This window comes from Sphingomonas sp. Leaf4 (genome assembly GCF_920939515.1).
Taxonomy (GTDB): Bacteria; Pseudomonadota; Alphaproteobacteria; order Sphingomonadales; family Sphingomonadaceae; genus Sphingomonas.
Genome location: NZ_CAKLBB010000001.1, coordinates 455774 through 541115 on the forward strand (window position 1 = coordinate 455774; position 85342 = coordinate 541115).

Here is an 85342-nt window from a genome sequence, read left to right on the forward strand (position 1 = left end):
ACCGCGGCCGTGTTCTCGTTCACCGAGATCGATCCGTTGTCGCCGCCCCCCGACGAGGTGATCGTCGGTCCGCCGGTCTGTTCGAACACGTTCTTGACCGTCACGTACAACAGTTGCTTGTCGGTCGCACCGAACGAATCGGTCGCGACGACGGTCACGTCATAGATGTTGTTGCGGTCCGAATCCTGCGGGTTCTCGAAATCGGGGGCGTTCTTGAACGTCACCACGCCGGTCACCGGATCGACATTGAACAGATGGCCTTCGCGACCCGGCTCGATCGAATAGCGCACGCTGTCGCCGTCGCGCAGGTCGGGGTCGGTCGCGACGACGGTCGCGACGGCGGTGGTGTTCTCGTTGATCGCCGGAACCCATGCCGCATCGCTGCCCGCGAACGAGGTGATCGTCGGCCCTCCGGTCTGTTCGACCGCGTTCTTGACGTTCACCCACAGCAACTGCTTGTCGACCACGCCGCGCGCATCGGTGGCGACGACGGTGACGTCATAGATGTTGTCGCGGTTCGAATCCTGCGGGTTCTCGAAATCGGGGGCTTTGATGAACTTCAGCACGCCCGTCACCGGGTCGATCTCGAACAGCCGGCCTTCGCCGCCCTCGCCGATCGAATAGCGGATCGTGTCGCCCTGCGCGACGTTCGGATCGGTGGCGACGACCGCGCCGACGATCGTGCTGTTTTCGGTCAGCGTCATCTGGCCCCAGTCGCCGCCGCCGGCCGAGGTGATCGTCGGGCCGGCGTTGGCGATCTGCTGCAGCTTCACGACATGGCTGCCGATCGCGCCCAGATCGATCGTCGCGACCTCGCCGATCAGCGATTCGAGCTTGCCGCCCTCGACCGTGATCCAGTTGGTGCCCGGCGCCTTCAGGTCGATCTTGACCTTGCCCTCGCCCTCGGCGGTGAAGCTGATGTCCTTGCCGTCGCCCGTCACCGATTGCAGCGACGCGCGCATCGGCAGCTCGGTGATGTGGGTCACGTCGTCGGCCGCCGCGCCCATCTTGATCTCGAAGGTGCCGCCCGCCATCGGCAGGAACACCTTGTCGCCGCTATACGCATACCAGCCGGTGACGCTCTGGATGACCTGCCCCGTCTTCTGCCCGTCGACGTCCAGCGCGAACACGCCGGTGCCGAGCGGCGAGGTGACGTTGGCGGTGATCGTGTCGCCGACCACATTGGTGACGATCCGCGCCTGATCGAATGCCTGCACCCGCGCGGCCAGATCGGCGAGCGTCACGAATTCGATGCCGCTCTTGGCGGCCATCGCGACGAATTCGGTGAACATCGCCTGGGTATAGGCGCTCGCCTGACCGTCGGCCGACCACATCGTCGGGCCGTAATCGTGCCACGGCCACACCACCACCGGCGCGTCGCCGTTCGCGGTCAGCGTCGCGAATTCCTTCGCCCACACCGCCTGCGCCTCGGCGACGGTCTTCTTCTGGAACTCGATCAGCGAGAAATCGAACGAGGTGTTCGGTGCGATATAGACCTGGCCCGATTTCGCATTGTCGGGGTTCATGAAGCCGATGGCGTTGGGATAGCCCGCGCCGACCCCCGAATAGCCACCCGACAGATATTGCACGTACTTCAGGATTTCCTGCGACGTGGCGATCTGTTCGGGTGCGCCCGGAACCGCCGCGCCCGTCACCTTCGCATCGCGGCCGATGAAGTCGCTGATCGCCTTCTGCAATTCGGCGCGGCTCTTGCCGAATTCATAGGCGACCTGATCGGGGGTCAGGATGTTGGTGTCGTGCGGGTGGGTGTAGCTGTGCGTCCCGATCTCGTTGCCCATGTCGAGCAACGCCTTGTAATAGGGTAGCGATACCGCCCAGTCGGTCGACTGGCCCGTCGTCGGGCTGTCGCCGATGTTGACGTAATAGCTGCCGACGAAGTTGTATTTTTCCTTCCACTCGGCGAGCAGCGGGATCAGCTTGTCATAGATGCCCGGCGCATTGCCTTCCGGGTTCACCTCGTCACGCTCCTGACTCTGGTCCATGTCGACGCGCGAGGCGAACATGCCGCTCTGCCGCGTCATCTGGAGGCCGACCGACAGGCCGCTGCCATGGACCGAATAGTCGATCGCCTTTTGCAGCATGTTCTCGTCGGCCATCACCGCTTCGGACGAGAAGATGACGTTGCGCCCGCCGGTCTGCGTCGCGATCGCCGCCGAATAGGTCTGGCCGTTCACCGTCTCGGTCGCGATCGTCTGGCCGGTGCCGCTCTCGCTCTTGAAGGCGTTCCAGCCGACGCCCTTATATTCATGCACGACCTGTCCGTCGGCATAGCCGTCGAGCACGGTGCCGTTCGGATCGGTCGCCCGAACCGTCACGTCGGCCGGGAAGCCGCCGGTCACGCGCGTCGCGTCGAACAACAGCTTCATCCGGCTGTAGCTGTCGCCGGGCAGCGCGTTGCCCGCCTGGTCGTTGGTCATGAACTCGCCGGCGGCGACAAGGCCGATGCCGAACTGCTTGGTCGCCTGTTCCAGTGTCTGCGCGATCAGGTCGACCTTGCTCGCATCGACGTTGCGGAACGACGGAAAGACGATGCTGTCATATTTCGCCAGCGTCGACAGGCTGGTCAGATCGCTCTCGGTCAGCACGTCGAACGGCACGCCTGCCTGCATCGCCTGGCTTTGCGCGGCCATGAACAACTGCGAATAGGCGGTCTTGCTGAAATAGGCGTTGGCGGTCGACTCCGACCACACGATCGCGATGCGGTGCGCCGGGTCGGCGGCGATGCCGGTGTCGTTGAACACGGTGAACGGCGTCGACGAATAATTGCCCGGCAGGAATACGTCGTCGTTCACGTCGAAGATGGTGTCGATCGCCTGCGGATTGCCGATCGCCGCCTTGGGCACGCGGAACTCGACGGTCGACTTGTCCGCCGACCACACCGCCTCGAGATTGGCGAGCACCAGCGTCTCGCCGGCCTTGCCGGTATAGAGCGATACGGTGCCATCGCCGTTGAAATTGACGTTGTATTCCGCTCCGCCGGCGAACCCGAACACCTGATGCCCGGTGGTCGCGTTACGATCGGTGTTGAGCCACGCAGTGGTGTTCGCACCGATGACACCCGGCGCCTTCAGCGCGAAGGCAAAGGCGTCGCCGTCGCTCTTGGCATAGATCGCATAGCCCTCGCCCAGCCCACGGTCGATCCGGTCCGCCTGGTTCCAGTCGTTCAGATTCCCGTCGAGCGTGATCGGAGTCGCGTTCGCCATTGCCACCTAATCCCATGAATTCGATGGGACGGCGCTTCGCACCCCGCAACTAGTATCGCAAGTATCCATAAGGCGGTCGCAAGTCGCTGCTATGGTTAATCCGTATCACGCTGACACGCGGGGTGCGAATTCGGGACGATTCGGCCGGTTCGTCCCGAAATATTCATTATCGCACCGATCGCCGGTCGTGCAGCCAGTCGTTCAGCAGCATCGTCACCTCGCCCGGCCGTTCGAGCGGGGAGAGGTGTCCGCAGTTGCGCAGGATGCGGAACTCGGCATGCGCAATGCGCCGTGCCAGCGCGCGCGCATCGTCGGGCATGCAGATGCGGTCGCGGTCGCCGACCGCCACCAGCGTGGGCACATGAATCGCGCCGATCGCATCGCTGATGTCGGGCCGTTCGAGCAGCGCGCGCCGCTGGCGTTCGAACACCGCGGTGCCGACGCGCTCGGCCATCGCCTGCACCGGACCGCTGACGATCGGGCTGAGCGAGGGGTCAGCGTGCGGCGCAGTGGCCAGCATGCCCTGTTCGCCCACCGTCCGGCTGCGCACGTCCATCGACGCGCGCGTGCCGAACAGCGCGATGCGCACCACCCGGTCGGGCGCCTGCCGCACCATCTCCATCGCGACATAGCCGCCCAGACTGACCCCGGCGACCGCGAAGCGCGGCGGCGCTTCGGCCAGCACGCGTGCGGCCATCGCCTCCAGCGTGTCGTCCTGCGACAAGTCGTTGAACTCGGGGGCCGCGACATCGGCCAGATCGAGGATCTGGTGCGCCCAGAGCCTCCCGTCGCATCCCATCGCGGGCAGCAGCATCAAAGGTACGAGCGAGGCTTCCATGGCCGGTATCTCCAGACTCAGCGGGCAGGGCGAAAGGCGAGGGGGGCGGCGACGAGCACGAGCACGACGCGCGTCAGGTGATGGACGATGACGAACCCGGGTTCGAGCGACAGGCCGAGCGCGACCATGCTCATCTCCGCCAGCCCGCCGGGCGAATAGCCCAGCGTCAGCAGGACGGGATCGAACCCGGTAAGATAGGCGATGGCGCAGGCCCATAGCGCGGTCAGCCCCAGCAGGATCGCGGTCGACCCCGCCGCCAGCGCGAGCGTGCGCAGCAGGACAGGCAGGGTCAGCCCGATGAAGCGGCAGCCGATCGTCGCGCCGAGGCCGACCTGCGCGGCGGCGACCACGGGGCCGGGGATACGGAAATCGCTGATGCCGGTCACATGCACCGCCGCGCTCACCGCCAGCGGGCCGATCAGGTGCCACGCCGGCAGCCGCAGCGCCCGCCCTACGACGAGGCCCACTCCCATGCAGCCCAAAGCCCATGGCAACAGGCTCCATGTGAACGCCCCGCCGCCGATCGTGGCCGCCACCGCCGCCTCGCCCGGCCGGATCAGGTGCAGCGCCCATGGCAGGGTGAACACCACCAGAAATATGCGCGCGCCGTGGATCAGCCCGATCGCGCGTTCGTCCGCGCCGTGGGTCTCGCCCATCAACACCATCTCGGCGATGCCGCCGGGCATCCCCGCGAAATAGGCGGTGGCCGGATCGAACTTCGCCACCCGCCGGAAATAGGTGACGCACAGGATCGCCGCGCTGCCGAGGAAGAACGGCAGGCACAGCAGCGGCACGATCCATTCTCGCGCCTGCGCCCACAGCCCGGGGTGGAAGCTGCTCCCCAGCACCACCCCGATCACCGCCGCCATCGGCCGCCTGGTCGCCGACGACGCCCGGATCGGCGCGCCGGCGACGCTGGCGACCGCGCAGGCCGCCATCGATCCCAGCACCCACGGCAGCGGCGCACCGGCCGCATCGAACGCCGCCCCGCCCGCACCCCCCACCGCCAGCGCGGCGAGGAAGCGCAGGGTCGTCGAGGCGGCGTCGCGGTTCATTACGCCACGAACGGGAAGGCGAGGGCGATCATGCCGACGATCGTCATCACCACGCACACCCCGATCGCGGGGAGCAGCGTGAACTTCTGGTGATCGGCCAGATCGATACCCGCAAGGCTGACCAGCAGATAGGTCGAGGGGACCAGCGGGCTGAGCAGATGCACCGGCTGCCCCATCAGCGACGCACGCGCGATCGCCATCGGCGACACGCCGTAATGCGATCCCGCTTCGGCAAGGATCGGCAGCATCCCGAAGTAGAAAGCGTCGTTGCTGATGAAGAAGGTGAAGGGGAGCGAGAGGAGCGCGGTGATCGGCGCCATATACGGCCCGAACGCGGGCGGGATGAAGCCGACGACTTCCTTGCTCATCGCCTCGACCATGCCGGTGCCCGACAGGATACCGGTGAAGATGCCGGCGGCGAAGATCAGCGAGACGACCGACAGCACGTTGCCGGCATGCGCGGCGATCCGCTCCTTCTGTTCGGCGACCTGTGGATAGTTGACGATCATCGCGATGGCGAAGGCGATCATCATCAGCACCGACAGCGGCAGGATGCCCCACACCAGCAGCGTCAGCAGCGCCACGACGAGCGCGCCGTTGAACCAGATCAGGTGCGGGCGGCGCGCCTCGGGATATTGCGACACGGCCATGCCGGTGAATTCGGTCGGCTGGTTGGCCTTCACATGGCCGATGCGGCGGCGCTCCTTCTTGCCGAACCAGAAGGCGAGGGCGAGCAGCGCGCCGAGGCCGACGAGCATGCCGGGGATCAGCGGCAGGAACAGCTCGGCCGGATCGAGCTTCAGCGCGCTGGCCGCGCGCGCGGTCGGCCCGCCCCACGGCGTCAGGTTCATGATGCCGCTGGTCAGCATCAACAGGCAGCACAGGTACAGCCGGTTCATGTCATAGCGTTTGTAGAGCGGCAGCAGCGCGGCGATGGTGATGATGTAGGTCGTGGAGCCATCGCCATCCAAGCTGACGACCGCGCACAGCGCGACCGTGCCGAGCAGGATGCGCAAGGGGTCGCCATGCACCAGCCGGATCAGCTTTCCGACCAGCGGATCGAACAGGCCGGTATCGGTCATGGTCGAGAAGAACAGGATCGCGAACAACAGCATCACGCCGGTGGGCGCGAGATTCTTGATGCCGTCGATCATCATGTCGCCAAGCCCCGCCGCCTGTCCGGCGATGACGCCGAACATCGTGGGGATGACGATCAACGCCACCAGCGGCGTCATCTTCTTCGTCATGATGAGGGTCATGAAGACCGCCACCATCGCGAAGCCAAGCAGGGCGAGGCTCATGTCAGTGTCTCCGGGATGTGGGGGATCAGAAGGTGACGGCCACGCGGCCGCTGATGGTCTGGCCGCTGTCCTGGCCGGTATAGGCGCCGGTGCGGTTGTCGGTGTTCCAGTGGATGCCGTTCAACTGGAAGCGGGTGAAGCTGTTGAGATACCAGTTGACGCCCAGCGTCGCGGCCCAGCCCTCGCCGCCGGTCAGCAGGTCGGTATAGTCGAGGCTTTCGTAGCGCGCGGTCAGCTCGATCGCGCCGGGGCCGCCGTCGAACGTCGGGCGCTTCACCTTGGGCTGGCCGAAGCTGCCCAGACGCGGGTTGTATGGCGGCAGGTCGCCGGTCAGGAAGAACCCGCCGGAGATGCTCCACGCCTTGCTGTCGAAATCGCCATTGGCGACCGTGCGCGCCTCGCGCCGGCCGGCCTCGGCCATCAGCCACGCCGGCCCCTTGTAGCCACCCAGTTCGAGGCCGTAGCCGGTGGTGCCGGTCCCGCCCAGCAGCGGCCCCGACGACACGCGCAGCGCCCCGTTGAAGCGCCCCCCGATCACCGTGTTGCGCGTCAGCGCGGTGCTGGCAGGCGACAGCGATTCATCGAAGCCCCACGCGCCCAGATGCAGCACGCTGTCGGGCGTCTTGATCGGGTTCCAGTGCGCGCGCGCCAGCACGGTGCGCCCGTCGGCCACCGCCTGCGTCCCGTCGATCCGGTCGCCGGTGACGGTCAGCGAGGCGTGGCCCGTCTTCCAGAACACACGCGGCATGATGCCCACGCCATAGAAACCACGCTGCGGGATGATCGCGGTCGCAACCGTGGTGCGTTCGAGGAACGGCGTCGAATCCGACCCCGTCGACCCCTCGAACCCGCGATCGTTGAACAGGTGCCCGGCGCGCACGTCGTAATCGATCCCCGGCGCGATCCGGTTGCGCCACCCCATGAAGGCGGTGACGACATCGACGTCGTTCTCGGAAAAATCGATCTCGAACTGGTAGAAGAAATGCGTACCGACCCCGCCTTCGAGGCCGAGGCGCAGCGCGCGCATGCCGGTGGTCGTGATGTTGCGCGCATCATAGTCCGACCCGAAGGTCGAACTGACGTCGGCGAGGATGCGCCCGCGCGGCTTGAAGGTGTAGACGCCATCGGCCGAATGGAACACCGGCAGCCCCGCGCCCCATTCGGTGGTCAGCCCCGACGGGTTGTCGCGCGCCGCCTGTGCCTGGGTAACGTCGCGGTCGGCCGGACCGGGGGGGGCGAGCTGCGGTGCGAACGGCACGGTGCGGCGCGGCTGCGGGTTGGCGGTCTGCGGCAGCAGCAGCGCGGGGTCGGCGCCCTGTTGCGCCAGTTGCGCGGTCGGGACGGTCGTGGTCGTCGGCACGGGCGCGGCGGCGCTCTGCTGCCCCTCGATCCGGTCGAGCCGCGCGCGCAGCGTCTGGATTTCCACCGCCTGCTGCCGCACCAGTTCGGCCAGCTCGGCCGGGGTCGGCGTCTGGGCCAGCGCCGGGGTGGCGACGGTCAGCGCGACGAAGGCGCAGCCACTAGCGAAATGTCTCATTGCGAAGCTCCGGTAAGGACCCTGCGCCATTCGCGCAGGAAGCGCTGGCGGGTGATGCGGTCGAGATTGACGAGAAGTTGCGGGCCGACGCGGATCGGCCGCGCCTGCGCCGGCGGCAGCCGCCGGGCGGGCACGTCGGTGCGCACCGGCCACAGGCTGGCGCGCGCGAGCAGGCTCTGCCCCCGACGCGACAGCAGGAAATCGAGGAACAGCTTGGCCGATGCCGGCGCGCGCGCGGCGCGCGGCACGAACGCGATGCGCGAGGTGACGAGCGTATAGTCGCTGGGGAACACCACGCCGATCCGCCGGTCGCTCTTGGCCCGCTCCAGCGCATAGGAGCCGATGACATTATATGCGATCGCCTGCCGCCCTGCTGCCACCGCCGCCAGCATCGGCTCGGTATTGGCCGCCAGCACCGGCTTCGTCGCGGCGATCGCGGCCAGCAGGTCGCGCGTGTCGCGCGTCGCCGCCATGTCCTGCGTCAGATAGAGATAGCCGACGTTCGAGCGCGCCGGATCGAACGTCGTGACCCGCCCGGTGAACAGCTTCGCCCGCGCACGCAGCAATTGCGTCAGCGCGGCATGGCTGCGCGGCATCTTTGTGTCAGGGATCAGCCGCCGGTTGTAGACGATGCCGATCGGCTCGGCGGTGACGCCATAGCCCATGTTCTTCCACACGGCGGTGGGTGGCAGCGCGGGCTTCTCCGGGCTGGCATAGGCCTGCGCCAACCCGTCGTTGATGAGCTTGACCTGCAAATCCATCGCCGACGACCAGACAAGGTCGGCCGAGCGCTTGCCCGAGCGCGTCTCAATGACAAGCCGGCGATAGATGTCGATCGAATTGAGGTCGGCATAGCGCACCCGCACCCCCGGATAGGTGCTGCGGAACGCCGCCAGCACGCTCGCCAATTCGGCGGTATCGGCATTGCCATAGACGATCGCGCCGCCCTCGGCCTTCGCGGCGGCGATCAGCGCGTCATAGGAACGGGGATAGCCGGTCGGGCGCTGCTGCGCGGCGGCGGGGACGCCCACGCCTGCAACGATCACCAATGACAATAGGATCTTGCGCATCCCGGTTCCTCTCGTGCTTTTCCGTTTCTCTGGATCGGATAAGCTGGAATGATGCGATACGTGGTGAAGCTGTCAGCAACCTTTCATGCCCCGAGGCATTTTTGCGCATCCTGATGATCGAAGACGACGCCGCGCTCGCCCGCAGCATCGCCGCGTTGCTGCGCGGCGGTGGCCATGCGGTCGACCATGTCGCGTCGGGCGAGGAGGCGCTGGAGGTGGTCGGCGGCGAACCCTATGCGCTGGCGATCCTCGACGTCGGGCTGCCCGGCATCGATGGCTTCACCGTGCTGCGCGAGATGCGCCGGCGCGGCGAGCGCGTGCCGGTGCTGATGCTGACCGCGCGCGATGCGCTCGACGACCGGGTGCGGGGCCTCGACCTCGGCGCCGATGATTATCTGCGCAAACCCTTCGAGCCGGAAGAACTGGAGGCCCGCGTCCGCGCGCTTGGCCGCCGGCGCGGCGGCGATCCGGTGCCCGAACTGACCGTGGGCACACTGGTCCTGAACCGCTCGACCGGCACCGCGCAGGTTGGGACACGCACCCTCGACTTGCGCCGCCGCGAATGGGCGGTGCTCGACACACTCGCCACCCGCGCCGGACAGGTGGTGCCGCGCGACCTGCTGCTGTCCGAAGTGTTCGGCTATGACGAACCGGTCGGCCCCAACGCGATCGAGGTGAACGTCACCCGCCTGCGCACCAAGCTCGCCCCCGACGGCCCGCAGATCCGCACGGTGCGCGGCGTCGGCTACCTGCTGGACGCGGGGTGAGGGGGATGATGCCTGATGCCTCCCCTCCCTGGAAGGGAGGGGTCGGGGGTGGGTTGGCCTGCGAGGGACCGTATCGCCAACCAACCGGCCGACCCACCCCCAACCCCTCCCTGTCAGGGAGGGGAGCCATGGTCCCCTGATGCCCGCCCCCCGCGCCATCGCGCTGCGCACGCGCCTGCTCGCCGCCATGCTCGGCCCGCTCGCGCTGGTCGCGGTCGTCGTCGCGCTGGTCGGCGCGACGCTGATCGCCGATGTCGTGCGCCGCACCAACGACCGCGTGCTGGGCGGCGCGCTGGGTGCGATCGCCGAAACGGTCGAGGTCGAACGCGGTGAGGTGACACTCGACCTGCCGCCCGCCGCCTTCGGCATGCTGGAGAACGGCGAGCGCGACAACGTCTATTACCGCATCGCCGTCGGCGGCGACCTGCTCACCGGCTATGCCGATCTTCCCGCGCCCGATCCCGCCGATTTGACGACCGACGTGCCGCGCTTCCGCTTCGCCACCTATCGCGGTCAGCGCATCCGCATCGCCGAGGTCCGCCGCGCGCTCCCCGCGATTGCGCAGCCGGTGGTGGTGCAGGTGGCCGAAACGCTCGATAACCGCGCCGCGCTGACCCGGCGGCTGGTCGTGGCGCTGCTGGTCGGCGAGCTGCTGCTGGTCGGCATCGCCGTGCTGCTGCTGCGCCCGGCACTCGGCTGGAGCCTGCGCCCGCTCGCCCGCCTGCGCGGCGCGGTGGAGGCCCGCGACGGCCGCGCGCTGCCCGACCTCTCGCCGCTCGATCCGGGGCCATTGCCCATCGAACTCCGCCCGCTTGCCACCGCCTTCGACCGGCTGCTGGCGCAACTCGATACCGCGACCGCCGCCACCCGCCGTTTCACCGCCGACGCCTCGCACCAGATGCGCACGCCCTTGTCGGTGCTGAAACTGCAAGTCGCACTCGCCCGGCGTGGCGAGGCCGATGCACTCGACGAGATCGGCGATGCCGTCACCCGGCTCGAACGGCTGCTTACCCAGCTTCTGTCGCTCGCCCGCGCCGAGGAAGCCGGTGCCGCCGCCCCGTTCGAACAGGTCGATCTGCGCAAGGTCGCCACCGCCGTCATCTCGCGCCGCATCGCGCAGGGGATCGAGGCGGGGGTCGACCTGCAACTCGATGCCGCCGACGACCGCAGCTTCGTCGTCGCGGGCTATTGGTCGCTGTTGTTCGAGATCGTGAGCAACCTGATCGACAATGGCATCCGTTACAACGCGCGCGGCGGCACCGTGACCATCGCGCTGGCGCTGACTCCCGATGCGGTGCTGCTGATTGTCCGTGACGACGGCCCCGGCATCCCCGCCGCCGATCGCACCCGTGCCTTTGAGCGGTTCGTCCGGCTGGGTCCGGCGGACGGCCCCGACGGCAGTGGTCTGGGTTTGGCGGTGGTCCGCTCGGCAGCCGAACGCATGGCCGCCAGCGTCGAGCTGTCCGACGCGCAACCCGGCCTGCGCGTGACGTTGCGCTTTCCCGCCCTATAACCATCATTCCCGCCTGCGCGGGAATGATGGTTATAGGGGTTTCACCCCCGATCGAACAGCACATTCCCTGCCCACACCCGGTCGCCGGTCGCCACCCCTTGCGCCAGCCGATACGGCGCGGGCAGCAGAATCAAGATCGTCGAGCCATGCTCGAACCACCCCATCTCCTCACCCTGGCGCAGCCGCGCATCGCACGTCGCCACCGGCTCCGCCCGCTCGCGCAGCAGCTTCACCGTGTCGAGGAAGGTCAGCCGGATCGCCGCGACCAGGATCGCCGCCACCGGCACCAGCAACACCGGCGTGCCATCGTCCAGCCGTAGCCGCACCGTCGCGCGCTCGTTGCGGCAATACAGCCGCTCGACCCGTTTGAGCGCCGGCTGGTTCACGTTGAAACAATCGCCCGGAAAATAGCGCACCCGGTCGACCGTTCCGTCCTGCGGCGCATGGAACCGGTGATACATCCCCGCCGTCAGCCGCAGCGTCACGAAGCTCCCGCCGAGATAGGCGTCGCCCTCGCCCCCGGTCAGCTCGCCGATCGAATAGCGTTGCCCCTTGGCCTGCACGATGCTGTCGCCATCGATCCGCCCGCTCGCGACGATGATCCCGTCGGAGGGCGATGCGATCTGATTCGCATTCGCCGCGAAGCTCCGCGCACCGGGCCGCAGCCGCCGGATGAAACAGGCGTGCATCGATGGCCAGCGCGTCTCCGCCGCATCGGACAGGTCGACCGCGCTGAACGTCCGCCACACCGCGATCGACGCCTTGGCGATCCACGGCTGCTCGATCTTGCTGAACCGCCCCATCGCCCGTGTAAGCGTGCGGCGCGGCAGCCAGTTCGTCGCGGCATAGTTGAGTGATTCGATCGCGGTCAGTCTGGCGATCATCCGGGCGAGCGGGTTGGGCGAAGTCTGTTCCATCGCCGTCATCAATAGTTCGTCATCGGGTCATATTCGCGTCAGCCATGTCGCCGCTCGCCCTCGCTCTCGCCGCCGCCACCGCCGGCCTCGTCGCCACCAGGGGGCGCACCCGCCTCGCGCTCAGCCGTGCCAAGCACGGCTCGCTGACCGGCCATGTCCGTTTGGGCCAGCGGATCGCGCGTCAGATCGCCTTCTACGATTATGACGACGCGCGCTTCTTCGCCGCCGACGATGCGCCCGCAGAGATCGCCGCACAGCGCCGCGCCGGCTTCGATCGCCTCAGCGCGCTCTACGCCGGGCGGTTCGCCAAGACCGTCGCCGCGACGAAGGAATTGCGCGAGGGCCTGTCCGACCTGCAATTCACCGGTCGCTACCGCGTGCCGTTCCAGTTCAGCGCGCTGGTCCGTGATCGCCTCGCCACCGGGGCATTCTACGAATCCTCGGCCGGCGTCACCGTCACCGACCTCGACGGCAATGTCTTTTACGACCTCGCCGGCTCCTACGGCGTCAACCTGTTCGGCCACGACTTCTACAAATCATGCATCGCGGAAGGCAGCGCGCGAGTCGCCGCGCTTGGCCCGGTGCTCGGCACCTACCACCCGCTCATCACCGCCAATGTCGCCCGGCTGAAGGCGATCAGCGGCATGGACGAGGTGTCGTTCCACATGTCAGGCACCGAAGCGGTGATGCAGGCGGTGCGCCTCGCGCGCTATCACACCCGCCGCCGCCGCGTGGTCCGCTTCGCCGGGGCCTATCACGGCTGGTGGGGCGATGTGCAGCCCGGCATCGGCAACCCGGTCCCGCAGGACAACACGCTGACATTGGCCGAACTGTCCGACGCCACGCTGCACGTGCTGGCCACCCGCAAGGACATCGCCTGCGTGCTGGTGAACCCGCTCCAAGCGCTCCACCCCAACAAGGGCGCGCCGTCCGATGGCACGCTGATTGACAGCAGCCGCGCCGCCCGGCTCGATCGCGCCGCCTATCGCGACTGGCTGGTCAGGCTGCGCGACGTCTGCACCAAGGCCGGCGTGGTGCTGATCTTCGACGAGGTGTTCATGGGCTTCCGTCTCGCGAAGGGCGGCATGGCCGAGGCTTTTGGCGTCCAGCCCGACATGGTGACATATGGCAAGACGCTGGGCGGTGGCCTGCCTGTCGGCGTCCTGTGCGGCCGTGCGGACCTCATGACCCGCTACCGTGCCGATCGCCCCGCCGACATCTGTTTCGCGCGCGGCACCTTCAACGCGCATCCGTATGTGATGGGGGCGATGGACGTGTTCCTCGATTGCCTCGATTCGCCGCAGGTGCAGGCAATGTATGACGGCGTCGATGCCCGTTGGGACGCGCGGATCGCGCAGTTTAATGCGGCGATGGCGGCGGCCGACCTGCCGGTACGCGCGGCGGGCATGCAGACGGTGTGGACCGTGACCTACACCGTGCCGTCGCGCTACAACTGGATGCTGCAATATTATCTGCGGGCCGAGGGGCTGGCGCTGAGCTGGGTGGGCACCGGCCGCCTGATCTTCAGCCTCGACTATAACGATGCGGCGTTCGCCGACGTCGTGGCGCGCTTCGTCGCGGCGGCGCGCGCGATGCAGGCCGATGGCTGGTGGTGGTCGGCGCCCGGCACCACCGACAAGACGCTGCGCCGGACGGTGCTGAAGGAAACCCTCGCCAAGCGCTTCGGGCGGGGGTGGGCAGGACGGTGATGGCGAATGCCGCCACCGGCCCGCCACGGGCAAAGCCCGTGGCGTCGGACGGCGCTTTTCGCGCCGCCGGCCGGGCACGCCTCGGGCGGCGCGTGGATAGCTGCGCTATCCCCTTGCCCGGCGCGCTTCTTCCTGCAAATCCGTATCGATCCGCGCGCCCTTTAACAACTGCACCGGCGCCTTGCGATACAGCACGAAGTCGTTGAACGGATCAGTGATGATCTTCGTCGCCCAGACGAGGCCAGTCATCACGTCGCGCTGCACGAACAACTGCACCACCCGGAACAGCAATCCCCCGACCGCAAAGCCCAGCCACAGCAGCGCCAGATGCCGCAGGAAGCCGACGAAGCCGACATGCGGCTCGAACAGCCCGAAGAAGGTCGGGTCGATCAGCAGCGGGATCGGCGTCGCCGCCCACAGCCCCATGAACACGATCTTGCGGAACAGGTTGTACCCGACCTTGATCTCCTCCTTGTGGGCGTGGGTCGCCTGGTTCTGGTGATCGTAGGTCTTGGGCTCGAAGAAGAAATGGCCCGATTGCCGCGCGGTCATCGCCACCAGCCAGCCGAGCAGGCTCGCGACGGCGGGATCGATCCACACCACGACATAGGCGATCAGGAACGTCGTCGCGCTGACGAAATGCAGCGCCTGGTTGATGATGCTGTGGTGGTAATAGCGGTGATCGTCCCACCGCTGTTCCTTCAACGCTTCCTTGAAACCGGACATCGTAGCAGCCTTGTGCAAGGGGGGTTCAGGCGGTCGCGGCGTGCGCGAGCGTAGGTGTATTGTCCTGTCCGTCGGCGGTGCGACGGAAACAGACGAGCGAGAAGTGGCCGAGCGGCGGGAGCGGGCGGCGCTCGACCAGTTCGGCGTTCGGATGGCGCAGCGCCCAGTCGCCATAGACCGACCACGGGAAATCGGTGCGCCAGCCCAGCCGGCTGGTGACGGGCATCAGCGCGCGCTCGATCTTCGAGCGCACGCCGGTTTCCGCCCCCAGCCGCGTCGTGATGACGATCAGCCCGCCGGGCCGCACCACGCGCAGGAACTCGCTCAGGGCGCGGTCGGGATGCGGCACCGCCGACACGACATACTGCGCGACCACCACGTCGAACGAGGCATCGGGAAAGTCCAGCGCCTCGGCATCGCCGATCGCGATCCGCTCGACCTGGGTCAGGTTCAGCCGCTTGACGCGGTCGCGCGCCTTGTCCAGCATCTGGTCGGCGATGTCGATGCCGGTGATCCGGCTGTCGGCGCGGTAGTGCGGCAGCGAGATGCCGGTGCCGACCCCGACCTCGAGGATGCGCCCGCCCACTTCCTCGGCGGCGTCGATCGCGGCGCGCCGGCCGCGGCGGAACACCGGTCCGAACACCAGATCATAGATCGGTGCCCATCGGTCATAGGCGCTGGCCACGCCGATACGGTTCAATTCCTGAGCCAATCGCAAAATCCTCGGTCAGCGCCGGTCGTCGGCGGTCTGACGAGCGAGGGTGACGGGATTCGATGACACCGCGATGGCGGTATGAAGTCGCCAAGGTTTCAATTTGATGCAAGCGCGCGTCATCATCACGCAACAATAATGTCGCGCGACGGCGGTAGATAAGCGCCAAGCAAGGACGCATGTCCGGTCCGCTTTCGTGGGGAAGCAAACGATGACAACGGCCACTGTATCCCGGACGGAACATCGTCCGGTCACAAAAAAGTCTGACCGTTCGATGATGACATCGCTGGCGCGCAAGATGCCGGACTGGATCAACGACCCGCAATCCTATCAGGCCGATGGCCCGAAGCGGTCGTATCGCACCGTCTTCATCTCCGACGTGCACCTCGGCACGCCGGGGTGCAGCGCCGCGCACCTCGTCGATTTCCTCCATTCGATCGAATGCGAGACGCTCTATCTGGTCGGCGACATCGTCGACGGGTGGCAGATCCGCAAGGGCTGGTACTGGCCGTCGAGCCACAACGACGTGATCCGCTCGATCCTGAAGTTCGCGCGCCGCGGTACCCGCGTCATCTATATTCCCGGCAACCATGACGAGGCGTTCCGCGACTATGTCGGCCTCGAATTCGGCGGCGTCGAGATGGTGGAAGAGGATATTCACGAAACCGCCGACGGCCGCCGCCTGCTGATCCTTCACGGCGACAAGTTCGACGGCGTGGTGCTTTACGCCCGCTGGCTCGCCTTCCTCGGCGACTATGCCTATACTGCGCTGCTGAAGGCCAACAGCGTGTGGAACTTTGCCCGGCGCAAGCTGGGGCTGCCCTACTGGTCGCTGTCGGCCTATGCCAAGCACCGGGTCAAGAACGCGGTGAACTTCATCGGCCGGTTCGAGGAAACGGTGGCCCACGCCGCCGCCGAACACGGCGTCGACGGGGTGGTCTGCGGCCATATCCACACCGCCGAAATCCGCCAGATCGGCGACATCACCTATTACAACGACGGCGACTGGGTGGAAAGCTGCACCGCGCTGGTCGAGGATCATACGGGTGCCATGTCGCTGATCGACTGGCGGGCGGAGACATGGGGCAGGGATGCCGCCAAGGCCCCGGCCACCGCGCTCGCCCCGGCCGGGGTGGTCGCCACCGCATGAGGATCGCGATCGTCAGTGATGCGTGGACTCCGCAGGTCAACGGCGTCGTCCGCACGCTTCAGACGACGATCGGCCGGTTGCAGCAGCGCGGCCATGTGGTGGAGGCGTTCACCCCGGACGGCTTCGCCACCCGCGCCTGCCCCGGCTATCCCGAGATCCGCCTTGCGCTGGGCTGCGGCACCGAACTCGGCAACCGACTGGCGGCGTTCCGGCCCGATGCGATCCATATCGCGACCGAAGGCCCGCTCGGCTGGGCGGCGCGTGGCTGGTGCAAGGCGCGCGGCGCGCGGTTCACCACCTCGTTCCACACCAATTTCGCCGACTATCTGGCGATGCGCACGCACCTGCCGGCCGGGCTGTTCTGGCCGTTCCTGCGCCGTTTCCATGCGCGGGCCAGCGGGGTGATGACCGCCACCGCCCGCGTCGCGGAATCGCTTGGCCGGCACGGCATCGACCATACCCGGCGCTGGTCGCGCGGCGTCGATCTGTCGCTGTTCAAGCCCGATGGCGGCCAGCTCGACCTTGCCACGCTGCCGCGCCCGATCCTGCTGCATGTCGGCCGCATCGCCATCGAAAAGAATATCGAGGCGTTCCTCGCACTCGACGTGCCCGGCACCAAGCTGCTGGTCGGCGACGGCCCGGCGCGCGCCGATCTCGAACGGCGCTATCCGCTCGCACGCTTCGTCGGGGTGAAGCAGGGCGCGGGCCTCGCCGCCGCCTATCGCGCCGCCGACGTGCTGGTATTCCCCAGCCGCACCGACACCTTCGGGCTGGTGATGATCGAGGCGCTGGCCTGCGGAACGCCGGTCGCGGGCTATCCGGTGCCCGGCCCGCTCGACGTCATCGGTACCGACGGAACGGGCGGCGGCACCGATCGGATCGGCGCGATCGACGATGATCTGGCCAGGGCCGTCGCGCTGGCGCTCACCGCCGATCGCGACGCCTGCGCCCGGATCGGCAGCGGCTATTGCTGGTCGCGCTGCACCGACCAGTTCGTCGGCAATCTGGTCGACGCCCGCATCCCCGCCGCCGTGCAGTAACCGCCACGACGCTTTTCGTGGCGTCGCAGCATCTTGCCCGCTACCACGTCCGCCAACGGACAAGGGGAACAGGCGATGGCCGGTGGATTGGTGGCTCTGCTCGATGACGTCGCGGCGATCGCGAAGCTGGCGGCAGCCTCGCTCGACGATGTGACGGCGGCGGCCGGTCGCGCCGGAGTGAAGGCGGCGGGCGTGGTGATCGACGATGCGGCGGTGACGCCACGCTACGTCGTCGGCCTGTCGCCCGCGCGCGAACTGCCCATCATCGGCAAGATCGCGCTTGGCTCGCTCAAGAACAAGCTGCTGATCCTGCTGCCCGCCGCGCTGTTGCTCAGCGCGTTCGCGCCATGGGCGATCACCCCCATCCTGATGGTCGGCGGCGCGTTCCTTTGTTACGAGGCGGCGCACAAGATCATCGGTTCGTTCACCGGCGGCCACGAAGCCGACGAAGCGGCGACGATCACCGATCCGGTCGAGCTGGAAAACCGGCAGGTCGCCGGCGCGGTCCGCACCGACCTGATCCTGTCGGGCGAGATCATGGCGATCGCGCTCGCCGAACTGCCCGACATGTCGATCGGGATGCAGGCGGTGGTGCTGGCGGCGGTCGGCATCGCGATCACCGTCGGAGTGTACGGCGCGGTTGCGGTGATCGTGAAGATGGACGACATCGGCCTCGCCCTCGCCAAGCGCAGCAGCGCGGTTGCGCAGGTGGTCGGACGCGGGCTGGTGAAGGCGATGCCGGTGTTGCTCAAGGCGCTGGCGTTGATCGGCACGGCGGCGATGCTGTGGGTCGGCGGACAGATCATCGTCCACGGGATGGAGGAATTCGGCCTCGTCACCCTGCCGCACCTGATCCACGACACCGCGCATCATGCTGCACAAGCCCTGCCCGCGATTGGCAGGGTGGTCGCATGGATCGTCAACGCCGCGCTGTCGGCGGTGGTCGGCATCATCGTCGGCGGGATCGTCGTCGGTGCGCTGCACCTGATCCCGCGCAAGCATTGAGCATCGCCCGGCCGGCATCGCCCGGCCGCCTGCCGCTATTCGCGCTGCTCGGCTTCGCGAGCGGCCTGCCGCTCGTGATGTTCTCGACGGTCCTCGCGCTGCGGTTGCAGGCGGCGGGGGCGGCGCTGGTCGTCATCGGCTTCTTCGCATGGGTGCAGTTGCTGCCCAGCGCCAAGTTCCTGTGGGCACCGCTGCTCGACCGCTACGACGTGCCGGGTTTCGCGCGCTGCTGGGGGCGGCGGCGCGGATGGATATTGCTGGCGCTGCTCGGCATCGCCACCGCGTTGGCCGGGCTGGGGATGAGCGATCCGCGCGACCTGCGGCTGACCGCAGGGTATGCGGTGCTGCTCGCCTTCTGGACGACGACGCTCGACATCGCGGTCGATGCGTGGCGGATCGAACAAGCGCCGACGCCCGAAGCACAGGGGCCGATCGCGGCGGCGAACCTGTGGGGCTATCGTTCGGCAATGGTCGCGGCGGGCAGCGGCGCGCTGCTCCTCGCCGATCGTGGCGGGTGGGGCATCGCCTATCTCGTCGTCGCCGGTGGCGCGCTGCTGCCGTTTCCGCTCATCGCCATGATGAAGGGCGAGGGGCGCCGGACGGTGGCGTTGCTCACCGGTCTGCTGGCGAGCGCCGCGATCCTGACCGTCGTGGGGCTCGTCGCCGGGGGGATCGCCTGGGGCGTCGTCGCGGCGGGTAGCGCCGCCGGGATCGGCGCGGCGACCAACGTCACCCCCTATGTCCTCGTCGCCTGCATGCTGCCGTTCGTCGCGATGGCGATCGCCCTGCCGCGCATCCGGCGTGCCGGCCCCACGTCCCGGCTGCGAACCTCGCTCGCGCTTGGGCCCTATGTCGAATTCTTCCGCCGCTACGACCACATGGCGATCGTGCTGCTGGCGTTCGTCTCGCTCTACCGGATGGGCGACGTGCTGGCGGTGAACCTGTCGAAGCCGATGATCCGCTCGCTCGGCTACAGCCTGACGCAGATCGGGCTGGCCGACAGCTATGTCGCGTTCGCCGCGACGATCGCGGGCATCGGTGCCGGCGGGTGGATCGCCGCGCGCTGGTCGCCCGGCCGGGGACTGGTGACAGGGGCGTGCTTCGCCGCGATCGGGAACCTCGCCTTCGTCTGGCTGGCGCATTGTCCGCCGGTCGAGGCTTGGCTGTACCTCGCCACCGCTGCCGATCAGTTCGGCAATGCGATGGCGGCGGCGGTGTTCGTCGTCTATCTGTCGATGCTGGTCGATCCGCGCTTCGCGGGCGCGCAATATGCCTTTCTGTCGGGGTTCGCCTTTCTGTTGCCGCGCCTGCTCGCCGGGGCAGGGGGCGGCATGGTGGTGGCGATCGGCTATGACGGGTTCTTCCTGCTCTCGGCGCTGCTCAGCCTCGCCGCGATCCTGTTCGTGCCGTTCGTCGCCCGGCCCACACCGCCGTCATAGCGCGGCGGCGGCGGTCAGCAGCGCGCGGTCCATGATCGCTGTCGCCGAACCGCCCTCGGGGACATCATTGGCGTAGAAGGCAAAAGTCAGCCGCCGTCCGCTCGTGGCGGTCATCACCCCGGCCAACGCCGAGGTGCCCGACAGTGATCCGGTCTTGGCCGACAGCCGCCCGGCGAGCGCCGTGCCCTGAAACCGCCGGGCGAGCGTGCCGTCGACCCCCGCCACCGGCAGCGTCGACCCCCATGCCGCTCCCCAGGGCTGGCCGTCGATCCAGCGCAGGAACCGCACCATCGCGCGCGGCGATACCCGGTTGTAGGTCGACATGCCCGACCCGTCGGACAGGTCCCATGCGGTGCGCGGCACCCCCGCCGCCTCGATCAGTGCCGCGACCCGCGCGATCCCGTCGCCGATCGACCCGCCGCCGTGTACCGCGCCGATCCGGCGCAGCAGCAGTTCGGCGTGCAGGTTCTGGCTGGCCTTGTTGGTGATCCGCAGGTCGCTCAGTAACGGCGCGGGGGTAGCGGTTGCGAGCATCGCCGGCGGCGCGGTGCGCTGCACGACCGCGCGCTCGTTGCCCGGTTGCCATGGCCGGTGGCGCACGCCGATATGCCCGCGCACCGCCACGCCGCGCGCCCGCAGCATCGCGGCGAAGGTCCATGCCGCATAGTGCGCCGGATCGTCGATCCCGACGCGGATCGTCTCGACGGTGCCCGGCGCGATCGTGCCATGGATGCGCAGCAGGTCGCTGCCCGGCATCCGGTCGACGCCGATCGCGCTGCGCGGTCCCGGCATTATGCGCGACTCGATCCGGTAATAGCGTGGACCCGCCACCGTCACGCCGCCGCCGTCGGCACGCACCGTCAGCGTCAGTTCGTTGTCGTCGAGGCTCAGCGCCGATATGCCGGTGCCTGACCGGGTGGGGATGTTGTTCCACGCCATGCCGGGCGACCAGCGCTGATCGGGAAAGGCGCTGTCGTCGCCGATCACATCGCCCACCCGCCGCGTCCGCGCGGCGACGGCATCGGCCAGCGTGGCGAGACAGTCGACGGCACAATCCGCCGCCGCCGACAGCCGCGCATCGCCCGCGCCGACCAGCACGACGTCGTCGCCTTCCAGCCGGACTCCGGTCGCCGCCGTGTCCGGCCCGTCGACCGGCAGCGTCGCGAAGGCGGCGGCGGTGGTAAAGATCTTGGTGTTCGACGCCGGCACGAACCGGTCGTCGGGGGCGATGGCGATCTGCTCGGTGCCCTGATCGTCGACCACGACCAGTCCGAAGCGGGTGCCCGCCGGTGCTTCCGCCAGCACCTCGCGAACCTGCGCCTCGACCGGTGCGGCACCCAGCAGGAGCGCGAGAACGACGCTCATCGGCGTCGCTCCAGATAGACATCATGGTCGAGCGCGCCCTCGATCCGCGCGACGGTGAGCGCGACGCCGAGGTTGGCGCTGGCCGAGGGCAATGTCCGCGTCATGTCGAGCAGCCGGTCGAACGGCAGGACGAAGCCGACGACCAGCGCGGTCGCCTCCGCCGACACGCCCACTGCCGACAGCACGGCGGCGAGCATGAACAGCGACGCCGACGGGACCGGCGCGGTGCCGAACGCGGCCAGCGCGCCAGTCAGCCATACCGTTACCAGGACCGCTGGCGTCAGCGGCACCCCGAACGCCTGCAACGCGAAGGTGGCGAGCAGGCCGACATACATCGCCGTCCCGTCCTTGCCGATACTGGCCCCCAGCGGCAGCACGGTGGAATGGACCGGCCGCGCGATCCCCAGTCGCTCGCCCGCGATCCGCATCGCCACCGGCAACGTCGCCGAGGAGGATGCGGTCGAGAAGGCGACGACCAGTGCGTCGACGATCTTCGCGTAGAAGGGCCGCACCGGCAGCCGCGCGACCAGCCGCACCAGCGCGGCATGGACGACCACCAGTTGCACCAGCGACCCGATCAGCACCGCCAGCGCCAGCCAGCCGATATGGACGAACACCGCCGCGCCGCCGCTCGCCACCGCATTGGCGATCAGCGCGAACACGCCGAACGGGGTTGCCTCCATCACCAGCGTGACGATGCGCAGCAACACCGCCGACAGCGACTGGAGCAGCCGGGCAAATGGCGCGCCGGCCTCCCCGGCCAGCACCGTGCCGCACCCGGTCAGGATCGCGACGAAGATCAGCGCGAGCATGTCGCCTTTCGCCAGTGCCTCGACGATGTTGAGCGGCACGATGCCGACCAGTTGGGCGTAGGGGGTGGCGATCGTGCCGAGGGCTTGCGGTGTCGCCCCGCCGACGCCCGCGCCGATGCCGGGCCGGACCAGCAGCGCGGTGGCGATGCCGACGCCGACCGCCACCAGCGTCGTCGCGGCGAACAGCAGCGCGGTGCGCCCACCGATCCGCCCCAGCCTGCCCGGATCGGCCAGTTGGGTTATTCCGGCGGCGATCGTCACCAGCACGATCGGGGCGACCAGCATGCGGATCGCCCGGACGAACAGGTCGCCGAGGACCGCGACCGCCGGCGCGGCCTGCGGCCAGACCAGCCCGAGCAGTAGCCCGAGCGCGAGGCCGCCCAGCACCCGCCGCCATAACGGAATAGCGAACCACCCCTTCAATCCGCCACTCCCCCTTGGGTCCCCGGCGGCGATGCTAGGCCGCGTGCTGCGGCGATGCCACCCTTCGCTGCATCCAGACCGCGAACGCCAGCACGACGGCGAAGGCGAGGCAGGGCAGCAGCATCGCATGCTGGATGGTGAAGGCCCCCCGGCTGAGCCAGCCCATCAGCGGCGGGAAGAGCGCACCGCCGATCACCGCCATGATGATGAGCGGCGCGCCCAAGGTCGCCTGCGGCCCCAGATCGCGCAGCCCCAGCGAGAAGATCGTCGGGAACATGATCGACATGAAGAAGCCGGTGAGCAGCAACGCCCCGATCGCGACGGTGCCGCCGGTGAAGGCCGCGACCAGCGTCAGCACGATATTGGCGATGGCGAACAGCGCGAGCAGCCGCACCGCCGCGATCCGCTGCATCAGCGCCGCGCCGGCGAGGCGGCCGATCATGAACAGCAACAGGCTGATCGACAGATAATAGGCGGCCTGGCGTTCGGACGTCGCCGGGCTGATCGCCTTGACGAAATCGACGAAGAAGCTCCACACGCCGACCTGCGCGCCGACATAGAAGAATTGCGCGATCACCGCGCCGCGCAGCGCCCCCACCCGCCAGACCGATCCGATCCCGTGCAGCGTGCCGCCGGGTGCGTCATGCGCGATCGGCGGCAGGCGGACGACCGCGACCACCGCCGCCACCAGCACCACGACTCCGGCCAGCACCAGATAAGGGAGCTGCACCATCTGCGCCTCGGCCGCGCGATAGGCGTCGAGGCTGGCGGCGTTCATCGCGTCCAGCGTCGCGGCATCGTGTTCGACCCCGGAAAAGATGAACCATGCGCCCAGACTGGGGGCGAGCGTCGCGCCGAGGCCGTTGAACGCCTGCGCCAGATTGAGCCGCTGTTCGGCGCGCGCCGGATCGCCGAACGCGACGATATAGGGGTTGGCCGCCGTTTCGAGGAACGCCGCGCCGGCGGCGATGACGAACAGCGCGCCGAGGAACGCGCCGTACACCCGTATCTCCGCCGCCGGATAGAACAGCACCGCCCCCAGCGCATAGAAGCCCAGCCCCGCGAGGATGCCGGCCCTGTAGCCGAAGCGGCGCATCACCAGCCCGGCGGGCAGCGCCATGACGAAATAGCCGAAGTAGAAGACGAACTGGATGAACCCCGCCTCCGCCCGGTTGAGCGCCAGCGCCTTTTGAAACTGGCGGATCAGGATGTCGTTGAAGTTGTTGGCGACCGCCCACAGCAGGAACAGGCTGACGATGACCACGAAGCCGGTGCGATAGCCCGGCGTGATGAACGGATGCCGCCCGGCATCGGGCGACGGGCCGGGCGGGGGCGGGACGGGGATGGTCGGGATCGGCATGGCATCCTCTCGACCCGGCGATTTCCGGGTTCATTCTTCGGGTTGTTAGCGCTAACGGATGGTGCAGGGGCACGACGATGCCCGCACGATGACAGGAGAGTCGCACGATGACAGGTACAGTTGCCCCCGCGCCCGGCGCACCGCTGGTCATTCGCGACGCGCGGGTGATCGTGACCTGTCCGGGGCGCAATTTCGTCACGCTGAAGATCGAGACCGATCAGGGGGTGTACGGCATCGGCGACGCCACGCTGAACGGGCGCGAACTGGCGGTCGCCGCCTATCTGATCGAGCATGTCGTGCCCGTCCTGATCGGGCGCGACGCGCACCGGATCGAGGATATCTGGCAGTATCTGTATCGCGGCGCCTATTGGCGGCGCGGGCCGGTGACGATGACCGCGATCGCCGCGGTCGATACCGCGCTGTGGGACATCAAGGCGAAGGTCGCCGGGCTGCCGCTCTACCAGTTGCTCGGCGGGCGGTCGCGCGACGGCGTGCTGGTGTACGGCCATGCCAATGGCGCGGATATCGCGGAGACGGTCGATACCGTCGCCCATTACCGCGCGCTGGGCTATCGCGCCATCCGGGCGCAGTCGGGGGTGCCCGGCGTCAAGGGCGCTTACGGCGTCGGATCGGGCGCGGGCAAGATCTACGAACCGGCGGGCGGCGCGCTGCCGCAGGAGACGCTGTGGTCGACGCCCGCCTATCTGCGCCATGCACCCAAATTGTTCGAGGCGATCCGGCTGGCGCATGGCGACGAGATCGAGCTGCTCCACGACGTCCACCACCGCCTCACCCCGATCGAGGCGGCGCGGCTGGGCAAGGCGCTGGAGCCGTACCACCTGTTCTGGATGGAGGATGCGACCCCGGCCGAGAATCAGGAGGGGTTCCGCATCATCCGCCAGCATACCACCACGCCGCTGGCGGTGGGCGAGGTGTTCAATTCGATCCACGACTGCCGCACGCTGATCGAGGAACAGTTGATCGATTATATCCGCGCGACCGTGGTCCATGCCGGCGGCATCACCCAGTTGCGCCGGATCGCCGATCTCGCCTCGCTCTATCATGTCCGCACCGGCAGCCATGGCGCGACCGACCTGTCGCCGGTGTGCATGGGCGCGGCGCTGCATTTCGACACCTGGGTCCCGAACTTCGGCATCCAGGAATATATGGCGCATGCGCCCGAAACCGACGAGGTCTTTCCGCACGATTACCGGTTCGAGGACGGGTATCTGAAGGTTGGCGACACGCCCGGCCACGGTGTCGACATCGACGAGGCGCTGGCAGCGAAATATCCCTATAGCCCGAAGCAGTTGCCGGTCGCGCGGCTGGTCGACGGGACGCTGTGGCACTGGTGATGCCATAGCCCGGCCCGGTCGTCCGATCGGGCCGGGGCGGGTCACGGGTGGTCGCTGAGCGCAAAGATGCGCGCCATCGGCGTCCAGCGGCTGCCGTCCGGGGCGTGGGGCAGCGCCCGTTGGAACTGCCCCATGCGCGCTTCCCATGCGATCACCGCCGGATCGGCGGCGTCGGCCCGCGATTTGGCGGCGGGGTCGAAGTCCGGCGTGGTCTGCGTCACCATCACCAGCCGGTTGCCGGTGCGGTAGATCTCCATCCCGGCGATCCCCGCCGCGCGGATCGCCGCCAGCACGGCGGCGGGTACGTTGCCGGGCCTATGCCAGCGATCATATTCGGCGATCGCGGCCGCGTCGTCGATCAGGTCCAGTGTCAGAACCTGTCCGGTCATGCGTTCGACCAGCCGCCGTCGATCACATGCACCGCGCCGGTGGTGTAGGACGAGGCGTCGGAGGCGAGATACAGCGCCAGTTCGGCGATCTCCTCCGCCCGGCCCAATCGCCCCATCGGCTGGCGCGCGGTGAACGACGCGCGCGCCGCCTCCGCATCGCCGGTCGCGGCCATGCGCTCTTCCAGCGAGGGCGACTGGACGGTGCCGGGGCAGATCGCGTTGCAGCGGATGCCCGACCCCACGAAATCGAGCGCGACCGATTTGGTGAGGCCGATCACCGCCGCCTTCGACGCGGTATAGACGAAGCGGTTGGGCACCGCGATCACATGGCTGGCGACCGACGACATGTTGACGATCGACCCGCCGCCCGCATCGATCATCGCCGGCAGCAGCGCGCGGATCAGCCGATATTGCGCGCGGACGTTGAGGTCGAACGAGAAGTCCCAGTCGGCTTCCTCGGTCGTCAGGATCGTGCCGGCGTGGACGAAGCCGGCGCAGTTGAACAACACATCGACCGCGCCGACCCGGGCGGCGAACGCCTCGATCGCCTGGGGATCGAGCAGGTCGACGACATGCCCCTCGCAGCCCGCCAGCGTCGCCAGCGCATCGCCGTTGATGTCGAGTGCCAGTACCCGCGCGCCTTCGCGGGCGAACAGTTCGGCGGCGGCGCGGCCGATGCCTTGCGCGGCGGCGGTGACGATCGCGGTTTTACCGGAAAGACGGGTCATGCAGGCTCCGAAATGGGCAGGGGGGCGTCGGCGCGAACCAGACCGGCGTCGATCAGGTCGTGCCACAGGGCGGGGGGTAGCGGCAGGCGGGCGAGCCGCAGCGTATCGGCGACTTCGTGCGCGGTCGCCATGCCGGGGATGACGGCGGCGACCGCCGGATGGGCCTGGACGAATTGCAGCGCGGCGGCGGCCATCGGCACGGCGTGGCGCTGACAGATCGCGGCGATGGCATCGACCCGGCGGACCACGTCGGGCGGTGCCAATTCGTAATTGTAGCGCGCGTCGCCGCCGGTGCCGGTGGCGAGAATCCCCGAATTGTAGGGGCCGCCGAGGATGATCTCGACGCCGAGCGACCGGCAGCGCGGCAGCAGCGAATCAAGTGCCGCCTGTTCGAGCAGGGTGTAGCGCCCGGCGAGCAGGATCGCGTCCAGCTCGACCCGGTCGAGCAGTTCCTCGCACACCGCGATCTCGTTCACGCCGATGCCGATCGCGCCGATGCTGCCCGCGTCGCGCAGGTCGCGCATCGCGCGGTAGCCGCCGTCGAGGAAGGTCGCGAGCATCGCCAGGTGATCCGCGCCGTGGGTCATCGCCCCGAGGTCGTGGGCGAGCAGCAGGTCGATCCGGTCGCGGCGCAGCCGGCGCAGGCTTTCCCCGAACGATCGCAGCACGCCGTCGCGGCTGTAATCGAACGCGCTTTCGACCGGTTCGGGCGAGACGAAGCCCTGCCGCTCCCCCGACAATGCATCAGGCGCGACGGGTTGCAGCACGCGGCCGACCTTGGTCGAGATATGAGCGGTGCCGCCGGGATCGAGGTCGGCGAGCGCCGCGCCCAGCCGGCGTTCGGACAGGCCGAAGCCATAGTGTGGCGCGGTATCGAACCGGCGGATGCCGCCGTCCCATGCGGCGGCGACCGCGCCGCGCGCGGCATCGTCGCCGATCGGTCGATACAGATTTCCGATCGCCGCCCCGCCGAAACCAAGCGGGGCGGGCGGTTGCCCAGACGTCATGCGCTGTCCTCTCTCCGCTTATATTCGCGAAGAAATTTCACCTGTCAAAATGAAAGGATCAGTAGACGACGACCGAGCGGATGCTTTCCCCGGCGTGCATCAGGTCGAAGCCCTTGTTGATCTCGTCGAGCGAGAGGACATGGGTAATCATCGGGTCGATCTCGATCTTGCCGTTCATGTACCAGTCGACGATCTTCGGCACGTCGGTCCGCCCCTTCGCGCCGCCGAACGCGGTGCCGCGCCAGTTGCGGCCGGTCACGAGCTGGAACGGGCGGGTGGCGATTTCCTTGCCCGCCTCGGCCACGCCGATGATGATGCTGGTGCCCCAGCCGCGATGGCACGCCTCCAGCGCCTGGCGCATCACGTCGGTGTTGCCGGTGCAGTCGAAGGTATAGTCGGCACCGCCATCGGTCAGCGCGACCAGATGCTGCACCAGATCGCCTGCCACCTCGCGCGGGTTGACGAAATGGGTCATGCCGAAGCGGCGGCCCCATTCCTCGCGGTCGGGATTGATGTCGACGCCGACGATCAGGTTCGCGCCGGCCATCCGCGCGCCCTGCAATACGTTGAGGCCGATGCCGCCCAGACCGAAGACGATGACATTGTCGCCGGGCGCGACCTTGGCGGTGTTCACGACCGCGCCGACGCCGGTGGTGACGCCGCAGCCGACATAGCAGCTCGTCTGGAACGGGGCGTCCTCGCGGATCTTGGCAACGGCGATCTCGGGCAGGACGGTGAAGTTCGAGAAGGTCGAGCAGCCCATGTAATGATAGATCGGCTGGCCCTTGTAGCTGAAGCGGGTGGTGCCGTCGGGCATCAGCCCCTTGCCCTGGGTGGCGCGGATCGCGGTGCAGAGGTTGGTCTTGCCCGACAGGCATGATTTACACTGGCGGCATTCGGGGGTGTAGAGCGGGATGACGTGATCGCCGGCGGCGACGCTGGTCACGCCCGCGCCGACTTCGCGGACGATGCCGGCACCTTCGTGGCCCAGCACCGAGGGGAACAGCCCCTCGCTGTCCAGCCCGTCGAGGGTATAGGCGTCGGTGTGGCAGATGCCGGTTGCCATGATCTCGATCAGCACTTCCCCCGCTTTGGGGCCTTCGAGGTCGAGTTCGACGATTTCGAGCGGGCGTTTCGCTTCGAAGGCGACGGCGGCACGGGTCTTCATGGGATGTCTCCTGAGGTTGGGCGTGGGGTAGCGGCGAGCGACCGGGAACGGCAAGGGGGGACGCGCCGCCGCCGGTGCGCTAGAGGGCGGGTGATGTCGCTTCGTCTTGTCCTTCCGTGCGCCGCCCTGCTGCTGTCCGCCTGTGCCGGGGGCGACTATCGCCCGGTCAGCGATGCCACGATCAAGGTCGGCGCGCCGTACCGGGTGCGGGGCGTGGCCTATGTGCCCGCCGCCGATCCGGGATACGACATGCTGGGGCTGGCCAGTTGGTACGGTGCCGAGTCGGGCAAGCGCACCGCCAATGGCGAGCGGTTTCGCAGCGACTGGGTGACGGGGGCGCACACCACACTGCCGCTGCCCAGCTATGTCGAGGTGACGGCGCTCGACACCGGGCGGCGGATCTTGGTGCGGGTCAACGATCGCGGGCCGTTCGTCGGCAAGGGGCGCATCCTCGACCTGTCGCGTGGCGCGGCCGAGGCGCTGGGGGTGGCGCGCGCGGGGGTGGTGCCGGTGCGGGTGCGGGTCGTTTCGCCCGACGAGCGCGACCGGGCGCGGCTGCGCAAGGGGAAGGCGGCGCGGGGGTTGCCGCCGGTCAGCGAGGCTATCCGGTTGAATTTGCTGGGGCAATTGCACAACGCGCCGGGCAAGGCGCTGCGGAGCAGCGCCGAGCCGTACTAGGCGCGTCTGGCCGGCGGCGCAAAAAGCGCCGACCGACGACACGGGCTTTGCCCGTGGCGGGCCGCGCCATTCCCGCCAAAGTTTACAAAGTTTACACTAGCGACGCATTTGTTGCGTAGCGTTCGCAACAAGGGCCGGGGCGTCGGGACGGGGTTCGACGGGGTCAAGGAGCAGGCACCCGCAGGGGTGGCGGCGGGCAGCATGGCGGATCGGCCGGGTGTAGGACAGCCCTCAACGCGGGGCGACCCGTTCGGCCTGCATCTCCAGAAGGTCGGCGTCCTGCTCCGCCAGCACCGGCACGCCGAGCGCGGTACGCAGGCTGTCGGGAACGAGTGCGCGGTCATAGGGGTCGCGGGTCGGCGGCTGGCCGTTCATCTGGCGTGATTGCGTGCCGTAGATCTGCTTCTGGCCGATCACTTGCAGATAGCGGTCGAGCGTGGCGGCGGCGATCCAGCTTGCACCCGCTTTGCCGCGCGCGACGGCGGCCAGCGCGAGCGAATGGGCGAGGAGATAATCGTCGGGCTTGCCACCATGCTGGAACACGAAGGCGGCGGCGTAATAGTCCTCGCCGGTCGACAGCTTGCCGGTGTCGAGCAGGGCGCGGGTGCGGATGCGGCGCGCGGCATCGTCGGCGAGCATCTTTCGAACGAAGGGGATGTCCCGCATCTGCGCAGGCGTGATGTTGGTGCGGACCGCCTGATCCTCGGCGAACAGGCGGGCCATTTCGGGGTTGTCGGTCGGCACGGCGCTCTGTGCCGCTGCCGCGACGGGGGTGAGGAACAGGGCCGACAGGGCGAGTAACGGGTGACGCATGGAACCTCGCGGATGGGAAGCAGGGTGGAACATGCGGCAGGCGTTGCGGGGTGTATATGCGAAAAGGGCGGCCCGTTGCGGGGCCGCCCTTTTGCTTTCTGCCAGCGCCATGGGCGGAGCCCATGTCGTCGGTCGGGGCTTTTCGCCCCGCCGGCCGTTCGCGCTGAGGAAGTGCCTTGGTCCAGCTTTGCTGGACCTTGGCTCAGCGCGAATAGAACTCGACCACCAGGTTCGGTTCCATCTTCACCGGGTAGGGCACTTCGTCCAGCGTGGGAACGCGGGTGAACGTCACCTTGGTGCCTTCGGCGCCGATGTACTCAGGGATGTCACGCTCGGCGAGCTGCTGCGCTTCGAGGACCAGCGCCATTTCCTGCGCCTTGGTGCCAAGCGAGATCTCGTCGCCGACGAAGCAGCGGCGCGACGCGATGTTGCACTTCACGCCGTTGACGCGGACGTGGCCATGGCTGACGAGCTGGCGCGCGGCCCAGACCGTCGGCGCGAACTTCGCGCGGTACACGATCATGTCGAGGCGCTGTTCGAGCAGGCCGATCAGGTTCTGGCCGGTATCGCCCTTCATGCGCGACGCTTCTTCGTAGGTGCGCTTGAACTGCTTTTCGGTGACGTCGCCGTAATAGCCCTTGAGCTTCTGCTTGGCGCGGAGCTGGATGCCGAAGTCCGACATCTTGCCCTTGCGGCGCTGGCCGTGCTGGCCGGGGCCGTATTCGCGCTTGTTGACCGGGCTCTTGGGGCGACCCCAGATATTCTCGCCAAGACGGCGATCGAGCTTGTACTTGGCGCTGGAGCGCTTCGACATGGGTATTTCCAATGCAATTGCGTATGACGTTTGACCACCCGGCAGGGTGATCGCGAGTCCCGGTCTTCGCGGCCGGCAGATGCCGGGGCCACCGCTTCACCGGGGTGCGGGGCCAAATTGCGAAGCGGCGCGGTTAGCGGGCGGGGGCGGTGGAGTCAAGGCGGGGGTGGGGCAGTGCCGCCTGGGACCGGAGCAAAAGTCGATCGGAGCGCCGGCAACCTTGCTCCCCTCCCTGGCAGGGAGAGGTTGGGGGTGGGTCGGTTGGTAAGGAAACGGATGCGCGCCACAACCGGCCAACCCACCCCCGGCCCCTCCCTTGTCAGGGAGGGGAGAAGAAAGTCGATCCGCCCCTCAATAATTCTGGCGGCTGGTGCGGCGGCGCATCTGTTCGACGTCGGTGTTGTTCGCCGCGTCGATCGCCGCCCATTCGGTCGCGCTGTGGCATTCGCGCTTGGCGGCGACGCGCGATCCGGTGGGGGCGGGCATCTTGCGACAGATGCGCTCGTTCGGGTTCTTGGGCGGCACCGGCGCGGCGGGGGGCGTGGGCGCTTGCGCGAGGAGGGCTGCGAGCAGGAGGGCGGTCGACATGGGGCGGGGTCCTTCGATGTGGCGCGCGGGCCGGACCCGATACAAGCAGAGTGGGATGCGCGGGGCAACCGGTTGGTCGCGAGACGGTCGACAGCGGCGTTCGCGACGCTAAAGCGGGTGGCCATGACGACGATGATCCTGCCGCCCGCCGACTGCACCACCATGGCCGAGGTCCGCGCCGGCGTCGACAGCCTCGACCGCGAGCTGGTGGCGCTGCTGGCGCGGCGCTTCGGCTATATGGACGCCGCCGCGCGGATCAAGCCGGACCGCGGCGCGGTGCGCGACGAGGCGCGGAAAGCGCAGGTCATCGCCAATGCGCGTGCGGCGGCGGTCGCGGTGGGCGCGCCCGAGGCGGCGATAGGCGCGCTGTGGGAAGCGCTGGTCGAGGCGTCGATCGCCCATGAACTGGCAAGGTTCGACGCGACGCGGGGGTAAGCCACAACGCACCCGTCATTCCGGCGCAGGCCGGAATCCACGGATACGGGCCGTAGTGGTTCCATCGCAAACGTCGCCTGTCCATGGATTCCGGCCTGCGCCGGAATGACGGGGTTTAGGTCGGACGCGACATTCAGCCAATGCCACGCCTTTTCCTCGTTCCCGCGCAGGCGGGAACACATAGACGCAGCGGGCTTGGGTCGATCACCGGCGTCGGCGTGTATGGATCCCCGCCTGCGCGGGGATGACGCGGGGGGCGGGGGCAAGTTTCCCCTGCCGAAACTGAATGTCGATCCCGCCTAGGGGTCAGCGGCGGCGCTTTGCCCCGTCCAGCGCCGACAGCACGCCGCGCATCGTGCGGACTTCCTGCGAGGTCCAGCCGGCCTTGGTGAGCAGGGTGCGCAGCGTGCGGCGCGAGGTGACGGCGCGTTCGGGCGGATAGAAGAACCGTGCCGCCTCCAGCATGTCGTCGAGCTGGCCGATCATTCCCTCCAGCTCCTCGTGCGGGGCGGGTTCGCCGAGATCGACGACCGGCGGGCTGGCCAGCCCCTCGCCCTTCGACCATTCATACGCAACGAGGATCACCGCCTGCGCCAGATTGAGCGAGCCGAATTCGGGGTTGATCGGCACGGTCAGGATAGTGCGGGCAAGCGCCACGTCGTCGGTTTCCAGGCCGGAGCGCTCCGGGCCGAACAGGATCGCGGAGCGGCCGCCCTCGGCGCGGATCGCGGTTGCCGCCGCCTCGGGCGTCACCACCGGTTTGGTGATGCCGCGCTTGCGCACGGTGGTCGCATAGACGTGCGCGCAGTCGGCGACTGCCTCGGCGACGGTGTCATACACCACCGCGTCGCGCAGCACCTGATCGGCGCCGCTGGCCGCCGGACCCGCTTCGGGATTGGGCCAGCCGTCGCGCGGGGCGACGAGGCGCATCTCGACCAGACCGAAGTTCAGCATGGCGCGTGCCGCCTTGCCGATGTTCTGCCCCAGTTGCGGGCGGACGAGGACGATGACCGGCGCGTCGCTGCGTAGCGGTGCGGGATCGCCGCGATGCTGGGCGGAGACGGTCGACCAGTCGCCGCGGAACAGCCCTTCTTTCTTCTTGCGCGACCATTCGCCGACCTGTGTCGTGCGGGCCAGCGCGTCGGCTTCGTGATCGAACCCCTCGCTCCACATCAGCTCGACGGGCAGGCGGTCCTGCGTATGGCCGGGCACCGCGCCCGCGCCATGCGCGGCGACGGCGCGGTCGAGATCGTCGGTGTGGCCGGTGAAATAGCTGCCGTCGGCGCAGCGCAGGATATAGGCGTGGAACATGGCCGCGTTCGATACCGCCGGTGGGCGGCGGGGGGAAGGGGGACGGACACGTCATCCCTTCGGACGGTGGGCGGCGGCGTTAACCATTGTTCAACACCATGTCCGGTAATCAAACCTCCGTACCAAAAGGCTCGCGATGGACAGGGCCTGGTGAACAGGGGTTGTGACATGGGGCAGAGCTTGAAGGACGCGCATCGCCTGCATTCGGGCGACGAGGGATTGCGCTGGCTGGACCTCGGCATCCGCTATTCGAGCGGGACCGACGACACACGGATCGATCTGGTCGAGGCGCACAAGTGGTTCAATCTGGCGGCGATGTCGGGCCTCGACACCGCGCAGGAATGGCGCAGCGAGATCGCGACCGACATGACCGCGCGGCAGATTGCCGAGGCGCAGAAGGCGGCGCGGGCGTTCGTCGCGATGGGTGCGCTCGCGAACTGAGCGGCGGTATCGGAGCTTGCCAGCTTGCTGGCTAGCGGAGGTTGGGTGAGGGGCAAGCGAGCCCTTCAGGCTCGCGCGCTCGCATTCGCGAGCGCTTCCCCTCTCCCAGCTCCGACTAAGCTCTTGCTTTGCAAGGACCAAGTCTGCGCATCCCTCTCCCCTGAAGGGGAGAGGGAAGGGGGGGCTACTCGGCCTTTTTGGGTGCGGCCTTCTTCGCGGCGGGTTTCTTCGCCGCCGGTTTTTTCGCCGGAGCGTCGGCATCGTCGGCCTTCTTGGCAGCGGCCTTCTTCGGCGCGGCTTTCTTGGCCGGGGCCTTTTTCTTGCCCTTGGCCGGGGCGGCGGCGGCGCGGTCGTCGATCAGTTGCGCGGCTTCCTCCAGCGTCAGTGCCTGCGGGTCGATCGACTTGGGCACCGTCGCGTTGGTCGTGCCGTCGGTGATGTAGGGGCCGTAGCGGCCTTCCATCAGCTTCAGCTCGATCTCGGTGCGTGGATGGAGGCCCAGCACGCGCAGCGGCTCCTTCGCCGCGCCGCGCGCCGCGCGCCCGCCGCCCGCCGCCGCTTCGGCGAGTTTCACGACGGCGGCGTTCATGCCGGTTTCGAACACGTCGGCGGTCGTCTGCAACCGGGCATATTTGCCGGCGTGTTTCAGATACGGGCCGTAGCGCCCGATCGCCGCCTCGATCGGTTCGCCCGTTTCGGGGTGGTTGCCGATCGTGCGTGGCAGGCTGAGCAGTTTCAGCGCCCACTCCAGATTCAGCTCGCCGATGTCCTTGGGGATCGAGGCGCGCTTGGCCTCCTTGCCGTCGCCCAATTGGATATAGGGGCCGAAGCGCCCCGACTTGCGCTCGACCTCAAGGCCGGTCGCCGGGTCCTTGCCCAGCCCCTCGGGGCCGGAGTCGCCTTCCTCCTCGCCGCCCGGCTGCGCGAAGCGGCGGGTGTATTTGCATTCCGGGTAGTTGGAGCAGGCGACGAACGCGCCGAACTTGCCACCGCGAAGGGCAAGGCGACCCTCGCCGCAATTGGGGCACAGCCGGGGATCGGTGCCGTCGGCCCGTTCGGGGAACAGGTAGGACCCCAGGAACTGGTCGAGCTCGGCGGTGATCGCGCTGGGCTGCTGTTCCATCACTTCCGAGGTGCGCGGCTTGAAGTCGCGCCAGAAGGCTTCGAGCACCGCCTGCCACTGGGCGCGGCCGCCCGAGACGTCGTCCAACTCCTCCTCCAGCTCGGCGGTGAAGTCGTAGCCGACGTATTTCTCAAAGAAGCGTTCGAGGAAGGCGGTGAGCAGCCGCCCGGTTTCCTCGGCGAAGAAGCGATTCTTCTCGACGCGGACATAGCCGCGATCCTTCAGTACCTGAATGATCGAGGCATAGGTCGAGGGGCGGCCAATGCCCAGTTCCTCCAGCCGCTTGACCAGCGACGCTTCGGAGAAGCGCGGCGGCGGCTGGGTGAAATGCTGTTCGGCGACGACGTCCTTCTTGGCCGGCGCGTCGCCGGTGCGCAGGAGGGGGAGGCGGCGCGAATCCTCGTCCGCCGTATCGTCGCGGCCTTCCTCGTACAGCGCGAGATAGCCGGGGAAGAGCACGACCTGCCCGGTGGCGCGCAGGCCGGTCTGGCCGGTCTGGTCCTCCAGTTCGACGGCGGTGCGCTCCATCCGCGCCGATGCCATCTGGCTGGCGAGGGCGCGCTTCCAGATGAGGTCGTAGAGGCGGCCGTGGTCGCCCGATCCGGCGCGGTCCTTTGAGAAATCGGTCGGGCGGATCGCCTCGTGCGCTTCCTGCGCGTTCTTGGCCTTCGCCTGATACTGGCGCGGCTTGTCCGGCACGTAGCTGCCGTCGTAGCGCTTGGCGATCGCGCCGCGCGCGGCGTCGATCGCCGAGCCGTCCATCTGCACGCCGTCGGTCCGCATATAGGTGATCGCGCCGTCTTCGTAGAGGCTCTGTGCGATCCGCATCGTGTGACTGGCGGCGAAGCCCAGCTTGCGCGCGGCTTCCTGTTGCAGCGTCGAGGTGGTGAAGGGCGGCGGCGGGTTGCGCGTCGCGGGCTTCGTCTCGACGTTGATGACGGTGAAACGGCCATCGACCACCGCCGCCTTCGCGACCTCGGCCGATCCGGCATCGCCCAGCGACAGGCGGTCGAGCTTCTTGCCCTTCAATTTCACGAGGCGCGCGTCGAACGGCGTGCCGTCGGCCTCCATCTTGGCGATGACCGACCAATATTCCTGCGCGATGAACGTCTCGATCTCGCGCTCGCGCTCGACCAGCAGCCTGAGCGCCACCGACTGGACGCGGCCGGCCGACTTGGCGCCGGGCAGCTTGCGCCACAGCACCGGCGACAGGGTGAAGCCGACGAGATAGTCGAGCGCACGGCGCGCGCGATAGGCGTCGATCAGGTCGGTATCGAGTTCGCGCGGGGCCTTCATCGCCGCGAGGATCGCAGGCTTGGTGATCGCGTTGAACGTGACCCGTTCGACTTCCTTGGGTAGCGCGCGGCGCTTGCGCAGCACTTCCTGCACATGCCAGCTAATCGCCTCGCCTTCGCGATCGGGATCGGTCGCGAGGATCAGGCGGTCGGCGGTCTTGGCGAGATCGGTGATCGCCTTCAACTGCTTGGTCTTGTCGGCGTAAGTTTCCCAATCCATCGCGAAACCGTCGTCGGGCTTCACCGATCCGTCCTTGGGCGGCAGGTCGCGGACATGGCCGTAGGAGGCGAGGACGCGATAGTCGCCGCCCAGATATTTTTCGATGGTCTTCGCCTTGGCGGGCGATTCGACGATGACGAGCTGCATGGCGGTGGCGAACGATCCCTTACGTGTACGTGCGAGAGTGGGGAGCGGCAGGGGGTGGCGTCAAGTCGCGGCGGGCGTGATCGGGTAACGCGGGTTTGTGACGGTTGTGGCGCGGCGTCAGGCGAAGACGGCATCGAGCGGTTCGGGCTGCGTCGCGCGGTAGACCGCGACCGCGAGATACCAGCCGAGGATTTGCGAGCCGCTGTCGGCGATGCGGAGGAGGACGGTCAGTGCAATATCGGGCTGGACATCGTTGTAGACCAGTTCGGAAACGAGCAATCCGATGCCGACCGGCAGATGGATCAGCACCGCTATCAAGAAAAGGCGCGGCATCAGCGCACGGCTGCGTCGCGTGCTTTCGTCCATCGCCTCGATGACGCCGCGATCGCGGTGGGCGAACAGGATCGGCACCGCCGCGATCCAGCGGGCGTAGAGCCAGAGGCCGGGCAGGATCAGCAGCACAAAGCCGAGGGTGATGGCGATGCTGCTGACGAACAACAGTCCGAAAAACGCTGCGATGGCCCCGGGCGCGGCTGTCGCAAGCAGTCCGCCCCGTCGCATCGTGCGGCGGATCAGCGCATATTGCAGGCCGAACGATGCTAGCGCGATCAGCAGCACCATCGGCACGACGTTTGCGTCTGCGTCGTCGAGAATGTCGACAACCACGCCGGTGCCGGTCAGTACGATCAGCGCGATTGCCGCCATCGCCGGATCGCGCATCGCCTCGCGCCATGCCGCATGCAACAGCCCGGATACGCTCCCGATCGTCGTCATGTCAGGCTCACCCTGCCCCCTGCGTGCCGCTCCAGCCGGCCGGCCAGTTCGAGTTCGAGCAGCACCGTCTGGACGATGGCGGTGGGGCGGCCCGACTGGCGGACCAGTTCGTCGATTGCGACCGGCACCGGGCCGAGCAGCGTCGTGATCCGGCTACGGTCGCGGTCGTCGGCGTCGGCCGGGGTGGCGGGTTGCGGCACATAACCGCTACCGGGCGCGCGGAGCGCGCGCGGGTCGATCGGGCGGAGCATTTCGGCGACGTCGGCGGCGGTCTGGACCAGCGTCGCGCCTTCGCGGATCAGCAGGTTGCACCCCTGCGCGCGCGGATCGAGCGGGGAGCCGGGGACGGCCATGACCTCGCGCCCTGCCTCACCCGCCAGCCGTGCGGTGATGAGCGAGCCGGACTTCGGCGCAGCCTCGATCACGACGGTGCCGAGCGACAGGCCGGCGATGATGCGGTTCCGCGAGGGGAAGTGGCGCGCGAGCGGCTGGGTGCCGGGCGCTTGTTCGGCGACGAGCAGACCCTGCGTCGCCACCGCTTCCTGCAAATCGCGGTTTTCGGGCGGGAACACCACGTCGATGCCGCTGGCGATGACGCCGATCGTGGCATGGCCGATCGCCCCGCCATGCGCCGCGGTGTCGATGCCGCGCGCCAGCCCTGAGACGACGACGAAACCCGCCGCGCCCAGTTCCTCGGCCAGCCCCCGCGCGAATCGCACCGCCGCCGCCGAGGCGTTGCGCGCACCGACCAGCGCGACGCAGGGCCGGGCGGGCAGCGAGAGGTCGCCACGCACGATCAGCGCGGGCGGCGCGTTGTCGAGTTCGGTGAGGAGCGGCGGATAGTCGGGGTCGCCGAGCAGCAGATAGCGCCCGCCGAGCGAACGGACGGCGGCGATCTCGCGCCGGACGATGGCTTCGTCGGCCAGCAGCGGCGGGCGGCCACCGCCGCGCTGGGCGAGGAGGGGCAGCGCGTCGATCGCGCGAATCGCGTCGCCGTAGCGATCGATCAGCGCGCGAAAGGTGACGGGGCCGACGTTCGCCGAGCGGATCAGGCGGAGCGCCGCGAAGCGCGCCGCGCTGTCAGTCACGTTTGCGGCCGATCCGGGGTTCGGTGCCAACCAGCAGCCGATCGATATTCTCACGGTGTTTCCACAGCACGATCGCGGCGAGGCCGAGGAACAGCAGCACCAGATCGAACCGGCCCGCCGCCGCCGCAGCGACCGGCGCGGCGATCGCTGCCGCCATGCCGGCGACCGACGAGATGCGCAGCGTGCCGAGCAGCCCGAGCCAGACGACGGCATAGGCAAGGCCGCTCAACGGGTGCAGCGCGACGACGACGCCCATCATCGTCGCTACGCCCTTGCCACCACGAAAACGCAGCCACAGCGGATAGCAATGGCCGATGAACGCCGCCGCGCCCGCGACGAGTTGCTCGCCCGGGAACAGTGCGGCGACGAGTCCGACGGCGGCGGCGCCCTTCAACAGATCGAGTAGCAGCGTGGCGGCGGCCAGCCCCTTGCGACCGGTGCGCAGCACGTTGGTGGCACCGATGTTGCCCGACCCGATCGAACGCAGATCGCCCGCGCCGGCGATGCGGGTGAGCAGGATTCCCCACGGAATCGATCCCAGTACATAGCCGATCAGCATCGCCGCGACCGGCGGCCACCAGATGATTTCGCTCGGCAGTGATGCCCCCTGAACTTGCCGTCAACGCGGGCCAAGGTAAGGGAATGGAGGATTTCTTGCAACGCGGCGGGTGCGCCGGACGCGCCGAGGGTACGGATACGATCATGACGCAGGCGATACGACCGATACTGTTCTTCGATTCAGGCGTGGGCGGTCTGTCGGTGGTGACGCCGACGCTGGCGCTGCTGCCGAACGCGCCGATCGTCTATGCCGCCGATTCGGCCGGGTTTCCCTATGGCACGCGCTCGGAGGGTGAGATCGCGGCGCGGGTGCCGGCGCTGCTCGGGCGGCTGGTCGAGCGGTATCGGCCCAGGCTGGTGGTGATCGCGTGCAACACCGCCTCGACGATCGCGCTGGGCGCGGTGCGCGCGGCGCTCGACGTGCCGGTGGTGGGGACGGTGCCGGCGATCAAGCCGGCTGCCGCGATGAGCCGGAGCCGGGTGATCGGAGTGCTCGGTACGCAGGCGACGGTGCGCCAGCCCTATGTCGACGATCTGGCGGCGCGATTTGCCGCCGACTGCACCGTGCTGCGGCATGGATCGGCGGCACTGGTCGAACTGGCCGAGGCGGCGCTGGCGGGGGTGGCGCTGCCGCCGGGCGCGGTCGCAGGCGAACTGGACGGGCTGGTGGGCCAGGCGGGGGGCGGGCGGATCGACGTGATCGTCAACGCCTGCACGCATTTTCCGCTGCTGGAGGACGCGATGCGCGCGGTGCTGCCCGGGGTGGCGTTCATCGATGGCGGGCCGGGAATCGCGCGGCGGATCGTGGCGTTGACGGAAGGACAGGCGTTTCCGGATGCGCCTTCGCCGGGGAAGCTGGTGTTTACGCGGTTGGGGGAGCGGGAGGTGGCGTTGGGGGCGGCGTTGCAGGCTCGGGGGTTCGGGGTGGTCGAGGCGCTGTAGCGATTCGGGTTCACGCGAAGGCGCGGAGGGCGCGAAGAAGAAGAAGATTTAGTTCGCGCAGAGGCGCGGAGGCACGGAGGGGTTGCGGCTCACGGTCGTCCCGCGCCGAATGGCGCTGCTCCGTGCCGCGCTGTCGGATTGGGAGAGACGCTGCCGCGTCCGGGTCCTCTCTGCGCCTCCGCGCCTCCGCGTGAACAACCTTTCTTCGCGTCTTCGCGCCTTCGCGTGAAACCGGGCAAGCTACCCGGCAGATGGGACAATATGTCCAAGCTGACGATCAGCGTGACCGCTTTTATCCGCTGGCAACGCCTTGTTTCAACGGGTACACCCGCGCCCCATGAGCATCGACGCACGTCCGGCCCGCTCGGTCGATTATAACCGTGTCTTCGCCCAGGCGATCGATCGTCTGCACGAGGAAGGGCGCTACCGCGTCTTTATCGACATCCTGCGCAACAAGGGACAGTTCCCCAACGCGCGCTGCTTCGCCGGGCACAACGGGCCGAAGCCGATCACCGTATGGTGCTCGAACGACTATCTCGCGATGGGGCAGCACCCCGCCGTCATCGCGGCGATGGAGGAAGCGCTGCACGACGTCGGCGCGGGCTCTGGCGGTACGCGCAACATCGGTGGCAACACGCACTATCATATCGATCTGGAAACCGAACTCGCCGACCTGCACGGCAAGGAAGCGGCGCTGCTGTTCACCAGCGGCTATGTATCGAACGAGGCGACGCTGTCGACGCTGGCGCGGGTGCTGCCGGGCTGCGTGATCTTTTCCGACGAGCTGAACCATGCGTCGATGATCGCCGGCATCCGCCATTCGGGCTGCGAGAAGCGGGTGTTCCGCCACAACAACCTGCATCACCTCGAGGAACTGCTGGCGGCCGAGGACCCCGCCGTCCCGAAGCTGATCGCGTTCGAGAGCGTCTATTCGATGGACGGCGACGTCGCGCCGATCCACGCGATCTGCGATCTGGCCGACAAGTATAATGCGCTGACCTATCTCGACGAGGTGCATGCGGTGGGCATGTACGGCGCGCGCGGCGGCGGTATTTCGGAGCGCGACGACGCGGCCGACCGGCTGACGATCGTCGAGGGGACGCTGGGCAAGGCGTTCGGGGTGATGGGGGGCTATATCGCCGCCGACCGCACGGTGATCGACGTGATCCGCTCTTACGCGCCGGGGTTCATCTTCACGACCTCGCTGTCGCCCGTGCTGGTCGCGGGCGCGCTGGCGAGCGTGCGGCATTTGAAGGCATCAAGCGCCGAGCGCGACGGGCAGCAGGCGGCGGCGGGCACGCTCAAGGCGCTGTTCGCTGACGCGGGGCTGCCGGTGATGGACACGACCACGCATATCGTGCCGCTGATGGTCGGCGATCCGGTGAAGGCGAAGCGGATCAGCGACATCTTGCTGCGCGAATATGGCGTGTATGTGCAGCCGATCAATTATCCCACGGTGCCGCGCGGCACCGAGCGGCTGCGCTTCACGCCGGGGCCGGCCCATGACGAGGCGATGATGCGCGACCTGACGGCGGCGCTGGTCGAGATCTGGGGCCGGCTGGAGTTGCGCAAGGCGGCCTGATTTCGGGTCCGCGCGGAGGTCGCGAAGGTCGAAGAAGTAGAAGAATTTGGGTTCGCGCGGAGGCGCTGAGGCGCGGAGGGGTTGCGGCTCACGGTCGTTTCATACCGTTTGATCGAGGCGTCGCCCCAGCGAAGGCTGGGGCCTCAAGCGGCTCCTGTCGCGCACCAGCCCCGGGAAATCCCAGCCTTCGCTGGGATAACGCCTTGTTTCAAGGTAGATGGGACCGGAATTCACGAAGGACACTGCCGCGTCCGAATCCTCTCTGCGCCTCTGCGCGAGCCGACCTTCCTCTTCGTATCGTCACACCCACGCGCGGATCAAAGTCCGCTTATCACCCGCTCCAACAGCAGCCCGGCGACCAGCGTCAGGACGGCGAGGCCGACCGATAGCGGCACCCGCAGCTTCATCCACCATGGCGGGACATGCCCCGCGCGCACCAGCGCCATGTCGACCGTGAGCGATACGAGCAGCCCGGCGGCGAGGATCGCCGCGCCCGACGTCGGGGATGGGAAGAACACCGCACCCGCCGCCAGCGCGACGAGCGAGGGCACGACCGCGACCGCCAGCCAGAGCGCCAGCCCGGCCCCGGTGACGCGGGCGGCGGCGGCACCCCACCACATGCCGCCCAGAAAGCTGAGGATCAGCGCGGCGTAGAGCAGCGATAGCGTCAGCAGGAGCCCGCCGAGGAACGGATTGGTCAGCCACACGACGATCGCGATGATCGGCGGCAACAGCCCGGCATAGCCGAGCAGCAACGCCGACACCGGTGGCTTACGCGACGGTTCGACGACCGGATCAGTCACGGCAATAGCCTTCACCCGACGCCACGGTCAGGCAGTCGCGCTTGTCCGCCAGCCATTTGAGGCCGGTCGCCGCGCCGTCGGAAGGGCGCAGCAGCAGCGTTTCGCCGCCGCGCTCGAAGCGGATGCCCTCGGGCGTCACCGTGCCGGCGAAGCTGCCCTTGTTGTCGAGGTCATACTGCATCTCGAGTTGCACGTCGTCCTGTGCCGGATCGCTGACGACCAGGTACATTCCCTCGACGCCGGTCCAGCGGCCGAGATAGCGCGTGGCGCTCGCCAGCGGCGTGGCGGTGGCGCTGGGGGTCGGCGTGGGTGTCGCCGACGGGGTAGGCGAGCGGGGGGCCGGCAGGTCGGCCTCGGCGCTGTTCTCGATCGCGGCCTGGGTGGCGGCCCCTTCGCTGCGCCGTTCGTTCGCTCCGCAGCCGGCCAGTGCCACCGACAGTCCCAGTCCGATCATCGCCCATCGCATCCGCCCGACTCCTTAGGCATTGCCTTCTTCTCGACCTAGCGCGCCGTGTCACGTCCCGCTAGAAGCTGCGCCATGGCCCGTATCGCACTCGCTTCCGACCATGCCGCCCTCGCGCTCAAGGCAGAACTCGCCACTTGGTTGCATGGGGAGGGGCATGACGTATCCGATCTTGGGCCGCACGAGGCGGCGAGCGTCGATTATCCCGACTATGGCTACAAGCTCGCGCAGGCGGTGGCGGGCGGCGAGGCCGACTTCGGCGTGGCGCTGTGCGGGTCGGGAATCGGCATCTCGATCGCGGTGAACCGGGTGGCGGCGTGCCGCTGTGCCTTGGTATCGGAACCGCTGTCCGCCGCGTTGGCGCGTGAGCATAACGACGCGAATGTGATCGCGATGGGCGCGCGGCTGGTGGGGTCGGAAATGGCGAAGGCTTGCCTGTCGGCGTTTCTGATGACGCCGTTCGGGGGCGACAGGCATCGGCGGCGGGTGGACAAGCTGGGCAATCCGCCGGTCTGAACTGGGTTCACGCGAAGGCGCGAAGGGCGCGAAGAAAGAGAAGGTTTTTCGCGCAGAGGCGCAGAGGCGCGGAGGGGTTTCGGCTCACAGGCGTTCCGCGCCGAATAGGCCTATTGCTTGCCGCTGGCGTTTGATGTGCGTGCCCTGAAACGAACGTCGTCCTAAGGCCGATCGACATTCAGCTATTCCGGTGCAGTCCGTAGTCGAAAACACTATCCTCCTTTGTCACCCCGGACTTGTTCCGGGGTCCACCGTGCAGCGATCGGTGCCGCTCGAGGCACTTGCGACAGCGTGGGCGGCCAGGTGGACCCCGGAACAAGTCCGGGGTGACGGAGATGATCTTTGCTGGCGTTACGGCCGACGGAATGTCGATCGATCCCACCGAATGCCGGGATCTCCCGGTGGGTGTGCGTGACCGGAGCCGCGTGAAACCCCGACCTTCGCTGGGGTGACGTTTCGTGCAGGGGAGTCGACCTGTGAAATAAGAGAGACGCTGCCGCGTCCGAATCCTCTCCGCGCCTCCGCGCCTCTGCGCGAACAACCCTTCTTCTTCGCGCCCTTCGCACCTTCGCGTGAAACGCAATTCCCCCGCACCGAAGGGAACCAAACCCCATCTGCCGGGTGGCATTTCGATGACAGGGCGACTAAGTGCGCGCGCAAGCCCATTCTCCTTCGGAGCCGCTTGACCCATGACCGCTATCGACCAGTTCCGCCCCGCCGGGTTCTTCGACACGTCGCTCGCCGATGCCGACCCCGCCGTCTTCGCCGGCGTCGCCCATGAGCTGGAGCGCGAACGCTATCAGATCGAGCTGATCGCGTCGGAAAACATCGTGTCGAAGGCGGTGCTGGAAGCGCAAGGGTCGGTCTTCACCAACAAATATGCCGAGGGCTATCCCGGCAAACGCTATTATCAGGGCTGCCACCCGTCGGACGAGGTCGAGCAACTGGCGATCGACCGTGCCAAGGCGCTGTTCGGCTGTGGCTTCGTCAACGTGCAGCCGCATTCGGGCGCGCAGGCGAACGGCGCGGTGATGCTGGCGCTGACGAAGCCCGGCGACACGATCATGGGCATGAGCCTCGACGCCGGGGGCCACCTGACCCACGGCGCGAAGGCGGCGATGTCGGGCAAGTGGTTCAACGCGGTGCAGTACGGCGTCGACCGCGAGACGCATCTGATCGATTACGACGCGGTCGAGGCGCTGGCGAAGGAGCATCGCCCGACACTCATCATCGCCGGCGGGTCGGCCTATCCGCGCCAGATCGATTTCGCGCGGTTCCGCGCGATCGCTGACGAGGTGGGCGCGAAGTTCATGGTCGACATGGCGCATTTCGCGGGGATCGTCGCCGCCGGGCAGCACCCCACGCCGTTCGGCCATGCCCATGTCGTCACCACCACGACGCACAAGACGCTGCGGGGCCCACGCGGCGGCATGGTGCTGACCGATGACGAGGCGATCGCCAAGAAGATCAACTCGGCGGTGTTCCCCGGCCTTCAGGGCGGTCCGCTGATGCACGTCATCGCCGCCAAGGCGGTGGCGTTCGGCGAGGCGCTGCGGCCCGAGTTCAAGGACTATATCCGCGCGGTGGTGGCCAATGCGCAGACGCTGGCGGCGACGCTGAAGGCACGCGGCGCGAACGTCGTTGCCGGCGGCACCGACACGCATCTGGCGCTGATCGACCTGACGCCGCTGGGCGTCACCGGCCGCGATGCCGACGAGGCGCTGGAGCGCGCCGCCATCACCTGCAACAAGAACGGCATCCCGTTCGATCCGCTGCCCCCGGTCAAGACCAGCGGCATCCGCGTCGGATCACCCGCCGGCACGACGCGCGGCTTCGGCGAGGCCGAGTTCACCGAGATCGGCCACATGGTCGCCGACGTGCTCGACGGTCTGCGCGCGAAGGGCGAAGCCGGGGACCCGCAGGTCGAGGCGGACGTTAAGGCCCGGGTTCGGGTGCTGTGCGAGCGGTTCCCGATCTATCCCGGTCTGTAAGGAGTAGACGCATGGTGAAGGACAAGACGCTCGGCAAGAGCATGGCGAAATGGGGCGCGCTGGGCGCGGTCGTGGCGATCCCGGTGCCGTTCGTCGGCCCGCTGATCGGCGCGGCGGCGGGTGCCGGCTATGCCTATTTCAAGGCGAAGAAGCCGCGTTATTGAGTGAAACACGGCCGGTCCCAAGCGATCGGCCGGGTTCCGGGGTAGCCTCGAATACAGGAATGACGATGCGCTGCCCCTTTTGTGCCCATGAAGACAGCCAGGTGAAGGACAGCCGCCCGAGCGACGACGGCGCGGCGATCCGGCGGCGGCGCCAGTGCAGCGGCTGCGGCGCGCGCTTCACCACGTTCGAGCGTATCCAGCTTCGCGACCTGACCGTCGTGAAGTCCGACGACCGGCGGCAGGCGTTCGATCGCGACAAGCTGCTGCGATCGGTCGCGACGGCGTGCCGCAAGCGGCCGATCACCCCGATTCAGGTCGAGCGGATCGTGTCGGGCATCCAGCGCCAGTTGGAGACGACCGGCGACAGCGAGGTCACGTCGCTCAGGATCGGCGAGCTGGTGATGGAGGGGTTGCAGGGCCTCGACCCGGTCGCCTACATCCGGTTTGCCAGTGTTTACAAAGACTTCCGCGAGGCGAAGGATTTCGAGGCGTTCGCGGGGACGCTGGGGGATGCGGGGCAGGAGTAGCACCTGCCCCTGTGTCATTCCCGCGCAGGCGGGAGTCCATAGACGCTGCGGTTCGGACAGGATGCGCAGGCGTTGCGTGTATGGACTCCCGCCTTCGCGGGAGTGACGAATGTGGCTTATCTACCCGACAGCGCGTCGAGCGTCGGGCGCATTCCCGACAGGTCGTAGCCCGCCGCCTGCCCCTTGGCGACCAGTGTGTCCGATGCCTCCCCCTGCTTGGCGCTGGCGAGCGCCCACAGGTTGCACGAGCGGGTGCCCGAGCGGCAATAGGCGAGCACCTGTCCCGGTGCGTCGGCGAGGACGGCGGTCATCGCGTCGATCTGCGGATGGCTGAAACCGGCATGGGTGATCGGGATCGCGTGATAGGTTAGGCCCGCACTTTCCGCCGCTGCCGCGATGCTGTCGCCGTCGGGCTGGCCGGCATCCTCGCCATCGGGGCGGTTGTTGACGATGGCGGTGAAGCCCTGCGCCTTGAGCGTCGCCACGTCGTCGGCGGTGATCTGCGGGCTGACCGAAATGCGGTCGTCGATACGGCGGATGTCCATGGGGGCGGGTGTAGCGTGGGGGGCGGGGGCGTGCAAATGTCGGATCGACGTTCCGCTTCTCCCCTCCCTGACAAGGGAGGGGTCGGGGGTGGGTTGACCTGCGAGGGAACGTAGCGTCCACCCCGAACCTACCCACCCCCAACCCCTCCCTTGTCAGGGAGGGGAGCAGTTTCGGTGGTGTTCCGGTTGAATGTCGGACTGGCCTAGTATTGCTGAATGACGCCCAAGAAGGCGTCGCCATAGGCCTGTAGCTTCTTTTCGCCGATGCCGGTGATGCGGCGCAGGCCGCCGATGGTCTGCGGGCGTTCCGCCGCCATCTCGCGCAGCACCGAATCGTGGAAGATGACATAGGGCGGCACGCCAGCCTCCTGCGCCAGTTCGCGGCGTTTGGCGCGCAGCGCCTCGAACAGCGGATCGCCCGAGGGGTTGGGGGTGGCGTCGCCCCGGCGGCGGCGTTCGCGTTTCGGGGGCACGATCAGCGACAGCGTGTCGCCCCCTTTGAGCAACCCGCGCGCGGCGGGGCCGAATTCGAGGCCGCCATGGTCGTTGGCGCGCAGCGCGTCGCGCAGTTGCAGCGCGCGGCCGACGGGCTTGAGCAGCGCCACTTCATCGCCGTCGACGATGTTCCAGACCGAGAGGTTTTCATGCCCGTTGGTCATGCTGCGTTCGGTCGACTGGCCGGTCAGCACTTGTTCGATATAGGTCGCGCCGAACATCATTCCGGTGCGGAACACCGCCGAGAGATATTTCTGCGCGACCTGCGTCGCGTCGACCGCATTGGGTGGGGAGAGGCAATTGTCGCAGTTGCCGCAGAACTCGGGGGGTGATTCGCCGAAGTGGCGGAGCAGGATCGCGCGGCGGCACCCCGCCGTCTCGACCAGTGCGCCCAGCGCGTTGAGCCGCTGGCGCTCGCCCGGCTGGCGCGACGGTTCGACCTCGCCGATGCGCTGGCGGGCGCGGGCGAAATCGTCGGCGCCCCAGAACAGGTGCGCGACCGCCGGATCGCCGTCGCGGCCCGCGCGGCCGGTTTCCTGATAATAGGCCTCGATCGATTTGGGCAGGCCGGCGTGGGCGACGAAGCGGACGTCGGGCTTGTCGATCCCCATGCCGAACGCGATGGTCGCGACCATCACCATATCCTCGGACGCGACGAATTCATGCTGGTTGCGCTGGCGGACGGCGGGGTCGAGCCCGGCGTGGTAGACGCGGACCGGGCGGCCGGTCTTGGCGAGCGCTTCGGCGAGGCGTTCGGTGCCGGCGCGCGACTGGACGTAGACGATGCCGGGGCCGGGGGTGGCGGCGATCACGTCGGCGATCTGGCGCGTGCCCTGATCGCGCGGCGAGATGTGATAGCGGATGTTGGGCCGGTCGAAGCCGGCGACGATCAGCCCATCGTGCGGAATGCCGAGCTGGTCGAGGATGTCAGCGCGGGTATGCGCGTCGGCGGTGGCGGTGAGCGCGAGGCGCGGGACATCGGGAAACTGGTCGAACAGCGGGCGCAGCAGGCGATAGTCGGGGCGGAAGTCGTGGCCCCATTCGCTGACGCAATGCGCCTCGTCGATCGCGAACAGCGACAGGTTGCCGCGCGAGAGCAGTTCGCGGAAATCGCTGCCCGAGGCACGTTCGGGCGCGACGTAGAGCAGGTCCAGATCGCCGTCGAGGAAGCGACCGCGTGTCTCGGCGCGATTGTCGTCGGCCGAGGTCAGCGTCGCGGCGCGGATGCCGACGGCGGTGGCGGCGCGCAACTGGTCGTGCATCAGCGCGATCAGCGGCGAGACGACGACGCAGGTGCCCGGCAACATTTGCGCGGGCAATTGATAGGTCAGCGACTTGCCGGCACCGGTCGGCATGACGGCGAGGGTGCGTTCGCCGGCCAGCACGCGGTCGACCACCTGCCGCTGGACGCCGCGAAAGTCGGGAAAGCCGAAGGTCGATTGCAATACGGGGATCGGGTCGAGCGCCATCGGCCTTCACCTAGGGATGCGGGAGCGGGGCGTCGAGGGGGGAGGCTATCGGTTCCGTGTCGCGCGCCAGTCGGGGCCGGTGATCGTCGCTTCACCGACCTGACCGGTGTAGCTGCGGCCGCCGGCGGTGAAGCGCAGCATGGTTCCGCGCAGCGATCCGGTGAGCGCGGTGCCGCCCATGGTGCCGGTCACGTCCTGAAACCGCTGGTCGAGGGTGAGCGGCACGGTGGTGCCATCGGCCAGCGTCGCCTGCCATTCGCCCCCGGCCACTGCCGGGACGATCCACAGATAGACGCGACGGTCGCCGACCAGCCGTTCGCCATCGGCACGCCAGTCGCCCATGTCGAAAGCGTGGGTGACGATGCGGGTGCCGGGTTTGAGTTCGGTCAACAGGCGCGGGCGCAGCGCGAGGTTGATGCGGGGCAACAGGTACATCGTGACCACGTTGGCCTGCGCCAGCGGCACGTCGAACAGGTTCGCGCGGGAAAAGCGCGCCTTGTCCGCCAGCGAGACGAGCGCGGCGTTGCGCCGGGCGCGCTCGACCAGCGCGGCGTCGATCTCCACGCCGCTGGCGGTGGCCCCGCGCTCCGCCGCCGCGAGGACGATGCGGCCGTCGCCCGAGCCGAGGTCGATCAGCGTGTCGCCGGCCTTCACCTGCCCCAAGTCGAGCATCGCGTCGACCACCGGCTCGGGGGTGGGGACATAGGGCACGTCATAGTCGGGCTCGCGCGCGGCGATGCCGGTGCCGGCGAGGATATGCCCCATGCCGTCGCCATGCGCGTTGCAACCGGTCAGCAGCAGCGCGAGCAGGGCGACGCGGACGTGCCTCACCGGGCGGCCAGCCATGCGGCGGTTTCGCGCGGATGGGTGACGGGCAGCATATGGCCGCCGGGCATCAGCGTGAGCTGTGCGCCGGGAATGGCCTGCGCGGTGTCGGCCCCTTGCGCGGCGGGATCGAGCAGGTGATCGTCGGCCCCGTACAATATCGCGACCGGCAGGGTGATGTCGGCATAGCGCGGCACCATGGACGTCAGCGCGCGATTGGCGTCCCCGATCTCGAACGCACCGGCTTCATAGGCCGAGGGGCGCAGCGTCAGCAGTCCGCCGCCGCGCGTGCCGAAGTCGGCCGGTACCGGATCGGGCGCGAAAATCTGGTTGGCGACCGCCATCCCGGTCAGGGTGGTGAGCGGCGTGCCGATCGTCCATGCGGCAAGACCGCGCAAGGGCGCGGGCGGGACCTTGCCACGGAACACCGGCGGCATCGCCTGCACCGGCCGGGTGAGCGGGGCGATGAGCGCGAGCCCACGCACCTTGCTTGCGTGGTTGAGCGCCAGCGCGAGTGCGACCGCGCCGCCCATTGAATGGCTGACGAGCAGCGGGCGGTCGAGCCCGAGCGCATCGATCGCGTCGGCGATCATCCGCGCCTGCGTCTCGATCGGCGGCGGGGTGCCCTCGACGGTCGAATGACCCCAGCCGGGGCGATCGATCAGGATCATGCGATGGTCGCCGCCGATCGCCTGCGTCAACGCGTAGGAGAAATTGCGGAGCTGGCCGTACAGCCCGTGGATCATGACCAGCGTGGGGCCGGTGCCGCCGGTATCGACATAATGGAGCCGCGCGCCGGGCACATCGACGAAATCGCCGTCGGGCGGCACCATCGCGTCCGCCGTCGCTGCGGCGATGGCGGTCCACCCGACCAGTACGCCGCCGATCAGGGCGGTGGTGGTCAGCGTCTTTCGCAGGCGATCGTTCATGCGTGGGTCCTCCGGCATCGCAGCGGGATACGCTTGGGGGGTAGGAAGGGTCCTTTTTGGTTTATGCCGGTTGGTGGATTGGGTCACGCGAAGGCGCGAAGCGCGCGAAGAAGGTTGGTTCGCGCAGAGGCGCAGAGGCGCGGAGAGGGATCGGACGCGGCAGCGTCTCTCGATCCACGAAGTGACATGGTGCAGCGCCATTCGGCGCGGGGCGATCGTGGGCCGCAACCCCTCTGCGCCTCCGCGCCTCTGCGCGAACCAAACTTCCCTTATTCTTCTTAGCACCCGTCACGCCTTCGCGTGAAACCCCTCAAGCCTCCGCCAGCGCCGCCTCGCGTTCGGCGGCCTGGCGTGCCCACATCTCGGCATAGACCCCGCCCGATCGCAGCAGGTCGCCGTGCGATCCGCTTTCGACGACGCGGCCGGCCTCCAGCACGACGATGCGGTCTGCGTGGACCACGGTCGACAGGCGGTGGGCGATGACGATCGTGGTGCGGCCGCGCTCGATGCGGGCCAGCGTTTCGAGGATGTCGGCCTCGGTCCGGCTGTCGAGCGCGCTGGTCGCTTCGTCGAGGATCAGGACCGGCGGGTTCTTGAGCAGCGTGCGCGCGATGGCGACGCGCTGTTTCTCGCCGCCCGACAGTTTCAGGCCACGTTCGCCGACGCGGGTGTCGAGCCCTTGCGGAAGCGCGGCGATGAACGGCGCGATCGCCGCGCCGCGCGCCGCTTCGGCGACCGCCTCGGGCGTGGCATCGGCGCGGCCATAGGCGATGTTGTAGCCGATGGTGTCGTTGAACAGCACCGTGTCCTGCGGGACGATGCCGATCGTCGCGCGCAGCGACGCCTGGCTGACGCCGGCAATATCCTGTCCGTCGATGGTGATGCGCCCCGCCGTCGGATCGTAGAAGCGGAACAGCAGCCGGGCGAGCGTCGACTTGCCCGCACCTGAGGGGCCGACGACGGCGAGGGTGGTGCCGGCCGGCACGTCGAGATCGATGCCACTTAGGATCGCGCGGCCATCGCCATAGCCGAACGAGACATTCTCGAACCGGACCGCGCCCTGTGTCACCGACAGCGCGGGCGCTTGCGCCCGGTCGACGACGTCGGCCGGCGTGTCGATCAGGTCGAACATCGCGCCCATGTCGACCACGCCCTGCCGCACGGTGCGATAGACCATGCCGAGCAGGTCGAGCGGGCGGAACAACTGGGTCAGCAGCGTCGACACCAGCACCACGTCGCCCGGCGAAAACGTGCCGCGCGCCCAGCCGAACACGATCAGCGCCATGCCGCCGCCGAGCATCAGCGCGGTGATGAACGCCTGCCCGATGTTGAGCAGCGCCAGCGAGTTTTCCGACTTCACCGCTGCATCGGCATAGCCCGCGACCGCACGGTCGTAGCGGGCGGCCTCGCGCTCCTCGGCGCCGAAATATTTGACCGTCTCGAAATTCAGCAGCGAATCCACCGCATGGGCGACCGCGCCGGTGTCGAGGTCGTTCATCCGTTCGCGCAGGGATGAACGCCAGTCGGTGACGAGGCGGGTGAAGGCGATGTAAATCACCACCATCGCCAGCGTGCCCGCGACCAGCCAGGATCCAAAGCGCGTGCCGAAGATCCACAGCACCAGCCCCAGTTCGAGGATGGTCGGCGCGATGTTGAACAGCAGGAAATACAGCATCGTGTCGATGCTCTTAGTGCCGCGTTCGACGACCCGGGTGACGGCCCCGGTGCGCCGTTCGAGGTGGAAGCGCAGCGACAGCGCGTGGAGGTGGCGGAACACCGATGCCGCCAGCCGCCGGGTCGCGTCCTGTCCGACGCGCTCGAACACGACGTTGCGCAGATTGTCGAACAGGGTGCCCGCAAAGCGCGCGGCGGCATAGCCCGCGACGAGCGCGACGACGAGCCACAGCGCACCCCGCGACCCCGCCGCCATCGTGTCGATCGCGCCCTGCAACGCAAACGGCGCGCCGCGCACCTGCACCACCTTCGACGCGACGACCAGCGCCAGCGCGGCGACGATGCGGACCCTCAGCCCCGTGGCCCCGGCGGGCCACAGATAGGGGAGAAAGCGGCGGAGCGTCGCCAGCATCGGTCGGGTCGGACCGGAGGCGAGATGGGTTTCAGGGGGCATTGCAAGCGCCATTTGGGGCGTCGGGCGCGCCGCCGCAACGCTTCGTCGGAACATCTGCCGCGATTGCGGATTGAAACCACGGTAGGAGACGGGCGATGGCACCACTGGTTTACATCATGGCGATCCTGGGTTGCGGCGACGACGGCGCGGCCTGTACCCGTGAGCGGATCGCCCCGGCGAGCTACACGTCGGTGGCGGAATGCCGCGCGGCGATGCCGGCGATGCTCGCGCGCAATACCGACCTGTCCTATCCGGTGGTCAGCGCTTCGTGCGAGCGCGGCGACGCGCAGATTGTCGAGCGGCTGCCGGTTTCGCCGCAACGCAGCGGCTGATCCTTTGACTGGCGCGCCCGACACGCTATTCGAACGCTAACGCGGTAGACGGCCTTTCCGGCCGGCGATCGGACAAGGGGGCGTCGGTGCTGCTGAAATATTACAAGGGTTCGTTTATCTTCACGGCCATCTGTTTGGCGTTGGCCGGATGGTTGGGATGGGAGCTGACCGGCAATGTCGCCGGGACGCTCGGCATTTTGTGGATCACCGCCGTGCTCGGCGTGCTCGAAGTGTCGTTGTCGTTCGACAATGCCGTCGTCAACGCAACGGTGCTGCGCGACATGGACGACAAGTGGCGGCACCGCTTCCTGACATGGGGCGTGCTGATCGCGGTGTTCGGCATGCGGATTCTGTTCCCGGTTGCGATCGTCGCCATCGCGGCGAAGGTCGGACCGATCGCGGCGATCGAACTCGCGGCGGGTGATCCGAAACGGTATCAGGAAATCATCGAAGGCGCGCATATCGGCATCGCCGGGTTCGGTGGCGCGTTTCTCGGTATGGTCGGGCTGAACTTCTTTCTGGACTCCGACAAGGACACCCACTGGATCGCGCCGATCGAACGGCCGATCGCGGGCCTGTCGCAGATCAGCGGCGTCGCTATCGGCATCGTCCTGCTGGTGATGTATGCGGTGTCGACCCTGCTCACCACCGACGAGGCGCTGACCTATCTCGTCGCGGGCATGCTGGGGCTGGTGGCGTTCATCGTCGTCCACGGACTGGGCACCCTGCTGGAAGGCGATCCCGATGCCGTGACCGGCGCGGTCGCACGCTCGGGGCTGGCGTCGTTCCTGTATCTGGAAGTGCTCGATGCGTCCTTCTCGTTCGACGGGGTGATCGGGGCGTTCGCACTGTCGAACAACCTGTTCATCATCGCCCTCGGCCTTGGCATCGGCGCGATGTTCGTGCGGTCGATGACGATCATGCTGGTCGACCACGGTACGCTCAGCGAATATCGCTACCTCGAACATGGGGCGTTCTACGCGATCATCGCGCTGGCGATCATCATGCTGCTGTCGGCCAACCGGAACCTGCATATCCCCGAAACCGTCACCGGGTTGATCGGTGCCAGCCTGATCGGTCTGGCGTTCTGGTCGTCGGTGCGGGCCAACAAGAACAACCCTGACGATACGTTGGCCGAAGCCGATCCGGTGACGCCGTCGGGCGCGCCGCTCGACGGACCGCGCGGCGCTTGAACCCGCCGGCCTGCGGCGTCATACTGACATCATTGTAAGCAATGGAGTCGGGCATGGCGACGCAGGCGGTGGAACCGGTACAGCCCATGGCGCGCGACTGGCGCGCGGCATGGGCGGCGCTGCGCCGGTTGCTGGCAAATGGCGATGACACGGTGCAGGTGTTCCGCATCATGCGCGCGCTGAACGCCGATACCAGCCACCGCAACTATGCCCAGCTGCTGACCGTACCGGGCGGCGGCAAGCTGGCCTATGATCGTGTCGAGCTGTCCGAACGGTTTTCCGACCAGGCATGGCTCGACGCGCTGCCTGACGGGAGCGTTGGGGCGGCCTATCGCGGCTTCCTCGACCGGACCGGGTTCTCGGCGCAGGGATTGGCCGACCTCAGCTATGCCGATGGCGAGGGCTGGCAGCGGATCGAGCATCCGGTCGCGTGGTTCGGCCGGCGCGAGCGCGACGTCCACGACATCTGGCACGTCCTGACCGGCTATACCGCCGAGGAACATCTGGGCGAGGCATGCCTAGTCGCCTTTTCCTATGCCCAGACCGGCGGATGGGGCTGGGCGGCGATCGGGATCGGCGCGGCGGTGAAGTCGCTGCGCGTTACCGGCGAGCGGGGTTTCGCGAAAGCGGTGTGGGAAGGCTATCGCCATGGCCGCCGCGCGCGGTGGCTGCATGCCGAGGATTATGAGGCACTGCTGGCCGAGCCGCTGGAGACGGCGCGACGGCGGCTGAGCATCGCCGAGCCGGTCGCCTATCGCGTCGCGCAGGCGCGGCTACGCAAGCGGGGGATTTCAGGAATATAAGGTCGTGATCCGTCCGGGTGGAAGCAGCCGTTATCCCGGCGTAGGCTGGCAACCGGGCCGGATCGGCATTCAGCGATTTCGTTGCCGAATCCGTCACCCCGGATTTATTCCGGGGTCCACGGTACCGCGACCGATGCCGCTCGAGGCACTTGCGACAGCGTTTGCGGCCAAGTGGACCCCGGAACCAGTCCGTGGTGACGAAAGAGGGCGGTGTTTTCGACTACGGACCGCACCAGAATAGCTGAATGTCGATCGGCTCTAGATTAAATGTCGTCCATTACTTCGCCAGTGCGGCGCTCGCCTGCGCCTCGCCGGCATCGCGGACTGCCTTGGCGCGGGCTTCGGCCTGTTGCTCGACCAGCTTGGCTTCGTCACGGATCGCCTCGGCGCGGACCTTCAGCCGTTGCGCGTCGTATCCGCCGCCCTGGCCCGCCTGATTGAGCAGTCCTTCAGCCTCTACCTTCATCTGCGCGGTCTGGTTTTCCGCTGCTGCCTCGATCGCATCGGCCTGTGCGTCGGCCTGATCGCGAAGCTGTTCGGCGCGCTGCTGCTGCGGCGTCTGGGCACCGCAGGCGGAAACGGCGAAGGCGGCGGCGGCAACGAAGGTGAAGCGGTTCATACAAGCGTCCTGTATCCAGTACCGATGCAATTCACAGGGAGCCGGAAAGTTTCGTTCGTATAACGTTTGGATGACACCGCCCCTGTCCCGCGATGGGTATCGCGCCGAAGCGGGGCACCCTACATGCAGGCGGACGATGCTGACCCGCCTGACGCTCACCGACTTTCGCAACCATGCGGCGGCGACCATCGCGCCGGGGCCGGGCTTCGTGGTGCTGAGCGGTCCCAATGGCGCGGGCAAGACCAATGTGCTCGAAGCGGTGTCGCTGCTGGCGCCGGGACGCGGGCTGCGCCGGGCCGCGCTGTCGGACATGGCGCGCGACGGCGGGGCGGGGGGCTTCGGCGTCGCCGCCGATCTGGTGGGCGACGTGCGGCTGGCGACGGGGGCGCAGGCCAATGCCCCCGAACGGCGGATCGTGCGGGTGAACGGGGCCAATGCCGCCGCGACCGTGCTGGCCGAATGGCTGTCGGTCCTGTGGCTGACCCCGGCGATGGACCGGCTGTTCGTCGAGCCGGCGGGCGAGCGGCGGCGGTTCCTCGACCGGCTGACATTGGCGCTCGATCCGGGCCATGCGACGCAGGCGACGCGCTATGACGCGGCGATGCGCCAGCGCAACCGGCTGCTGACGGAGGAGGGGGTAGCCGATCCCGACTGGCTGGCGGCGCTGGAGGCGCGGATGGTCGAGCATGGCGTGGCACTCGCCGCCGCCCGCGCCGACTGCGTCGCGGCGCTCGACGCGCGGATCGACGCGGCGGGATCGGCCGATTTCCCGCGGGCCTCGGTAGGGCTGGCGGGGTGGGACAGCGATGCGGCCCGGTTCGCGCAGGATCTGGCGCAGGGCCGGGCGCGCGATGCGGCGGCGGGGCGCACGCTGGTCGGGCCGCACCGGGTCGACCTGATCGTCGCCGATCGCGACCGGGGCATGGCGGCGGCGCGCTGTTCGACCGGCGAGCAGAAGGCGCTGTTGCTGGGGCTGGTGCTGGCGCATGCCGAACTGGTTGCCGCGCGCACCGGCCGCGCCCCGGTGCTGCTGCTCGACGAGGTCGCGGCGCATCTCGACCCCGATCGGCGCGCGGCGCTGTTCGCGCGGGCGGCGGGGATCGGGCAGGTGTGGCTGACGGGCACCGAGGCGGGGCTGTTCGCGGCGGTGCCGGGTGATGCGTCGCGCTTCGTGGTGGCGGACGGCATGGTTGCTGTCTGACGGTTGACCTTTTCCCCTCAAGCGCCTATTTGCCGCATCGCAGCGACGCTTTTTCAGGCAGCGTGATCGGACCCCGACGGGTCTCGGCTCCGCGTCGCAGCTCCAACCGGCTTCCCTAGTCACGCGGGTCGCAATTTTTTGCCCCGCTACCCGTGCGCCTTGTCGCGTTTCGGGTGCCGGACCCATTTCAGGAATTATCATGTCCTTCCAGTCACTCGGCCTGTCGAAGTCGATCCTCGACGCGCTCGCCGCCAAGAATTACGAAACCCCCACCCCGATCCAGCGCGACGCGATCCCGCTCGTGCTCGAAGGGCGCGACCTGCTGGGCATCGCCCAGACCGGCACCGGCAAGACCGCCGCGTTCGTGCTCCCGTCGATCGATCTGCTGGTGAAGGCCAATGTGCGTCGCCGCCCGATGCGCTGCCGCATGCTGGTGCTGGCGCCAACGCGCGAACTGGTCAGCCAGATCGCCGACAATGCCCGCGCCTATGCGCAGCACAGCAAGCTGACCGTCGCGACGGTGTTCGGTGGCGTGCCGGTGCCGCGCAACGTGCGCGACGTGGCGGCGGGCGTCGACATCCTCGTCGCGACGCCGGGCCGGTTGCTCGACCTGATCGAACAGCGCTGCTTGGGGCTGGGCGAGGTCGAGATCCTCGTTCTCGACGAAGCCGACCAGATGCTCGATCTGGGCTTCATCCACGCGCTGCGCCGCATCGTGTCGATGGTGCCCAAGAGCCGCCAGACGCTGTTCTTCTCGGCGACGATGCCCAAGGACATCCGTGAACTGGCCGACAAGTATCTGACCGATCCGGCCACCGTCGCGGTGACGCCGGTGTCGTCGACCGCCGAGCGCGTCGAACAATATGTCACGCACGTCCAGCAGGCCGAGAAGCAGACGCTGCTGACAATGTTCTTCCGCAACACCAAGATCGATCGCGCGCTGGTGTTCACCCGCACCAAGCACGGTGCCGACCGCGTCGTGAAGCTGCTGGCCGCCAATGGCATCGCGTCGAACGCGATCCACGGCAACAAGTCGCAGCCGCAGCGCGAGAAGGCGCTGGCCGCGTTCCGCAACGGCACGGTGCCGATCATGGTCGCGACCGACATCGCTGCGCGCGGGATCGACGTGTCGGGCGTCAGCCATGTCGTGAACTTCGAACTGCCCAACGTGTCGGAGCAATATGTCCACCGCATCGGCCGCACCGCGCGTGCGGGTGCGTCGGGCGTGGCGTTCAGCTTCTGCGCCGATGACGAGCGGGCGTATCTCAAGGGCATCGAGAAGCTGACCAAGCAGAAGGTCGAGGTCGTGCCGCTGCCCGCCGACTTCCTCGAGCAGAGCGCGCAGATCAAGGCGAGCCGTGCGCCCTATGCCCCCGATCGCCCCGAGCGGTTGCCGAGCGAGCGTGGCCCGGCGCGGCCGCGTGCGACGCATGCCCATGGCGCAAAGCCCGCGCATGGTCGCGGCGGTCCGGTCGGCAATCCGGCGCGTGGTGGCCAGCCGGCGCGCGAGGGTCAGGGCGGTCGTGGTGGCCAGCCGCCGCGCGAAGGCGGTGCGCCGCGTCCGGCGGCCGGTGGCGCTCGCCCCGGTGGCAATGCCGGCGGCGGTCGCGGCCGGGGTGGTCGCGGTCGTGGCGGCGGTGGTGCTCCGCGCGCGACGGCGTAACCGCCGGCCTCCCCGCTTCGGCGGGGAACGACGCCGTGGCGACATGGTGTGAAAAAGGGGATCGTCACCGGACTATCGGTCCGGGGCGATCCCCTTTTTGCGTTGCGGGTAGTTTCTACAACTCGCGCAGCGCCCGCGCGGGGCGGGCGCCGAGGATCGGCAGCGCGCCGAGCAGGCCGATGCCGATGGTGACTCCCGCGCCGATCGCCAGCGTGGCGGCCACCGCGCGATAGTCAGGCAGCCATTCGAAGCCGAACAGTTCGACCACGACATACCAGCCGGCACCGATGCCGATCGCGGCGGCGACACCCGACAGGATCGCGGCCAGCAGCAAATATTCGAGCGCCTGCGCCGTGAGGATTTGGCCGCGCGTCGCGCCGAGCGTTTTAAGGATGACGCTGTCATAGGTCCGCGTTTCGCGCGCGGCGGTGATCGCGCCGATCAGCACCGCGATGCCGGCGAGGATCGCGATTCCCGCCGCCGCTGCGATCGCTGTCGCCATCTGCGACACGATCGTCTGCACCTGTCCGATCACCTCGCGCACCTCGACCACCGAGGTCGAGGGGAAGCCGGCCGACAGCGCGCGCACGACCGGGCGTTCGCGTCCCTGCGGCATTGTGACGGTGGCCGCCAGATTGTGCGGCACGTCGGCCAGCACGCCGGGCGAGAACACCATGACGAAGTTGAACCCCATGCTGTCCCACGCGATCTTGCGGAACGAGGCGATGCGCGCGCTGCGTTCCTGCCCCGCGACGCTGATCGTGAGCGGGTCACCGAGTTTCAGGTCCAGCGCCTGCGCCATGCGTTCGTCGATCGATACCAGCGGTGCCCCGCGATACCCCGGCTGCCACCACTTCCCGCGCACGATCTCGCTGCCGGGCGGGAGCGTGTCGGCGAAGGTCAGGCCGCGTTCGCCGCGCAGCGCCCATGCGCCTTCGGGAATGGTCTTGAGATCGGCGACGCGGGTGGTGCCATAGGCGGTGATCGTGCCGCGCATCAACGGCACGGTCTGTACCTCGGCATCGGGCTGGATACGGCGGATCGTGGCGCGGAACGCCGCCTCGCGTTCGGGCGGCACGTCGAGCGCGAAGAGCGCGGGGGCCTTGGCGGGGACGGTGCGGGCGATATTGGCGTCGAGGCTGGTACGGATCGTCGCCAGCAGCACGAACAGGGTGAGGCCGAGGCCTAGCGCCACGACCAGCGCCCCGGTGCGTGCGCCCGGCCGGTGCAAGGCGGCCAGTGCGAGGCGCAGCAACGGCCGGCGCGGGCGGGGCAGGCGCGCGGCACCCAGCCGGATCGCCTGTCCCAGCCCGGCGAGCAGCAACAGCAGCGCGGCGGCGGCGGCAAGGAAGCCGGCCCCGAACCACGGCCGCTCGCTGGTGACGAGGACCAGCGCGACGATCCCGGCGAACGCCGCGCCCATCCATGCCGCCGATTTGGCGAGCGGTGCGCGCCGGTTGTCGAGCGCGCCGCGCAGCAGCCCGGCGGCGGGCACCTCCCCGGCGGCGAGCAGCGGAGGTGCGGCAAAGGCGAGCGCGATCAGCAGGCCGTAGGCGGCGGCCTGGATCAGCGGCAACGGATGGATCGCGAAGCTGGGCGCGACCGGCAGCACGTCGCCGGCCAGCGCCACGATCAGCGGCACGGCGGCGATGCCGATGCCAAGGCCGACCGCGATGCCGATCGCCGACACCACCGCGATCTGGAGCAGATAGACTTTGGCGATCAGCCCCGAGGTCGCGCCCAATATCTTGAGCGTGGCGATCCCCGGCCGCCGCGTCGCGAGATAGGAGGCGACGCCGTTGCCCACCCCGATCCCGGCGATGACCAGCGCGGTGAGGCCGACCAGCACGAGAAACTCGCCCATCCGCGTCAGGAACCGCTCGGCCCCCGGCGAAGCGCGGTCGCGGGTGCGCGTGTCCCAGCCCTGCCCGGTATAGCGTTTCGTAAACGCCGCGTTCGCCTGCGCCGGGTCATAGACGGTGGCGATGCGGTATTTGCTCTCGTACAGGCTGCCCGGCGCGATCAGCCCGGTACGGTCGAGGCCGTCCAGCGATACCAGCGCGACCGCGCCCAGCGTGAAGCCCTCGCTCAGCCGATCGGGTTCGTCGGCGATGACCCCGGCGACGCGGAAGCGCGCGCTGCCGAAACGAACGGTGCCGCCGGGACGCAGCTTCAATCGTTCGAGCAGCGCCGGGCCGACATAGGCCTCATCGGCACGCAGCGGTCGTGCCATGCCGCTGGTCAGGCGCAGCGTGCCGTAGAGCGGATAGGGGGCGTCGACCGCCTTCAACTCGATCGGCGCGGTGTCGCCCGCCGGGCTGGCGGCCATCGACTGCATGCGGAGCGTTTCGGAGACGCGGCCGATCCGCGCCATCGACCGCCGCTCGGCATCGTCGGCGCGGCGTTGCGATACCGAGAGTTCGATGTCGCCGCCGAGCAGGCTCTGCCCGCGCGCCGCCAGTTCGCCGGTGATCGATCGCGTCAGGCTACCGATCGCCGCCAGCGCGCCGACGCCGAGGATCAGGCAGACCAGCAGCAGCCGGAGGCCGCGGAACCGCGCGTCCAGTTCACGCCGCGCGAAAGTCCACGCCAGCCGCCATTCGCTCATCGGGCGGTATCGCGAATGATTTTGCCGTCGGCCAGTTCGACCACCCGGTCGCAGCGTTCGGCCAGCGACGGATCATGGGTGATGACCAGCAATGTCGCGGCGGTCGCGCGCTGGCGGTCGAACAACAGATTCATGACCGCATGGCCGGTCGCGCGGTCGAGGTTGCCGGTCGGTTCGTCGGCGAACACCAGCGCCGGCCGCCCGGCGAGCGCGCGGGCGATGGCGACGCGCTGCTGCTCGCCGCCCGACAACTGGCTGGGATAATGGTGGAGGCGGTGCGCCAGCCCGACCGCGCCCAGTTCGGCCTCGGCACGGGCGAAGGCTTGCGCTTCGCCCGCCAGTTCCATCGGCACCGCGACGTTTTCCAGCGCCGTCATCGTCGGGAGCAGGTGGAATGCCTGCAACACGATGCCGATGCGTCCGCGCCGCGCGCGCGCCAGATCGTCCTCGCCCATCGTGCCGAAGTCCGCGCCGGCGATCCGCACCTGCCCGCCGCTGGCGCGCTCCAGCCCGGAGAGGACCGCCATCAGCGACGATTTGCCCGATCCCGATGCACCCAGCAGCGCGACGCTGGTCCCCGCCGGCACCGCGAGGTCGAGCCCGTGGAGAATGCGGGTCGCGCCGTCGCCGTCGCCCAGCGTCAGGGTGACACCGCGCGCGTCGATAACCATATCGTCGGTAATGGATTGCATGGGAGTGTATCGCCGGTGACGAAGCAAGGAGCCCGCCCATATGCGGGTGCGATCGCCATTCTCCAAGGCGCGATGCTGTTGGGCGGCTGTAGCGGCCCGGATTTGTCGGAGGGCAACGACGTGACCCCGGTGAACGTCGCGGCGGTCGCCATGCCGACGTCGGTTGCGTCCCAGACGCCGGTCGCGGGGCCGGAACGGGCGGTGCTGGCGTTCGGCGACAGCCTGTATGCCGGCTATGGGCTGAACCGGGGCGACAGCCTGCCCGATGACTTGCAGGATGCGTTGCGTAGGCAAGGGATCAATGCGCGTGTCGTCAACGCCGGCATCTCGGGCGATACCAGCGCGGCGGGGCGGCGGCGGCTGGCGTTCACGCTCGACCGGCTGGAGCGCAAGCCCGATCTGGTGCTGCTCGGGCTGGGCGGCAACGACCTGCTGCGCCAGATTCCGCCGGCCGAAACCCGCGCCAACTTCACCGCGATGCTCGACGAATTGCAGCGACGGCGGATTCCGGTGGTGCTGACCGGCATGATGGTGCCGCCCAACCTCGGCCCCGATTATGCCGCGGCATTCAACGGGATCTGGCCCGACATGGCTAAGCGCTACGACGCGGTGCTCGATCCGTTCATCCTCGCGGGCGTGATCGGCAATCGCCAGTTGATGCTGCCCGATGGCGTCCATCCCAATGCGCAGGGCGTCGACCGCATCGTCGCGCGGTTGGCCCCGGTGGTGGCGACGCGGCTGGGCAAGCTATAACGGACGATCATTCGCCTTCGCCGAGAATCGCCAGCGCCGCGCGCTGTCCTGACAGCCATGCGCTTTCGACGCGCGGCGCGATCAGCCAGTCGCCGCAGGCCGACAGCGCCAGCGCGGGCAGGCGGTAGCTGCCGATCCCCGCCGGCGTCGAACGGGCATAGCGCCAGCGATGCGCGGCGGCATGGACCGGCCGGGGCAGGTCGACACGCTGGGCCAGCGCGTCGCGCAGTAGGTCGATCACCGTATCGCGTTCGGCTTCGAGATGGGCGGCGGACCATTCGGGCGTGGCGTGGATCGTCCATGCCTCGCCCGGCGAGCGGCCCGGTTTGGCGGCATTGCACGCTGCCGAATCGATGATGCCGTCACGCTCGATCAGCGGCGGCAGGGCGAGCGGCCGGTCGAAGCCGAGCATCACCGTCCAGCATGGCGCGGAGCGGTGCGCATCGGCCAGCGCCGCCAGCGTATCGTCGATCCCGGCGACGAGCGGGCCGACCTGTTCGGCGGGCAGCGCCACGACGATCTCGGCAAAGGGACCGTCCTCGCCAGCGTCATGGGCGACGTGCCAGCCATCGGTATCGCGCCGGATGCCACGGACATGGCACGACCAGCGCACGTCGAGCGCGCCCGCCATCGTGGCCAGCGGGGCGTCCATTCCCGGCGTGCCGACCCATGCGTCATCCCCCGCCGCCGGCCATGGTGCGACGATCCCGCCCCGCGTCCATGCCTGCACGGCTTCGGCGAAGCCGGGGTCGCGCACGGTCATATATTGCGCGCCGTAATCGAAGGCGAAGCGATACCCGTCGACCTCGACCGGGCGGCTCGCCATCCGGCCGCTCGGGCGGCGGCCCTTGTCGTACAGGCGGACGTCGCGCCCCGCCGCAGTCAGCCGGGTGGCACAGCTCAGCCCGGCCATGCCGGCGCCGATGATCGCGATACCCTGAGTCATGTGTCGTCCCACCCCTTGTTGCGGCGCGGCAACGCACGGGGCGGGCGCAATGTTGCCCCGCGCGGCGTTGCAGGGCAACGGTACGGCGACCCGTTTCAGGAGAGTTTCCGCGATGCCGACCGACCGACGCAATCTGATGGCGCAGGGTGTACTGCTGGGGGCCGGCCTTGCGACCGGCGGCTTCGCGCCGGTCGCGGCCGGGCAGGCGCGGGGCGGCACGGCGGCATCGTTTCCCGCCAAGCGGCCCGCGCCCGCCGATCGCCGCTTCGTCAGTTCTGCGGTCGAGCGCGAGATCGCGCGGGTCAGCCGCATGATCGCCGATCCCGAGCTCGCGTGGCTGTTCGCCAATTGCTATCCCAACACGCTCGATACGACCGTCCGTATGGGCACGATCGGCGGCAAGCCCGACAGCTTCGTCATCACCGGCGACATCCCCTGCCTGTGGCTGCGCGATTCGGCGGCGCAGGTGAAATCCTATCTCCATCTGGCGAAACAGGATGCGAAGCTGCGCGAGCTGTTTCGCGGGCTGATCGGCCGGCATGCGCGCAGCGTGCTGATCGACCCGTACGCCAATGCCTTCATGGAGGATCCGTCGGCCACCACCTCGCTCGACTGGGCGAAGACGGACGTGACCGAGATGAAGCCGGGCGTCGCCGAGCGCAAATGGGAGATCGATTCGCTATGCTATTCGATGCGGCTGTCGCATGGCTATTGGCATGAGACGCGCGATCCCGCGCCGTTCGACGCGGCATGGGCCGATGCGATGCGCGCGATCGTGCGCACCTTTCGCGAACAGCAGCGCAAGACTTCGCCCGGTCCGTACAAGTTCCAGCGGGCGAGCCGGCAGCCGACCGAGACGCTGCTCGCCGGCTATGGCGCGCCGACGCGCAAGAACGGCATGATCCATTCGGGGTTTCGTCCGTCGGACGATGCCTGCCAATATTCGCTGTTCGTACCGGCCAATCTGTTCGCGGTGACGACGCTGCGCGAAATGGCGCGGGTGGCGAGCGAGGCGCGGGGCGACGCCGCGCTCGCGAATGATGCGACCGCGCTGGCCGACGAGGTCGCGGCAGCGACCGCGCAGCATGGCACGATGCGGCTGGCCGACGGGCGCGACGTGTGGGCCTATGAGGTCGACGGCTATGGCAATGCGATCTTCATGGACGATGCCAACGTTCCCTCGCTCTCCAGCCTTGCGTGGCTCGGCTGCGTGCCGGCGGACGATGCGCGCTGGCAGCGGACGGCGGCGGCGGCGTGGAGCGAGGCGAACCCGTGGTTCTTCAAGGGCAGCGCGGGCGAGGGAATCGGCGGTCCGCATCAGGGGATGGACTATATCTGGCCGATGTCACTGATCGTTCGCGCGCTGTCGGCGCGCGACGATGCGACGATCCTCCAATGCCTCGCCACGCTCAAGCGCAGCCACGCCGGCACCGGCTTCATGCACGAGGCGTTCGAGAAGGACGATGTGCGCAAGTTCAGCCGCGACTGGTTCGCGTGGGCCAACGGGCTGTTCGGTGAGCTGATCCTGCACCTCGCCGCGACCCGCCCGCAGTTGCTCCGGGCACCGCTCGACGCCGTGGGTGTGTAGCGTCGGTCTATAGCCATGTCCTGGCTTCGGATGAAGCCGGGCATGGCGTGGGACGGCATATCTGGGAGAAGTGGTGCCCGGAGACGGATTCGAACCGCCGACACTGCGATTTTCAGTCGCATGCTCTACCAACTGAGCTATCCGGGCACGCCCGGCAGGACCGGGAGAGCCGGCCTGTTAGCCGCGCTCCGCAGGGCTGTCCAGCCCGGTTTCGCCTTTTTCGTCGGAAGACGCCATCGGACCCGCGATCCGATAGCCTTCGCCCATCCAGTTGAGCATGTCGCGGTCGCGACACCCCCGGCTGCAGAACGGGCGATGGTCCACGGTGGCGGGGTTGCCGCACAGCGGGCATTTGTTACGGGAAGCGAGCCTGGACATGGCCGCCGGATATGGCGAGCATGGCGTCGCCCCGCAAGGCGAGCGCGGTGCCGAGCATGCGTTCGACCGCCGCCACCCAGTCGGGATGCGCGGCGATGACCGCCACTACTGCCGGATGCGCGGTCAGCGTCCGTTCGCCGCTGCCGCCGGTCCGCTCCGCCTGACGCAGCAGCACGCGGGCGTGGGCGGCGGGATCGGCGAACAGTTCGATCAACGAAGCGCGGCTGCGGCGGCGGACGATCTGGAGGAAGCCGAAGCCGTTGACGGCGGTGCGATCGAACGGTTGCGGCAGGGCCGAATCGACCGCGTCGGCGGCGGCGATGCGGACGGCCTTGTCGCCGACGGTCGGCAGGTCGATGCCGATTGATCCGGTGATGTCGAGCCGCGCGATCGCCCGCGCCGCCGCGCGCGCGCCGGCGATGGCGAGGTCGGCGGGGGCAAGGTCGCCGTCGATGTCGATCAGCGTCATCGCCGGGGTGGGGTGAATCGACAGTGCGCCGCCGACGAACATGACCGTCCGCGTCGCCGCTTCCTCGATCAGTTCGGCCCAGCCAGCGTCCGCCAGCAGGTCGCGATCGTACGGGCCGGGCAGGTGTGCGCCGGGCAGGTCGGCAAGGCTCGGCGCAGGGCCGAGGACGGCATCGGGCGCGGCGGGGCGGGCACGGGCGCGTTTGGGCTTGCCAGGTTCGGGCAGCGCGGGGCGGGTGATCTCGATGCGCAGCGTCGCGCCTTCGGTCACGGCGCGCGGCAGGGGATGGAGCAGCGCCTCGCCATCGTCCCATGCGACGATGGCTTCGTTGCGGACAGGCAGGCGGCGGACGAGGCGCGCGGTCAGGATCGTGCCGGCGCGGAGCAGATCGTCGGGTTCGATCCGCGCCTCGATGATCGCACCGTCCACGATCCGCGCCGCGCGCGTCTCGCCGATGCCACGCTCGACGATCCAGCGTTCAGCGGTGCCGGCCCGCTCCCCCTCCCGACCACCCATTCAGGATACGCTGTGGGTGGCCGGGAGGGGGAGCGGGCCGGCACCGCCCTGAAACTCGCGCTTTCGCGAGTTTTCAGACGGACTTTCAGCCAAGCGGGACGCCGGCGGTTTCCAGCAGCGCGCGGGTGTCGAACAGCGGCAGGCCGATCACGCCCGAATGGCTGCCCGACAGGAAACGGACGAAGGCTTCGGCGCGGCCCTGGATCGCATAGCCGCCAGCCTTGCCCAGCCCTTCGCCACAGGCGACATAGGCGTCGATCTCACGCGGTTCGAGGCGTTTGAACGCGACGATCGTGTCACTGACACGGGTGCGCGCGGTGCCGTCCGGCATCAGCACGCAGACGGCGGACAGGCAATGATGCCGCCTGCCCGACAGCAGCCCGAGCAACTCGCGCTGGACCGCTTCGGTGGTGGCGGGCGGCAGGATGCGCCGGCCAACCGCGATGGTGGTGTCGCCCGCCAGCACGACCGCGCCGTCGACGGGGCCGATCGCGCGCGCCTTCGCCTCGGCCAGCCGCAGCGCATAAGGGCGCGGCAGTTCGTGCGCGAGCGGGCTCTCATCGATGTCGGGCGCTTCGACGCGGTCGGGCACCGCGCCGATCCGCGCCAGCAGGTCGCGGCGACGGGGCGAGGTGGAGGCGAGGATCAGGCGCATGGCCGGGGCCATGGAAACCGCCACGCTTACTTGAAGCGGTAGGTGATGCGACCCTTGGTGAGATCGTAAGGGGTCAGTTCGACGAGCACCTCGTCGCCCACCAGCACGCGGATGCGGTTCTTGCGCATCTTGCCGGCGGTATGCCCCAGAATCTCGTGATCGTTCTCGAGCCGGACGCGGAACATCGCGTTGGGCAACAGCTCGACCACCTGGCCGCGCATTTCGAGAAGTTCTTCCTTCGCCAAACAAATACCTCGTGTGAATAGCACGCCGCAGCAAACCGGGCGGGTTCCCATAGGCGCTGCTCGCAAAAAAGGAAAGCGCGATCCGCCGGGCGCGCGGACGGCACGGCCGGTCGATGTTCGCTGACGGTCCCGATGTGGGCGGCAGGGCGGCGAAAGGCAAGGCCCATCCGTATCGTCACCCCGGACTTGTTCCGGGGTCCACCCAGCCGGAAACGCTGCCGCTTGAGGCTTGGGCCACATCGATCGCCGCGCCGTGGACCCCGGAACAAGTCCGGGGTGACGAAGTGGAAGGGGGTGCCGCCGATATATGACTGTCGATCCGGCCCTATCCGTCACGCCGGGTTATGCGCTTTCAGGAAGTCGGTCATCTCCCGCAGGAACTGCAACCGGTCTTCGCTGCGCGAAAAGAAATGGTCGCCGAGCGGCTGTTCGACATAGCGGTGGGCCTTCCCCGCACGTTTCAGCTCGGCGGCGAGCATGCGCGACTGGGCGACCGGCACGCGCTTGTCCTGCTTGCCGTGCATCAGCAGGATCGGCGTCGAGAATTCGGCGGCATGGAAGCGCGGCGACACCGTCTGGAAATCGGGGGCCTGTTTGCGCAGCCAGTCGCCGATCGTCCGGCCGTTCAGGAACTGGCTGTCGTAGCGGCGCAGCGCCGCGAGGTCGGACACGCCGGCATAGGAGACGGCGCAGCGATAGAGGCCGCCGTCGCGCTGTGCCGCGCGCATCGCCGCATAGCCGCCGTAGGACGCGCCGACCATGCAGACGCGCTTGGGATCGGCGATCCCCTGTTTCGCGAGATGGGTGACGGCGTCGTTCAGGTCGTCCTGCATCTTCAGGCCCCATTCGCCCGCCCCCTTGCGGGCGAACGCGGTGCCATAGCCCGACGAGCCGCGATAATTGGGCTGGATCACGACATAGCCGAGTTCGGCCAGATATTGCGTCCACCAGTCCCAGCCTTCGCTGTCGCGCGCCGAGGGGCCGCCGTGCGGCAGGACGATCAGCGGCAGGTTCTTCTGGCCCGGGCGGTGGCGCGGCATCGTCAGCACCGCCTCGATCGGAGTGCCGTCGCGCGCGGCGTAGCGGATGGTGCTGACCGGCGAGAGGCGGCGGCCCTGCAACGCGGCGCTGCTCCAGCCGACGCGCTTCATCGCCGCCTGGCCGCTGTCCCAGTAATAGAGGCCGCCGGCCTGGTTGGGCGCGCCGACCTCGACCAGAAAGCGGTCGCGTGCCTTGTCCCACGATACCAGCCGCGCGCGCCGGTCGCCGACCGCCTTATCGATATTCTCCTGTAGCGTCTTCAGCTTGGGATCGAACCAGACGTTGCGGCGATGGCGGTCGGTCACGGATACGCCGGCGATGTCGTTCTCGGTCGCATTGTCGGTGATGCCGTCGACGTCATAGCCTTCGAGGCTGTAGAGCTTCTTGCCGAGCGCGAGGTCGGGCAGTGATACCTCATAGACGCTGGTGAAGCCGCCTTCGTCGTCGAAGGCGATCGCGCTGCCATCGGCGCGGAAGGTGATGGGCACGGTCAGCCCGTCCTCGTCGCGCCGTTCGCGCCGGGCGATGACGCGAAACTCCTCGTTGTTGTTCGCGCGGTAGAGCAGTGCCGAGCGGCGCGTCTGGTCGCTGTATTGATAGGCGGCGCGGACCTGCCCCTCGCCATCGGCGTACCAGTCGTAGATGTTGTTGCGTCCGCCGACGATCCGGCGCGACCGGCCGGTCGAGACGTCGACCTCGAACACCGCCGGGTTATAGTCTTCCTCGCGCTCGATCCCGGTCTGGCGCGACAGCAGGATGCGCGGGCTGCCGTCGTGCGCGGTCCACAGGACATTGTCGGCACGCAGCCCCGACTTGTCCCAGTCAATGCGGTTGCTCTTTTTGAGGTCGGCGCTGATGCCGATCATCCGGGTGATGTAGACATCGGTGCCGTACAGCATCTGCTGCGTGCCGACGCCGACGATCAGCCAGTCGTCGTTGACCCAGCGCCACCAGTTGATGTCGGTATTCTCGGGCGCGCCGAGCAGCGCCGGCTTACCGCCGCCGAACAGGTCGGACACGACGAGGACCTGCTGCCCGCCGACCGCCTGTTTGGCGACGACCTTCATGCCATTGGGCGACAGCCGGGGCGATTCATAGGCGGGCAATGTCGCGAACACGGTGATCGGCACCGGTGCATTGGCATCTGCCGCGGCGGGGGCGGGCGGCGCGGGCGGTGGCGTCTGCGCCGGCAGCGCGGTGGCCAGCGCCAGGCCGATCCAGAGCGGATGGTGCAGTATCGTCGTCATGGTTCCCCCGTTGCGGCGGGGGCGGGAGGGGCAGCGGTGTCCCCCGACACCCGCCGCACCGCCCGAATCGATCCCCCCGTCCTGTCCGACTATTGCGCGGTGGCGGGCGGGGCGCAATCGACTGTCAGCCGCCACCGGCCAGGGCGCTCAGCAGCAGCAGCGCGACGATGTTGGTGATCTTTATCATCGGATTGACGGCGGGGCCGGCGGTGTCCTTGTACGGATCGCCCACCGTGTCGCCGGTGATGGCGGCCTTGTGCGCTTCGGACCCCTTGCCGCCGTGATTGCCGTCCTCGATATATTTCTTGGCATTGTCCCAAGCGCCGCCGCCGCTGGTCATCGAGATTGCGACGAACAGGCCGGAAACGATGACGCCCAAGAGCATCGCGCCCAGCGCCGCGAACCCCTGCGCCTGTCCCGCCACCAGCATGACGATATAATAGACCGCGATCGGCGACAGGACGGGGAGGAGCGAGGGCACGATCATCTCGCGGATCGCGGCGCGGGTGACGATGTCGACGGTGCGGCCGTAATTGGGGCGGCTGGTGCCGGCCATGATGCCGGGGTCGGCGGCGAATTGCTGGCGGACGTCCTCCACCACCGATCCCGCCGCGCGTCCGACGGCGGTCATCCCGAACGCGCCGAACAGATAGGGGAGCAACGCGCCCAGCAACAATCCGACGATGACATAGGGGTTGGACAGCGAGAAATCGACGATCAGGTCGGGGAAGAACAGCTTGAGGTCCGTGGTGTACGCCCCGAACAGCACCAGTGCGGCGAGCGCCGCCGAACCGATCGCATAGCCCTTCGTCACCGCCTTGGTCGTGTTGCCGACCGCGTCCAAGGCGTCGGTGCGTCGGCGGACCTCGTCGGGCAGGTTTGCCATTTCGGCGATGCCGCCGGCATTGTCGGTGACGGGGCCATAGGCATCGAGTGCCACGACCATGCCGGCGAGCGCGAGCAGCGCGGTGGCGGCGAAGGCGACGCCGATGATTCCGGCCAGTTGATAGGAGGCGACGACCGCGACGACGATCACCAGCGTCGGCAACGCGGTCGATTCGAGGCTGATGGCAAGGCCCTGGATGACGTTGGTGCCGTGGCCGGTGACGCTGGCCTTCGCGATCGACTTGACCGGGCGATAGGCGGTGCCGGTGTAATATTCGGTGATCCACACCAGCGCGGCGGTGACGCCCAACCCGATCATCATGCACCAGAACAGGTCCATGCCGGTGAAGCTCTGTCCGGCGACCGGGGCCTGCGCGCCGAGTGCCCCTTCCACGGTCAGCGTGTCGCCGCCCGGATCGAGGAAGCCCGCGCCGCCGATCACCGCGTTCATGTCACCCAGCGTATGGCTGGCGGCGAGATAGATCGCAGGGACGGCGAGCAGCACCGTGGTCCAGAACCCCTTGTAGAGCGCGCCCATGATCGACTGGCCCTTGCCCAACCGGACCATGTAGGTGCCGATGATCGAGGTGAGGATGCACGCCCCGCCGACGATCAGCGGCAGGGCCATCAGCCGCAGCAGTTCCTGCGGCGGGGCCTGTACCAAGAGCGCGATCGACACCATCGTCAGGCCGATCGTCACGACATAGGTTTCGAACAGGTCCGCGGCCATGCCGGCGCAGTCGCCGACGTTATCCCCGACATTGTCGGCGATGACGGCGGGGTTGCGCGGATCGTCCTCGGGGATGCCCGCCTCGACCTTGCCGACGAGGTCGGCGCCGACGTCCGCCGCCTTGGTGAAGATGCCGCCGCCCAGCCGCGCGAAGATCGAGATCAGCGATGCGCCGAAGGCGAGCGCGGTCAGCACCTCCACCACCTCGCGGTCGCCCGGACCATGGCCGGCGATGGCGACGAGATACCAGAACACGCCCGCGATCGCGATAAGGCCGAGGCCCGCGACGAGCATGCCGGTGATCGCGCCCGAGCGGAAGGCGAGGGTGAGGCCGCCCTGCAACGAGTGCCGCGCCGCCTCGGCGGTGCGGACGTTGGCGCGGACCGAAATCTCCATGCCGACATAGCCCGCCACCCCCGAGAGGATCGCGCCGATCAGGAAGCCGACCGTGGACAGGGGGCCGAGCGTCGGGAACAGCAGGATGGCGACGACGACGCCGACGACGGCGATGGTGCGATATTGCCGGCCGAGATAGGCCTTCGCCCCTTCCTGAATGGCGGCGGCAATATCCTGCATCCGCGCATTGCCGGGGGATGCGCGCAGCACCTGCCCGGCGGTGAGCGCGCCATAGAGCACGGCGATCACGCCGCACGCGATGGCCAGATAGACGATCGTCATATGTTGCAACCCCTCCTGCATGGGGGTCGCCCGGCTGTCTCGTCGGGTCGAACCCTGTGGCGGCAGCTTATGCCGATGGGCGGGGGAGGCAAGCGGTTAGTGGTGCTGGTATCCCAGCCGTGCGGGGAGCGGCACCGGCTGGTCGCCGTCGACCAGCCGCAGGCTGCTGCCGCCCTCGAACCAGCCGACCTGCGTGGCGGCGACCGGGGGCGTCGCGCCGGGGGGCAGGGCGAAGAGCAGTTCGTAATCGTCTCCGGCGGTCGCGGCGGTCAGGGCGTCGTCGCCGAAAGTGAGCAGCGCGTCGGACAGCGGCACCCGCGCCAGATCGATCGTGACCGCGACGCCGCTGGCCGCCGCCATCCGGCGGGCGTCGATCAGCAGGCCGTCGGACACGTCCATCATCGCGGTGACATGGGGGGCGAGCGCCTGCCCCTCGGCAAGGCGGGGGGTGGGGCGGCGGTAGCGATCGAGCAGGGTAGGCGGACCGTCCGCGCCCTGCGCGATGGCGAGGCCCGCGCCGGCATCGCCGATCGTGCCCGTCACCCACAGTATGTCGCCGGCCCTCGCACCGCCGCGCAAGGGGGCCGAAGCGCTGCGGCCGATCGCGGTCAGCGACAGGAAGCGGGGGGCACCGGCGGGCAGGCGGACGGTGTCGCCGCCGAGCAGCGGACAATCGAACGCGCGCAGCACCCGGTCGAGCCCGGCAAGGAACGCCCGGTCCCAGCCATCGTCGCCGATCGGATAGCCGAGCATCGCCCCTACCGGCTCCGCGCCCTTGGCGGCGAGATCGGACAGGTTGGTCGCCACCAGCTTCCACGCGACGTCGCCGGGCGGATCGCTGTCGAGGAAATGGACGCCGGCGACGATCAGGTCCTTGGTCAGCACGAGGCTGCCCAGATGCGCGGCGTCGTCGGTGAGGCCGATCGCGCCGGGGTGGAGCGGCAGGGTCCGCAGCAGGCCAAGGAAGTCGACCTCGGTCACGTCGCCTCGATCCATGTGCCATGGGCGTGGGCGATGGCGAGCATGCGTGCCGTGCCATTGCCGGGCCAGCTCTGTACCCATAATTCCTGCCGTTGCAGGACGCGCTCGGGCTCCATCCGTACCCATGCCAGCGGGCGGGCATCGGTGGCGCGGGTCGCGGCATCGTCCATCATCGCAGTGATCGCTGCGCGGCGTTCGTCGCCGAGATATTGCCAGACCACCGAATGCATCAGCACCCGCGTCACCCCCGCCACCTGCGGTTCGGCCAGACGCGCGCCGAGCCAGTCGACCGCGTCCCCCGCCGCCAGATCGACCGGCCGGTCGCGCAGCATCGCGGTGGCAGCGGCGAGACGTACCTGCCGTTCGGGCTGATCCGCCCAGATATAACCGGCAAGCCGTCGTGCGAGGGCCGGATCGGTCGCATCGAGCGGGCGGAGGTCGACGCCGCGGACTGATTCGAAGGTGATGGGAACGGCGGGCGGCGGCGGGCCGCCCCAGTCGGGGCGGAGGACGACCGGGGCATCGACCGGACCGGTCGGGGTGCCGCCCAGATCGAACCGATAGCGATCGATCAGCAGGTTGAGCCCGGCGCTCGACCCGATCTCCAGCAGCTCGATACGGGGGCCGTGCCGCCGGGCGACCTCCAGCAGACCGGCCATCAGCACGCCCGATCGCATCGGTTCGTTGGTCTGTGGCGGGCCGTCGAGCCACGGCAGCAACGCCGCGTCATGGGCGATCAGCGCATCGCCCAGCACCGCCACCGCATCGCCCTGTCCCGCAAACAACCGGGTCAGCGCAGGATCGATTCCGCTGCGCGCCATATCGTGCAGCCCGCCGGCCAGCCGGAGCGGCAGCGCATCGGCGATCGGTTCGCCAACCCAGTCGAGCACGGCCGCACCGGTGCGGCTGTCGCGCGACAGCGCGGTGGCAAGGCCGGTGCAGACCGCGGCGGTGATCGGGGCATCCATCGCCGCGCAAAAGGAGGCCTGCTGGCGAAAGGCGGCGCGAATCAGGGCGTCATCGGGCATGACCGGCGTGTTGCGCCCGACCTTCCCCCCAAGTAAAGCCCGCCCAGCCCATGACCGATCCCATCATCATCGCCGTGCCCAAGGGGCGCATCCTCGACGAAGCGATGCCGCTGCTGGCGCAGGCCGGCATCCGGCCCGAGGCCGCTTTTTCCGATCCCGACAGCCGGGCGCTGCGCTTTCGCACCGACCGCGCCGACATCGACCTGATCCGGGTGCGCGCGTTCGACGTCGCGACCTTCGTTGCGCATGGCGCGGCGCAGCTCGGCATCGTCGGGTCCGACGTGCTGGCCGAGTTCGACTATTCGGAGCTGTACGCGCCGGTCGACCTGAAGATCGGCCATTGCCGCATCTCGGTGGCCGAGCCGGCCGACATGGCGGCGACCGACGATCCGCGCGGGTGGAGCCATGTGCGGATCGCCACCAAATATCCCTACACCACCCGCCGCCATTTCGCGGCGCGCGGCGTGCAGGCGGAATGCGTGAAGCTGAACGGCGCGATGGAACTGGCCCCGGTGCTGGGCCTGGCGCCGCGCATAGTCGACCTCGTCTCGTCGGGGCGGACGCTCAAGGAGAATGGCCTCGTGGAAGTCGAGACGATCGCCGAGGTGACGTCGCGCCTCGTCGTCAACCGGGCGGCGTTCAAGACCCGGCCGCAGGTCGTGCCGCTGGTCGAGGCGTTTCGCCGGGCGGTGGCGGCATGATCCGGCTGGATGCGGCGGCGGCGGGCTTCGCCGCCGATTTCACCGCGCTGGTCGAGGGGCGGCGCGAGGCCGACGGCGATGTCGCGCGCGACGTGGCGGCGATCCTGCGGTCGGTGCGCGAGGATGGCGACGCGGCAGTGCGGGCGTTCACGCAGAAGTTCGACGGGCATGATCCCGATGCGACCGGCTGGCGGATCGAGCGCTCGACGTGCGACGCGGCGCTGGCCGGGCTGGACCCGGAACTGCGCGCGGCGCTGGAGTTGGCGCACGAGCGGATCGTTGCCTATCACGCCAAGCAGCGGCCCGAGGATCGCGACGAGGTGGATGGCGCGGGCGTCCGGCTGGGCGCGCGGTGGAGCGCGGTCGCGGCGGCGGGGGTCTATGTGCCCGGCGGCCGGGCGGCCTATCCCTCCTCGGTGCTGATGAACGTGGTGCCGGCCAGGGTCGCCGGGGTCGAGCGGATCGTGATGGTGACGCCGACGCCCAACGGCGAGGTCAACCCGCTGGTGCTCGCTGCCGCCGCGCTGGCCGGGGTGGACGAGGTGTGGCGGATCGGCGGGGCGCAGGCGGTGGCGGCGCTGGCCTATGGCACCGACCGGATCGGCGCGGTCGATGTCGTGACCGGGCCGGGCAATGCGTGGGTCGCCGAGGCCAAGCGGCAGTTGTACGGCGTGGTCGGCATCGACATGGTTGCCGGTCCCTCGGAGATCGTGGTGGTCGCCGATGGCGCGAACGATCCGGCATGGATCGCCGCCGATCTGCTGAGCCAGGCCGAGCATGACCCGACCAGCCAGTCGATCCTGTTCACCGACGATGCGGGCTTCGCCGACCGGGTGGCGCAAGCGGTCGACGCCCAGATCGCCGAGCTGGTGACAGCGAAGGTCGCGCGGGCGAGCTGGGATGCCAACGGGGCGATCGTGCTGGTGCCGACGCTTACCGATGCGATGCCGCTGGTCGACCGGCTGGCGCCCGAGCATCTCGAACTGGCGGTCGAGGACCCCGAGCCGCTGTTCGCGCTGGTGCGCAATGCCGGGTCGGTGTTTCTCGGGCGGTACACGCCCGAGGCGGTCGGCGATTATGTCGCGGGGCCGAACCATGTGCTGCCGACCGGGCGGCGGGCGCGCTTCGCGTCGGGTCTGTCGGTGCTCGATTACATGAAGCGCACGAGCTTCCTCGGGCTGGACCGCGCGGCGCTGGGGCGGATCGGGCCGGCGGCGGTGACGCTGGCGGGGGCCGAGGGGTTGCCGGCGCATGCGCGGTCGGTCGCCATTCGACTAGGTGCACCGGGCGAGGCGTAGCGAAGCAGCGCCGGGTGAGGTGCAGCAAAGCTGCATCGAGCCGTATTAGGCGCTGCCGGCCGGCGGCGCGGGAAGCGCCGTCCGACGGCACGGGCTTTGCCCGTAGCGGGCCGAAGTGGGTGCCGTTCGGGGCGGCGTTGCGGACCATCGCGGCCGACCCACCCTCGGCCCCTCCCTTGTCAGGGAGGGGAGGAATTCCGCCCGAAGTTTACAAAGTTTACACTAACCGCGCAGTTGTTGCGAACGTATCGCAACGCGAAGCGGCGGGCGTGGGGCCGCGCTCGCTTCCCCACAGGATCGACGGTTCAAACAGCGGCGCTCAGCCTGCCCCGGAACGCCGGCTGTAGGAAAGCGCGTTTCGCCCCTCGACTAAGTGGCGCGATGGCCGGTAAAGCGGGGGCATATGAACACCAAGAGCACCCGTCCGCGCGGCGCCCGCCAGGCCCGCGCCGCAGCCCGTCTTGCCGCCGTGCAGGCCCTGTACCAGCATGACATGGAAGCGACGCCGATTCCTGCGCTGCTCCACGAGTTCCACCAGCACCGGCTGGGCGCGACGATCGAGGACGTGGAATATGCCGAGGCCGACGTCCCGTTCTTCGACGATGTGGTCAAGGGCGTCGACGCGCGACGCGCGGAGATCGACGCGCTGATCGCGGGCAAGCTGTCGAGCGGGTGGACGATCGACCGGCTCGACAAGCCGATGCGGCAGATTCTGCGCGCGGGCACTTATGAGTTGCTCGCGCGGGCCGACGTGCCGGTCGCGGCGGTCATCAGCGAGTATCTCGACGTGGCCGATGCGTTCTACGACCGGCGCGAGAAGGGGTTCGTCAACGGGCTGCTCGACGCGGTCGCCAAGGTAGTGCGCGGCTGAGGCTGGCGATCCCGGTATGTGCCACGACTGATCGTCATTCACGCGGAGGCGGGACTCCATAGCCGCCGACGGTCAGGCTGAAGCCGCGACGGTAGCGCGTATGGATCCCCGCCTGCGCGGGGATGACGAGGGCGGATTACCGCATGAATACCGTCGATACGATGGCGAGGACCGTCAGCAGCCCCACGCAGACGTAGCGCAGCGGCCGCCAGCGGATCAGCAGGTACAGGCCGACGACGATGCCGGTCGCGGCGAGCAACAGCATCGCCAGTCCCTGAATCATGCCGGTGGCCATGCCGTTGCCGGCCGGATCGCTGTCGGTGATGCGGGTGTTGAGCCCGATCGCGCCGGCGATGCCGCACCATGCGACGAGCGCCCACATCGCCCAGGTGAGGCCGTTTGGCCGCCACCATGGGCCGGGGTCGTCGGGGAGAACGGGCTCGTTCAAGGATAGCTGACCGTCTTGGGGACTTCGGGGATCGGGATGAATTCGGCCGAATCGCCCGGCACCTTGGGGAAGCGGCCCGCTTTCCAGTCGGCCTTCGCCTGATCGATCCGGTCGCGGCGCGACGACACGAAATTCCACCAGACATGGCGCGGAGTCGTGAACGCCTCGCCGCCGCACAGCATCACTCGCGCGCCGCCCGACGAGCGCAGCGTGGCGGCGATGCCGGGGCGCAGCACGTACAGCGTCATCGGTTCGAGCGTCATCCCGTCGAGCGCGGCGTCGCCATGCGTCAGATACAGCGCGCGTTCGTCGGCATTCGCGTCGATCGGGATCGCGCCGCCGGTGTCCAGCACGATGTCGGCATAGATCGTCGCGGCATATTGGGTGGTGGGGGCGGAGACGCCCCACAGGTCGCCCATCACCACCCGCGCCCGCGCGCCGCCGCTTTCGACCATGGGCAGGCGATGCGCCTCGACATGTTCGAACGCCGGGTCGATCTCTTCCTTGTCCTCGGGGACGGCCAGCCATGTCTGGATGCCCGAGAGGAGCGGGCCGCCGGCGCGTTCGTCGTCCGGCGAGCGTTCGGAATGGACGATGCCGTGGCCGGCGGTCATCAGGTTGACCGCGCCGGGCTCGATCCGGGCGTGGGTGCCCAGCGAATCGCGATGGTCGATCGCGCCGCCGAACAGATAGGTGACGGTGGCGAGGTTGATGTGCGGATGCGGGCGAACGTCGATCCCCTGACCCGGATCGAGTTCGGCCGGCCCCATCTGGTCGAAGAAGATGAACGGGCCGACCATCGTGCGCGTGCGGGTGGGCAAGGTGCGGTGGACCTTGAACCCGCCGAGGTCGTGCGTGACCGGCGCGATCGTCTGAAGAAAGAAGCGGTCGTTTTCCATCAGTCGGCGTCCAGTTCGGGATAATGGCGAAAGATGCCGTCGTTGCTGAACGGCACGCGGCGGTCGCTGGCGAGATAGGCGGCGATGCCGGGCAGTTCGGCCGTCCGGTCGCGGATCATGACCAGTTTGGGATAGCGCGGCTCGAGCGTCGCCATGCGGCGGGGGAAGGCGTAGCGCAGCCCTTCGACCAACTGGAACAGCGAGGTATCGACATGGGTCCAGCGGTGGTCGATCGCCCAGGGACCGCCGTGGCCGGTGATGGCATCCTCGAAATAATCGAGGAATTTGGGCAGGCGCTCCTCGCGGAACTGCCGCGCGGTGCGGGCGGCCTCGGTGCGCTGGCCTTCGTAATATTCACCGGTGCCGACGGGGTGGTGGACGTTATGGATTTCGGCGACGAGGTCGGCGACGGTCAGTTGCAACTGGTTGGCCCAGAGGCGGTCGCGCATGCTGGAGAGGGCGAGGTCGTGGCGTTCGCCGAGATATTGCAGGATGTTGGCGACCTGCGCGATCACCATGCCGTCGAGGTCGAGGAACGGCGGGGCGAGGGGCGCGCGGGCGGCCTTCGCCATGCGCGCCTGCATCGCCGCGATTCCTTCCTCGCGGGCGCAGTCGCAATAATCGATACCGGCGGCTTCCAGCGGCAGGCGGATGAATTCGCCCCGCCCCTGGATCGTCGGCCAATACCATAGCTGATAGTTCAATCGCCCTCTCCCGGTGCGCGGGCGCGGATCGCCAGTGCGTGTATCCGGCTTTGCAATAGATCGGCGAGCGCCCGGTTGACCAGCCGCTGCCGCGCGACGCGCGACTGGCCGGCAAAGATTTCCGCTACGGCATCCACGGAAAAATGACTTTCGCCGGTGCCGTCGTCGCCCATGTGGCCGGCGTGATGATGGCTGTCGTTGGTGACGGTCAGCCGGATCGGATCGAGCGCTGTGCGCAGGCGATCGGCGATGATGTCGGCCAAGGGAGATGCGGCCGGGGCGGTGGTGGTGTCGGTCATCCGCCCTATATAGCCTGTTTTTGCCAAAGGGAGTCGCGTGGCGCGCGAGAAGATCAGCAAGGAGCGTCCCGGCGCACGGTTCCATGGGCGGGTGGAAGCCGATGGCCGCCGGTGCGAGGCGCCGGGATGCGACGAGGCGGGCGAATTCCGCGCGCCGCGCCGCGATGGCGGGCGTCAGGGCGACGGGCCGGGCGGCTATCGCTGGTTCTGTCTGGAGCATGTCCGCGCGTTCAACGCCGGCTATAATTACTTCGCGGGGATGACCGTCGAGGAGATTCACGACGCGCAGCGCCCCTATGCCGGGTGGGAGCGCGAGACGCGGGCGTTCGCGCATGCCGGGGCCGATCCCGCGCCGGCATGGGCCGATTTTGCTGACCCGCTGGAGGCGATCGGCGCGACGATTCGCGGGCGCGCGGCCGAACGCGCGGCGGCGCGGGCCGAGCGGCAGGACGGGCGACCGCTCACTTCGCTCGACCGGTCGGCGCTGAAGGTCATGGGGCTGGCGGTCGATGCCGATCGCAGCGCGCTTCGCAAACGCTATTCGGAACTGGTGCGGCGGTATCACCCCGATCGCAACGGCGGCGACCGCACCCACGAGGCGGCGTTGCAGAAGGTGATCGCGGCGTATCAGCAGTTGCGGACGTCGCGGGCGTTTGCCTGACGCCGCAACGCCCGCCCCCTGGCAGGGAACGGGCGTTGCGTGGCGGTCGATCGATGTCGCGGAACCGTCGTCCCGGCGCAGGCCGGGACCTCAAGCGGCTCCTGTCGCACCCTGTCTCCGGGAGATCCCGGCCTTCGCCGGGATGACGTCTGAATCAGCGTGCGTAGACCGGCTTAGCGCGCGGCGAGCTGGCGCGCGTTGTTCAGCGGCTTGGCGATGCGGAAGCGGACTTCGCGGCCATCGACGTTGCCGGTGACGAGACGGTCGCGGACGACGAAGCGGAACGGTTCGCCGCTGTTCTTGATCGTGCCGGCCAGTACGGTCGCGCCATCGGTGGTGGTGGTGCTGGTATAGTCGAAGGTGTAGCCGTTACGCTCGATTTCGTTCGCCTGTGCGGCGAAGGTGGGGACGAGCAGGCCGGCGGCGACGATGGCGACACGAACGGCGGCGGCAGCGAACAAAGCGCGCATGGGGTATTCTCCGGGCTGGGGGGTGACGCTTCGTCGCGTCGTTTCGTTGCCGGAGTTATGCCGCGGTGCAGCGTCATGCTGCAAATGCGAAGGTTCTCATCGCAATTGCATAAAACGAAATCGTTATTCGGGGAGGAAGCGATGGACCACGTCGCGCGCCAGCCGCGCCGGGCGCCGCGTGATCGCGTCGAGCGAGCACCAGGTGCTCTTGACCTCGACCAGCACTTCGCCACCGCGTTCGATCAGCGTCGAGAAATAGGCGCGCACGCCCTCCACCCGTTCGGCGACGACGGTCGCGACGATCGTGTCGTCGAGAAAGGCGGGGCGGCGGTAGGTGATCTCGTGCTTCAGCGCGACCCACAGGTGCTGCGCGACCGCTTCGGCCGGGGCGACCCGTTCCCAATAGGCGACGACCGCGTCCTGCACCCACGAGAGGTAGACGGCATTGTTGACATGACCCATGTGGTCGATGTCGCCGGGAGTTACCGCGACCGGGTGCTGATGTGCCATTAAAACACGCTGCGCGTTACTGACATGGTTGTCAATGGCAAGCGGCTCCCCTCCCTGACAAGGGAGGGGTTGGGGGTGGGTCGGTTCGAGGCGGGCGTTGCGGTTCCTCGCAGGCCAACCCACCCCTGACCCCTCCCTTGTTCAAGGGAGGGGGATAAGGAGAATCAACGCTTCGCCACCACGCTTTCGGGCAGGTCCTTGCCGAACACCCGCTGGTAATATTCGGCGACCAGCGCGCGTTCGGCCTCGTCGCATTTGTTGAGGAACGACAGGCGGAAGGCGAAGCCGACGTCGCCGAAGATCAGCGCGTTCTGCGCCCAGGTGATGACGGTGCGCGGGGACATGACGGTCGAGATGTCGCCGTTGACGAAGCCACGCCGCGTCATGTCGGCGACGCGGACCATCTTTTCCACCGTCTCCTTGCCGCCGACCTTGTCGTACTCGCCCGATTTGGCGAGCACGATGCGCGCCTCGGTCGCGGCAGGCAGGTAGTTGAGCGTGACGACGATGTTCCAGCGGTCCATCTGACCCTGGTTGATCTGCTGCGTGCCGTGATAGAGGCCCGAGGTGTCGCCCAGACCGACCGTATTGGCGGTGGCGAACAGGCGGAAATACGGGTTGGGGCGGATCACGCGGTTCTGGTCGAGCAGCGTCAGCTTGCCTTCGGTTTCCAGCACGCGCTGGATGACGAACATCACATCGGGGCGGCCGGCGTCATATTCGTCGAACACCAGCGCGGTCGGCGTCTGGAGCGCCCATGGGAGCAGGCCCTCGCGGAACTCCGTCACCTGCTGCCCGTCCTTGAGCACGATCGCGTCGCGGCCGATCAGGTCGATGCGGCTGATATGCGCGTCGAGGTTGATGCGGATGCACGGCCAGTTGAGCCGCGCGGCGACCTGTTCGATGTGCGTCGACTTGCCGGTGCCGTGATAGCCCTGCACCATTACCCGGCGGTTGTGCGCGAAGCCGGCGAGGATCGCGAGCGTGGTGTCGGGATCGAACACATAGGCCGGATCGGCATCGGGCACGCGCTCGTCGGCGACCGAGAAGGCGGGCACTTCGAGATCGCTGTCGATGCCGAAGACGTCGCGCGCCTTCACCATCCGGTCGGGCGCGGCGAGGATCGTGGTGTCGCTGGACTGGGGAATGGTGTCGGTGATGCTCATGCGGGCCTTTCGCTGCCCCGGCGGGGGCGGTCGCGCGTCTGATAGGACGAACCGGGGGTGCGGCTCAACCGGGTTGGTCGGTCCTGACGAACCGATGGGGCGGGGGCGGGTTCCGTTTCCTGCTCCCCTCCCTGACAGGGAGGGGAGTTAGTAGCTGATTCGCCACAGCTTCAACGGCGACCCCTTGGGCAGCGCCACCGGGGTCAGCCATGCCGGCACCTGATCGTGCGCCAGCCGGTCGTAGAAGCCGCCGGGCGAGCGCGCGCGGTAGACCGTCGTCTCCGCCATGTTGGGGCAGGTGAGCAGATAGGTCGCGCCGTGCCGCCGGGCGATTTCGCGGAACTGGTCGGGTGGCCCCTGAAACGCATGATGCACGTCGAGGATCGCGTCGCCGTTGCGGTGATACGGCCCGGCGATGCCGTCGTGGTGCGTCGCGACGATCAGGCGCGGGCCGAGATCGACATGGGTGAACATCACCGCCTTCGGCAAGCGGTTCAGCGCCTGGAGCGCGGGCAGGCTGCCGCAGCGGGCGCCGGCGCGCAATACCACCTTCGTCCGGTTGTCGGGCGGGTCGATCTTCAATCGCTGGACGATGAGGCTGACGGCGGTGCTCGACAGCAGCAGCAACGCCACCACCGTGCCGCCGACGCGGACGAACACGCTGCGATGGGTCAGCAGCCACGGCACGACGATCCATGCCAGCGCGACCATGCCGGGCACCGCCAGCAACTGCGCGGCGGGGCCGGAGCGAATCTGCCAGAACAGCATCGCGACCGCAAAGGCGGTGAACAGCGTCACCGCCGCCCAGCCGACGACACTGGGCGAGCGCCGCGCCCGCCACGTCGCGAAGAGTGCGCCGAGCAGGCCTATGATCGGCCCGGTCACGATCGGCAGGATCGTGCGCCACGGCATGGTGTAGAGCGGTTTGGCCTCGCGCACGTTGTTGAGCCACGTGCGCGCCAGTTCTTCCGATACGCCTTCGGGGCGCGACAGGCACTGCGGGAACAGCGTGGCGAAGGCGGCGGCGAGCGCCCCGCCGGCGATCAGCCCCAGCACCAGCCGCACGGCCAGCCGATCGATGCGCAGCGCCGAGAGGCCCACCAGCAGCGCGCCGCCCGCGACCACCGCCGACAGCCACACCGGGGTCAGCGCGTCGCAGCGCATCGCGTAATTGGCATTGGACGCGAACACCACGAAGCCGAGGCCACTCGCCCCGGCCAGCGTCGCGCCATAGACCGCGAGCCGCCGCGCCTCGCCCCGGTCCCAGACCCAGCGAAGCGTCACGATCGCCCCGGCCATGCCGCAATAGGGCAGCAGTTCGAGGCCGATCGTCAGCGACAGCGCCGACGACAGCCCGACCGCCAGCCCGCCGCGCGCCTGCTTCGGATCGGCGAGGCCCGCGACGGTCCATGCGAGGCAGGCGAGCTGCCAGCCGTGATGGTCGATCCGTTCGGGCATGAACATCAGCAGCGTCGACGAACAGCCCAGCAGGAACGCCACCGCCAGCGGCCACGCCAGCGGCGCGACCAGCCGCCGCACGCTCACCGACAGCGCGACCAGCGCCACCCCCATCGGCAGCAACGGCGCGATGCCGACCGCCAGCCGTTCGGCCCAGACCGCGCCGGCAAAGGGCTTGAGCAGCAGGAACAGCCCGGCGATCGGCAGGTCGACCAGCCGCGACCAGTGGATGTCGAGGCCGGTGGGCGGGTTGAGGCGATACTGGCGCAGGTCGTACCAGCCCTGTCCGTTCAGCCAGCTTCGCACCTGCATCAGCCGCATGTTGTCGTCGGTGTCGGACAGCGCGAGCCAGTGGACCGCGTTCCACCGCTGCCACAGGAACCATGCCGCGATCGTCACCCACGCGAGCAGCACCCAGCGCAGCCAGTGCCGGTCGAGGTCGCTCCAGCGCATCCGTCGGTCGTTCAAAATCGCTTCCCCCCGCGCGCCGCAGCTTATACGGCGCGGACTGGTGATCGCTCGCGCTCTATCGGATGGCGCGCAAAGGACAAGACGTGCAGGGAATGACCGGACGGATCGACGCGATGCGAAGCAGCGGGGTGCTGGGGCAACTCGTGCGGTTCGGCATCGTCGGGGTGCTGTCGACCGCGATCTATTCGGCGGTCTATCTGCCGCTGGTCTATTGGGTGTTGCCTGAGGGCCGCGCGTTCCTCGCGGTGCCGCCCGCGTTCCTCGTCGCCGCCGCCTTCGGCTTTTTCGCGCATGGCCGCTGGAGTTTTCAGGGGCACGGCAGCCGCGAGGCGGGCGCGGTACAGCCGGTCAAGTTCATGGTGGTGCAGGGGTTCGGCATGATGCTCAACGCGCTGTTCACGCTGGTGCTGGCCGACTGGATGGGGTGGGCGCAGTGGGTGCCGCTGATCCCGGCGATGCTCGTCACCCCGTTCGCTACCTTCGCGCTCAATCGTACATGGGTATTCGGATAAGATGGACCGCATCGTCTATGACCGCATGGCGGCGCATGATTCCACCCACTGGTGGTATCGCGCGCGGCGCGACATTCTCGCCGACTATGTCGCGCGCTATGCCGGGTTGAAGCCGGGGTCACGCATCCTCGAGATCGGTTGCGGCACCGGGCACAACCTGCCGATGCTGGGCGCGTTCGGCGAGGTCGAGGCGATCGAGATCGATCCCGCCGCGCGCGCCATCGCCAGCGAGCGGCTGGGCAAGCCGGTGGGCACCGCGCCGCTGCCGACGCTGGACGGCGTGACCGGCCGCTACGACCTGATCGCGGTGCTGGACGTGGTCGAGCATATCGAGGACGATGTCGCGACGTTTCGCGGCATGGCCGAACGGCTGGCACCGGGCGGCAAGATCCTGGTCACTGTGCCGGCGCATCAGTGGATGTGGAGCGCGCACGACGTGGTGAACCACCACCACCGGCGCTATTCCAAGGCGACCTTGGCCAAGGCGATTGCGGATGCCGGATTGAAGCACAACGGCCTGCGCTATTTCAACTCGCTGCTGTTTCCCGCTGCCGTCGCGGCGCGGGTGGCGGGCAAGCTGACCGGCAAGGACGACAGCGACGATTCGCCCCCACCCAAGGTGCTCAATACCGCATTCGAGGCGATCTTCCGGCTGGAGCGGTTTCTGGTCGGCCGCGTGCCGTTGCCGCCGGGATTGTCGATCGTGACGTTGGTGGAGCGAGGGTAGGGAAGTCGCTCGAAATACCCGAACATGATTTGGTTTGAGACAGGTTGCCTGCCGGCTTCTTCACGATACGGTATGGCATGCCTTCCTGCACTCGCATGTCAGCGATTTTGCTCCTGCTGGGAGCATTCGGCTTGGCCGCTTGTGGTGGCCAAGAGGCGTCGGGAAAGGAATTTGGCCGTTTCGTTGCGCCGGACGGCCAGCGCGAGATCGTCCGGATGTGGGACGTAAGCGACGATGCGACGGTGAGCCCTGCAACGAAATTCTTCCTCGTAACGAAAGGCGACGCCCCACGTCTGGGCACGAGGATCGCCGTCCTGGACCGGGTCTGCTCGACGAGCGTTCGATGGATCGACGGTAGCACCGTCGAGATCGGCTATCGGGCCCGGACAGAAGTGGAAGACCGCAGCATCCGATTGTGGAACCCGGTTCGCGTCGACCTGAAATGGCTTGGGCGAAACCCGGCTGCCGGCTGCTAGAGCAGATTCCGTTCAGTACGCATCGTATCCGGCAGCGGCGAAGTAGTTGGCGCACTCAGCGGGCGTGTAGGTGTCGATGGCGGCGCCGATGGCGCGGGACAGGTCGTCGACGGTGCGCGCAGCAGCTTTACGCAGGAGTGCTTTCA

82 protein-coding genes, 1 tRNA gene and 1 pseudogene (1 of these 84 only partly in view) are annotated in these 85342 nt (G+C 68.5%); 31 read left to right on the top strand and 53 right to left on the bottom strand.

Features of this window, described 5'->3' with window-relative positions; all coding sequences use genetic code 11:
• The 6 genes from LRA89_RS02000 to LRA89_RS02025 all read right to left on the bottom strand — a co-directional run.
• Nucleotides 1-3224, bottom strand: the 5' portion of a protein-coding gene (locus LRA89_RS02000) for a cadherin domain-containing protein (RefSeq protein ID WP_230635986.1). Its footprint begins 805 nt before the window's first position; the window shows 3224 of its 4029 coding nt (coding positions 1-3224); the start codon lies at nt 3222-3224; its stop codon lies beyond the left edge, outside the window.
• Nucleotides 3225-3390: 166 nt separating this feature from the next.
• Complete coding sequence (locus tag LRA89_RS02005) at nt 3391-4062, bottom strand: alpha/beta fold hydrolase (protein WP_230635988.1); 672 nt, start codon at nt 4060-4062, stop codon at nt 3391-3393.
• 17 nt (nt 4063-4079) lie between these two features.
• A complete protein-coding gene (locus LRA89_RS02010) occupies nt 4080-5117 on the bottom strand; it encodes an AbrB family transcriptional regulator (RefSeq protein ID WP_056498984.1) in 1038 nt (345 codons plus the stop codon).
• Nucleotides 5117-6418 (bottom strand): CitMHS family transporter, encoded by a 1302-nt coding sequence (locus tag LRA89_RS02015; RefSeq protein WP_055758313.1) that lies wholly within the window; start codon nt 6416-6418, stop codon nt 5117-5119. The genes LRA89_RS02010 and LRA89_RS02015 overlap by 1 nt, the downstream gene beginning before the upstream one ends.
• Before the next feature lie 25 nt (nt 6419-6443).
• The gene (locus tag LRA89_RS02020; RefSeq protein ID WP_230635994.1) at nt 6444-7955 is read right to left on the bottom strand and encodes an OprO/OprP family phosphate-selective porin; all 1512 of its coding nucleotides are present in this window, start codon (nt 7953-7955) and stop codon (nt 6444-6446) included.
• Entirely contained in the window at nt 7952-9025 is a 1074-nt protein-coding gene (locus LRA89_RS02025; RefSeq protein WP_230635996.1) for an ABC transporter substrate-binding protein, read from the bottom strand. Before LRA89_RS02025 ends, LRA89_RS02020 begins: the two co-directional genes overlap by 4 nt.
• A gap of 113 nt (nt 9026-9138) precedes the next feature.
• Between LRA89_RS02025 and LRA89_RS02030 the strand changes: the two genes are divergently transcribed.
• Nucleotides 9139-9792: a response regulator transcription factor gene (locus tag LRA89_RS02030; RefSeq protein WP_056499338.1), complete on the top strand. Its 654-nt coding sequence runs from the start codon at nt 9139-9141 to the stop codon at nt 9790-9792.
• A gap of 139 nt (nt 9793-9931) precedes the next feature.
• Nucleotides 9932-11305: a sensor histidine kinase gene (locus LRA89_RS02035; RefSeq protein ID WP_230635997.1), complete on the top strand. Its 1374-nt coding sequence runs from the start codon at nt 9932-9934 to the stop codon at nt 11303-11305.
• A 41-nt stretch (nt 11306-11346) separates the two neighbouring features.
• On the opposite strand, the gene asd is transcribed toward LRA89_RS02035, so the two are convergent.
• Nucleotides 11347-12222 (bottom strand): archaetidylserine decarboxylase, encoded by an 876-nt coding sequence (gene asd / locus LRA89_RS02040; RefSeq protein ID WP_230635998.1) that lies wholly within the window; start codon nt 12220-12222, stop codon nt 11347-11349.
• A 44-nt stretch (nt 12223-12266) separates the two neighbouring features.
• Here asd and LRA89_RS02045 point away from each other — a divergent pair, with 44 nt between their 5' ends.
• A complete protein-coding gene (locus LRA89_RS02045; RefSeq protein ID WP_230636000.1) occupies nt 12267-13931 on the top strand; it encodes an aminotransferase class III-fold pyridoxal phosphate-dependent enzyme in 1665 nt (554 codons plus the stop codon).
• Nucleotides 13932-14036: 105 nt separating this feature from the next.
• Here LRA89_RS02045 and LRA89_RS02050 read toward each other — a convergent pair whose 3' ends face one another.
• Both LRA89_RS02050 and LRA89_RS02055 read right to left on the bottom strand, forming a co-directional pair.
• Entirely contained in the window at nt 14037-14657 is a 621-nt protein-coding gene (locus LRA89_RS02050; RefSeq protein ID WP_230636002.1) for a hypothetical protein, read from the bottom strand.
• Nucleotides 14658-14682: 25 nt separating this feature from the next.
• Nucleotides 14683-15369 carry a class I SAM-dependent methyltransferase gene (locus LRA89_RS02055; protein WP_230636004.1) on the bottom strand — a complete coding sequence of 229 codons (687 nt, stop codon included), beginning with the start codon at nt 15367-15369 and terminating at the stop codon, nt 14683-14685.
• Between the two features lie 274 nt (nt 15370-15643).
• Between LRA89_RS02055 and LRA89_RS02060 the strand changes: the two genes are divergently transcribed.
• The 4 genes from LRA89_RS02060 to LRA89_RS02075 all read left to right on the top strand — a co-directional run bounded on the left by LRA89_RS02060 (nt 15644) and on the right by LRA89_RS02075 (nt 20003).
• Nucleotides 15644-16519 carry a UDP-2,3-diacylglucosamine diphosphatase gene (locus LRA89_RS02060; RefSeq protein ID WP_443024917.1) on the top strand — a complete coding sequence of 292 codons (876 nt, stop codon included), beginning with the start codon at nt 15644-15646 and terminating at the stop codon, nt 16517-16519.
• Complete coding sequence (locus tag LRA89_RS02065) at nt 16516-17559, top strand: glycosyltransferase family 4 protein (protein WP_230636005.1); 1044 nt, start codon at nt 16516-16518, stop codon at nt 17557-17559. Before LRA89_RS02060 ends, LRA89_RS02065 begins: the two co-directional genes overlap by 4 nt.
• Before the next feature lie 75 nt (nt 17560-17634).
• Nucleotides 17635-18564, top strand: coding sequence for a DUF808 domain-containing protein (locus LRA89_RS02070; protein ID WP_230636006.1), 930 nt, complete (start codon nt 17635-17637; stop codon nt 18562-18564).
• Nucleotides 18561-20003 carry an MFS transporter gene (locus tag LRA89_RS02075; RefSeq protein ID WP_230636007.1) on the top strand — a complete coding sequence of 481 codons (1443 nt, stop codon included), beginning with the start codon at nt 18561-18563 and terminating at the stop codon, nt 20001-20003. Before LRA89_RS02070 ends, LRA89_RS02075 begins: the two co-directional genes overlap by 4 nt.
• Here the strand turns inward: LRA89_RS02075 and dacB are convergent.
• From dacB to fucP, 3 genes are read right to left on the bottom strand one after another with little or no spacing between them, the layout of a single operon-like run.
• Nucleotides 19998-21368, bottom strand: coding sequence for a D-alanyl-D-alanine carboxypeptidase/D-alanyl-D-alanine endopeptidase (gene dacB / locus LRA89_RS02080; RefSeq protein ID WP_230636008.1), 1371 nt, complete (start codon nt 21366-21368; stop codon nt 19998-20000). The two genes, LRA89_RS02075 and dacB, sit on opposite strands and share 6 nt — an antisense overlap.
• Entirely contained in the window at nt 21365-22603 is a 1239-nt protein-coding gene (locus LRA89_RS02085; protein ID WP_230636009.1) for a dicarboxylate/amino acid:cation symporter, read from the bottom strand. Before LRA89_RS02085 ends, dacB begins: the two co-directional genes overlap by 4 nt.
• A 34-nt stretch (nt 22604-22637) precedes the next feature.
• Nucleotides 22638-23963 (bottom strand): L-fucose:H+ symporter permease, encoded by a 1326-nt coding sequence (fucP, locus tag LRA89_RS02090; RefSeq protein ID WP_230636010.1) that lies wholly within the window; start codon nt 23961-23963, stop codon nt 22638-22640.
• A 107-nt stretch (nt 23964-24070) separates the two neighbouring features.
• Here fucP and manD point away from each other — a divergent pair, with 107 nt between their 5' ends.
• A complete protein-coding gene (gene manD, locus LRA89_RS02095; RefSeq protein ID WP_329958502.1) occupies nt 24071-25318 on the top strand; it encodes a D-mannonate dehydratase ManD in 1248 nt (415 codons plus the stop codon).
• A gap of 41 nt (nt 25319-25359) precedes the next feature.
• Here the strand turns inward: manD and LRA89_RS02100 are convergent, their stop codons facing one another.
• The 4 genes from LRA89_RS02100 to LRA89_RS02115 are packed head-to-tail and all read right to left on the bottom strand — an operon-like array spanning nt 25360 to nt 28610.
• A complete protein-coding gene (locus LRA89_RS02100) occupies nt 25360-25707 on the bottom strand; it encodes an L-rhamnose mutarotase (protein WP_230636012.1) in 348 nt (115 codons plus the stop codon).
• Complete coding sequence (locus LRA89_RS02105) at nt 25704-26435, bottom strand: SDR family oxidoreductase (RefSeq protein ID WP_230636014.1); 732 nt, start codon at nt 26433-26435, stop codon at nt 25704-25706. The genes LRA89_RS02100 and LRA89_RS02105 overlap by 4 nt, the downstream gene beginning before the upstream one ends.
• A complete protein-coding gene (locus tag LRA89_RS02110; RefSeq protein WP_230636016.1) occupies nt 26432-27442 on the bottom strand; it encodes an aldo/keto reductase in 1011 nt (336 codons plus the stop codon). Before LRA89_RS02110 ends, LRA89_RS02105 begins: the two co-directional genes overlap by 4 nt.
• 58 nt (nt 27443-27500) lie before the next feature.
• Nucleotides 27501-28610: an S-(hydroxymethyl)glutathione dehydrogenase/class III alcohol dehydrogenase gene (locus LRA89_RS02115; RefSeq protein ID WP_230636018.1), complete on the bottom strand. Its 1110-nt coding sequence runs from the start codon at nt 28608-28610 to the stop codon at nt 27501-27503.
• A gap of 93 nt (nt 28611-28703) precedes the next feature.
• On the opposite strand from LRA89_RS02115, the gene LRA89_RS02120 reads away from it, so the two are divergent.
• Nucleotides 28704-29288: a septal ring lytic transglycosylase RlpA family protein gene (locus LRA89_RS02120; RefSeq protein WP_230636020.1), complete on the top strand. Its 585-nt coding sequence runs from the start codon at nt 28704-28706 to the stop codon at nt 29286-29288.
• A 231-nt stretch (nt 29289-29519) separates the two neighbouring features.
• Here the strand turns inward: LRA89_RS02120 and LRA89_RS02125 are convergent, their stop codons facing one another.
• The 3 genes from LRA89_RS02125 to LRA89_RS02135 form a co-directional block, all read right to left on the bottom strand.
• Nucleotides 29520-30101: a hypothetical protein gene (locus tag LRA89_RS02125; protein ID WP_230636022.1), complete on the bottom strand. Its 582-nt coding sequence runs from the start codon at nt 30099-30101 to the stop codon at nt 29520-29522.
• Nucleotides 30102-30303: 202 nt separating this feature from the next.
• Nucleotides 30304-30915, bottom strand: a complete 612-nt coding sequence (gene rpsD / locus LRA89_RS02130) for a 30S ribosomal protein S4 (protein WP_055758364.1) — start codon at nt 30913-30915, stop codon at nt 30304-30306.
• 351 nt (nt 30916-31266) lie between these two features.
• The gene (locus tag LRA89_RS02135) at nt 31267-31503 is read right to left on the bottom strand and encodes a hypothetical protein (RefSeq protein WP_055758367.1); all 237 of its coding nucleotides are present in this window, start codon (nt 31501-31503) and stop codon (nt 31267-31269) included.
• 123 nt (nt 31504-31626) lie between these two features.
• Here LRA89_RS02135 and LRA89_RS02140 point away from each other — a divergent pair, with 123 nt between their 5' ends.
• The gene (locus tag LRA89_RS02140) at nt 31627-31938 is read left to right on the top strand and encodes a chorismate mutase (protein ID WP_230636024.1); all 312 of its coding nucleotides are present in this window, start codon (nt 31627-31629) and stop codon (nt 31936-31938) included.
• A 306-nt stretch (nt 31939-32244) separates the two neighbouring features.
• Here the strand turns inward: LRA89_RS02140 and LRA89_RS02145 are convergent, their stop codons facing one another.
• Nucleotides 32245-33249 (bottom strand): TrmH family RNA methyltransferase, encoded by a 1005-nt coding sequence (locus LRA89_RS02145; RefSeq protein ID WP_230636026.1) that lies wholly within the window; start codon nt 33247-33249, stop codon nt 32245-32247.
• Between the two features lie 168 nt (nt 33250-33417).
• Here LRA89_RS02145 and LRA89_RS02150 point away from each other — a divergent pair, with 168 nt between their 5' ends.
• A complete protein-coding gene (locus tag LRA89_RS02150; protein WP_056499037.1) occupies nt 33418-33690 on the top strand; it encodes a hypothetical protein in 273 nt (90 codons plus the stop codon).
• Between the two features lie 184 nt (nt 33691-33874).
• On the opposite strand, the gene topA is transcribed toward LRA89_RS02150, so the two are convergent.
• The 4 genes from topA to plsY all read right to left on the bottom strand — a co-directional run bounded on the left by topA (nt 33875) and on the right by plsY (nt 38896).
• The gene (topA, locus tag LRA89_RS02155; RefSeq protein WP_230636028.1) at nt 33875-36475 is read right to left on the bottom strand and encodes a type I DNA topoisomerase; all 2601 of its coding nucleotides are present in this window, start codon (nt 36473-36475) and stop codon (nt 33875-33877) included.
• Nucleotides 36476-36592: 117 nt separating this feature from the next.
• The gene (locus LRA89_RS02160) at nt 36593-37249 is read right to left on the bottom strand and encodes a hypothetical protein (RefSeq protein WP_156351554.1); all 657 of its coding nucleotides are present in this window, start codon (nt 37247-37249) and stop codon (nt 36593-36595) included.
• Nucleotides 37246-38337, bottom strand: a complete 1092-nt coding sequence (dprA, locus tag LRA89_RS02165) for a DNA-processing protein DprA (protein ID WP_230636030.1) — start codon at nt 38335-38337, stop codon at nt 37246-37248. The genes LRA89_RS02160 and dprA overlap by 4 nt, the downstream gene beginning before the upstream one ends.
• On the bottom strand, nt 38330-38896 hold the full coding sequence (gene plsY / locus LRA89_RS02170) for a glycerol-3-phosphate 1-O-acyltransferase PlsY (RefSeq protein ID WP_230636032.1): 567 nt from the start codon (nt 38894-38896) through the stop codon (nt 38330-38332). Before plsY ends, dprA begins: the two co-directional genes overlap by 8 nt.
• Nucleotides 38897-39039: 143 nt before the next feature.
• Here plsY and murI point away from each other — a divergent pair, with 143 nt between their 5' ends.
• Entirely contained in the window at nt 39040-39837 is a 798-nt protein-coding gene (murI, locus tag LRA89_RS02175; RefSeq protein WP_230636033.1) for a glutamate racemase, read from the top strand.
• A 337-nt stretch (nt 39838-40174) separates the two neighbouring features.
• Nucleotides 40175-41419: a 5-aminolevulinate synthase gene (gene hemA / locus LRA89_RS02180; RefSeq protein ID WP_230636035.1), complete on the top strand. Its 1245-nt coding sequence runs from the start codon at nt 40175-40177 to the stop codon at nt 41417-41419.
• A gap of 317 nt (nt 41420-41736) precedes the next feature.
• On the opposite strand, the gene LRA89_RS02185 is transcribed toward hemA, so the two are convergent.
• On the bottom strand, nt 41737-42222 hold the full coding sequence (locus tag LRA89_RS02185; RefSeq protein ID WP_230636037.1) for a DUF3429 domain-containing protein: 486 nt from the start codon (nt 42220-42222) through the stop codon (nt 41737-41739).
• Complete coding sequence (locus LRA89_RS02190) at nt 42215-42688, bottom strand: hypothetical protein (RefSeq protein ID WP_230636039.1); 474 nt, start codon at nt 42686-42688, stop codon at nt 42215-42217. Before LRA89_RS02190 ends, LRA89_RS02185 begins: the two co-directional genes overlap by 8 nt.
• Before the next feature lie 72 nt (nt 42689-42760).
• Between LRA89_RS02190 and rpiB the strand changes: the two genes are divergently transcribed.
• The 4 genes from rpiB (at nt 42761) to nrdR (ending at nt 45883) form a co-directional block, all read left to right on the top strand.
• The gene (gene rpiB / locus LRA89_RS02195; RefSeq protein WP_056499057.1) at nt 42761-43201 is read left to right on the top strand and encodes a ribose 5-phosphate isomerase B; all 441 of its coding nucleotides are present in this window, start codon (nt 42761-42763) and stop codon (nt 43199-43201) included.
• Nucleotides 43202-43890: 689 nt separating this feature from the next.
• Complete coding sequence (glyA, locus tag LRA89_RS02200; protein WP_230636041.1) at nt 43891-45192, top strand: serine hydroxymethyltransferase; 1302 nt, start codon at nt 43891-43893, stop codon at nt 45190-45192.
• A gap of 11 nt (nt 45193-45203) precedes the next feature.
• Nucleotides 45204-45356, top strand: coding sequence for a hypothetical protein (locus LRA89_RS02205; RefSeq protein WP_164490767.1), 153 nt, complete (start codon nt 45204-45206; stop codon nt 45354-45356).
• A 65-nt stretch (nt 45357-45421) separates the two neighbouring features.
• The gene (nrdR, locus tag LRA89_RS02210) at nt 45422-45883 is read left to right on the top strand and encodes a transcriptional regulator NrdR (RefSeq protein WP_082448146.1); all 462 of its coding nucleotides are present in this window, start codon (nt 45422-45424) and stop codon (nt 45881-45883) included.
• Nucleotides 45884-45999: 116 nt separating this feature from the next.
• Here the strand turns inward: nrdR and LRA89_RS02215 are convergent, their stop codons facing one another.
• From LRA89_RS02215 to LRA89_RS02235, 5 genes are all read right to left on the bottom strand, one after another.
• Nucleotides 46000-46428 (bottom strand): TIGR01244 family sulfur transferase, encoded by a 429-nt coding sequence (locus tag LRA89_RS02215; RefSeq protein WP_230636042.1) that lies wholly within the window; start codon nt 46426-46428, stop codon nt 46000-46002.
• Between the two features lie 203 nt (nt 46429-46631).
• The gene (locus LRA89_RS02220; protein WP_230636046.1) at nt 46632-48392 is read right to left on the bottom strand and encodes a RecQ family ATP-dependent DNA helicase; all 1761 of its coding nucleotides are present in this window, start codon (nt 48390-48392) and stop codon (nt 46632-46634) included.
• 45 nt (nt 48393-48437) lie between these two features.
• Nucleotides 48438-49223: an SAM-dependent methyltransferase gene (locus LRA89_RS02225; RefSeq protein WP_230636048.1), complete on the bottom strand. Its 786-nt coding sequence runs from the start codon at nt 49221-49223 to the stop codon at nt 48438-48440.
• The gene (locus LRA89_RS02230) at nt 49220-50146 is read right to left on the bottom strand and encodes an alpha/beta fold hydrolase (protein WP_230636050.1); all 927 of its coding nucleotides are present in this window, start codon (nt 50144-50146) and stop codon (nt 49220-49222) included. The genes LRA89_RS02225 and LRA89_RS02230 overlap by 4 nt, the downstream gene beginning before the upstream one ends.
• A 310-nt stretch (nt 50147-50456) precedes the next feature.
• Nucleotides 50457-52274: an ABCB family ABC transporter ATP-binding protein/permease gene (locus tag LRA89_RS02235; RefSeq protein WP_230636052.1), complete on the bottom strand. Its 1818-nt coding sequence runs from the start codon at nt 52272-52274 to the stop codon at nt 50457-50459.
• 95 nt (nt 52275-52369) lie between these two features.
• Here LRA89_RS02235 and LRA89_RS02240 point away from each other — a divergent pair, with 95 nt between their 5' ends.
• From LRA89_RS02240 to LRA89_RS02250, 3 genes are all read left to right on the top strand, one after another.
• Nucleotides 52370-52606, top strand: a complete 237-nt coding sequence (locus LRA89_RS02240; RefSeq protein ID WP_055758412.1) for a hypothetical protein — start codon at nt 52370-52372, stop codon at nt 52604-52606.
• Between the two features lie 89 nt (nt 52607-52695).
• Nucleotides 52696-53799, top strand: a complete 1104-nt coding sequence (locus LRA89_RS02245; RefSeq protein ID WP_056499362.1) for a DUF475 domain-containing protein — start codon at nt 52696-52698, stop codon at nt 53797-53799.
• Nucleotides 53800-53852: 53 nt separating this feature from the next.
• On the top strand, nt 53853-54602 hold the full coding sequence (locus LRA89_RS02250) for a ubiquinone biosynthesis protein COQ4 (protein ID WP_230768835.1): 750 nt from the start codon (nt 53853-53855) through the stop codon (nt 54600-54602).
• Between the two features lie 277 nt (nt 54603-54879).
• Here the strand turns inward: LRA89_RS02250 and LRA89_RS02255 are convergent, their stop codons facing one another.
• Nucleotides 54880-55221, bottom strand: coding sequence for a hypothetical protein (locus LRA89_RS02255; RefSeq protein WP_055758418.1), 342 nt, complete (start codon nt 55219-55221; stop codon nt 54880-54882).
• 136 nt (nt 55222-55357) lie between these two features.
• On the opposite strand from LRA89_RS02255, the gene recF reads away from it, so the two are divergent.
• Both recF and LRA89_RS02265 read left to right on the top strand, forming a co-directional pair.
• Nucleotides 55358-56422: a DNA replication/repair protein RecF gene (recF, locus tag LRA89_RS02260; protein ID WP_230768836.1), complete on the top strand. Its 1065-nt coding sequence runs from the start codon at nt 55358-55360 to the stop codon at nt 56420-56422.
• A 199-nt stretch (nt 56423-56621) separates the two neighbouring features.
• Complete coding sequence (locus LRA89_RS02265; protein ID WP_230768837.1) at nt 56622-58085, top strand: DEAD/DEAH box helicase; 1464 nt, start codon at nt 56622-56624, stop codon at nt 58083-58085.
• Between the two features lie 115 nt (nt 58086-58200).
• On the opposite strand, the gene LRA89_RS02270 is transcribed toward LRA89_RS02265, so the two are convergent.
• Both LRA89_RS02270 and LRA89_RS02275 read right to left on the bottom strand, forming a co-directional pair.
• Nucleotides 58201-60693 (bottom strand): ABC transporter permease, encoded by a 2493-nt coding sequence (locus LRA89_RS02270; protein WP_230768838.1) that lies wholly within the window; start codon nt 60691-60693, stop codon nt 58201-58203.
• Entirely contained in the window at nt 60690-61385 is a 696-nt protein-coding gene (locus tag LRA89_RS02275) for an ABC transporter ATP-binding protein (RefSeq protein ID WP_230768839.1), read from the bottom strand. Before LRA89_RS02275 ends, LRA89_RS02270 begins: the two co-directional genes overlap by 4 nt.
• Nucleotides 61386-61400: 15 nt before the next feature.
• On the opposite strand from LRA89_RS02275, the gene LRA89_RS02280 reads away from it, so the two are divergent.
• Nucleotides 61401-62138, top strand: a complete 738-nt coding sequence (locus LRA89_RS02280; protein ID WP_443024918.1) for an arylesterase — start codon at nt 61401-61403, stop codon at nt 62136-62138.
• Between the two features lie 7 nt (nt 62139-62145).
• Here LRA89_RS02280 and LRA89_RS02285 read toward each other — a convergent pair whose 3' ends face one another.
• The gene (locus LRA89_RS02285) at nt 62146-63084 is read right to left on the bottom strand and encodes an NAD(P)/FAD-dependent oxidoreductase (protein WP_230768840.1); all 939 of its coding nucleotides are present in this window, start codon (nt 63082-63084) and stop codon (nt 62146-62148) included.
• 112 nt (nt 63085-63196) lie between these two features.
• On the opposite strand from LRA89_RS02285, the gene LRA89_RS02290 reads away from it, so the two are divergent.
• Nucleotides 63197-64672, top strand: coding sequence for a glycoside hydrolase family 125 protein (locus LRA89_RS02290; RefSeq protein WP_230768841.1), 1476 nt, complete (start codon nt 63197-63199; stop codon nt 64670-64672).
• Between the two features lie 71 nt (nt 64673-64743).
• On the opposite strand, the gene LRA89_RS02295 is transcribed toward LRA89_RS02290, so the two are convergent.
• The 9 genes from LRA89_RS02295 to LRA89_RS02335 form a co-directional block, all read right to left on the bottom strand.
• A tRNA-Phe gene (locus LRA89_RS02295) sits at nt 64744-64819 on the bottom strand.
• A 30-nt stretch (nt 64820-64849) separates the two neighbouring features.
• The gene (locus LRA89_RS02300) at nt 64850-65050 is read right to left on the bottom strand and encodes a DNA gyrase inhibitor YacG (protein WP_082448148.1); all 201 of its coding nucleotides are present in this window, start codon (nt 65048-65050) and stop codon (nt 64850-64852) included.
• Complete coding sequence (locus tag LRA89_RS02305; protein WP_230768842.1) at nt 65028-66035, bottom strand: ribonuclease; 1008 nt, start codon at nt 66033-66035, stop codon at nt 65028-65030. The genes LRA89_RS02300 and LRA89_RS02305 overlap by 23 nt, the downstream gene beginning before the upstream one ends.
• A gap of 85 nt (nt 66036-66120) precedes the next feature.
• A complete protein-coding gene (locus tag LRA89_RS02310) occupies nt 66121-66690 on the bottom strand; it encodes a Maf family protein (protein WP_230768872.1) in 570 nt (189 codons plus the stop codon).
• Nucleotides 66691-66716: 26 nt separating this feature from the next.
• Nucleotides 66717-66935, bottom strand: a complete 219-nt coding sequence (gene infA / locus LRA89_RS02315; RefSeq protein ID WP_003049127.1) for a translation initiation factor IF-1 — start codon at nt 66933-66935, stop codon at nt 66717-66719.
• Nucleotides 66936-67267: 332 nt separating this feature from the next.
• Complete coding sequence (locus LRA89_RS02320) at nt 67268-69223, bottom strand: alpha/beta hydrolase family protein (RefSeq protein ID WP_230768843.1); 1956 nt, start codon at nt 69221-69223, stop codon at nt 67268-67270.
• Between the two features lie 124 nt (nt 69224-69347).
• Nucleotides 69348-71516, bottom strand: a complete 2169-nt coding sequence (locus LRA89_RS02325; RefSeq protein ID WP_230768844.1) for a sodium-translocating pyrophosphatase — start codon at nt 71514-71516, stop codon at nt 69348-69350.
• A 96-nt stretch (nt 71517-71612) separates the two neighbouring features.
• Nucleotides 71613-72497 carry a thiamine-phosphate kinase gene (thiL, locus tag LRA89_RS02330; protein WP_230768845.1) on the bottom strand — a complete coding sequence of 295 codons (885 nt, stop codon included), beginning with the start codon at nt 72495-72497 and terminating at the stop codon, nt 71613-71615.
• Entirely contained in the window at nt 72494-73525 is a 1032-nt protein-coding gene (locus LRA89_RS02335) for a DUF2332 domain-containing protein (protein WP_230768846.1), read from the bottom strand. The genes thiL and LRA89_RS02335 overlap by 4 nt, the downstream gene beginning before the upstream one ends.
• A gap of 50 nt (nt 73526-73575) precedes the next feature.
• Here LRA89_RS02335 and hisG point away from each other — a divergent pair, with 50 nt between their 5' ends.
• The 3 genes from hisG (at nt 73576) to nusB (ending at nt 76395) form a co-directional block, all read left to right on the top strand.
• Nucleotides 73576-74226: an ATP phosphoribosyltransferase gene (gene hisG / locus LRA89_RS02340; protein ID WP_055758451.1), complete on the top strand. Its 651-nt coding sequence runs from the start codon at nt 73576-73578 to the stop codon at nt 74224-74226.
• Nucleotides 74223-75524, top strand: coding sequence for a histidinol dehydrogenase (gene hisD / locus LRA89_RS02345; protein WP_230768847.1), 1302 nt, complete (start codon nt 74223-74225; stop codon nt 75522-75524). Before hisG ends, hisD begins: the two co-directional genes overlap by 4 nt.
• A gap of 403 nt (nt 75525-75927) precedes the next feature.
• The gene (nusB, locus tag LRA89_RS02350) at nt 75928-76395 is read left to right on the top strand and encodes a transcription antitermination factor NusB (protein WP_055758457.1); all 468 of its coding nucleotides are present in this window, start codon (nt 75928-75930) and stop codon (nt 76393-76395) included.
• Nucleotides 76396-76531: 136 nt separating this feature from the next.
• Here the strand turns inward: nusB and LRA89_RS02355 are convergent, their stop codons facing one another.
• From LRA89_RS02355 to LRA89_RS02370, 4 genes are read right to left on the bottom strand one after another with little or no spacing between them, the layout of a single operon-like run.
• Nucleotides 76532-76843 carry a hypothetical protein gene (locus tag LRA89_RS02355; protein WP_230768848.1) on the bottom strand — a complete coding sequence of 104 codons (312 nt, stop codon included), beginning with the start codon at nt 76841-76843 and terminating at the stop codon, nt 76532-76534.
• Nucleotides 76840-77742: a pirin family protein gene (locus tag LRA89_RS02360; RefSeq protein ID WP_055758463.1), complete on the bottom strand. Its 903-nt coding sequence runs from the start codon at nt 77740-77742 to the stop codon at nt 76840-76842. The genes LRA89_RS02355 and LRA89_RS02360 overlap by 4 nt, the downstream gene beginning before the upstream one ends.
• Nucleotides 77742-78446: a glutathione S-transferase gene (locus tag LRA89_RS02365; RefSeq protein ID WP_055758464.1), complete on the bottom strand. Its 705-nt coding sequence runs from the start codon at nt 78444-78446 to the stop codon at nt 77742-77744. Before LRA89_RS02365 ends, LRA89_RS02360 begins: the two co-directional genes overlap by 1 nt.
• Nucleotides 78443-78745 (bottom strand): BolA family protein, encoded by a 303-nt coding sequence (locus LRA89_RS02370; RefSeq protein WP_055758467.1) that lies wholly within the window; start codon nt 78743-78745, stop codon nt 78443-78445. The genes LRA89_RS02365 and LRA89_RS02370 overlap by 4 nt, the downstream gene beginning before the upstream one ends.
• A gap of 37 nt (nt 78746-78782) precedes the next feature.
• Here LRA89_RS02370 and LRA89_RS02375 point away from each other — a divergent pair, with 37 nt between their 5' ends.
• On the top strand, nt 78783-79406 hold the full coding sequence (locus LRA89_RS02375) for a J domain-containing protein (RefSeq protein ID WP_230768849.1): 624 nt from the start codon (nt 78783-78785) through the stop codon (nt 79404-79406).
• Nucleotides 79407-79579: 173 nt separating this feature from the next.
• On the opposite strand, the gene LRA89_RS02380 is transcribed toward LRA89_RS02375, so the two are convergent.
• The 4 genes from LRA89_RS02380 to LRA89_RS02395 all read right to left on the bottom strand — a co-directional run bounded on the left by LRA89_RS02380 (nt 79580) and on the right by LRA89_RS02395 (nt 83463).
• Nucleotides 79580-79876 (bottom strand): hypothetical protein, encoded by a 297-nt coding sequence (locus tag LRA89_RS02380; RefSeq protein ID WP_055758473.1) that lies wholly within the window; start codon nt 79874-79876, stop codon nt 79580-79582.
• 123 nt (nt 79877-79999) lie between these two features.
• Nucleotides 80000-80386 (bottom strand): acyl-CoA thioesterase, encoded by a 387-nt coding sequence (locus LRA89_RS02385; protein WP_055758476.1) that lies wholly within the window; start codon nt 80384-80386, stop codon nt 80000-80002.
• A 164-nt stretch (nt 80387-80550) separates the two neighbouring features.
• A complete protein-coding gene (gene cobS / locus LRA89_RS02390; protein WP_230768850.1) occupies nt 80551-81552 on the bottom strand; it encodes a cobaltochelatase subunit CobS in 1002 nt (333 codons plus the stop codon).
• A 147-nt stretch (nt 81553-81699) separates the two neighbouring features.
• Nucleotides 81700-83463, bottom strand: a complete 1764-nt coding sequence (locus LRA89_RS02395) for an AcrB/AcrD/AcrF family protein (RefSeq protein ID WP_230768873.1) — start codon at nt 83461-83463, stop codon at nt 81700-81702.
• Between the two features lie 110 nt (nt 83464-83573).
• Here LRA89_RS02395 and LRA89_RS02400 point away from each other — a divergent pair, with 110 nt between their 5' ends.
• The 3 genes from LRA89_RS02400 to LRA89_RS02410 all read left to right on the top strand — a co-directional run bounded on the left by LRA89_RS02400 (nt 83574) and on the right by LRA89_RS02410 (nt 85196).
• Complete coding sequence (locus LRA89_RS02400) at nt 83574-83993, top strand: GtrA family protein (RefSeq protein WP_230768874.1); 420 nt, start codon at nt 83574-83576, stop codon at nt 83991-83993.
• A gap of 1 nt (nt 83994) precedes the next feature.
• Complete coding sequence (locus tag LRA89_RS02405; protein WP_056491931.1) at nt 83995-84720, top strand: class I SAM-dependent methyltransferase; 726 nt, start codon at nt 83995-83997, stop codon at nt 84718-84720.
• Between the two features lie 95 nt (nt 84721-84815).
• The gene (locus tag LRA89_RS02410) at nt 84816-85196 is read left to right on the top strand and encodes a hypothetical protein (protein WP_230768851.1); all 381 of its coding nucleotides are present in this window, start codon (nt 84816-84818) and stop codon (nt 85194-85196) included.
• Nucleotides 85197-85208: 12 nt separating this feature from the next.
• Here LRA89_RS02410 and LRA89_RS02415 read toward each other — a convergent pair.
• Nucleotides 85209-85342: pseudogene (locus tag LRA89_RS02415) on the bottom strand (IS630 family transposase); the annotation flags it as partial.

What these genes read in the sequence shown, in the direction of transcription:
- hisG (WP_055758451.1), top strand. Translation starts at nt 73,576, where the DNA reads ATGACCGATCCCATCATCATCGCCGTGCCCAAGGGGCGCATCCTCGAC.
- LRA89_RS02150 (WP_056499037.1), top strand. Translation starts at nt 33,418, where the DNA reads ATGGGGCAGAGCTTGAAGGACGCGCATCGCCTGCATTCGGGCGACGAG.
- LRA89_RS02385 (WP_055758476.1), bottom strand. Translation starts at nt 80,386, where the DNA reads ATGGCACATCAGCACCCGGTCGCGGTAACTCCCGGCGACATCGACCAC.
- LRA89_RS02305 (WP_230768842.1), bottom strand. Translation starts at nt 66,035, where the DNA reads ATGGGTGGTCGGGAGGGGGAGCGGGCCGGCACCGCTGAACGCTGGATC.
- LRA89_RS02285 (WP_230768840.1), bottom strand. Translation starts at nt 63,084, where the DNA reads ATGACTCAGGGTATCGCGATCATCGGCGCCGGCATGGCCGGGCTGAGC.
- rpiB (WP_056499057.1), top strand. Translation starts at nt 42,761, where the DNA reads ATGGCCCGTATCGCACTCGCTTCCGACCATGCCGCCCTCGCGCTCAAG.
- LRA89_RS02235 (WP_230636052.1), bottom strand. Translation starts at nt 52,274, where the DNA reads ATGCCCCCTGAAACCCATCTCGCCTCCGGTCCGACCCGACCGATGCTG.
- LRA89_RS02070 (WP_230636006.1), top strand. Translation starts at nt 17,635, where the DNA reads ATGGCCGGTGGATTGGTGGCTCTGCTCGATGACGTCGCGGCGATCGCG.
- murI (WP_230636033.1), top strand. Translation starts at nt 39,040, where the DNA reads ATGACGCAGGCGATACGACCGATACTGTTCTTCGATTCAGGCGTGGGC.
- LRA89_RS02140 (WP_230636024.1), top strand. Translation starts at nt 31,627, where the DNA reads ATGACGACGATGATCCTGCCGCCCGCCGACTGCACCACCATGGCCGAG.
- cobS (WP_230768850.1), bottom strand. Translation starts at nt 81,552, where the DNA reads ATGAGCATCACCGACACCATTCCCCAGTCCAGCGACACCACGATCCTC.
- LRA89_RS02045 (WP_230636000.1), top strand. Translation starts at nt 12,267, where the DNA reads ATGTCGCCGCTCGCCCTCGCTCTCGCCGCCGCCACCGCCGGCCTCGTC.
- LRA89_RS02160 (WP_156351554.1), bottom strand. Translation starts at nt 37,249, where the DNA reads ATGACGACGATCGGGAGCGTATCCGGGCTGTTGCATGCGGCATGGCGC.
- nusB (WP_055758457.1), top strand. Translation starts at nt 75,928, where the DNA reads ATGAACACCAAGAGCACCCGTCCGCGCGGCGCCCGCCAGGCCCGCGCC.
- plsY (WP_230636032.1), bottom strand. Translation starts at nt 38,896, where the DNA reads ATGCTGATCGGCTATGTACTGGGATCGATTCCGTGGGGAATCCTGCTC.
- LRA89_RS02410 (WP_230768851.1), top strand. Translation starts at nt 84,816, where the DNA reads ATGTCAGCGATTTTGCTCCTGCTGGGAGCATTCGGCTTGGCCGCTTGT.
- fucP (WP_230636010.1), bottom strand. Translation starts at nt 23,963, where the DNA reads ATGCCGATCCCGACCATCCCCGTCCCGCCCCCGCCCGGCCCGTCGCCC.
- LRA89_RS02325 (WP_230768844.1), bottom strand. Translation starts at nt 71,516, where the DNA reads ATGACGATCGTCTATCTGGCCATCGCGTGCGGCGTGATCGCCGTGCTC.
- topA (WP_230636028.1), bottom strand. Translation starts at nt 36,475, where the DNA reads ATGCAGCTCGTCATCGTCGAATCGCCCGCCAAGGCGAAGACCATCGAA.
- LRA89_RS02360 (WP_055758463.1), bottom strand. Translation starts at nt 77,742, where the DNA reads ATGGAAAACGACCGCTTCTTTCTTCAGACGATCGCGCCGGTCACGCAC.
- hisD (WP_230768847.1), top strand. Translation starts at nt 74,223, where the DNA reads ATGATCCGGCTGGATGCGGCGGCGGCGGGCTTCGCCGCCGATTTCACC.
- LRA89_RS02190 (WP_230636039.1), bottom strand. Translation starts at nt 42,688, where the DNA reads ATGCGATGGGCGATGATCGGACTGGGACTGTCGGTGGCACTGGCCGGC.
- LRA89_RS02310 (WP_230768872.1), bottom strand. Translation starts at nt 66,690, where the DNA reads ATGCGCCTGATCCTCGCCTCCACCTCGCCCCGTCGCCGCGACCTGCTG.
- LRA89_RS02240 (WP_055758412.1), top strand. Translation starts at nt 52,370, where the DNA reads ATGGCACCACTGGTTTACATCATGGCGATCCTGGGTTGCGGCGACGAC.
- nrdR (WP_082448146.1), top strand. Translation starts at nt 45,422, where the DNA reads ATGCGCTGCCCCTTTTGTGCCCATGAAGACAGCCAGGTGAAGGACAGC.
- LRA89_RS02135 (WP_055758367.1), bottom strand. Translation starts at nt 31,503, where the DNA reads ATGTCGACCGCCCTCCTGCTCGCAGCCCTCCTCGCGCAAGCGCCCACG.
- LRA89_RS02115 (WP_230636018.1), bottom strand. Translation starts at nt 28,610, where the DNA reads ATGAAGACCCGTGCCGCCGTCGCCTTCGAAGCGAAACGCCCGCTCGAA.
- LRA89_RS02335 (WP_230768846.1), bottom strand. Translation starts at nt 73,525, where the DNA reads ATGCCCGATGACGCCCTGATTCGCGCCGCCTTTCGCCAGCAGGCCTCC.
- LRA89_RS02065 (WP_230636005.1), top strand. Translation starts at nt 16,516, where the DNA reads ATGAGGATCGCGATCGTCAGTGATGCGTGGACTCCGCAGGTCAACGGC.
- LRA89_RS02125 (WP_230636022.1), bottom strand. Translation starts at nt 30,101, where the DNA reads ATGCGTCACCCGTTACTCGCCCTGTCGGCCCTGTTCCTCACCCCCGTC.
- glyA (WP_230636041.1), top strand. Translation starts at nt 43,891, where the DNA reads ATGACCGCTATCGACCAGTTCCGCCCCGCCGGGTTCTTCGACACGTCG.
- LRA89_RS02025 (WP_230635996.1), bottom strand. Translation starts at nt 9,025, where the DNA reads ATGCGCAAGATCCTATTGTCATTGGTGATCGTTGCAGGCGTGGGCGTC.
- LRA89_RS02020 (WP_230635994.1), bottom strand. Translation starts at nt 7,955, where the DNA reads ATGAGACATTTCGCTAGTGGCTGCGCCTTCGTCGCGCTGACCGTCGCC.
- LRA89_RS02205 (WP_164490767.1), top strand. Translation starts at nt 45,204, where the DNA reads ATGGTGAAGGACAAGACGCTCGGCAAGAGCATGGCGAAATGGGGCGCG.
- LRA89_RS02290 (WP_230768841.1), top strand. Translation starts at nt 63,197, where the DNA reads ATGCCGACCGACCGACGCAATCTGATGGCGCAGGGTGTACTGCTGGGG.
- LRA89_RS02005 (WP_230635988.1), bottom strand. Translation starts at nt 4,062, where the DNA reads ATGGAAGCCTCGCTCGTACCTTTGATGCTGCTGCCCGCGATGGGATGC.
- LRA89_RS02230 (WP_230636050.1), bottom strand. Translation starts at nt 50,146, where the DNA reads ATGAACGATCGCCTGCGAAAGACGCTGACCACCACCGCCCTGATCGGC.
- LRA89_RS02060 (WP_443024917.1), top strand. Translation starts at nt 15,644, where the DNA reads ATGATGACATCGCTGGCGCGCAAGATGCCGGACTGGATCAACGACCCG.
- LRA89_RS02145 (WP_230636026.1), bottom strand. Translation starts at nt 33,249, where the DNA reads ATGTTCCACGCCTATATCCTGCGCTGCGCCGACGGCAGCTATTTCACC.
- LRA89_RS02400 (WP_230768874.1), top strand. Translation starts at nt 83,574, where the DNA reads ATGACCGGACGGATCGACGCGATGCGAAGCAGCGGGGTGCTGGGGCAA.
- LRA89_RS02405 (WP_056491931.1), top strand. Translation starts at nt 83,995, where the DNA reads ATGGACCGCATCGTCTATGACCGCATGGCGGCGCATGATTCCACCCAC.
- LRA89_RS02120 (WP_230636020.1), top strand. Translation starts at nt 28,704, where the DNA reads ATGTCGCTTCGTCTTGTCCTTCCGTGCGCCGCCCTGCTGCTGTCCGCC.
- LRA89_RS02380 (WP_055758473.1), bottom strand. Translation starts at nt 79,876, where the DNA reads ATGCGCGCTTTGTTCGCTGCCGCCGCCGTTCGTGTCGCCATCGTCGCC.
- LRA89_RS02265 (WP_230768837.1), top strand. Translation starts at nt 56,622, where the DNA reads ATGTCCTTCCAGTCACTCGGCCTGTCGAAGTCGATCCTCGACGCGCTC.
- hemA (WP_230636035.1), top strand. Translation starts at nt 40,175, where the DNA reads ATGAGCATCGACGCACGTCCGGCCCGCTCGGTCGATTATAACCGTGTC.
- LRA89_RS02220 (WP_230636046.1), bottom strand. Translation starts at nt 48,392, where the DNA reads ATGGCGCTCGACCCGATCCCCGTATTGCAATCGACCTTCGGCTTTCCC.
- rpsD (WP_055758364.1), bottom strand. Translation starts at nt 30,915, where the DNA reads ATGTCGAAGCGCTCCAGCGCCAAGTACAAGCTCGATCGCCGTCTTGGC.
- LRA89_RS02105 (WP_230636014.1), bottom strand. Translation starts at nt 26,435, where the DNA reads ATGACCCGTCTTTCCGGTAAAACCGCGATCGTCACCGCCGCCGCGCAA.
- LRA89_RS02395 (WP_230768873.1), bottom strand. Translation starts at nt 83,463, where the DNA reads ATGCGCTGGAGCGACCTCGACCGGCACTGGCTGCGCTGGGTGCTGCTC.
- dacB (WP_230636008.1), bottom strand. Translation starts at nt 21,368, where the DNA reads ATGAGCGTCGTTCTCGCGCTCCTGCTGGGTGCCGCACCGGTCGAGGCG.
- manD (WP_329958502.1), top strand. Translation starts at nt 24,071, where the DNA reads ATGACAGGTACAGTTGCCCCCGCGCCCGGCGCACCGCTGGTCATTCGC.
- LRA89_RS02030 (WP_056499338.1), top strand. Translation starts at nt 9,139, where the DNA reads ATGATCGAAGACGACGCCGCGCTCGCCCGCAGCATCGCCGCGTTGCTG.
- LRA89_RS02050 (WP_230636002.1), bottom strand. Translation starts at nt 14,657, where the DNA reads ATGTCCGGTTTCAAGGAAGCGTTGAAGGAACAGCGGTGGGACGATCAC.
- LRA89_RS02270 (WP_230768838.1), bottom strand. Translation starts at nt 60,693, where the DNA reads ATGAGCGAATGGCGGCTGGCGTGGACTTTCGCGCGGCGTGAACTGGAC.
- LRA89_RS02100 (WP_230636012.1), bottom strand. Translation starts at nt 25,707, where the DNA reads ATGACCGGACAGGTTCTGACACTGGACCTGATCGACGACGCGGCCGCG.
- LRA89_RS02370 (WP_055758467.1), bottom strand. Translation starts at nt 78,745, where the DNA reads ATGACCGACACCACCACCGCCCCGGCCGCATCTCCCTTGGCCGACATC.
- LRA89_RS02275 (WP_230768839.1), bottom strand. Translation starts at nt 61,385, where the DNA reads ATGCAATCCATTACCGACGATATGGTTATCGACGCGCGCGGTGTCACC.
- LRA89_RS02320 (WP_230768843.1), bottom strand. Translation starts at nt 69,223, where the DNA reads ATGACGACGATACTGCACCATCCGCTCTGGATCGGCCTGGCGCTGGCC.
- LRA89_RS02110 (WP_230636016.1), bottom strand. Translation starts at nt 27,442, where the DNA reads ATGACGTCTGGGCAACCGCCCGCCCCGCTTGGTTTCGGCGGGGCGGCG.
- LRA89_RS02300 (WP_082448148.1), bottom strand. Translation starts at nt 65,050, where the DNA reads ATGTCCAGGCTCGCTTCCCGTAACAAATGCCCGCTGTGCGGCAACCCC.
- LRA89_RS02255 (WP_055758418.1), bottom strand. Translation starts at nt 55,221, where the DNA reads ATGAACCGCTTCACCTTCGTTGCCGCCGCCGCCTTCGCCGTTTCCGCC.
- LRA89_RS02250 (WP_230768835.1), top strand. Translation starts at nt 53,853, where the DNA reads ATGGCGACGCAGGCGGTGGAACCGGTACAGCCCATGGCGCGCGACTGG.
- LRA89_RS02215 (WP_230636042.1), bottom strand. Translation starts at nt 46,428, where the DNA reads ATGGACATCCGCCGTATCGACGACCGCATTTCGGTCAGCCCGCAGATC.
- LRA89_RS02010 (WP_056498984.1), bottom strand. Translation starts at nt 5,117, where the DNA reads ATGAACCGCGACGCCGCCTCGACGACCCTGCGCTTCCTCGCCGCGCTG.
- LRA89_RS02015 (WP_055758313.1), bottom strand. Translation starts at nt 6,418, where the DNA reads ATGAGCCTCGCCCTGCTTGGCTTCGCGATGGTGGCGGTCTTCATGACC.
- recF (WP_230768836.1), top strand. Translation starts at nt 55,358, where the DNA reads ATGCTGACCCGCCTGACGCTCACCGACTTTCGCAACCATGCGGCGGCG.
- asd (WP_230635998.1), bottom strand. Translation starts at nt 12,222, where the DNA reads ATGGAACAGACTTCGCCCAACCCGCTCGCCCGGATGATCGCCAGACTG.
- LRA89_RS02035 (WP_230635997.1), top strand. Translation starts at nt 9,932, where the DNA reads ATGCCCGCCCCCCGCGCCATCGCGCTGCGCACGCGCCTGCTCGCCGCC.